This is a genomic window from Cupriavidus sp. 21MJTG02-4, from assembly GCF_057798975.1.
In genome coordinates this window covers 355,943-465,908 of sequence record NZ_JBYOJP010000001.1, presented here as the reverse complement: position 1 = coordinate 465,908, position 109,966 = coordinate 355,943, and the positions used below count along the sequence as shown (strand labels likewise).

At 66.7% G+C, this 109,966-nt stretch carries 115 protein-coding genes (2 of these 115 cut by a window edge); 73 read left to right on the top strand and 42 right to left on the bottom strand.

Features of this window, described 5'->3' with window-relative positions; all coding sequences use genetic code 11:
* The 6 genes from pxpB to pcp form a co-directional block, all read left to right on the top strand.
* Nucleotides 1-306, top strand: partial view of a 5-oxoprolinase subunit PxpB gene (gene pxpB, locus AC3FKH_RS02300; protein WP_488672570.1) — the final stretch only. 345 nt of this gene lie to the left of the window's left edge; only the last 306 of its 651 coding nucleotides appear in the window; its start codon lies beyond the left edge, outside the window; the stop codon is at nt 304-306.
* Nucleotides 303-1,322: a 5-oxoprolinase subunit C family protein gene (locus AC3FKH_RS02295; RefSeq protein ID WP_488672568.1), complete on the top strand. Its 1,020-nt coding sequence runs from the start codon at nt 303-305 to the stop codon at nt 1,320-1,322. Before pxpB ends, AC3FKH_RS02295 begins: the two co-directional genes overlap by 4 nt.
* A gap of 12 nt (nt 1,323-1,334) precedes the next feature.
* Entirely contained in the window at nt 1,335-2,075 is a 741-nt protein-coding gene (gene pxpA, locus AC3FKH_RS02290; RefSeq protein ID WP_488672566.1) for a 5-oxoprolinase subunit PxpA, read from the top strand.
* 100 nt (nt 2,076-2,175) lie between these two features.
* Complete coding sequence (locus tag AC3FKH_RS02285) at nt 2,176-2,901, top strand: DUF969 domain-containing protein (RefSeq protein WP_488672564.1); 726 nt, start codon at nt 2,176-2,178, stop codon at nt 2,899-2,901.
* 3 nt (nt 2,902-2,904) lie between these two features.
* Nucleotides 2,905-3,855, top strand: a complete 951-nt coding sequence (locus AC3FKH_RS02280; RefSeq protein WP_488672562.1) for a DUF979 domain-containing protein — start codon at nt 2,905-2,907, stop codon at nt 3,853-3,855.
* A 15-nt stretch (nt 3,856-3,870) separates the two neighbouring features.
* Nucleotides 3,871-4,521 (top strand): pyroglutamyl-peptidase I, encoded by a 651-nt coding sequence (gene pcp, locus AC3FKH_RS02275; RefSeq protein WP_488672560.1) that lies wholly within the window; start codon nt 3,871-3,873, stop codon nt 4,519-4,521.
* 57 nt (nt 4,522-4,578) lie between these two features.
* On the opposite strand, the gene AC3FKH_RS02270 is transcribed toward pcp, so the two are convergent.
* Genes AC3FKH_RS02270 through AC3FKH_RS02250 form a run of 5 tightly spaced genes read right to left on the bottom strand, consistent with a single transcriptional unit; the run spans nt 4,579 to nt 9,479 of the window.
* A complete protein-coding gene (locus AC3FKH_RS02270; RefSeq protein ID WP_488672558.1) occupies nt 4,579-5,838 on the bottom strand; it encodes a VanZ family protein in 1,260 nt (419 codons plus the stop codon).
* A 12-nt stretch (nt 5,839-5,850) separates the two neighbouring features.
* Nucleotides 5,851-6,486, bottom strand: coding sequence for an ABC-type transport auxiliary lipoprotein family protein (locus tag AC3FKH_RS02265; RefSeq protein WP_488672556.1), 636 nt, complete (start codon nt 6,484-6,486; stop codon nt 5,851-5,853).
* Between the two features lie 49 nt (nt 6,487-6,535).
* Nucleotides 6,536-7,477, bottom strand: coding sequence for an MlaD family protein (locus tag AC3FKH_RS02260; RefSeq protein WP_488672554.1), 942 nt, complete (start codon nt 7,475-7,477; stop codon nt 6,536-6,538).
* Complete coding sequence (locus tag AC3FKH_RS02255; protein ID WP_488672552.1) at nt 7,474-8,346, bottom strand: ABC transporter ATP-binding protein; 873 nt, start codon at nt 8,344-8,346, stop codon at nt 7,474-7,476. Before AC3FKH_RS02255 ends, AC3FKH_RS02260 begins: the two co-directional genes overlap by 4 nt.
* Nucleotides 8,343-9,479, bottom strand: coding sequence for an MlaE family ABC transporter permease (locus AC3FKH_RS02250; RefSeq protein WP_488672887.1), 1,137 nt, complete (start codon nt 9,477-9,479; stop codon nt 8,343-8,345). Before AC3FKH_RS02250 ends, AC3FKH_RS02255 begins: the two co-directional genes overlap by 4 nt.
* 183 nt (nt 9,480-9,662) lie before the next feature.
* Between AC3FKH_RS02250 and AC3FKH_RS02245 the strand changes: the two genes are divergently transcribed.
* The 3 genes from AC3FKH_RS02245 to AC3FKH_RS02235 all read left to right on the top strand — a co-directional run bounded on the left by AC3FKH_RS02245 (nt 9,663) and on the right by AC3FKH_RS02235 (nt 12,164).
* Nucleotides 9,663-10,523 carry a biotin--[acetyl-CoA-carboxylase] ligase gene (locus AC3FKH_RS02245; RefSeq protein ID WP_488672550.1) on the top strand — a complete coding sequence of 287 codons (861 nt, stop codon included), beginning with the start codon at nt 9,663-9,665 and terminating at the stop codon, nt 10,521-10,523.
* Nucleotides 10,520-11,347 carry a type III pantothenate kinase gene (locus AC3FKH_RS02240; RefSeq protein ID WP_488672549.1) on the top strand — a complete coding sequence of 276 codons (828 nt, stop codon included), beginning with the start codon at nt 10,520-10,522 and terminating at the stop codon, nt 11,345-11,347. The genes AC3FKH_RS02245 and AC3FKH_RS02240 overlap by 4 nt, the downstream gene beginning before the upstream one ends.
* Nucleotides 11,348-11,420: 73 nt before the next feature.
* Entirely contained in the window at nt 11,421-12,164 is a 744-nt protein-coding gene (locus AC3FKH_RS02235) for an SPOR domain-containing protein (RefSeq protein ID WP_488672548.1), read from the top strand.
* Between the two features lie 56 nt (nt 12,165-12,220).
* On the opposite strand, the gene rfaE2 is transcribed toward AC3FKH_RS02235, so the two are convergent.
* The 8 genes from rfaE2 to AC3FKH_RS02195 all read right to left on the bottom strand — a co-directional run bounded on the left by rfaE2 (nt 12,221) and on the right by AC3FKH_RS02195 (nt 20,585).
* Entirely contained in the window at nt 12,221-12,715 is a 495-nt protein-coding gene (rfaE2, locus tag AC3FKH_RS02230; RefSeq protein ID WP_488672546.1) for a D-glycero-beta-D-manno-heptose 1-phosphate adenylyltransferase, read from the bottom strand.
* Between the two features lie 65 nt (nt 12,716-12,780).
* Nucleotides 12,781-13,734 carry a LysR family transcriptional regulator gene (locus tag AC3FKH_RS02225; protein ID WP_488672544.1) on the bottom strand — a complete coding sequence of 318 codons (954 nt, stop codon included), beginning with the start codon at nt 13,732-13,734 and terminating at the stop codon, nt 12,781-12,783.
* 660 nt (nt 13,735-14,394) lie between these two features.
* The gene (locus AC3FKH_RS02220) at nt 14,395-15,252 is read right to left on the bottom strand and encodes a ferritin family protein (RefSeq protein WP_483710106.1); all 858 of its coding nucleotides are present in this window, start codon (nt 15,250-15,252) and stop codon (nt 14,395-14,397) included.
* 193 nt (nt 15,253-15,445) lie between these two features.
* On the bottom strand, nt 15,446-16,729 hold the full coding sequence (locus AC3FKH_RS02215; RefSeq protein WP_488672542.1) for a patatin-like phospholipase family protein: 1,284 nt from the start codon (nt 16,727-16,729) through the stop codon (nt 15,446-15,448).
* A gap of 32 nt (nt 16,730-16,761) precedes the next feature.
* Nucleotides 16,762-17,541, bottom strand: coding sequence for a PhaM family polyhydroxyalkanoate granule multifunctional regulatory protein (locus tag AC3FKH_RS02210; protein ID WP_488672541.1), 780 nt, complete (start codon nt 17,539-17,541; stop codon nt 16,762-16,764).
* Nucleotides 17,542-17,614: 73 nt separating this feature from the next.
* Nucleotides 17,615-18,448: an enoyl-CoA hydratase/isomerase family protein gene (locus AC3FKH_RS02205; RefSeq protein ID WP_488672540.1), complete on the bottom strand. Its 834-nt coding sequence runs from the start codon at nt 18,446-18,448 to the stop codon at nt 17,615-17,617.
* Nucleotides 18,449-18,566: 118 nt separating this feature from the next.
* Nucleotides 18,567-19,547 carry a fumarylacetoacetate hydrolase family protein gene (locus AC3FKH_RS02200; protein ID WP_488672538.1) on the bottom strand — a complete coding sequence of 327 codons (981 nt, stop codon included), beginning with the start codon at nt 19,545-19,547 and terminating at the stop codon, nt 18,567-18,569.
* Between the two features lie 39 nt (nt 19,548-19,586).
* Entirely contained in the window at nt 19,587-20,585 is a 999-nt protein-coding gene (locus tag AC3FKH_RS02195; protein WP_488672537.1) for a Bug family tripartite tricarboxylate transporter substrate binding protein, read from the bottom strand.
* 256 nt (nt 20,586-20,841) lie between these two features.
* Between AC3FKH_RS02195 and AC3FKH_RS02190 the strand changes: the two genes are divergently transcribed.
* The 4 genes from AC3FKH_RS02190 (at nt 20,842) to AC3FKH_RS02175 (ending at nt 24,139) form a co-directional block, all read left to right on the top strand.
* Nucleotides 20,842-21,675: an IclR family transcriptional regulator gene (locus AC3FKH_RS02190; RefSeq protein ID WP_488672536.1), complete on the top strand. Its 834-nt coding sequence runs from the start codon at nt 20,842-20,844 to the stop codon at nt 21,673-21,675.
* A gap of 85 nt (nt 21,676-21,760) precedes the next feature.
* On the top strand, nt 21,761-22,765 hold the full coding sequence (locus AC3FKH_RS02185; protein WP_488672886.1) for a DUF3108 domain-containing protein: 1,005 nt from the start codon (nt 21,761-21,763) through the stop codon (nt 22,763-22,765).
* A 52-nt stretch (nt 22,766-22,817) separates the two neighbouring features.
* A complete protein-coding gene (locus tag AC3FKH_RS02180; RefSeq protein WP_488672535.1) occupies nt 22,818-23,666 on the top strand; it encodes an alpha/beta fold hydrolase in 849 nt (282 codons plus the stop codon).
* A 215-nt stretch (nt 23,667-23,881) separates the two neighbouring features.
* Nucleotides 23,882-24,139 (top strand): BTH_I0359 family protein, encoded by a 258-nt coding sequence (locus AC3FKH_RS02175; RefSeq protein WP_011296306.1) that lies wholly within the window; start codon nt 23,882-23,884, stop codon nt 24,137-24,139.
* 88 nt (nt 24,140-24,227) lie between these two features.
* On the opposite strand, the gene AC3FKH_RS02170 is transcribed toward AC3FKH_RS02175, so the two are convergent.
* Complete coding sequence (locus tag AC3FKH_RS02170) at nt 24,228-24,620, bottom strand: rhodanese-like domain-containing protein (protein ID WP_483730946.1); 393 nt, start codon at nt 24,618-24,620, stop codon at nt 24,228-24,230.
* A gap of 176 nt (nt 24,621-24,796) precedes the next feature.
* On the opposite strand from AC3FKH_RS02170, the gene AC3FKH_RS02165 reads away from it, so the two are divergent.
* From AC3FKH_RS02165 to AC3FKH_RS02145, 5 genes are all read left to right on the top strand, one after another.
* A complete protein-coding gene (locus tag AC3FKH_RS02165; RefSeq protein ID WP_483730947.1) occupies nt 24,797-25,852 on the top strand; it encodes a homocysteine S-methyltransferase family protein in 1,056 nt (351 codons plus the stop codon).
* A gap of 17 nt (nt 25,853-25,869) precedes the next feature.
* Nucleotides 25,870-28,617, top strand: coding sequence for a methionine synthase (gene metH, locus AC3FKH_RS02160; protein ID WP_488672531.1), 2,748 nt, complete (start codon nt 25,870-25,872; stop codon nt 28,615-28,617).
* A gap of 261 nt (nt 28,618-28,878) precedes the next feature.
* A complete protein-coding gene (locus AC3FKH_RS02155; RefSeq protein WP_488672529.1) occupies nt 28,879-29,235 on the top strand; it encodes a hypothetical protein in 357 nt (118 codons plus the stop codon).
* A 220-nt stretch (nt 29,236-29,455) separates the two neighbouring features.
* The gene (locus AC3FKH_RS02150; RefSeq protein ID WP_011296311.1) at nt 29,456-30,088 is read left to right on the top strand and encodes a response regulator; all 633 of its coding nucleotides are present in this window, start codon (nt 29,456-29,458) and stop codon (nt 30,086-30,088) included.
* Between the two features lie 70 nt (nt 30,089-30,158).
* Nucleotides 30,159-30,569, top strand: a complete 411-nt coding sequence (locus AC3FKH_RS02145; RefSeq protein ID WP_488672527.1) for a response regulator — start codon at nt 30,159-30,161, stop codon at nt 30,567-30,569.
* Between the two features lie 78 nt (nt 30,570-30,647).
* Here AC3FKH_RS02145 and AC3FKH_RS02140 read toward each other — a convergent pair whose 3' ends face one another.
* On the bottom strand, nt 30,648-32,054 hold the full coding sequence (locus AC3FKH_RS02140) for a sensor histidine kinase (protein WP_483730951.1): 1,407 nt from the start codon (nt 32,052-32,054) through the stop codon (nt 30,648-30,650).
* Between the two features lie 299 nt (nt 32,055-32,353).
* Between AC3FKH_RS02140 and AC3FKH_RS02135 the strand changes: the two genes are divergently transcribed.
* Together AC3FKH_RS02135 and AC3FKH_RS02130 are read left to right on the top strand one after the other, a co-directional pair.
* Complete coding sequence (locus AC3FKH_RS02135; RefSeq protein ID WP_211946877.1) at nt 32,354-32,518, top strand: DUF1328 domain-containing protein; 165 nt, start codon at nt 32,354-32,356, stop codon at nt 32,516-32,518.
* A gap of 46 nt (nt 32,519-32,564) precedes the next feature.
* Complete coding sequence (locus AC3FKH_RS02130; protein WP_488672524.1) at nt 32,565-32,990, top strand: ElaB/YgaM/YqjD family protein; 426 nt, start codon at nt 32,565-32,567, stop codon at nt 32,988-32,990.
* A gap of 180 nt (nt 32,991-33,170) precedes the next feature.
* Here AC3FKH_RS02130 and AC3FKH_RS02125 read toward each other — a convergent pair whose 3' ends face one another.
* The gene (locus AC3FKH_RS02125; protein ID WP_488672522.1) at nt 33,171-33,488 is read right to left on the bottom strand and encodes a DUF1840 domain-containing protein; all 318 of its coding nucleotides are present in this window, start codon (nt 33,486-33,488) and stop codon (nt 33,171-33,173) included.
* A gap of 287 nt (nt 33,489-33,775) precedes the next feature.
* Here AC3FKH_RS02125 and argS point away from each other — a divergent pair, with 287 nt between their 5' ends.
* From argS to AC3FKH_RS02100, 5 genes are all read left to right on the top strand, one after another.
* Nucleotides 33,776-35,563 carry an arginine--tRNA ligase gene (gene argS, locus AC3FKH_RS02120; protein WP_488672520.1) on the top strand — a complete coding sequence of 596 codons (1,788 nt, stop codon included), beginning with the start codon at nt 33,776-33,778 and terminating at the stop codon, nt 35,561-35,563.
* Nucleotides 35,564-35,685: 122 nt separating this feature from the next.
* Nucleotides 35,686-36,441: an SPOR domain-containing protein gene (locus AC3FKH_RS02115; protein ID WP_488672519.1), complete on the top strand. Its 756-nt coding sequence runs from the start codon at nt 35,686-35,688 to the stop codon at nt 36,439-36,441.
* A 92-nt stretch (nt 36,442-36,533) separates the two neighbouring features.
* On the top strand, nt 36,534-37,169 hold the full coding sequence (locus AC3FKH_RS02110) for a thiol:disulfide interchange protein DsbA/DsbL (protein WP_488672517.1): 636 nt from the start codon (nt 36,534-36,536) through the stop codon (nt 37,167-37,169).
* Between the two features lie 66 nt (nt 37,170-37,235).
* A complete protein-coding gene (locus AC3FKH_RS02105) occupies nt 37,236-38,027 on the top strand; it encodes an SDR family oxidoreductase (protein WP_488672515.1) in 792 nt (263 codons plus the stop codon).
* A gap of 2 nt (nt 38,028-38,029) precedes the next feature.
* Nucleotides 38,030-38,857 carry a helical backbone metal receptor gene (locus AC3FKH_RS02100; RefSeq protein WP_488672514.1) on the top strand — a complete coding sequence of 276 codons (828 nt, stop codon included), beginning with the start codon at nt 38,030-38,032 and terminating at the stop codon, nt 38,855-38,857.
* 13 nt (nt 38,858-38,870) lie between these two features.
* Here the strand turns inward: AC3FKH_RS02100 and AC3FKH_RS02095 are convergent, their stop codons facing one another.
* Nucleotides 38,871-39,947, bottom strand: a complete 1,077-nt coding sequence (locus AC3FKH_RS02095; RefSeq protein WP_488672512.1) for an MBL fold metallo-hydrolase — start codon at nt 39,945-39,947, stop codon at nt 38,871-38,873.
* A gap of 223 nt (nt 39,948-40,170) precedes the next feature.
* On the opposite strand from AC3FKH_RS02095, the gene AC3FKH_RS02090 reads away from it, so the two are divergent.
* The 26 genes from AC3FKH_RS02090 (at nt 40,171) to AC3FKH_RS01965 (ending at nt 65,208) form a co-directional block, all read left to right on the top strand.
* Entirely contained in the window at nt 40,171-40,617 is a 447-nt protein-coding gene (locus AC3FKH_RS02090) for a MerR family transcriptional regulator (protein WP_488672884.1), read from the top strand.
* 93 nt (nt 40,618-40,710) lie between these two features.
* Nucleotides 40,711-41,190, top strand: coding sequence for a PaaI family thioesterase (locus AC3FKH_RS02085; RefSeq protein ID WP_488672510.1), 480 nt, complete (start codon nt 40,711-40,713; stop codon nt 41,188-41,190).
* Between the two features lie 43 nt (nt 41,191-41,233).
* Nucleotides 41,234-42,415 (top strand): isovaleryl-CoA dehydrogenase, encoded by a 1,182-nt coding sequence (locus tag AC3FKH_RS02080; RefSeq protein ID WP_488672509.1) that lies wholly within the window; start codon nt 41,234-41,236, stop codon nt 42,413-42,415.
* A gap of 89 nt (nt 42,416-42,504) precedes the next feature.
* On the top strand, nt 42,505-44,328 hold the full coding sequence (aceK, locus tag AC3FKH_RS02075; protein WP_488672507.1) for a bifunctional isocitrate dehydrogenase kinase/phosphatase: 1,824 nt from the start codon (nt 42,505-42,507) through the stop codon (nt 44,326-44,328).
* The gene (gene can / locus AC3FKH_RS02070) at nt 44,325-44,996 is read left to right on the top strand and encodes a carbonate dehydratase (RefSeq protein ID WP_211946889.1); all 672 of its coding nucleotides are present in this window, start codon (nt 44,325-44,327) and stop codon (nt 44,994-44,996) included. Before aceK ends, can begins: the two co-directional genes overlap by 4 nt.
* A gap of 53 nt (nt 44,997-45,049) precedes the next feature.
* Nucleotides 45,050-46,231, top strand: a complete 1,182-nt coding sequence (locus AC3FKH_RS02065; protein WP_488672505.1) for an acetyl-CoA C-acetyltransferase — start codon at nt 45,050-45,052, stop codon at nt 46,229-46,231.
* Between the two features lie 97 nt (nt 46,232-46,328).
* Complete coding sequence (locus tag AC3FKH_RS02060; RefSeq protein ID WP_488672503.1) at nt 46,329-47,009, top strand: SDR family oxidoreductase; 681 nt, start codon at nt 46,329-46,331, stop codon at nt 47,007-47,009.
* 32 nt (nt 47,010-47,041) lie between these two features.
* Nucleotides 47,042-48,172 carry an acyl-CoA dehydrogenase family protein gene (locus tag AC3FKH_RS02055; protein WP_488672501.1) on the top strand — a complete coding sequence of 377 codons (1,131 nt, stop codon included), beginning with the start codon at nt 47,042-47,044 and terminating at the stop codon, nt 48,170-48,172.
* A 107-nt stretch (nt 48,173-48,279) separates the two neighbouring features.
* A complete protein-coding gene (locus AC3FKH_RS02050; protein WP_488672499.1) occupies nt 48,280-48,939 on the top strand; it encodes a 2-hydroxychromene-2-carboxylate isomerase in 660 nt (219 codons plus the stop codon).
* The gene (locus AC3FKH_RS02045; protein WP_488672497.1) at nt 48,936-49,643 is read left to right on the top strand and encodes an HAD family hydrolase; all 708 of its coding nucleotides are present in this window, start codon (nt 48,936-48,938) and stop codon (nt 49,641-49,643) included. Before AC3FKH_RS02050 ends, AC3FKH_RS02045 begins: the two co-directional genes overlap by 4 nt.
* The gene (locus AC3FKH_RS02040) at nt 49,640-50,071 is read left to right on the top strand and encodes a YchJ family protein (protein ID WP_488672495.1); all 432 of its coding nucleotides are present in this window, start codon (nt 49,640-49,642) and stop codon (nt 50,069-50,071) included. The genes AC3FKH_RS02045 and AC3FKH_RS02040 overlap by 4 nt, the downstream gene beginning before the upstream one ends.
* Entirely contained in the window at nt 50,068-50,754 is a 687-nt protein-coding gene (locus AC3FKH_RS02035) for a glutathione S-transferase family protein (RefSeq protein WP_488672493.1), read from the top strand. Before AC3FKH_RS02040 ends, AC3FKH_RS02035 begins: the two co-directional genes overlap by 4 nt.
* A gap of 74 nt (nt 50,755-50,828) precedes the next feature.
* Nucleotides 50,829-52,436 carry a carboxyl transferase domain-containing protein gene (locus AC3FKH_RS02030; protein ID WP_488672491.1) on the top strand — a complete coding sequence of 536 codons (1,608 nt, stop codon included), beginning with the start codon at nt 50,829-50,831 and terminating at the stop codon, nt 52,434-52,436.
* Nucleotides 52,437-52,469: 33 nt separating this feature from the next.
* Complete coding sequence (locus tag AC3FKH_RS02025; protein WP_488672489.1) at nt 52,470-53,375, top strand: dienelactone hydrolase family protein; 906 nt, start codon at nt 52,470-52,472, stop codon at nt 53,373-53,375.
* A 54-nt stretch (nt 53,376-53,429) separates the two neighbouring features.
* Entirely contained in the window at nt 53,430-54,218 is a 789-nt protein-coding gene (locus AC3FKH_RS02020) for an enoyl-CoA hydratase/isomerase family protein (protein WP_488672487.1), read from the top strand.
* A gap of 324 nt (nt 54,219-54,542) precedes the next feature.
* Nucleotides 54,543-55,952, top strand: a complete 1,410-nt coding sequence (gene bioA / locus AC3FKH_RS02015; protein WP_488672486.1) for an adenosylmethionine--8-amino-7-oxononanoate transaminase — start codon at nt 54,543-54,545, stop codon at nt 55,950-55,952.
* Nucleotides 55,942-57,168 (top strand): 8-amino-7-oxononanoate synthase, encoded by a 1,227-nt coding sequence (gene bioF, locus AC3FKH_RS02010; RefSeq protein ID WP_488672484.1) that lies wholly within the window; start codon nt 55,942-55,944, stop codon nt 57,166-57,168. The genes bioA and bioF overlap by 11 nt, the downstream gene beginning before the upstream one ends.
* Nucleotides 57,165-57,902 (top strand): dethiobiotin synthase, encoded by a 738-nt coding sequence (gene bioD, locus AC3FKH_RS02005; RefSeq protein WP_488672482.1) that lies wholly within the window; start codon nt 57,165-57,167, stop codon nt 57,900-57,902. Before bioF ends, bioD begins: the two co-directional genes overlap by 4 nt.
* Nucleotides 57,903-57,920: 18 nt before the next feature.
* On the top strand, nt 57,921-58,946 hold the full coding sequence (bioB, locus tag AC3FKH_RS02000; protein WP_483710145.1) for a biotin synthase BioB: 1,026 nt from the start codon (nt 57,921-57,923) through the stop codon (nt 58,944-58,946).
* Between the two features lie 74 nt (nt 58,947-59,020).
* Nucleotides 59,021-61,045: an acetyl/propionyl/methylcrotonyl-CoA carboxylase subunit alpha gene (locus AC3FKH_RS01995; protein WP_488672480.1), complete on the top strand. Its 2,025-nt coding sequence runs from the start codon at nt 59,021-59,023 to the stop codon at nt 61,043-61,045.
* A 100-nt stretch (nt 61,046-61,145) separates the two neighbouring features.
* Nucleotides 61,146-62,087, top strand: coding sequence for a 2-hydroxyacid dehydrogenase (locus tag AC3FKH_RS01990; protein ID WP_488672478.1), 942 nt, complete (start codon nt 61,146-61,148; stop codon nt 62,085-62,087).
* A gap of 37 nt (nt 62,088-62,124) precedes the next feature.
* Nucleotides 62,125-63,060: a hydroxymethylglutaryl-CoA lyase gene (locus tag AC3FKH_RS01985; RefSeq protein WP_488672476.1), complete on the top strand. Its 936-nt coding sequence runs from the start codon at nt 62,125-62,127 to the stop codon at nt 63,058-63,060.
* A gap of 30 nt (nt 63,061-63,090) precedes the next feature.
* Nucleotides 63,091-63,600 carry a YbaK/EbsC family protein gene (locus AC3FKH_RS01980; protein ID WP_488672474.1) on the top strand — a complete coding sequence of 170 codons (510 nt, stop codon included), beginning with the start codon at nt 63,091-63,093 and terminating at the stop codon, nt 63,598-63,600.
* Nucleotides 63,597-64,025, top strand: coding sequence for a thioesterase family protein (locus tag AC3FKH_RS01975; RefSeq protein WP_488672473.1), 429 nt, complete (start codon nt 63,597-63,599; stop codon nt 64,023-64,025). The genes AC3FKH_RS01980 and AC3FKH_RS01975 overlap by 4 nt, the downstream gene beginning before the upstream one ends.
* A 4-nt stretch (nt 64,026-64,029) precedes the next feature.
* The gene (locus AC3FKH_RS01970) at nt 64,030-64,266 is read left to right on the top strand and encodes a DUF1289 domain-containing protein (protein ID WP_488672471.1); all 237 of its coding nucleotides are present in this window, start codon (nt 64,030-64,032) and stop codon (nt 64,264-64,266) included.
* A gap of 12 nt (nt 64,267-64,278) precedes the next feature.
* On the top strand, nt 64,279-65,208 hold the full coding sequence (locus tag AC3FKH_RS01965; protein WP_488672470.1) for an MBL fold metallo-hydrolase: 930 nt from the start codon (nt 64,279-64,281) through the stop codon (nt 65,206-65,208).
* Nucleotides 65,209-65,240: 32 nt separating this feature from the next.
* Here the strand turns inward: AC3FKH_RS01965 and AC3FKH_RS01960 are convergent, their stop codons facing one another.
* From AC3FKH_RS01960 to AC3FKH_RS01935, 6 genes are all read right to left on the bottom strand, one after another.
* Nucleotides 65,241-67,370 carry a TonB-dependent receptor gene (locus AC3FKH_RS01960; protein ID WP_488672469.1) on the bottom strand — a complete coding sequence of 710 codons (2,130 nt, stop codon included), beginning with the start codon at nt 67,368-67,370 and terminating at the stop codon, nt 65,241-65,243.
* Between the two features lie 155 nt (nt 67,371-67,525).
* Nucleotides 67,526-67,936 (bottom strand): hypothetical protein, encoded by a 411-nt coding sequence (locus AC3FKH_RS01955; RefSeq protein ID WP_488672467.1) that lies wholly within the window; start codon nt 67,934-67,936, stop codon nt 67,526-67,528.
* Nucleotides 67,926-69,113, bottom strand: coding sequence for a GTP-binding protein (locus AC3FKH_RS01950; RefSeq protein ID WP_488672465.1), 1,188 nt, complete (start codon nt 69,111-69,113; stop codon nt 67,926-67,928). The genes AC3FKH_RS01955 and AC3FKH_RS01950 overlap by 11 nt, the downstream gene beginning before the upstream one ends.
* A 189-nt stretch (nt 69,114-69,302) precedes the next feature.
* The gene (gene dksA / locus AC3FKH_RS01945) at nt 69,303-69,722 is read right to left on the bottom strand and encodes an RNA polymerase-binding protein DksA (RefSeq protein WP_211947140.1); all 420 of its coding nucleotides are present in this window, start codon (nt 69,720-69,722) and stop codon (nt 69,303-69,305) included.
* Between the two features lie 581 nt (nt 69,723-70,303).
* A complete protein-coding gene (locus AC3FKH_RS01940; RefSeq protein WP_488672463.1) occupies nt 70,304-71,377 on the bottom strand; it encodes a CobW family GTP-binding protein in 1,074 nt (357 codons plus the stop codon).
* Between the two features lie 31 nt (nt 71,378-71,408).
* Nucleotides 71,409-71,927, bottom strand: coding sequence for a Fur family transcriptional regulator (locus AC3FKH_RS01935; RefSeq protein ID WP_488672461.1), 519 nt, complete (start codon nt 71,925-71,927; stop codon nt 71,409-71,411).
* Between the two features lie 318 nt (nt 71,928-72,245).
* On the opposite strand from AC3FKH_RS01935, the gene AC3FKH_RS01930 reads away from it, so the two are divergent.
* The 3 genes from AC3FKH_RS01930 (at nt 72,246) to hslU (ending at nt 75,394) form a co-directional block, all read left to right on the top strand.
* Nucleotides 72,246-73,232 carry a tripartite tricarboxylate transporter substrate-binding protein gene (locus AC3FKH_RS01930; protein WP_488672459.1) on the top strand — a complete coding sequence of 329 codons (987 nt, stop codon included), beginning with the start codon at nt 72,246-72,248 and terminating at the stop codon, nt 73,230-73,232.
* A gap of 243 nt (nt 73,233-73,475) precedes the next feature.
* Nucleotides 73,476-74,012 (top strand): ATP-dependent protease subunit HslV, encoded by a 537-nt coding sequence (gene hslV, locus AC3FKH_RS01925; protein WP_483710158.1) that lies wholly within the window; start codon nt 73,476-73,478, stop codon nt 74,010-74,012.
* 50 nt (nt 74,013-74,062) lie between these two features.
* Nucleotides 74,063-75,394, top strand: coding sequence for an ATP-dependent protease ATPase subunit HslU (hslU, locus tag AC3FKH_RS01920; protein WP_488672457.1), 1,332 nt, complete (start codon nt 74,063-74,065; stop codon nt 75,392-75,394).
* A gap of 69 nt (nt 75,395-75,463) precedes the next feature.
* Here hslU and AC3FKH_RS01915 read toward each other — a convergent pair whose 3' ends face one another.
* Entirely contained in the window at nt 75,464-76,021 is a 558-nt protein-coding gene (locus AC3FKH_RS01915) for a YcnI family copper-binding membrane protein (RefSeq protein WP_488672455.1), read from the bottom strand.
* A 271-nt stretch (nt 76,022-76,292) separates the two neighbouring features.
* Here AC3FKH_RS01915 and AC3FKH_RS01910 point away from each other — a divergent pair, with 271 nt between their 5' ends.
* The gene (locus AC3FKH_RS01910) at nt 76,293-76,589 is read left to right on the top strand and encodes a hypothetical protein (protein ID WP_488672882.1); all 297 of its coding nucleotides are present in this window, start codon (nt 76,293-76,295) and stop codon (nt 76,587-76,589) included.
* A 35-nt stretch (nt 76,590-76,624) separates the two neighbouring features.
* Here AC3FKH_RS01910 and AC3FKH_RS01905 read toward each other — a convergent pair whose 3' ends face one another.
* Together AC3FKH_RS01905 and AC3FKH_RS01900 are read right to left on the bottom strand one after the other, a co-directional pair.
* Nucleotides 76,625-77,236 carry a response regulator transcription factor gene (locus AC3FKH_RS01905; RefSeq protein WP_488672454.1) on the bottom strand — a complete coding sequence of 204 codons (612 nt, stop codon included), beginning with the start codon at nt 77,234-77,236 and terminating at the stop codon, nt 76,625-76,627.
* Nucleotides 77,233-78,600, bottom strand: coding sequence for an ATP-binding protein (locus AC3FKH_RS01900; protein WP_488672452.1), 1,368 nt, complete (start codon nt 78,598-78,600; stop codon nt 77,233-77,235). Before AC3FKH_RS01900 ends, AC3FKH_RS01905 begins: the two co-directional genes overlap by 4 nt.
* A 188-nt stretch (nt 78,601-78,788) precedes the next feature.
* Here AC3FKH_RS01900 and AC3FKH_RS01895 point away from each other — a divergent pair, with 188 nt between their 5' ends.
* Nucleotides 78,789-79,265 (top strand): copper chaperone PCu(A)C, encoded by a 477-nt coding sequence (locus AC3FKH_RS01895; protein ID WP_488672880.1) that lies wholly within the window; start codon nt 78,789-78,791, stop codon nt 79,263-79,265.
* A 24-nt stretch (nt 79,266-79,289) separates the two neighbouring features.
* Entirely contained in the window at nt 79,290-79,472 is a 183-nt protein-coding gene (locus AC3FKH_RS01890; RefSeq protein WP_488672450.1) for a hypothetical protein, read from the top strand.
* Here AC3FKH_RS01890 and AC3FKH_RS01885 read toward each other — a convergent pair.
* Nucleotides 79,436-80,371 (bottom strand): LysR family transcriptional regulator, encoded by a 936-nt coding sequence (locus tag AC3FKH_RS01885; protein ID WP_488672448.1) that lies wholly within the window; start codon nt 80,369-80,371, stop codon nt 79,436-79,438. The genes AC3FKH_RS01890 and AC3FKH_RS01885 overlap by 37 nt on opposite strands.
* A gap of 94 nt (nt 80,372-80,465) precedes the next feature.
* On the opposite strand from AC3FKH_RS01885, the gene AC3FKH_RS01880 reads away from it, so the two are divergent.
* Complete coding sequence (locus AC3FKH_RS01880; protein WP_488672446.1) at nt 80,466-80,984, top strand: DMT family transporter; 519 nt, start codon at nt 80,466-80,468, stop codon at nt 80,982-80,984.
* Here AC3FKH_RS01880 and AC3FKH_RS01875 read toward each other — a convergent pair.
* The 3 genes from AC3FKH_RS01875 to AC3FKH_RS01865 are packed head-to-tail and all read right to left on the bottom strand — an operon-like array spanning nt 80,969 to nt 82,026.
* Nucleotides 80,969-81,187 (bottom strand): cysteine-rich CWC family protein, encoded by a 219-nt coding sequence (locus tag AC3FKH_RS01875; protein ID WP_488672444.1) that lies wholly within the window; start codon nt 81,185-81,187, stop codon nt 80,969-80,971. The two genes, AC3FKH_RS01880 and AC3FKH_RS01875, sit on opposite strands and share 16 nt — an antisense overlap.
* Complete coding sequence (locus tag AC3FKH_RS01870) at nt 81,184-81,414, bottom strand: zf-HC2 domain-containing protein (RefSeq protein ID WP_488672442.1); 231 nt, start codon at nt 81,412-81,414, stop codon at nt 81,184-81,186. Before AC3FKH_RS01870 ends, AC3FKH_RS01875 begins: the two co-directional genes overlap by 4 nt.
* 18 nt (nt 81,415-81,432) lie before the next feature.
* A complete protein-coding gene (locus AC3FKH_RS01865; protein ID WP_488672440.1) occupies nt 81,433-82,026 on the bottom strand; it encodes a sigma-70 family RNA polymerase sigma factor in 594 nt (197 codons plus the stop codon).
* Nucleotides 82,027-82,264: 238 nt separating this feature from the next.
* Here AC3FKH_RS01865 and argB point away from each other — a divergent pair, with 238 nt between their 5' ends.
* The 3 genes from argB (at nt 82,265) to slmA (ending at nt 84,898) form a co-directional block, all read left to right on the top strand.
* The gene (gene argB, locus AC3FKH_RS01860; RefSeq protein WP_483710169.1) at nt 82,265-83,194 is read left to right on the top strand and encodes an acetylglutamate kinase; all 930 of its coding nucleotides are present in this window, start codon (nt 82,265-82,267) and stop codon (nt 83,192-83,194) included.
* Nucleotides 83,195-83,270: 76 nt separating this feature from the next.
* The gene (locus AC3FKH_RS01855) at nt 83,271-84,236 is read left to right on the top strand and encodes a pyrimidine 5'-nucleotidase (protein ID WP_488672438.1); all 966 of its coding nucleotides are present in this window, start codon (nt 83,271-83,273) and stop codon (nt 84,234-84,236) included.
* Nucleotides 84,233-84,898 (top strand): nucleoid occlusion factor SlmA, encoded by a 666-nt coding sequence (gene slmA, locus AC3FKH_RS01850; protein ID WP_488672436.1) that lies wholly within the window; start codon nt 84,233-84,235, stop codon nt 84,896-84,898. The genes AC3FKH_RS01855 and slmA overlap by 4 nt, the downstream gene beginning before the upstream one ends.
* Here the strand turns inward: slmA and creD are convergent.
* From creD to creB, 3 genes are all read right to left on the bottom strand, one after another.
* Nucleotides 84,895-86,313 carry a cell envelope integrity protein CreD gene (creD, locus tag AC3FKH_RS01845; RefSeq protein WP_488672434.1) on the bottom strand — a complete coding sequence of 473 codons (1,419 nt, stop codon included), beginning with the start codon at nt 86,311-86,313 and terminating at the stop codon, nt 84,895-84,897. The two genes, slmA and creD, sit on opposite strands and share 4 nt — an antisense overlap.
* Nucleotides 86,314-86,418: 105 nt before the next feature.
* On the bottom strand, nt 86,419-87,870 hold the full coding sequence (gene creC / locus AC3FKH_RS01840) for a two-component system sensor histidine kinase CreC (RefSeq protein ID WP_488672432.1): 1,452 nt from the start codon (nt 87,868-87,870) through the stop codon (nt 86,419-86,421).
* A gap of 16 nt (nt 87,871-87,886) precedes the next feature.
* Nucleotides 87,887-88,591, bottom strand: coding sequence for a two-component system response regulator CreB (gene creB, locus AC3FKH_RS01835; RefSeq protein WP_488672430.1), 705 nt, complete (start codon nt 88,589-88,591; stop codon nt 87,887-87,889).
* Between the two features lie 319 nt (nt 88,592-88,910).
* On the opposite strand from creB, the gene metX reads away from it, so the two are divergent.
* Entirely contained in the window at nt 88,911-90,083 is a 1,173-nt protein-coding gene (gene metX, locus AC3FKH_RS01830) for a homoserine O-succinyltransferase MetX (RefSeq protein WP_488672428.1), read from the top strand.
* Nucleotides 90,080-90,691, top strand: coding sequence for a methionine biosynthesis protein MetW (metW, locus tag AC3FKH_RS01825; RefSeq protein ID WP_488672426.1), 612 nt, complete (start codon nt 90,080-90,082; stop codon nt 90,689-90,691). The genes metX and metW overlap by 4 nt, the downstream gene beginning before the upstream one ends.
* A gap of 10 nt (nt 90,692-90,701) precedes the next feature.
* On the opposite strand, the gene AC3FKH_RS01820 is transcribed toward metW, so the two are convergent.
* A complete protein-coding gene (locus AC3FKH_RS01820) occupies nt 90,702-91,610 on the bottom strand; it encodes a LysR family transcriptional regulator (protein WP_488672424.1) in 909 nt (302 codons plus the stop codon).
* 111 nt (nt 91,611-91,721) lie between these two features.
* Here AC3FKH_RS01820 and AC3FKH_RS01815 point away from each other — a divergent pair, with 111 nt between their 5' ends.
* Nucleotides 91,722-92,609 (top strand): DMT family transporter, encoded by an 888-nt coding sequence (locus AC3FKH_RS01815; RefSeq protein ID WP_488672422.1) that lies wholly within the window; start codon nt 91,722-91,724, stop codon nt 92,607-92,609.
* Between the two features lie 72 nt (nt 92,610-92,681).
* Entirely contained in the window at nt 92,682-93,533 is an 852-nt protein-coding gene (locus AC3FKH_RS01810; RefSeq protein ID WP_488672420.1) for an acyl-CoA thioesterase, read from the top strand.
* Nucleotides 93,534-93,554: 21 nt separating this feature from the next.
* Here the strand turns inward: AC3FKH_RS01810 and AC3FKH_RS01805 are convergent, their stop codons facing one another.
* Nucleotides 93,555-94,814: a muropeptide transporter gene (locus AC3FKH_RS01805; protein WP_488672419.1), complete on the bottom strand. Its 1,260-nt coding sequence runs from the start codon at nt 94,812-94,814 to the stop codon at nt 93,555-93,557.
* 121 nt (nt 94,815-94,935) lie between these two features.
* Here AC3FKH_RS01805 and AC3FKH_RS01800 point away from each other — a divergent pair, with 121 nt between their 5' ends.
* Nucleotides 94,936-95,895: a M48 family metallopeptidase gene (locus AC3FKH_RS01800; protein ID WP_488672417.1), complete on the top strand. Its 960-nt coding sequence runs from the start codon at nt 94,936-94,938 to the stop codon at nt 95,893-95,895.
* 64 nt (nt 95,896-95,959) lie between these two features.
* Here the strand turns inward: AC3FKH_RS01800 and argC are convergent, their stop codons facing one another.
* Nucleotides 95,960-96,907, bottom strand: coding sequence for an N-acetyl-gamma-glutamyl-phosphate reductase (argC, locus tag AC3FKH_RS01795; protein ID WP_488672416.1), 948 nt, complete (start codon nt 96,905-96,907; stop codon nt 95,960-95,962).
* A gap of 173 nt (nt 96,908-97,080) precedes the next feature.
* Here argC and AC3FKH_RS01790 point away from each other — a divergent pair, with 173 nt between their 5' ends.
* On the top strand, nt 97,081-97,377 hold the full coding sequence (locus tag AC3FKH_RS01790) for a type II toxin-antitoxin system MqsR family toxin (RefSeq protein WP_488672415.1): 297 nt from the start codon (nt 97,081-97,083) through the stop codon (nt 97,375-97,377).
* A gap of 32 nt (nt 97,378-97,409) precedes the next feature.
* The gene (locus tag AC3FKH_RS01785; RefSeq protein ID WP_488672414.1) at nt 97,410-97,811 is read left to right on the top strand and encodes a type II TA system antitoxin MqsA family protein; all 402 of its coding nucleotides are present in this window, start codon (nt 97,410-97,412) and stop codon (nt 97,809-97,811) included.
* Between the two features lie 9 nt (nt 97,812-97,820).
* Here AC3FKH_RS01785 and AC3FKH_RS01780 read toward each other — a convergent pair whose 3' ends face one another.
* Nucleotides 97,821-98,597 (bottom strand): exodeoxyribonuclease III, encoded by a 777-nt coding sequence (locus AC3FKH_RS01780; RefSeq protein ID WP_483710180.1) that lies wholly within the window; start codon nt 98,595-98,597, stop codon nt 97,821-97,823.
* 30 nt (nt 98,598-98,627) lie between these two features.
* Here AC3FKH_RS01780 and pyrE point away from each other — a divergent pair, with 30 nt between their 5' ends.
* Entirely contained in the window at nt 98,628-99,329 is a 702-nt protein-coding gene (gene pyrE / locus AC3FKH_RS01775) for an orotate phosphoribosyltransferase (RefSeq protein WP_211946943.1), read from the top strand.
* 187 nt (nt 99,330-99,516) lie between these two features.
* The gene (locus AC3FKH_RS01770; protein ID WP_488672878.1) at nt 99,517-100,698 is read left to right on the top strand and encodes a patatin-like phospholipase family protein; all 1,182 of its coding nucleotides are present in this window, start codon (nt 99,517-99,519) and stop codon (nt 100,696-100,698) included.
* A 30-nt stretch (nt 100,699-100,728) separates the two neighbouring features.
* Here the strand turns inward: AC3FKH_RS01770 and AC3FKH_RS01765 are convergent, their stop codons facing one another.
* The 4 genes from AC3FKH_RS01765 to AC3FKH_RS01750 all read right to left on the bottom strand — a co-directional run bounded on the left by AC3FKH_RS01765 (nt 100,729) and on the right by AC3FKH_RS01750 (nt 104,304).
* On the bottom strand, nt 100,729-101,538 hold the full coding sequence (locus AC3FKH_RS01765) for a polyphosphate kinase 2 family protein (RefSeq protein WP_488672877.1): 810 nt from the start codon (nt 101,536-101,538) through the stop codon (nt 100,729-100,731).
* An 81-nt stretch (nt 101,539-101,619) separates the two neighbouring features.
* A complete protein-coding gene (gene dapF / locus AC3FKH_RS01760) occupies nt 101,620-102,486 on the bottom strand; it encodes a diaminopimelate epimerase (RefSeq protein ID WP_488672413.1) in 867 nt (288 codons plus the stop codon).
* Between the two features lie 43 nt (nt 102,487-102,529).
* Complete coding sequence (locus tag AC3FKH_RS01755; protein WP_483710182.1) at nt 102,530-103,423, bottom strand: lipid A biosynthesis lauroyl acyltransferase; 894 nt, start codon at nt 103,421-103,423, stop codon at nt 102,530-102,532.
* The gene (locus AC3FKH_RS01750) at nt 103,420-104,304 is read right to left on the bottom strand and encodes a lysophospholipid acyltransferase family protein (RefSeq protein WP_488672412.1); all 885 of its coding nucleotides are present in this window, start codon (nt 104,302-104,304) and stop codon (nt 103,420-103,422) included. Before AC3FKH_RS01750 ends, AC3FKH_RS01755 begins: the two co-directional genes overlap by 4 nt.
* A 310-nt stretch (nt 104,305-104,614) precedes the next feature.
* Here AC3FKH_RS01750 and metK point away from each other — a divergent pair, with 310 nt between their 5' ends.
* From metK to AC3FKH_RS01735, 3 genes are all read left to right on the top strand, one after another.
* Entirely contained in the window at nt 104,615-105,778 is a 1,164-nt protein-coding gene (gene metK, locus AC3FKH_RS01745; protein WP_488672410.1) for a methionine adenosyltransferase, read from the top strand.
* Nucleotides 105,779-105,926: 148 nt separating this feature from the next.
* Nucleotides 105,927-106,835, top strand: a complete 909-nt coding sequence (kdoO, locus tag AC3FKH_RS01740; protein ID WP_488672408.1) for a Kdo hydroxylase KdoO — start codon at nt 105,927-105,929, stop codon at nt 106,833-106,835.
* Between the two features lie 152 nt (nt 106,836-106,987).
* Nucleotides 106,988-108,667, top strand: coding sequence for a GMC family oxidoreductase (locus AC3FKH_RS01735; RefSeq protein ID WP_488672406.1), 1,680 nt, complete (start codon nt 106,988-106,990; stop codon nt 108,665-108,667).
* 15 nt (nt 108,668-108,682) lie between these two features.
* Here AC3FKH_RS01735 and AC3FKH_RS01730 read toward each other — a convergent pair whose 3' ends face one another.
* Nucleotides 108,683-109,966, bottom strand: the 3' portion of a protein-coding gene (locus AC3FKH_RS01730) for an acyl-CoA dehydrogenase family protein (protein WP_488672404.1). It continues 378 nt past the right edge of the window; the window shows 1,284 of its 1,662 coding nt (coding positions 379-1,662); the start codon falls outside the window, past its right edge; its stop codon occupies nt 108,683-108,685.

The following is a 109,966-nucleotide window of genomic DNA, read 5'->3' as shown; positions in this document are numbered from 1 at the left end:
GTGCGCCGCCACAGCGCCGGCGAGTACGTGGTCTATTTCCTCGGTTTCCAGCCAGGCTTCGCCTACATGGGCGGACTGGCGCCGGAACTGGCGACGCCGCGCCGGCGCGAGCCGCGGCTGGCGGTCCCGGCCGGCTCGGTCGGCATCGGCGGCGAGCAGACCGGCATCTATCCGGCCTCGGCTCCGGGCGGCTGGCAGCTGATCGGGCGTACCGACGCCGCACTGTTCGTGGCAGATCGTGATCCGCCTTCGCTGCTCGCCCCCGGCGATACCGTGCGTTTTGTTGCCGAGGAGGTCATCGCGTGATCGAGATCATCCGACCCGGTGCGCTGGCCTCCGTGCAGGACCTTGGCCGCACCGGCTTTCGCCGTTTCGGCGTGGGTCGCTCCGGCGCCATGGACCCGCTGGCGCTGACCATCGGCAACCGGCTGCTCGGCAACGCGCCCGGCTGCGCCGCCATCGAGTTCACGCTGGGCCGTGCGGCCGTGCGCTTCCACGACGATATGCGCGTGGCACTGGCCGGCGCCGAGTGCAACGCCAACCTCGACGGGGTATCGGTCTGGTCGTGGCATGCGTTCGACGCTCACCGTGGCGAGACGCTGACGCTGCCCGCCATGCGCGGCGGCACGCGTGTCTACCTGTGCGTGGCAGGCGGCATCGATGTGGAGCCCGTCATGGGCTCGCGCAGCACTGACCTGAAGGCCGGCTTCGGCGGCTTTGGCGGCCGTGCCCTGCGCGAGGGCGACCGCCTTGCCGCCGCACGCCCCGGCGTGGCCGAGGGCTCGGACTGGCTCGGCGTGCAGGCGCCGTCGTGGGCGCTGCCGTGTGCCGATGCCGGCGGCGTCATGCCGATCCGAATGATGCCCGGTCCGGAGTACGGCGATTTCGAACCCGCTGCGCAGGCTGCGCTGTGGGAATCCGAGTGGACCATCACGCCAAATAGCAACCGCATGGGCCTGCGCCTGCAAGGCCCCGCGCTAGCACGCAAGGCCGAACGCAGCGCCGACCTGCTTTCGCACGGCGTGGTGCCGGGCGTGATCCAGGTGCCGCCGGCCGGCCAGCCGATCGCGCTGATGGCCGATGCGCAGACCACCGGCGGCTACCCGAAGATCGGCGTCGTGATCGGCGCCGACCTGTGGCGCCTGGCGCAGGTGCCGCTGGGCGCGCCGGTACGTTTCGTGCGCGTCACGCTCGAAGAGGCCGCCGCCGCGCAGGCAGCGGTGGATCGCTACCTGCGCCAGATCGACCAGGCCCTGCAATGGCAGGGCGATGGCATGACCATAGCCGCGCGCCGCCGTACCCGCACGCGCGCCGCAGCCTGAAGGAGAACCGCAATGCAGATCGATTTGAATGCCGACCTTGGCGAAGGCTGCGGCAACGACGAGGCGCTGCTCGCACTGATCAGTTCGGCCAACGTTGCGTGCGGTTGGCATGCGGGCGATGCCGCCACCATGCTGCAGACCGTGAAGTGGGCCATTGAAAAGGGCGTGGCCATCGGCGCGCACCCGAGCTTCCCCGACCGCGAGAATTTCGGCCGCACCGAGATGCAGCGCGACCCCGAAGCGGTCTATGCGGACGTGCTGTACCAGATCGGCGCGCTCGCCGCGATCGTGCGCGCACAGGGTGGCCAGCTGCATCACGTCAAGCCGCACGGCGCGCTGTACAACCAGGCCGCGCGCGACCCGGCGCTGGCCGAGGCCATCGTGCGCGCCGTGCGCGATTTCGATTCCGATCTGGTCTTCTTCGGCCTGGCCGGCAGCAAGATGATCGACGTGGCGCGCCAGGCTGGCCTGCGCGTCAAGGAAGAAGTCTTTGCCGACCGGGGCTACAACCCCGATGGCTCGCTCGTCAAGCGCGGCACGCCGGGCGCGTTGCATGAAGACGAGGAAGTCGCCCTGAACCAGACGCTGGCCATGGTGCGCGAGCAGCGCGTGCGCGCCATCGACGGCAACTGGGTACCGATCCGCGCCGAGACCGTGTGCCTGCACGGCGACGGCGCCCATGCACTGGCTTTTGCGCGCCGCATCCGCGAACGGCTCGGCGCCGAAGGCATTGCAGTCCGCGCCGGAGCCTAGGTCGGCAACCGTGGCCACCGGCATTTCCCGCGGCTTTCCCTGTCGTGCAGTCTGACGGCGGAAGGCCGCTAGCCTCCATCACACTTCTATTGGTGCCCCCATGGAACAGGCAGTCAACCTCTGGCCCCTCATCGGGGTCGGCGTCATCATCATCGGCTTCGTGCTGCGCTTCAATCCCATGCTGGTGGTGGCCCTTGCGGCGATTGCCACGGGCATTGCCGCGTCGATGCCGGTGATGCAGATCTTCTCCGCGATCGGCACCGCCTTCGTCAAGGCACGCAACCTGCCGCTGATCATTCTGCTGCCGCTGGCCGTGATCGGCCTGCTGGAGCGGCACGGGCTGCGCGAGCATGCGCAGGCGTGGATCGCGCGCATCGCGTCGGCCACCGTCGGCCGTTTGCTCATTGTCTATCTCGGCGTGCGCGAGCTGACCGCGGCCGTCGGCCTGACCAGCCTCGGCGGCCATCCGCAGATGGTTCGCCCGCTGCTGGCGCCGATGGCGGAAGGCGCGGCGGAGAACCGCTTCGGCCATCTGCCGGAGCCGGTGCGCCAGCGCGTCCTGGCATTCTGCGCGGCCACCGACAACGTGGGCCTGTTCTTCGGCGAGGATATCTTCGTGGCGTTCGGCGCTATCGCGCTGATGCACACGTTCCTGCTGTCGTCGAACATCGACGTGGAGCCGCTGCATATTGCCGTGTGGGGCATCCCGACCGCGGTCTGCGCGTTCCTGATCCACGCGGTGCGCCTGAAGCGCCTGGACGGTTGGCTGGAACGCGAGCTTGGCGGCAAGGCTGCTGCCAACGTCGCTGCCAAGAGCGGGGAGTAAGCCATGATCATTTCCATCGAGTACCTGTATTGGCTGGCGGGCCTGGTCCTGGCCATTACCGCGCTGCTGACCTTTGCCGACCGCGAGCATCCGCGCCGCTTCAGCACGGGCCTGTTCTGGCTGCTTTATGCCGCCGTCTTCCTGATCGGTGACCGCCTGCCGCCCGCGGCGGTGGGCATCGGTGCCGTGGTGATGGCGCTGATTGCCGGCTTCGGCGGCGTCGGCCACGGCAAGCACGACACGCTGCCCGAAGAAGAGCGCCGCGCCAGCGCGCGCCGCCTCGGCAACAAGCTGTTCATCCCGGCACTGCTGATTCCGGTGGTGACCGTGATCGGCACCGTGCTGTTCAAGGACGTGAAGATCGCCGGCATTCCGCTGCTCGATCCGAAGAACGTGACCTTCGTTTCGCTGGGCATCGGCTGCCTGATCTCGCTGGGCGTGGTGTGCTGGCTCACGCGCGACTCGGTCGTGCAGGGCATGCGCGAATCGCGCCGGCTGACGGAATCGCTCGGCTGGGCGCTGGTGCTGCCGCAGATGCTGGCGATGCTGGGCCTGGTGTTCGCCGATGCCGGCGTGGGCAAGGCCGTGGCGCACCTGACCACTGCCTACATCAACATGGATTACAAGCTGGTCGCCGTGGTGGTGTACTGCGTTGGCATGGCGCTGTTCACGGTGATCATGGGCAACGGCTTCGCGGCGTTTCCGGTCATGACCGGCGGTGTCGGCGTGCCGATCCTGGTCGGCATATTCCACGGCAATCCGGCGGTGATGGCGGCCATCGGCATGTTCTCGGGTTACTGCGGTACGCTGATGACGCCGATGGCGGCGAACTTCAACATCGTGCCGGCCGCGCTGCTCGAACTGGAAGACAAGAACGCCGTGATTCGTGCGCAGGTGCCGACCGCGCTGGCGATCCTTGTCGCGAACATCGCGCTGCTGTACTTCCTCATGTAAATCCGGAGACCCGCCATGCGCACCGTATTGCTCACAGGCTTCGAGCCATTCGAAAACGAGCCGATCAATCCGTCGTGGGAGGCGGTGCGCGCGCTGGACGGCGAGCGCATCGGCGATGCCGTGGTCGTCGCGCGCCAGTTGCCGTGTGTGTTCGGCGTGGCCATCGATGCCATGGACGCGCTGCTGCGCGAACTGAAGCCCGCAGTGGCCATCGCGGTCGGGCAGGCGGGCGGACGCATGGAAATGTCGGTCGAGCGCGTGGCGATCAATGTCGACGATGCCCGCATTGCCGACAACGCTGGTGCGCAGCCGATCGACACGGTGATTGCTGCGCAAGGTCCTGCTGCGTACTTTTCCACGCTGCCGATCAAGGCGATCGCGCGCGACATGCGCGCGGCCGGCGTGCCTGCCGCTGTATCGCAAACGGCGGGAACGTTCGTCTGCAACCACGTGTTCTATGGCCTGATGCATTGCCTTGCTACCCCTGTCGGCGCAGGCGTGCGTGGCGGGTTTATTCATATTCCCTATCTGCCCGAGCAGGCCGCGCGCCATCCGGGCCAGCCCAGCATGTCGCTGGAGATGATGATCCGCGGCATCCGCCAGGCTGTTGCCACCACGCTGACGACGGAAGTCGATGTGCGGGAGCAGGGCGGGCAGTTGCATTGAGGCGCTGGCAGCCGCAGCAGCCGGCCGGTCGCCAGACCGGCCGCTTCCCGAAGTCCATCAATCTCCCGACACCACCGCCTTCTCCCGCTTGACCGCCTCCCGCCGCGCCGCAGCCGCCTTGCGCCGCTCATGCCGGATCAGGCTCACCTGTTCAAACCGCCACATCACATAGCAGAACGCCAGGAACGGCCACAGCCACCCCAGCCACTGCGCCAGGCTGTTGAAATGCACGAACCGCCCCATCCTCCAGCCTTGCTCGGAGATCCATGCATACGGATTCGATGGCAGCACATTGGTGAGCATGACCAGCGTGATCAGCGCAGCCATGGCGAGCACCGCGCGCAGCCAGCGTGGCACGTACAACAGCAGCGCCAGCGCCAGCGAACTCGTCAGCAACGCGAAGCGGCCACCTTCGGACAGCCAGATGAAAGCGTTGCCATCGGGGAATTGCAGTTCCGCCACAGCGGCCTTGAGCAGCAGCGCCGCGGCAAGCAGTCCGGCCAGGATGCGCACCATCGGCGCGTGCCGCCGCATCGAGATCGAAGCGAACAGACCGGTGCCAAGCCAGCTGCTGGCTGTCACCATCGTTTCCAGCAACTGCTGGCTCTGCATGTCGTCAGGACGCAGGCCAATGCTTTCCTGCCATGCCGGCAGCGACGGCACCAGCATCTGCAAAACCTGCATCGGCCATGAGTCCGGATCGGTCAGCCATTCGCGCACGATGCCGCCCATGCCGAACAGATGTTCTTGCGGAAATATCTGCGCGAACGGCCACAGCATCAGCAGGATGATGGCAAAGCTCGCATGCGGCTCGAACCACGCACTGCGCAGCTGCGTGAGCGTGCCGCGGTCGATCAGCGCGGAGGTGAACGGCGCCACCACGGCACCGCCGAGCAGCGCGCCCAGCGCATTGGTGATGAGGTCGATGTTCGACGAGATGCGGCTCGGTAGCCAGGTCTGCAGCGCTTCCATGCAGCCGGAGAGCAGCGCGCCGGCGACGAACGCGATCAGCGTGGCGCGGGCACCCGACACGCGTGGATGCAAGGCAAGCACCGCCAGCGCGCCGAACGGACAGTAGCCGAGCACGTTGGTGAGCAGGTCGAACTCGGTGATGTAGCGCGGCTTGGGCGCCGTCAGGAACGCAAACGGCGAGATGCCGTTGTCGACCCAGCCGCTGAACGGGTACAGGCTCGCATAGACCACCAGCAGCGTGAAGCACACCAGCCCCACTCGCGCCAGCGGCGAGTGCCGGGGCGCGTCCACCTCAGGCAGTGGCGCCTGCGGCGGCATGGCGGGCGGCGTGCGGGCCGGCACCATGGGGCTGTCGTCCTACTTGCCCTGCATGGGCAGGGTGGCCGCCCACGCCAGCATGTCGGCGATGACCTTGTCGGTGCTGTCCGCCAGCGCCTTCACGCCACCCGCGCCGTCGGCGCTGGGCGCGGGCTCGCGCGCGGTGAAGGTCTGCTGGCCGATCATGCCGTGGAGGTACACCGTGGCGCGCACGCGCACCACGCCGCGGCTTTCGGTGGCGCTGTCGAACACCTGCTCGAACTCGAGCATGTCGATCTTGAGCGCGGGCACGGTGGTATCGCCAAACCACGTCAACGCACCGCGCGCGGCCACGGCTTCACGCAGGCGGCCGTCGAACAGCTGCGTGGGCGGTATCACCCAGCGCTGCGTGGCATAGGACTGCATCCGCTGCGCCTGCGCGTACTGCAGGCGGTAAAACAGCGCATTGCTTTCCATCCAGGTCGGACCGTCGGTCTGGGCGATTCTTAGTTTCGGCAGCTTTGGCAGCGTCCCGGCAGAATGTTCCGAGGCCAGCGGCGGCCCCAGGTCATAGGTCGTGACGGGGGGCGACGAGCGGGTCAGCGCGCAGCCAGCGAGAGCGGACACAATGGCCAGCGCGGCGAACAGGGTCCTGGCGGCGCGGCGTGCGGTGGGCAGGTCTGGTGTCGATGTCACGATTGGCCTCGTTGGTTCATCAGGGCTGGCAGATGGGCTGGCATATGGGTCACGGCGCGCTGAAGCCGGGCTCGCCCGGACCCGGCACCGGCGCCGGCGAGCCGAACAGCAGGCTGTTCGGGCTGTCGCTGAACTGCCCGGCGGCGCGTTCGAAGGTGCGGGCGGTCTGGCGTGCGTCGCGTGCCAGGCCGTTGATCTGCGGCAGCGTTTCCTGGCTCAGCGTGCCGGCAGCCGACTGGATCGATTCGGCCGCGCCCTGCAGGTCGTGCCCAACCGTATCGACCGTGCGCAGCACCGTGCCGTTCGGGTTGGCCAGTTCCTGCGTGAGCCGGCGCGTCGATTGCAGCGTCACGTTGAGGTTCTCGGCCACCTGCGGCAGCCGCGCCGCCGCGGGCGCGAGCGACGCCGACAGCTTCGAGTAGTCATCAGCGGTCTTGTGGATCGAGCGGATGGCCGCCATCAGCTCGGCACGGTTGTTCGTCTGGAACATGTCGTTGAGCGAGGTCATCATGGTCTCGACCTGCGTGAGCAGCGAGTCGCCGCGCTTTTCCAGTTCCTCGAAGAATCCCGGCCGCATGGCGATGCGCGCCACGGCCTTGGGCGAGGTGCGCAGCGGCGGCGACGTGACCGCGCCTTCTTCCGCGGCGGTGTCGTCCAGCTGCACGTAGGCGATGCCGGTCACGCCCTGGAAGCCCAGCGTGGCATACGTGGTCCGCGTGATCGGCGTGTCCTGGTTCACGTTGACGCGCACGATGATCTGGCCCGGCACCTGCGGGTCGAAGCGGATCGACACCACCTTGCCCACTTCCAGGCCGCGGTACTTCACGTCCGCCTGCGGCCCCAGGCCGTTCACCGTGGAGCGCGTGATCAGGTCGTAGGGCACGCGCACGGCGTGGTCGCTGCTGAACCAGAAAATCGCGAACAGCACCAGCACGGCCAGACCGATCGTGAACAGGCCGGCAAGGAAGGCGTGTGACTTGTTTTCCATCATGCTTCTCCAGGTTGCGCGCCGCCCTTAGCCGGCTGCAGGGCCTGCATCGCGCGCTGCGCGCGTTCGCCCAGGAAGTACTCGCGGATGAACGGGTGGTCCACCTTGACGACTTCCTCGATCGGCGCCGCAGCCAGCACCTTGTGGTCGGCGAGCGCGGCGACGCGGTCGGACAGCGCCACCAGCGTGTCGAGATCGTGGGTGATCATCACCACGGTCAGTCCCAGTTCGCGGCGCAACTCGCGAATCAGCTCGACGTAACCGTCGGAGGCCATCGGATCGAGGCCGGCGGTGGGTTCGTCCAGGAACAGCAGCTCCGGCTCCAGCGCCAGCGCGCGCGCCAGCGCCACGCGCTTGATCATGCCGCCGGACAGGTCGGACGGCATCTTGTCGGCATCGCGTGCCGACAGGCCCACCATCTGCAGCTTGAGCAGGGCAGCCTGGCAGATGAGATTGTCGGGCAGGGCCCGGAGTTCACGCAGCGGCAGCGCAATATTGTCGATGACCGACAAGGCCGAGAACAGCGCGCCGCCCTGGAACTGCAGGCCCCAGCGATTGCGCAGCGCCTGCAGCTGTGCGGGCTTCAGGCGGCTCGGGCTTTCGCCAAAGACGCGGATCGACCCTGACGTGGGCCGCTCCAGCCCGACGATCTGCCGCAGCAGCACGGTCTTGCCGCTGCCCGATCCGCCCACGATGGACAGGACTTCGCCGCGGTACACATCGAGGTTCACGCCGTCGTGCACGACGGCCTTGCCGTAGCGCTTGACGAGGTCGCGCACCTCGATGACGGCTTCGCCGCGCGCGGGCGGCGGGGAGGTGGACGAGGCGGCGGGCAAGGTGGCCGATGGGATCGTGCTGGTCGCGGTGCTCATATTCCCACGTCCTTGAACATCACGGCGAAGATGGCATCGGCGATGATCACGATGGTGATTGACACCACCACCGAGGCCGTGGTGCCTTCGCCCAGGCTCTGGGTATTGGGCCGGATACGCAGCCCGAAGTGGCAGGCGGCCAGTCCGATCAGCATGCCGAAGGCCACGCCCTTGCCCAGGCCCAGCCACAGGTTGGCCACGGGCACGGCGTCGGGCAGCGCGCGCAGGAAGAACGTCGGGCTGATGCCGAGCTGCATGCGCGCGGAAATGATGCCGCCGGCGAGTGCCAGTACGTCGGTCCACGCCACCAGCAGCGGCATGCACACGGCCAGCGCGACCACGCGCGGCATGATCAGGCGGAAGCCGTGGGAAATGCCCATGACACGCATGGCGTCGAGTTCTTCGGTCACGCGCATCACGCCGATCTGCGCGGTGATGGCCGAGCCCGAGCGCCCGGCGACGAGGATCGCGGCCAGCACCGGGCCCAGCTCGCGGATCACCGCCATGCCGAGGATATTGACGATGAAGGTGCTGGCGCCGAAGGTGCGCAACTGGTTGGCCGACAGGTACGACAGCACGATGCCGATCAGGAAGCCGACCAGTGCCGTGATGCCGAGCGCCTTGTAGCCGATGTTGTAGATATTGGCGGAAATCTCGCGCCACGGTCCGCGCTGCGGCGCGCGTGCGAAGCGGATCAGGTCGAAGGCGAGCTGTCCCAGCATGCTGACGCCGTTGGCGGCCTGCGCGCCGAACGACAGCACCGAACCGCCGAATTCCGTGATCGGGTTGAACCGCTCGACGATATGCTTCTTCCAGCCTTCGCTATGCAGGTTGGCGATGCGCTCGAACACGCGGCGCTGGCCGTCGCTGGCATCGAGCCGCTCCGGCAGCTTGCCGTTCCACGCCTGCCACAGCAGTTGCCCGCCCACGTGGTCGAGCTTGTCCACGCCGGCCAGCGACCAGTGGGCATCGTCGGGCGCATCGGCCAGCGCGTGCAGCCGGGAGCGCATGGTGCGCGCCTGATGGCAACCGGCCAGGGCCAGCGCGGTCCAGTCACCGCACAGCTGCACGCTGACGTTTCCGTCCTCGCGAGTGATGTTGAAGGCAGGCGTCGTCTGACTTTCCAAGGGCAGGGACAATGTGATGGCTTAGTCCCGATTCTAAGCCACAGGCTGGGGTGGCGCGAGGAAAGGGCGCCCGCGGCTACAATGCGGCCTTGGAACCGGCGCTTGCATCACGGCGGTTCCCGGAGCCAGCCGGACCGGCGCCGCTTACCAGCTTTCCATGCCCTTGCCACGTCCTTTCCTCGCTTTCCCATGACCGCCGCCCCCGATCCGCAGCCCGCCCACGCGCCATCCTGGCGCATCGACGCCGCCGCCCTGCGCGCGGCATTGCCCCAGTCGCTGCAGGGGTGGACGCTGGAGCTGGTCGAAGAGACCGGCTCCACCAACGCCGACCTGACGCAGGCCTGCCGGCAGGCGCCGTGGTCGGATGCGGGCACCCTGCGCCTGGCCTACCGCCAGACTGCCGGCCGTGGCCGCCAGGGCCGTCCATGGCAGGGGCAGGCGGGGCTGACGTTCTCGGTAGCGTTGCCGCTGGCGCTGGCGCCGTCGCAGCTGAGCGGCCTGAGCCTGGCCGTCGGACTGGCGCTGGCGCAGGCGCTTGGCGATGTCGACGCGGGCCTGGGCGCGCGCGTTGGCCTGAAATGGCCGAACGACCTGCAGATCGACGGGCGCAAGCTGGCGGGCATCCTGATCGAGGCCGTGCCGGCCGGCCCGCAACGCGTATGGGCCGTGATCGGCATCGGCCTGAACCTGGTGCGCGATCCGCAGATGGAGCTTGCGCTCGGGCGCGAACTGGCCGGCGTGGCGGAGGCCTTGCCGGGCTTTGATGCGCAGCGCGACGCCACCGGGCTGCTGGCCGCCGTGCTCGCGCGGCTGGGTGCGATGCGCGAGCTGTTCCTGGCGCAGGGCTTTGCGCCCATGGCCGCGCCATGGTCCGCACTGGATGCGTATCGCGACCAGCCGGTCCGGCTGCTGCACGATGGCAAGGTGCTGGCCGAAGGCATGGCGCGGGGCGTCGACGGCGATGGTCAGCTGCTGCTGGAAACGCCAGCGGGCATGGAGCGCATCAACAGCGGCGAGCTGTCGTTGCGGCCCGCCGGGGGCGCGGCATGAGCGCGCCGCTGCTGCTGGTCGACATCGGCAACACCAGGCTGAAATGGGCCTGGTGCGAGGCTGGCCGGACGCACGTGGCCGAACCTGGGCACCTGCCCACGCCATGGCGGCACGGCGGCGCCCTTGCGCACACCGAAGACGGCGCCATGGACGCATTGGCCGGCGCGTTGCGCGACCTGCGCGGCAAGGGGCCGATGCCGACGGTATGGATCACCAATGTCGCGGGACCGGTGATTGCCGCGCAGGTCGACGCCATGCTGGTGGCGGCATTCGGCGAATGCCCCGCCGTGCAATGGGTGCGCAGCGCGGCCAGCCACGGCGACCTCGTCAACGGCTATCGCGAGCCCACGCAGCTTGGCGTGGACCGCTGGGTCAGCAGCGTCGGCGCGCATCGCTGGCTGCCTGGCGAGACCCTGCTGATCGTCACGGCGGGCACGGCAACCACGCTCGATATCGTCACGGCGCAGCCGGACGGCCGGGCATGCTTCGAGGGCGGACTGATCCTGCCGGGCCTGGCGTTGATGCTCGGCACGCTGGCGCGCAACACGGCGCAACTGCCGGCGCTCGATGTGGAAGAGACCGCCACCGCAGCCGCCACGCGCCTGTCGTGGGCTGACAACACCCATGACGCCATTGCCGCGGGCTGCCTGGCCGCGCAGGCCGGCGCCGTCGAACGGACCTGGCGCACGCTGAGCGCGCGCAGCCACACGCGTTGCCTGCTGTCGGGCGGCGCGCGGCACGCGCTGGCGGGAGCGCTCGCCGTGCCGTTCGAGATGCACGATAATCTCGTGCTGCTCGGGCTGCACGCGATGGCAACGGCCTGAGCGCCACGCCGCCGCCATTATCGCAGCGCCCGGCAATCGTCCACGCGTCGCCCCTTTGACATCGCCCCGCCCCATGTTCCGCCTTGGCCCGCCCGACCGGCCGCACTGGCTGTCGATCCTGCTGCCGCTGTTGCTGCTGGCAAACGTCGTCCTGCTCGCGGCCGTGCTGGGCGCGTTCGGCCCGGACCCGATGTCGGGCTGGCTCGGCACGCCGCGCGAACCGGCACGGCTGCGGCAGCAGGTGCGCACCGAGCGCATGGAGCTTCGCCCCGCGCCCCCGGCGCCCGAGGCGGTTCCGCGCAGCGCGGGTCCGGCCGGCAAAGTCATTGCGGTAGCGGGCACGGGCAGCGACAACAGCCAGTGCGTGGAAATCGGCGGGTTCAGCGCACAGGCCGTTCGCCGTGTGGCCGAAGACCTTTCCGGTGGTTCCTGGCAGGTCGAGCAGTTCGAGCGCCGCGAGCAGGTGCGCTGGTGGATCCACCTGCCGGCCCAGCCCACGCGCGAGAATCTCGAACGCAAGCTGGCCGAACTGCGCCGCCGCAACGTGACCGACTATGCGGTGGTCACCAGCGGCACGCCCGACGCGGAGTCGTTCACGGTATCGCTAGGCTTGTTCCGCGAGCGCGAACACGCCGAACACTACCTGGAGACGCTGCGTGGACAGGGCGTGCGCACCGCCGTGCTGGCTGACGCGCCGCACCCGTTCATGCGCCCGTGGCTGCGCGTGCGCGGTGCCGATGAAGCGGTGCGCGCACGGCTGGACGCGATGCGCCAGCGCTACGGCGCCGAGACGCTGCTGACCTGCGGCGCCGCCTGAGCATCCGGATCCGGTGAAGCAACACGGACAGCGGACCTGAGCGCCGGCCCATTGCTTTAACGATGCTGCCGGACCTTGGTCAGCAGCTTGGTGGTCGAGCGGTCGTGGAGGAACGGGATGGCGATGGCCTTGCCGCCCCAGCTGCGTACCAGCCGCGTTTCCTCGAGCGTCTCGATGTCGTAGTCGCCGCCCTTCACGTAGATATCCGGGCGCACCTGGCGGATCAGCTCCACCGGGGTCTGCTCGCGGAACATCGCCACGAGGTCCACCGAAGCCAGCGCGGCCAGCAATGCCATGCGGTCGGATTCATGGTTCAGCGGGCGGTCGTCGCCCTTGCCCAGCATCCGCACCGAGCCGTCGCTGTTGACGCCCACGACCAGGCTGGCGCCGAGTTCGCGCGCCTGCGCCAGGTAGGTCGCGTGGCCCCGGTGCAGGATGTCGAAGACGCCGTTGGTGAACACCAGCGGGCGCGGCAGCGCCGCGATGTGCGCGGCCAGCGCCGCGGCATCGTCGGGCAGGGTCAGTTTGGATTCGAAGGCGGGTACGGACATGTCTGGGGCCAGGTTTTTCATCCCCGGAATGGTACCCCACGCCGGCTGGTCCGCTGGCAGCCGATTCAGCCGGCACGCCGCAATGGCCGGGCCTCGTCATTGGCGGGTAGCGGCATGGTGGCCGCCGCAATCCCGCGCAGCACCGTCAGCAGCTCCCGGCGCACCGTGCCGAGCCATGACGCTTCGGCGCATCCGGACAGGTAGAACAGGCTCAGGTTGGCCCAGGCAGGGAAGCCCGGCGGCACGTCGGTCACGTAGGCCGCGCTGGCGCCATCGATCCACGGCACGTTGAACTTCAGCACCGGTGTCAGGCCGCCGCGCGAGCGCCACAGCGCCAGCTGGCCGTTCCAGGACGGTGCCACGGTCAGCCGCACGCCATCCGCCGCCCCGGCCAGGTAGCGCCGCACCGGGCTGTCGGAATCGGCATCGTCGCTGAGCAGGGTCCAGTGTTCGCGCTGGCCGTTGTCCGGGCCGGTGTCCGCCGTCGGCAGGCCGATCATGCAGCGCTGCGCCCTGAGCATGTGCTCGCTCGCGATGCCGTCGAGCGATACCACGCCGTCGACCGTCACCGCGCAATCGATCAGCCCCTTGCGCAGCGCCTGGCCTGTCTGGCGGCCATTGTCGAGCACGCTGGAGACGATCTGGCGCTCCGGCAGCGCGGCCGAGACCCGTGCCAGGATTTGCGTCAGCGCCGGGTCGCCGAGTGCCATCGACAGACCGATGCGCAGCGTCTGCCTGGGTCCTGCGAGCCGCGGCGCCTGGCGGTTGTGTTCGATCAGGCCGTGCCAGTTCTGCAGCATGCCGGAGGCCGCTTTCTCGAGCTTCAGCCCCCGCGCGGTCGGCACCAGGCTGCCGCGCCGTTCGAGGAAGAGCGGGTCGCCGGTCACTTCACGCAGCTTGCGGATGGCGTAGACCACCGTGGGCGGGCGCATGCCCAGTGCCACGGCGGCGTTGGCAATACCGCCATGGCGCATGACGTGGAGAAAGACATCGAGCGCCTTGAAATCAATGTGACGCAATATTCAACCCCCTAACGATTATGTTGTCGCGTGCCGAATTAAAATGCCGGCCGGTCGAATAATCAGCCTTATCCAGGAATTCCCGTGCTTTTGTGGAAAACTCGGATATTCGGAATGGGATCCCCGCTGCAACGCCGGGTGGCTCACCCATTCGGGCTATGGGCACTACGACAAGACCTCTCCAGAACAGGAGGAGCGATTATCTTATCGTATATTTCAGGCCCTTACAAAATGACTAGATTGAATCGTCTAATGTTTGCGGAAACAAACATTAATAATTAAAACTCGTTACCACATTAATCCGTGGCGGCGATTTAATTTTTCTTTTTGGTGATTTCAAAGGTTTCGTGAAAAACCGGAAACCCAGATGGCAAGCCCACAGCGGGGGAATGTGTCCGATGATGCAAACGAATGTGGTAACCCGTTACTACCCGGGCGGGCAATATTGCCGGTAGCATCCTGGCCCCTTTGAATGCCGCGGCGATTTTAAGCGCATTGACGAGGTTGTTCCGCCCCATCGCTACACGACGATTGCGTCAGGGAGACTTCGGGTGGACGTCACCATGGCGGCGCGTTCATCGATCTAAAACGGCGGGCACCAATGAAAAAAGCCCCATCGGTCCGATGGGGCTTTTCAGTCAGCGGGAGTCAGTCCGGGATTCAGGCCGGTTGCTCGCCACCGCCGGCCTGCAGGCTGGCGTTCAGTTCCTTGCGATAGCGGTTCAGGTCCTGCACCGTTTCGAAGGTGCGCTCGAACAGCAGCGACATATTGTGCAGGATCCGTTCGATAACCTTCTTTTCCCAGCCTTCGTCGAAGCGGATCTGCTCGTCGAGCCACGTTTCCAGCCAATCGGGATCGGGCAGGCGCGACTGCACGGTGTCGTTCGGGAACAGCGCCTTGTTGACATGCAGGTTGGTCGGGTGCAGCGGCTTCTCGGTGCGGCGCGCCGAGGCCATCAGCACGCCGATCTTGGCGAACGCGGCACGCGCGTTGTCGCCGAACTGCGCCAGGTACTTCTTCATGTAGCGCAGGTAGGCGCCGCCATGGCGGGCTTCGTCCTGCGACAGGGTGCGGTAGATATGCTTGATGACCGGTTCCGAATGCCACTCGGCCGCGCGGCGGTACCAGTGGTTCAGGCGGATCTCGCCGCAGAAATGCAGCATCAGCGTTTCCAGCGGCGGGGCCGGGTCGAACTCGAAGCGCACCGCGTGCAGCTCTTCCTCGGTCGGCACCAGGTCCGGGCGGAAGCGGCGCAGGTACTCCATCAGCACCAGCGAATGCTTCTGCTCTTCGAAGAACCAGATGCTCATGAAGGCCGAAAAGTCGGAGTCGTGGCGGTTGTCACGCAGGAACATCTCGGTTGCCGGCAGGGCCGACCATTCCGTGATGGCGTTCATGCGGATGGTCTTGGCCTGGTCGTCCGTCAGCAGGCTGGCGTCGAACGTATCCCAGGGGATGTCCTTGTCCATGTGCCAGCGGACCGCTTCCAACGATTTGAACAGTTCGGGGTAGAGCATGGTAAGCCTTTGAAATTACGGGCGGATTCTACCAGATGCGAATTATTCTCTATTCCCTTTTTTAGGGCGGATCGCCGCAAATGCAACGACTATCTCAGTGGTTCGGGCGGATTCAACGCCATATTTGGGCGATTAGCGACACGCTCGTGCAGCCATGTGCCAATGACGGCGCTTGTCGGCTGGGAGGCTGTCTTTATACGACGTGTGCATGGGTGATCTGCGCGGCGCCTGCGTGGCCCGCCGGTGTGTCCGGGATGATGCCATACAGGAAGGCCGCCAGTTCATCGGCCTGGGCCGCGGCGTCCCGTTCGCCGAGCGCGATCAGGGCTTGGGTGAACTCGGGCTCGAACAGCAGGTAGCTCGCGAACGCGGCCCCGCGCGCCTCGGTGCCGCCCAGCGGACTCAGCAGCGCGCGCACGGTGCGCGGCAGCTGCTGCAGGTGTTCGGCGGCAATGGCCTCGATGGGCTCGCTTGGCGAAATCGTCATGACCTGCACGGGGCGCCAGCCTTCGGCATCGCCCGCCAGTTCCGGCATGCGCGCCAGCAGGCGGTTGATGTGGAGCAGGCGCTCCAGGTCGGCCGAAAGCCCGTCCAGGAAGATGCTCGCCAACGCCTGCCCGCCGACCTGGGCCAGCGACGGATAGCCGCCGGACGGCACGGTGTCGAACCAGCCGGGACGCTGCCGCGACGCCGAGCCGATTGCCAGCACGCGCGCGGCGCCCAGGTGGATGGCCGGTGACAGCGGCGACATCTGGCGCATGGTGCCGTCGCCGAACCACTCGTGATGGCCATCGAGTTCCAGCGCCATGGCCGGGAACAGGAACGGGATCGACGACGACGCCAGCAGGTGGTCCACCGTGATCTGCGCGGGCACCGCAATGCGCTGGCTGCGGTGCCACGGGTGGATGCGCCGGTGCGACTGGTAGAACGTCACGTGCCGGCCGGTGCTGTAGGACAGTGCCGTGACCGCGAACGCCTGCAGCAAGCCGGCATCGAGGCTTGCCTGCACGCGCTGCCCGTCGAACAGTTCGCCCAGCATGCTGCCCAGCGGCGCGTTGTCGAGCAGCGCGCGCGGCGCGCGCCGCTGCGTGACCCAGCCGAACGCCAGCGCCGACAGCCAGCGTGCGCCGGACACGCCCGCGCGCAGCACGTCGGTGCGGTAGACGTCGTCGGTGTGGATGCCGTGCCAGAGTGCCGAGAGGCTGTCCGCGGCGGCCTGGAAGTCCGCCGCCTGGATCGCCAGCCCGGCACCGTTGATGGCGCCTGCCGAGGTGCCGGCGAGGATGCCGAACGGTATCGGCTCATGGGCATGCCCATGCTCGGCTGCGATGCGCGCCACGCCGCTGAGCACGCCGGCCTGGTAGGCCGCGCGCGCGCCGCCGCCCATCATGATCAGCGCGGTGGCGTTGCGTTGCACGCCGCCATGGTGTCCATGGCGCGGCGTGGTGGCGTGGTGGGTGAAATTGTCTCGATGCATGCGGCAAGCCGGGCAGCCGGGGGGCAGCGGCGTTACTTGTCGCCGTTGGCAGGCTTGGCCGTCTTGCCAGCGCCCGACGGCTTCTTGCGCGCGGCCGTGCTCCTGGCCGCGTCCTTCGTGGCCCCCTTCGGTGCGGTGTCGGCGTTGCGCGCGGGGCTGGCTGCCGACTTGTCCGTGGCGGCTGGCTTGGCGGCCGGCTTGTCGTCCGGTTTTTCTTCAGGCTTTGCGGCCGTGGCCGATGTGCCGGCACCAAAGCCGCTCATGCCGAACGGTGCAATGCTGGCTGCCGCCGCGCCGCTGGCGATCTGGTTGAACTGCTGCTGCAGCATGTCCCACCACAGCGATGCGTTGGGCGGCAGCGCCTCTTCAGCAGCCTTGCCGGCGCCTGCCTCGGCCGAGTCGTCTGCCTGCGCGGCGGGTTCCGGTGCGGCGTCCTGGGCGGGCTTTTCACTGGCGGCCGGACGCTGCGAGGGCGTGGTGCCTGGCGCGTTGGCGGCGCGTGCCACGGTTTCCATGGCGTTCTGCATGGCCTCCGGCGACAGCGCGTTGCCGAAGGTCTGCAGCGCCACCAGCGTGGCGCGCTGTACCTCCAGGCCCTGGATGGTGGTGTGCAGCAGGTTGGTATTGAGCTGCAGCCAGCTTTCCACGGCCTTCAGGTCGTGGATGCGCTTGTCGAGGTCTTCAAGGTTCATGGGCGGGGTCATGGCCGCCTGCAGGCCGGGCATCAGGCTGCCGGGCAAGCCGGCGCCGCTGCCCCACAGCTTGCGCATGAATTCGAAGCCGTTGGTGAAATCGGGAATCTGTCCGAACATGTCATGCGCTCCGTCATGGAGCCAGTTGGCGGGCAAGGGGCGCCGCGGTCTGGCTCCGTCCAATCGGGTTGGGCTACTTGAACTCAGGCGGCCGCTTCTGGCGCAGGCTCGCCATGCCTTCGTGCACGTCGGGGCCGGCAAAGCCCATGAATTCGAGCGCCAGCGAGGAATCGAAGGCGGGACCGGCCATCCGCAGCCAGTTGTTGAGGGCGTACTTGGTCCAGCGAATCGCCGTCTGCGAACCGGCTGCCAGCCGGCTGGCGACGTCAAATGCGCGCTCGACCAGTTCGTCTTCATCCACCGCCAGCGAGACCAGGCCGATCCGCTCGGCTTCTTCGCCGCTGACCGACTCGCACAGCATCAGATAGTACTTGGCCTTGGCCATTCCGCACAGCAGGGGCCACACGATCGCGGCATGGTCGCCGGCCGCCACGCCCAGGCGCGTGTGCCCGTCGACGATGCGCGCGGTCTTCGCCGCGATCGAGATATCGGCCAGCAGCCCGGCCACCAGGCCCGCGCCGACGGCGGGGCCGTGCATGGCCGAGACCACAGGTTTGTCGCAGTTGATGACGTTGTAGACGAGGTCGCGCGCCTCGTGCCAGACACGCGTACGCGTCTCGAAATCCGTGGCCATGGCCTCCACCAGCGACAGGTCGCCGCCGGCGGAAAAGCCCTTGCCCTCGCCGCGGATCAGGGCCACGCGCACGTCCGGGTCAGCCGACACATCGCGCCAGATCTCTGCCAGCTCGCGGTGCATGTTGGCGTCCGCGGTGGCCAGCTTCTGGTTGGCCGACTGCGCCGCGCCCATGATGATTTCCAGGATCGGGCCATGCTGGCGCAGCGTGAGTGCGCGATAGCGTTCGTAGCGGGAAGAGAGCGGCGTGGGGGCTGGTGTTGGTGTCGTCATGGCAGGCCTGTGCAATGGAAAAAGGGCCGTGCCGGGTGCATGGATTTATTCACCAACCGGCCGGTCGGTAAATTATATGCACATCCGGCACGGCCCTGGCCGGCCTGCGGTCTTGCCGTCAGGGCTGCGCGACGAGCTGGTCGATGGCGCCGAACACCGAATGGCCCTGGGCGTCGAACATCTCGATCTTCACCGCGTCGCCGAACTTCATGAACTCGGTCGACGGCTTGCCGTCCTCGATGGTCTCCAGCATGCGCTTCTCGGCGATGCAGCAGTAGCCCTTCTTGCGGTCGACATTCGAGATGGTGCCCGAGCCGACGATGCTGCCGGCGCGCACGTTGCGCGTCTTGCAGATATGCGCGATGAGCTGGCCGAAGTCGAACACCATGTCGGTGCCGCAGTCGGGCTGGCCCACTTTCTTGCTGTTCCAGTGCACGGTCATCGGCAGGTGCACCTTGCGCTCGCGCCAGGCATCGCCGAGTTCATCGGGCGTGACCGCCACCGGCGAGAACGCCGTGGCGGGCTTGCTCTGGAAGAAGCCGAAGCCCTTGCCAAGTTCGGCCGGAATCAGGTTGCGCAGCGACACATCGTTGGCCAGCAGCACCAGGCGGATGCCCTCGGCGGCCTGCGCGGGCGTGGCGCCCATCTTCACGTCGCCGGTGATGACGGCCACTTCGGCCTCGAAGTCGATGCCGAAGGTTTCGCTGGCGCACACGATGTCGTCGTACGGCCCCAGGAAATCGTCGGAGCCGCCCTGGTACATCAGCGGATCAGTCCAGAACTCGGGCGGCATCTCGGCGCCGCGCGCCTTGCGCACGAGCTCGACGTGATTGACGTAGGCCGAGCCGTCGGCCCACTGGTAGGCGCGCGGCAACGGTGCCATGCAGTGCTTTGGATCGAACGGGAACGGATGGCGCGCGCGGCCCGCATTGAGGGCGTCGGAGAGGTCCTGGAGCTGCGGCGCGTAGAAGGCCCAGTCGTCCAGCACGGTCTGCAGGCGGCCGGCGACATCGGCGGCGTAATGGGCGGTCTTCAGGTCGCGCGAGACGACCACCAGCTGGCCGTCGCGCGAGCCATCCTTGAGGGTGGCGAGTTTCATGGTCGGTAAAGGTAAAGCCTTGGCTTGATGAGTCGACCGTCAGTCTACCGTGATGCCTTTTGCCTTGATCAGCTTGCCCCAGCGCTCGGCCTCGGCGTGCGCGTATTGCGCGAACTCTTCCGGCGTGCTCGAAACCGGTTCGACGCCGACGCCTTCCATGCGCTTCTGCACCTCGGGGCTCTTCAGTGCCTTGACCAGTTCGGCGTTGAGCCGGGTGACGACGGGTTTGGGCGTGCCGGCCGGCGCCACCACCCCTTGCCACGCATAGGCCTCGAAGCCGGCGATGCCGCCTTCGGCCACGGTCGGCACATTGGGCAGCACGGCCAGGCGTTTGGGCGTGGCCGTGCCGAGCGCGCGCAGCTTGCCGCCGGTGATGTTCTGCTGGCCCGATGCCAGGTCCACGAACATCAGGTCCACCTGCCCGGCCAGCAGGTCCTGCACGGCCGGCGCGGCGCCCTTGTAGGGCACGTGGGTCATCTTGATGTGGGCCTGGTCCATGAACAGTTCCATCGCCAGGTGGTGCGGGCTGCCCGCGCCCGGCGAGGCAAAGTTGACCTTGCCGGGGTTGTGCTGCGCGTACTCGATGGCTTCCCTGAGCGTCTTGGCCGGGAAGTTCGGCGCGGCCACCAGCACCAGCGGGAAACGCGCCACCATGCCGACGTGGACGAAGTCCTTCTCGGCGTTGTAGGGCAGCTTCTTGTACAGCGACGGATTGGCGGCCAGCGTGGCAGTGTCGGCAGTCAGCACCGTGTAACCGTCGGGCTTGGCGTGGGCGACCGCGTCAGCGCCGACGATGGTCGCCGCGCCGGGCCGGTTGTCGACCACCACCTGCTTGCCCAGCGCGGGCGAAATGGCCTGGCCCAGCGTGCGCGCCACCACGTCGGTGCCGCCGCCGGCCGGATAGGGCACGACCCAGCGGATCGGCTGCGACGGCCATGCATCCGCCGCACTGGCGGGCAACGCGGCGGTGGCGGAAAAGGCGGCAAGGGCGCAGCAGGCAGCGCGCAGCAAGGCGCGCGAAGGGCGGAAGGGCGTCACAGGTTGTCTCCGTCTGGTGTCCTCAGCCCGGCTTGCTTGGCGGCACCGTGGTCCATGGCGGACCGGCCGGTGCACCGGGTCTGTCGCGAAAGTCTACTCACCGTTTAAAAATTGGTAAATCGATTTCGCTATAGTAAATTCACGTAAGGATTTCGCCCGAGCCCCTGTGCTGGCGGCGGCCAATCCCCCACAATCCTGCTGTTGTTCGCTGACTCACGCCAACCTTTCTACTCACGGTGCCCAACCCTCGCCGCGCATGACCGAACTTGACGAAGACGACGCCAAGCTGCGCTCCGGTATCCAGTCCATCGAGGTGGGTTTCAAGCTGCTGCAGGCGCTGGCCGCCTCGCCGCGCGCGATGATGCTGCGCGACCTCGCCGCCGCCGCCGAGATGAACCCGGCCAAGGCGCACCGCTACCTGGTCAGCTTCCTGCGCCTGGGCGCGGTGGCGCAGGACCCGGTGAGCGGGCGCTATGACCTGGGGCCGTTCGCCCTGCAGCTTGGGCTGGCCGGCCTGAACCGGCTGGATCCGGTCAAGAAGGCGCGGCCGATCCTGTCGCAGCTGCGCGACGAGATCGACCTGACCGCCGGCATCGCCGTGTGGGGCAACCACGGGCCAACCATCGTGCACTGGGAGGAATCGAGCCATCCGGTCACCGTCAGCCTGCGGCTCGGCGATGTCATGCCGATGCTGAACTCGGCCACCGGCCGCCTGTATGGCGCCTACCTGTCGCGCAAGCAGACCCAGCCGCTGATCGAGCGCGAACTGGCCGCGCGCGGGCAGGATGACGTGCCCGACATTCCGGCCAGCCCCGCTGACTACGACGTTATCTGTGCAGAGGTGCGCGCCCATGGCGCGGCCCGCACGCGCGGCGGCGTGCTGCCTGGCATCAATGCGTTCTCGATGCCGGTGTTCGACGCCAATGGCCACCTCGCCATGGGTTTGATCGTGCTGGGCGCGCAAAGCATATTCGATGCAGAATGGGGTGGTACGGTCGATCGCCGCGTGCGTGAGATCGCCCAACAGCTTTCATCGGAACTCGGCTATCTTGGTGCCGCCCAAACGGCCGGACGGACCGGCCAATCCTGATTCCCGCGCCAGAGCCGGCGCCGACCCGCGCGCCTGGCGGCGGCGGCGCTGGATCCTCGTCATTCTGCTGGTGGTGCTCGTGCACATGCTGGCCGTGATCGGCTTCCTGCGCATGCCTGGGCCACTGATTCCGCTCGATGTGAGCGAGACACCGTCGCTCGAAGCGGTGCTGCTGCCGCCGCCGAAACCGGTACGCCCGCCGCCCCCGATCCCCCAGCCGGAGGCGAAGCCGCGCCCGGCCCCGCCGCAATTGGCACCGCCGCAACCGGCCCCCCCCCAACCGGCACCGAAAGTCGTTGAAACGCCGCCCGAGCCGCCTGCACCCGCCGTGGCGACGTCCGACCGTGGCGTCAAGGAAACCGTGACCGGCCCCGGCGGCGGCGGTGGCGCGCCTGCCGCCGCGCCGACGCCCGCCCCGCCAGCGCCGCCCGGCCCGCCCGCGCAGGAGGGCGAGAAGTACGTCGCGCCGCCGTCGGCCACCATGCATTACGCCAGCTTCGTCAACGGCGTGCAGAACCCGGATGGGCTGATCCGCTGGCAGCAGGATGGCAAGCACTACCGGCTATCGGTCGAGACGCGCGTGCTGTGGTTCCGCTTTGCTTTTCAGAGCAGCGGCGCCATGACGGAGAGCGGGCTGCTGCCCGAACGCTACGAGGAAAACCGGCGCGGCAAGTCCGAGGCCGCGCGTTTCGACCAGGCCGGCGGCACCGTGGCGTTTTCGCCGGGTACGCAGGCAGCATTGCCGCCGGCCGCGCAGGACCGCTTCAGCGTCTTCCTGCAACTGGTCGGCCGGGTACGCGGCAATCCGCAGCGCTATGCGTCGCCAGGCGTCACCGAAACCTTCCAGGTGGCGGATACGCGCGACATGCAACCGATGCAAGTGCAGTATGTTGGAGAAGAGGAGATCGATACTGGCCGCGGCATGGTGCGCGCCAAGCACTTTGTACGGCTCCAGCGGCACGCGGGCGACAAGCGCCGCGTGGAAATCTGGCTGGCGCAGGCGCTTGGATGGATGCCGGTCAGGCTGCGCCAGACCGAGCCGGACGGCACGCAGATCGACCTCGTCTACCGCAGTACCGAGGGCCAGTAATGGCTGCGGCGCTGCCCGCGTTCACACGCCAACCCTTTCAAGGAGTTCCGCCATGACCGCCAGCACCGTAGCCACCGCCTCCGGCGAGACGCATCGCATCCAGGCCGAGGGCGTCGGCCTGCACGTTCGCGTGGACGGTGCCGATGGACCCTGGGTGATTCTCGCGCATGCGCTCGGTGCCAACCATACGCTCTGGGATGCGACCGCGCGCCACCTGTCCACGCGCTATCGCGTGGTGCGCCCGGACATGCGCGGGCATGGCGAAAGCGATGCCCCGGTCGGCCCCTACACCATGATGCGCCTGGCCGACGACGTCGCGGCCATCATGGACGCGCTGCAGATCCCGCAGGCACATTTCTGCGGCATCTCGGTGGGCGGCATGATTGGCCAGACACTGGGCGTGCGCCATGCCGAGCGACTGCTGTCGCTGACGCTCGCGGCCACCATCAGCCACACGCCGCTCGACGCGCACCCGATGTGGCATAACCGCATCGGGCAGGTGGAGGCGCATGGCATGTCCGGACTGGTCGATGCCACGCTGGAGCGCTGGCTGACCGAGCCCTACCGCCAGGCGCATGGGGACGAGGTCGCGCGCATCCGGGCCATGCTGCTGGCCACGCCGGTGCGCGGCTATGTCGGCGTGGGGCAGGCCATCATGGCGTTCGACGTGCGCAGCGCGCTGTCCCGCATCCACTGCCCGACGCTGCTCGTCGCCGGCGAACACGACCAGGGCGCGACGGTGGCGATGGCGCGGTCCATCGCCGAGGCGATTCCCGGCTCGCGGCTCGAAGTCTTGCCGGCGGCGCATCTGGTGTCAATCGAGCAGGCCGAGCGCTTTCAAGCAGCCCTTGACGCCTTCCTTGGCAATGCCGCCTGCGGCGGCCAATGCGACGTTCCATAACGCACAACGCAGTGGTGCCCTATTCTCAAGAAACTTGTTGGTGTTGCCGTTGCCCAACTTACAAAGGCAGAAAACGTTGTATCCGTACGGCGGCTCGCACGCAAAACTTGAAATCGGCGTGGCCGCCCCTAGCTTGGAGGTAAGAACGCGGCGCCCCCGCTCAATTTGCAACAATGAAAGGGCCCGCCGCCAACCATGACGCGAGGAGGTGTGCCATGCAAATGATCTACAACAGCGACAACTACTGCATCGTGGAATTTGGTGCGGATGTCGAGCAAGCGCCTCTCGAATTCGGTGGTTATGAAATCGTCGACAAGAACATGAAGCGCGAGATTTTTCTCGGCGGCAAGCTGGCCGAGAACTTCAGGGCCGATGTGCAGCGGCTGATCGAGAGCGAGCCGTCGGTTGAAGAGGTTGACGATTTTCTCGGGAAGTTCGATACGGTCATGACGCATCCGCTGGTGATGCACTGACGCTCGAACGGATCGCGTCTGATGGTGGTAACGCCCGCGCTTGCGCGGGCGTTTTTGTTTTTTTTAAGCGTCTTCAGGCGTCAATACGTCAGTACTGCTCCCAATCCAACCCTTCATACCGCCATCCGTTCACCGTATTCCGATGCCGCTGCGCATCGAGATCGCCTTCGAATCCGTGCAGCACGTTATAGACGCTTGAGAAGCCCGCGCCCTCCAGCGCGCGCGCCGCAGCGGTGGAGCGATTGCCGCTGCGGCAGATCAGCAGCACGGGGCGCGCTGAAACGTGGCCTGCCAGCTTTTTCACGACCTGCACGAAATGCGGATTCACTTCCCAGTCCGGCCCGTCGTTCCACGGTACGTTGTGCGCACCTTTGGGGTGGCCGACGAACAGGTATTCCATTTCGCTGCGGCAATCGATAAACAGCGTGTCGGGGGATTCCAGCAGCAAGTTCTGGGCGTCGGCGGGGCTGAGATGTTCCATGGCAGGGCGCGGGAGCCGGCAGGAATGCCGGACGATGGTGATCCGATGGTGACTGTTACGCCTCTCAGTGTAGGTCCGCAGCGCGCGCACAGGCAACCTCCGGCGCCCGCAAGGCCTTGATACACCTGATAAAATCGCCCTCTTGACGATTTGTCCCGCCTTTCACTGTCCCCGCCATGAGTGCCCCTGACCAACCCTCCGTGCGTCCCTTTACCCGGGCTGCAAACCTGCCCCGGCTGCTGCGCGAGCGCATCCTGATCCTGGACGGCGCCATGGGCACCATGATCCAGCGCTACAAGCTCACCGAGGCCGACTACCGCGGCGCGCGCTTCACGGAACACAAGGTGGACGTGAAGGGCAACAACGAACTGCTGCTGCTCACGCGCCCGCAGGTCATCAGCGAGATCCACGAGCAGTACCTCGCTGCCGGCGCGGACATCATCGAGACCAATACTTTCGGTGCCACCAGCGTGGCGCAGGAAGACTACAAGATGGCCGAGCTGGCGTACGAGATGAACGTCGAGGCAGCAAAGCTCGCGCGCGCGGCCTGCGACAAGTACAGCACGCCGGACAAGCCGCGCTTCGTCGCCGGCGCGTTCGGCCCGACGCCGAAGACCGCGAGCATCTCGCCCGACGTGAATGACCCGGGCGCGCGCAATGTCACCTTCGAGCAACTGCGCGAGTCCTACTACGAGCAGGGCAAGGGTTTGCTCGAAGGCGGCGCCGATGTGTTCCTGGTGGAAACGATCTTCGACACGCTTAACGCCAAGGCCTGCCTGTTTGCCATCGACCAGCTGTTCGAGGACACCGGCGAACGACTGCCCGTGATGATCTCCGGCACCGTGACCGATGCCTCCGGCCGCATTCTCTCGGGCCAGACCGTGGAAGCGTTCTGGAACAGCCTGCGCCACGTGAAGCCCGTCACCTTCGGCCTGAACTGCGCGCTCGGCGCGACGCTGATGCGACCGTATATCGCCGAGCTGGCGAAGGTATGCGACGTGGCGATTTCCTGCTATCCGAACGCCGGCCTGCCCAATCCGATGAGCGATACCGGCTTCGACGAAACGCCGGAAGTCACTTCGTCGCTGGTGGAAGAATTTGCCGCCTCCGGGCTGGTGAACCTGGTGGGCGGCTGCTGCGGCACCACGCCCGAACACATTGCCGCGATCGCCCAGCGCGTGGCCAACAAGACCCCGCGCACCTGGCCGGGCCAGTACAGCGAAGCCGCCTGAGCCAGCGAGAAGAACCCATGAGCACGAACCAACTGCCCCCGCGCCCGATGCGCCTGTCCGGCCTGGAGCCGTTCACGATCGACGACGACACGCTCTTCGTCAACGTCGGCGAACGGACCAACGTCACGGGCTCCAAAGCCTTCGCCCGCATGATCCTCAACGGCCAGTTCGACGAGGCGCTGGCCGTGGCCCGCCAGCAGGTCGAGAACGGCGCGCAGATCATCGACATCAACATGGACGAGGCCATGCTGGATTCGAAAGCGGCCATGGTCCGCTTCCTGAACCTGATCGCCTCCGAGCCGGACATCGCGCGCGTGCCGATCATGATCGACTCCTCCAAGTGGGAAGTGATCGAGGCCGGCCTGCAGTGTGTGCAGGGCAAGCCCGTGGTGAACTCGATCTCGCTGAAGGAAGGCGAGGAGCAGTTCCGCCACCACGCCGAACTGATCCGCCGCTACGGTGCCGCCACCGTGGTGATGGCCTTCGACGAGCAGGGCCAGGCCGACACGTTCGCGCGCAAGACCGAGATCTGCAAGCGCAGCTATGACTTCCTGGTGAACGAGGTCGGCTTCCCGCCCGAGGACATCATCTTCGACCCGAACATCTTCGCGGTGGCCACCGGTATCGAGGAACACAACAACTACGCGGTGGACTTCATCGAAGCCACGGCCTGGATCAAGCAGAACCTGCCGTATGCGAAGGTGAGCGGCGGCGTGTCGAACGTGTCGTTCTCGTTCCGCGGCAACGACCTGGTGCGCGAGGCGATCCACACCGTGTTCCTGTACCACGCCGTCAAGGCCGGCATGGACATGGGCATCGTCAACGCCGGCCAGCTCGGCGTGTACGACCAGCTCGATCCCGAGTTGCGCGAGCGCGTGGAAGACGTGGTGCTCAACCGCCGCGATGACGCAACCGACCGCCTGCTGGAAATCGCCGATCGCTTCAAGGGTGGCGGTGCCAAGCGCGAAGAGAACCTGGCCTGGCGCGGCACGCCGGAAGCCCCGGTGTCGGTGGGCGAGCGGCTGGCGCATGCGCTGGTGCACGGTATCACCAATTTCATCGTCGATGACACGGAAGAAGCCCGCCAGCAGATCGCCGCGCGCGGCGGACGTCCGATCGAGGTGATCGAAGGCCCGCTGATGGATGGCATGAACATCGTCGGCGACCTGTTCGGCGCGGGCAAGATGTTCCTGCCGCAGGTGGTCAAGAGCGCGCGCGTGATGAAGCAGGCGGTGGCCCACCTGCTGCCGTTCATCGAGGAAGAGAAGCGCAAGCTGGCCGACGCCGGCGGCGACGTGCGCTCGCGCGGCAAGATCGTCATCGCGACCGTGAAGGGCGATGTGCACGACATCGGCAAGAACATCGTGTCGGTGGTGCTCCAGTGCAATAACTTCGAAGTGGTGAACATGGGCGTGATGGTCCCGTGCAACGAGATCCTGGCCAAGGCCAAGGTCGAGGGCGCGGACATCGTCGGCCTGTCGGGGCTGATCACGCCGTCGCTCGAAGAAATGGCCTATGTCGCATCGGAAATGCAGCGCGACGACTATTTCCGCGTGAAGAAGATTCCGCTGCTGATCGGCGGCGCGACCACGTCGCGCGTGCATACGGCGGTGAAGATCGCGCCGAACTACGAAGGCCCGGTGGTGTACGTGCCGGACGCTTCGCGCTCGGTCAGCGTGGCATCGAGCCTGCTGTCGGACGAAGGCGCTACGAAGTATCTCGACGAACTGAAGAGCGACTACGACCGCATCCGCGCGCAGCACGCGGGCAAGAAGGCATTGCCGATGGTGACGCTGGCCGAGGCCCGTGCCAACAAGACGCCGATCGACTGGAGCGGCTACGTGCCGCCGAAGCCGAAGTTCATCGGCCGGCGCGTGTTCCGCAACTACGACCTCGCGGAACTGGCCAGATTCATCGACTGGGGCCCGTTCTTCCAGACCTGGGACCTGGCCGGCAAATTCCCGGACATCCTCAACGACGAGATCGTCGGCGAGTCCGCGCGCAAGGTCTACTCGGATGGCAAGGCCATGCTGTCGCGCCTGATCCAGGGCCGCTGGCTGACCGCCAATGGCGTGATGGCGCTGCTGCCGGCCAACACCGTCAACGACGACGACATCGAGATCTACACCGACGAAACCCGCAGCAAGGTTGCCCTCACGTGGCACAACGTGCGCCAGCAGAGCGAGCGTCCGGTGGTGGACGGCGTACGCCGTCCCAACCGCTGCCTGTCTGATTTCATCGCGCCCAAGGCCTCGGGCGTGGCGGACTACATCGGGCTGTTCGCGGTGACGGCCGGTATCGGCGTCGACAAGAAGGAAGCCCAGTTCGAAGCCGACCACGACGACTACAGCGCCATCATGCTGAAGGCACTGGCCGACCGCTTCGCCGAAGGCTTTGCCGAATGCCTTCACCAGCGTGTGCGCACCGACCTTTGGGGCTACGACGCCGCCGAGCACCTGAGCAACGACGAACTGATTGCCGAGAAGTACCGCGGCATCCGCCCGGCGCCCGGCTACCCGGCCTGCCCGGAGCACACCGTCAAGGGCCCGATGTTCAGCTTCCTCGACTGCGCGGAGATCGGCATGGGCATTACCGAAGCGCTGGCGATGACGCCGGCGGCCTCGGTCAGCGGCTTCTACCTGTCGCATCCGGACTCGACCTACTTCACGATCGGCAAGATCGGCCAGGACCAGCTCGACGACATGGCGGCCCGCCGCCACGAGGACCGCAATGCCGTGGCGCGCGCGCTGGCGCCCAACCTGTAACGGCATGCGTCGCGCGGGCACCGCGAACGTGCGGTGCCCGAATCGCGCAGGTCTCTGATGCAGCAGGGAATTTGCCTTGCATTGCAGCATCGGCCGTTCCCGGGCGGCGGTAGCGCCGCTTCACAACTCCTTACACTGCATTGCAATCGCTCACAGACCGGGAGCGGATGCGTCCCTAGACTCGGTTCCAAGTTCACGTGAACAACAGCGTGGATGCCGCGGCGAATGTTTCGCAGCGGATCACCTGAAAGGAGCCCTTCCATGAAGAAACTGCTGATCTCCCTGTCCGTCCTGTCGATCGCTGCTGCTTCGTCGCTGGCCATGGCGCAAGGCACCGGTACCACCACGGGCAACCCCGGCGTCAGGGCCGACGTCGGTGCCGCCGTGAACGCGCCGGCTCCGACAGCCGGCGGGGCGCAAGCGGGCGTGGGTGCGTCGACCTCTCTGGACAAGGGCCACGCCGCCACGCCGGCCACACCGGCCGAGCCGGCTGACCCGGCCAAGGCCGATTCCGGCAAGGGCAAGTCAAAGCACAGCGCCAAGTCGCACAAGAAGGACAAGTCTGACGCCTCCCTGGGGGCCAGCGCAGGCGCCGAAGCGGGTGCCAAGACCCAATAAGCCAAAGCGCGGGCCGGCCCAGCCGGCTTGATGCAACGCAGCAAAACGGGACGGACCTCCAGCCGTCCCGTTTTGCTTTGGTGCGTGCGGTTGTCGCCGGGCGGCGCAATGTCAGCCTGACACTGACAGTCCGCGGCGCGTTGCGGCACTACAATGCTTACACAGCAAGCGGTTCCGCCTGCACCCGTCTTTGGGCGAAAGCCCCCACAGTGGAGCCATGATGATCCGCGTCCTGATCGCTGATGATCACGAGATTGTTCGCGCAGGGCTGCGCCAGTTCCTTGCTGATGAACCTGATATCCAGGTCACCGGAGAGGCCGGTAGCGGCGACGAAGTCATGGCGCAATTGCGCGATGGCGAATTCGACGTGCTGGTGCTCGACATCTCGATGCCCGAACGCAATGGCATCGACGTGCTCAAGCTGATTCGCCAGCGCAAGCCGGACCTGCCGGTGCTGATCCTGTCTACCTATCCCGAAGACCAGTACGCGATCAACCTGATTCGCGCCGGCGCTTCGGGCTACCTTACCAAGGAAAGCGCGCCGGATGACCTGGTCAAGGCTATCCGCACCGTGGCACAAGGCCGGCGCTACGTCAGCGCAGCCGTGGCGGACCTGCTGATCGGCGGCCTCGACAAGCCGACCGAGCAGCCGGTGCACCAGATGTTGTCGGAGCGTGAGTTCCAGATTTTCTGCAAGCTGTCGCGCGGCCAGTCGGTATCGGTGATCGCAGACGAACTCTTCCTGAGCGTGAAGACCGTCAGCACTTACCGTTCACGCATTCTGGAGAAAATGGGCATGAAGACCAACGCGGATCTGACCTACTACGCCATCAAGAACGGCCTGGTCGAATAGATCAAGCGATCTCGTCGCGCAGGGCTGGCTGGCGCGATGGGGCAACCCCATCACCGGACGTAGTTGACGAATGTCGGAGCAGGCTTCGAACCCCTCATACCGGGCACTGCGCGTTCTTCTGATCGAAGACTCGGCAGTGCTGCGCGGCATGCTCCTCGAGTACCTGAGCGACTTTCCATATGTGCAGAGCGTCGACTGGGCCGATACCGAGGCCATGGCACTGCGCATGCTCGCCAACGGCCAGCCGTATGACGTGGTGATCGTCGACCTGCAGCTGCGCCAGGGCAATGGCATCAATGTGCTGAGCGCCATGAAGAGCAAGGGCTTGCCCGGCATGCGGATCGTGTACACCAACCACGCGCAGGTCTCCATGTACCGGCGCCAGTGCGCCGAGGCCGGGGCCGACTATTTTTTCGACAAGTCGCTCGAACTCGAGCAGGTGTTCCGCGTGATCGAGGAACACGCGGCGGGCGCTGCCTGACCCTGCCTGACCTCTGCCTGACCTGCTTCCCAGGGCGTCCCGCCTTCCTCGCCCTGCCTTGCCGCTTGCGCTGACTGGCTATTCCGGCTGGGTCTCGGCCGGCTCCTCCGCCGGTGCCAGCACCGACGCGGTGAGCGGCACCTCCACGCGGATGCTGACGCCGGTATTGGGCGACGACACGATCTCCATGCTGCCGCCGAGCGCCGTCACGCGCTGCTCCATGCCAAGCAGGCCATGGTGTCCGGCCGTGCTGCCGGCATCGAAATCGGGCGGCAGGCCCTTGCCATCGTCGTGGATCGTCAGCGTGAGCTGCGTCTCCGTGTGGCCCAGCGACAGGCGGATATGGGTCGCCTCCGAATACTTGCTGGCATTGGTGAACGATTCCTGGGCGATCCGATAGAGCGCAATCGCGGCATCGTCGCGCAGGCGCGGGAGGTCGTCGGGAATGCTGACTTCGGACTCCCAGTGATTGCGGCCGGCGACGTCCTCGACGAGCTGGCACAGCGCCGCCCGCAGCCCCAGGTTGAGCAGCACGGTCGGCCGCAGGTCTTCGATCAGGCGGCGCTTGATCTGGATGCCCTGGTCCACGTGGAGCATCACGCGCGTCAGCTTGTCCGCGGCTTCCGGGTGGCTCTCCTGCACGCGCCGGCGGACCCAGTGGAGGTCCAGCTTGATGGCGGTGAGGATGGCGCCGAGTTCGTCGTGCAGCTCGCGCGCCAGGCGCGTCTTCTCGTCTTCCGTCACGCGCTGCAGGTGACCGGCGAGCGCCGACAGCTGGCGCGTGCGCGCGCGCACCTTGCGGTCGAGCCGCAGGCCTTCTTCTTCCGCCTGCGAGCGCGCGGCTTCGGACATGGTCAGGCGCTTGGCGTGGCCCAGGCCCACCGCGATCAGCAGCACGATATTGATGGCCGTCAGCAGGCCGATGCCGTAACGCGACAACTGCACGTCGCGCTCCGCGCCCACCAGCCGATGGGCGACGGTCTCCGCTTCGCGCGCCTGGAGCTGGTCCAGGCCGCGGCGCGCGTTGTCCATGGTCTGCTTGCCGTAGTCGGTGCGCACCAGGTCCAGCGCCACCATCAGGTCGCGCTTGCCGTACAGCAGCGTCAGCGCCATTTCATTGAGCTTGCTGCTGATCTGCTTGGACGTGTCGCCGAACAGCCTGAGGCCTTCTTCGTCAGTGGCGTAGTCCGCGCGGATGCTTGCCGTCAGGTCGGCGATGCGCGGCAGGGCTTTGTAGTAGGGCTCCAGATACGTGTCCTTGCCGGTCAGCAGGAAGCCGCGCTCGCCGGCCTCCGCATTGACCAGCTCGCCATGGAGCGCGGCCAGATGCGTCTGCAGGCGCTGCGAGCGGATGACATCGTTGTAGCTCTCGCGCAGGCGGATATTGCCGGTTTCGGAGGCGACCAGTACCGCCAGGGTCAGCAGGATGCCGCCGGCGAGCAGCAGGGTATGGGGCAGGAAGGACTGCTTGAACTGCTTGAGCATGAGGCAATTCCTCGGTGGGGCGCTTGCCGCCGGGAGCGGCCATGGGATCACATACTCACGGCGAGGTCAACCTGCGACTGTGTCCCCGGCCACGTCTCGAAGGACCTTCGGCGAGCCGGAAATACGGTCGCGGACGGCACTGTAGGACTTGGCTGACAGCGGAATCGGCCCGCTTTCGGTGTCTGTGCCGGGGACGGCTTCCTACGATGAGGCTATGAGCTTGCACGTCACCGCGCAAGTCCTAACCGGCGATGCTGCCCGTCCGGCGGGCAGCTGTCGCCACCATCGGGAGTTCAGTCATGCTGCAATATGCACTCGTCTTTTTCGTAATCGCGCTGATCGCCGCGGTGTTCGGCTTTGGCGGTATTGCTGCCGGCGCCGTGGAGATCGCCAAGATCCTGTTCTTCATCTTCCTGATCGTGGCCCTGGTCGCCGCCGTGATGGGTCTGGTCCGCAGGCGGTGACGCGTGACGTGTCCCGAACCGTGCCCTGAGACTTAGGAGTAGCCCTATGCTGACGCAGAACCCGAAAGTCCGGAAGGAAATCACCCACCTCGCCGATAGCGCCGACAGTACGATTCGCCGGATCCGGCACGCGGCACGCGACACGCGCGATGCCGCCGGCCCGATCTCGGACGAAGTGAAATCCCTGATCGCGCAACTTCAGCACACCATCGAAGTGCTGGCCACCGAAGGATCCGAGCAGAGCCTGAGCGCCGGGCGCCGCCTGCGCGAACGGGCCAGCGAAATGACCGATCGCCTGCGCGCGCAGGCCGGCGACAGTGTGACGCACGTTCGCGAGCGCATGGATGGTGCGGTCGTGCAGGCACAGCAGCGCGTGGCCGAGTCCCCGCTCAAGGCGGTCGGCCTGGCCGCCGCGATCGGTGCGCTGATCGGCCTGTTGCTGGCAACGCGTAATGGGAGTAGCAGGGAGTAGCTCGCTGCGGTCGTCCGCGGGCAGGCGCGACGGCCGGTGGCAACGTTCCCCCCTTGTCCGGAAGACATCCACGTTCCGGAAGCCTGGCCCCGCTGAGGCGGCGCCAGGCGTTTTTTTGTTGGCCACAGGCGTCGTTACGATGCCGCGTTCTGCTGTGGCGAGACGCCGCCCTGATTGCCGTCAGACGCCCCAGAGCACATCCACGCCTTCCTTCTGCGAGGCGCGCAGCATGTCGAGGAACGGGTAGGCACGCTGGCCGAGGTGCAGCGGTTCGTCCTCATCGTCATGCTTGTCTTCGTTGACGGCGGATTCCGCGGGGTGATTGCGCTTGGCGTCGCTCACGGCGGCTTCCAGCTTCTGGATCGCGCGTGGCATCTCTTCCGTGGTGATCACCCCCCGCTCTCCGAGATGCTTGCCGATGATGCCCAGGAGCGTCACGGCCAGATCCCTCATCATGATCAGGTCTTGCGCGGCGTGGGATTTAAAGGTGATCAGCATGATGTTGTTTCCTTTTACGGACATGCATGACGCGGTTTCCCGGGGGCGGGAGCGGCCGCGCGGATTGTGGCTCTTGCGAGCCGCGCGCATGATGTCAGCATAGCACCTGATAAAATTCCGCGTTTCCGAATTCCTTTGCCGGTCACGCGGCGCGGCGTTCACTTGCGCGCCGCTTCGTTCGGCTCCGCGGCGCCTTGCCCGTGGCTTTACGCCGGCATTGCCGGCTGGGCTCCCGGGCGCCGTCGCGCCGCCTGCCAGACTTACTGCCCACCAGGGCTTTGACATCCATGCTGCCTGTTCAGACCTCCAATCTTGCCGCTGCGTTCACCGATGCGGTGCGCGCGCTCGCTCCGGCCGACGCGGCCCTGCCGGCCGTGACCTTCGAGCGGCCCAAGGCCGCCGCCCACGGCGACCTGGCGTGCAACATCGCCATGCAGGTGGCACGCGCGCTCAAGAGCAATCCGCGCGAACTGGCGCAGCGCATCGTGGCGGCGGTCCAGGCCGATCCGCGCGCGGCCGGCCTGGTCGCGGCCATGGAAATCGCCGGCCCCGGCTTCATCAACCTGCGCCTGACGCCGGAGGCCAAGGCCGACGTGCTGCGCGCGGTACTGAACCAGGGCGACCGGTACGGCGCGCAGGAACGTGGCATGCATGGCAACGTGCTGGTCGAGTTCGTTTCGGCCAATCCGACCGGCCCGCTGCACGTCGGCCACGGCCGCCAGGCCGCGCTCGGCGATGCGCTCGCCAACCTGCTCTCCTGGCAGGGCTACGACGTGCACCGCGAGTTCTACTACAACGATGCCGGCGTGCAGATCCAGAACCTGGCCGTGTCGGTGCAGGCGCGTGCGCGCGGCTTCAAGCCCGGCGACGCCAACTGGCCGGAAGCTGCCTATAACGGCGACTACATCGCCGACATCGCCGCCGACTTCCTGGCCGGCAAGACCGTGAGCGCCTCGGACGGCCAACCGGTCACCGCATCGGGCAATCCCGAGGATGTCGACTCGATCCGCAAGTTCGCGGTGACCTACCTGCGCAACGAGCAGGACATCGACCTGCAGGCCTTCGGCGTCAAGTTCGACCGCTACTACCTGGAGTCGTCGCTGTACACCGACGGCCGCGTGGAAGCCGCGGTGCAGGGGCTGGTCGCCAAGGGCAAGACGTACGAGAGCGAGGGCGCGCTGTGGCTGCGCACCACCGACGACGGCGACGACAAGGACCGGGTCATGAAGAAGACCGACGGTACCTACACCTACTTCGTGCCGGACGTGGCCTACCACACCACCAAGTGGGAGCGCGGCTTCAGCAAGGTCATCAACGTGCAGGGCAGCGACCACCACGGCACCATCGCCCGCGTGCGCGCCGGGCTGCAGGGCCTGGACATTGGCATCCCCAAGGGCTACCCCGACTACGTGCTGCACAAGATGGTCACCGTGATGAAGAACGGCGAGGAGGTGAAGATCTCCAAGCGTGCCGGCTCCTACGTGACCGTGCGCGACCTGATCGAATGGTCCAACGGTGGCGACGAAACCATCCGCGGCTGCCTGGACGCGGGCGTGTCCGACTGGCCCGCGCACTTCACGCGCGGACGCGACGCGGTGCGCTTCTTCCTGCTGTCGCGCAAGGCCGATACCGAGTTCGTGTTCGACGTGGACCTGGCGCTCAAGCAGAACGACGAGAACCCGGTGTACTACGTGCAGTACGCCCATGCGCGCATCTGCTCGATCTTCGAATCGTGGGGCGGCGCCGAGTGGGAAGGCCGCCTGGCCGAACTGGCCGGCACCGACCTGGCCGCCGTCACCGGCGCCGACGTCAGCCCGCAGGCACTGGCACTGGGCCAGCGCCTGGCCGAGTTCCCCGAGATGCTGGCCGCCGCCGCGGGCGAACTGGCACCGCACGCGGTCGCGTTCTACCTGCGCGACCTGGCGGGCGATTTCCATGCGTTCTACAACACCGACCGCGTGCTGGTCGACGACGAATCGGTCAAGCGCGCGCGCCTGGCACTGCTGGCGGCCACGCGCCAGGTGCTGCGCAACGGCCTGGCGGTGATCGGCGTCTCGGCGCCTCGTCGCATGTAAGCATGTAGGCCAGGACGCGACCGCAAGACCAGGCCGGAGAGGGAAGGGCCGCCCGCGCCGCGGCCGGTGCCTGCGCGGGCGGCGCTGGCACTATAATCTCCCGGCAACACCTAAGAGGACTTATGCAACAGCAACGCAAGCGCGATGCGCGTAGTGCCCGCCGCAGCCAGCAGCGCGGTGGAACGTTCCTGGGCCTGGTGCTCGGGCTGATCGTCGGGCTGGCCATCGCCGTGGTGGTCGCCCTGTACATCACCAAGTCGCCGGCGCCGTTCCAGCAGAAGAATGCGCCGCGGCCGGCCGCCGAGCCGGGCAACGTGGCCAGCACGCTGCCCAGCCCCACGCAATCCCAGTCCCAGCAGGAAGGCCCGGCCGACCCGAACAAGCCGCTGTGGAGCAAGACCCCGGCCAAGCCGGTCGGCCAGCCCGCGCCCGAGGCGCCATCGCAGCAAGCGGCGCCCGACCGGAGCAACGGCGATCGGCAGCCGCCGGTAGCCGTGGCGCGTCCGGCGGAAAAGCCGGCCGAGAAGCCGGCTGAGAAGCCGGCTGAAAAGCCCGCCGAGAAGCCCCTCGCCATGAACAAGCCGGTCGAGAAGCCGGTGGCGGATCCGATTGCCGAGATCGCCCAGGCCGATGCCAACAAGGTCGGCTACCTGCTGCAGGTGGGTGCGTTCCGCTCGTCGGACGACGCCGACCGGCAGAAGGCCAATCTTGCCATGCAGGGCTTCGAGGCCAGGATTACCGACCGCGATGTCAATGGCGTCAAGATGTACCGCGTGCGGATCGGTCCGTACAACCGCATCGAGGACATGAACAAGGCGCGCGACCGGCTGCAGTCGGCCGGCTTCGACGCCTCGGTGATCCGCTTTACCAAGCAGTAACGCGCTGTAACCCCCAGGGCCGGCGGCCCGCTGAACCGGATGCCGCCGCCGTTGTCATACGCTCATCGCCCAACCCGGAAAGCCGCTCCAAGATGAAGAAACTCGCCGCACTGATTGCCACGTTTGCCGCTGTCGGCGGCCTGCTGATGACCGCCCCCGCCCAGGCGGCGCCCACCGAAGGCAAGGAATACCAGGTGCTGAAGGCGCCGCAGCCCGTGCCGGCCGGCAAGATCGAGGTTACCGAGTTTTTCTGGTATGGCTGCCCGCACTGCTTTGACTTCGAGCCCGAGCTCGAGGCCTGGGTCAAGAAGCAGGGCAAGGATGTCGTGTTCAAGCGCGTGCCGGTAGCCTTCCGCGACGACCTGCTGCCGCACACCAAGATCTTCTATGCGCTGGAGTCCCTCGGCAAGCTGGACGCCATGCACGCCAAGGTCTTCAATGCGATCCACGTCGACCGCAAGCGCATGCTGGACCCGAACGAGATCGCCGACTTCATGGCCAAGAACGGCATCGACCGCAAGGCGTTCCTGGATGCCTACAACTCGTTCTCGGTGACCACCAACGCGCAACGCGCCAACAAGATCGCCGACGCCTACAAGGTAGATGGCGTGCCGACCGTGGTGGTCCAGGGCAAGTACGAGACCTCGCCGTCCATCGCGGGCACCAAGACCGGCGCGATCCAGGCCATGGATTACCTGGTGACGCAGGTCCGCGACAAGAAGCTCTGAGCGGTATTCCCGAAGGCCGGTACGGTTGCGTACCGGCCTTTTTTCATTTGAGCCTCCGGTAGACCGATGCGCCCCCTGAAAGTCTTTCTTACCGGCGCCTCCAGCGGCCTGGGCCAGGCGCTGGCACGCGAGTATGCGCAGCAAGGCGCCATCCTGGGCCTGGTGGCGCGGCGCGAGGACGCCTTGCGCGATCTGGCCGGGAGCCTGCCCAATCCGGGGGCGGTCCATGTCTATGCCGCCGATGTGCGCGATGCCGACGCCATGGCGCGGGCCGCGCAGGATTTCCTGGACCGCATCGGCGTGCCCGACGTGGTCATCGCCAACGCCGGGGTATCGGTCGGCACCGTAGCCAGCGAGCGCGAGGACCTGGAGGTCTTCCGCATGGTCATGGACACCAATTGGTTCGGCATGCTGACCACGTTCCAGCCGTTCCTGCAGCCGATGCATGACCGCGAACCGGGCGCCGGCGGCTGGCGCGGCACGCTGGTGGGCATTGCCAGCGTGGCGGGCGTGCGCGGGCTGCCCGGCGGCGGCGCCTACAGCGCGTCCAAGTCGGCGGTGATCAAGCTGCTGGAAAGCCTGCGGCTGGAGCAGCGGCGCCATGGCATCCGCGTGGTGACCATCGCACCCGGCTATATCCGTACGCCGATGACGGCGCACAACCCTTACCGCATGCCGTTCCTGACCGATGCCGATGTGTTCGCGCGCAAGGCCGTGCGCGCGATTGCGGCGGGAAGCCGCTTCCGGGTGATTCCGTGGCAGATGGGCGTGGTCGCGTCGCTGATGCACGTGATGCCGCGCTGGCTCTACGACGCGCTGGCCGCCAAGGCGCCCCGCAAACCGCGCGGCGGCAACTAGGCATGTGGCGCGACGCCATCGGCCAGCAACACGCCGCCGCCAGCGGCGACGTCCGCATTGCCTCGCTGGTGCCGTCAGTGACCGAACTGCTGTTCGCGCTGGAGCTGGGCGGCCAGATGGTGGCGCGCACGGGTTTCTGCATCCATCCCGAGCCGGAAGTGCGCGCGGTGGCCAAGGTCGGCGGCACCAAGGACGTGAAGCTCGACCGCCTGCGCGCGCTAGCGCCCACGCATGTGGTGGTCAATATCGACGAGAACCGGCGTGAAACCGTGGACGAGATCCGCCGCTTCGTGCCGAACGTGATCGTCACGCATCCGTGCGCGCCGGAAGACAATGTGGCGCTGTACCGGCTGCTGGGTGGCATCTTCGGACGGCAGCCCCAGGCGCAGGCGCTGTGTGCCGCGCTGCAGGCGGAGCTGGACGCTGTGCGTGCCCGCGCATGGCCGGCGCGCAAGGTGCTCTACGCCATCTGGCAGGACCCTTGGATGACGGTGTCGCGCGACACCTATATCAGCCGCATGCTGGCGCTGGTGAACTGGCAGACCTGGCCGGAAGACGTGCCGCAGGCCTGCGCGGACGGCGACTGCAGCCGTCCCAACACGGCGGGGGAACGCTATCCGAGCTTCCGCTGGAGCGATGCGCTGGTGCGCGGGCTCGACGAGGTGCTGCTGTCCACCGAGCCCTACCGCTTCACCGAAGACCATGCCGATGCGCTGGAGCGGCAGCTCGGCAAGCCGGTGCAGTTGGTCGATGGGGAGATGCTGTCGTGGTATGGCAGCCGGGCGATCGAGGGTGTGCGCTATCTTGCCGCGCTGGCGGCGCGCGGCTGAGCGCTTTCCGGCTTCAGGCCGCCCGGAACCGGATCACCCCGTCATCCCCGAATTCCCGCACCAGTTCCCCGCGATGCCACAGCGCATGCAGGTGCGCCAGCGACTCGCCCATGGCGAACGTCATCTGGTGGATATCGAACTGGCGCTTGAAGATCACGCCGACGATGTCGTGCGCGCTGCAAGGCTTCTCGCGGCAGGCTTCCAGCGTTTCGGCCAGGCGGTCCACATGGTGCTCGCGCAGCTGCGTGATGCGCGTATGCAGGTTGCGGAAGGGGCGCCCGTGCGACGGCAGGATCAGCACGTCGTCGGGCAGGTCCTGGTACTTGCCGAGCGAATCGAGGTAGAGCTGCAGCGAATTGGCTTCCGGCTCCATGTCAAACACGCTGACATTGGTCGAGATGCGCGGCAACACCATGTCGCCCGAGATCAGCACGTTGGTGGCGGCGTTGTACAGCGCCACGTGCTCGGGCGAATGGCCAAAGCCGGTGATCACGCGCCAGCCGGCGGTGGCCGGGTCGGCGCCGATGGCGACGGTGTCGCCGTCCATCAGGCGGCGGTATCGCGTGGGCAGGTCCGGCACCAGCGACGGATAGTAGGTCTTGCGGGCGCGCAGCTTCTCCTGGCTGTCGGGGTCGGTCAGGCCATGGAGCGCGAAGTGCTCGGCCGCGAGTTCGCCGCCGGCGCTGGAGCCCGCGCCGGTGCCGCTGCCCATCACGCGGGCGCTCATGTAGTCGCCCAGGCTCATCCAAAGCCGCACGTCGAAGCGCTTGCACAGCCAGTGCGCCAGGCCGACGTGGTCGGGGTGGCTGTGCGTGACCAGCACGCGCAGCACCGGCAGGCCTTCGAGTTCGTTGGCGAAGATGGTTTCCCAGTGCGCCTTGATGGTGTCGTTGGTGATGCCGCAATCGATGATGGTCCAGCCGTCCCGGCCGTCGATCCGGTCGCGCAGCAGCCACAGGTTGATGTGGTCCAGCGCGAACGGCAGCGGCATGCGCAGCCAGTAGACGCCGGGCGCCACTTCCTGCTTTGTGCCGGGCTCGGGCATGGTGTCCGCGAACGGGTATTGGAGCTGATGTTCGAGTGCGTTCATGAGGAGTCTCGTCGTCGAAGCCCTGCGCCGTGCACGCCGGGGGCAGGTGGGGGCTTTCTCTTGTTTGCCGTCATGCCGGGCCAAATCGGCAGGGCATGGCGACGCCGGTTGCCAGTCGCCTGGGTTGACGCTAACGTAAACGTCAATTCGTGCGACGCTTGTCCATCTTAAGCCAAAAGTTGACTTCACAACGAACGACCGTTCACTTTTATTGGGCGCATCCATGGCAGCCACAAACGCTTCTACCGGCCCGGCCACTTATACGATTACCGATCTCGCGCGCGAGTTCGATGTCACGCCGCGCGCCATCCGATTTTATGAGGACCAGGGTCTCCTGTCGCCGGAGCGCACCGGCCCGGGCGGGCGCACGCGCGTCTACAACGGGCGCGAACGTACCCGCCTGAAGCTCACGCTACGCGGCAAAAGGTTGGGGCTTACTCTCAATGAGATCCGCGAGATCCTTGATCTCTACGAGTCTCCGCGCGATAGCGCCCCGCAGCTGGAACGCTTCCTGGATGCGCTGGCCGGCCACCGCGCCGCACTCGAACGCCAGCTTGAAGACCTGCAGGCGCAACTGGCAGAAATCGACCAACATGAAAAGCATTGCAAGGCGCTGTTGGCCGCACAACAGGCACCAGCCGACGGACCGGCCAAACATGAAGCTGCCTGACGCTGCACTTATCGCGCATCTTCGTGTCGCTGTGGATTGACGTTTACGTAAACGTAAATAGAATACGTCGAACTATCTCACCAGGGAGTCGCCATGACGCAGGACCTTGATGCTGCCGCCAGCCCCGTCCAGCCCGAACTGCTGTCTGCGGCCCGGACCGACACCATTGCCAGCAGCTTTGCCCGCCAGGGACTGATGCGCGCCTTTGGCGCCGCCCTGGCCCGCGTCGAACGCGGCGAGGTCGAGATCGCCATGCCGTGGTCCGAGGGCGTGACCCAGCAGCACGGCTTCTTCCATGGCGGCGTCGTCGGTGCGCTGGCCGACAGCGCATGCGGCTATGCCGCGCTGACCATGGTGGGAGAGGGCGAGGCAGGCCTGACCGCCGAGTACAAGATCAACCTGCTGTCCCCGGCACAGGGCGAACGCCTGATCGCCGTGGGGCGCGTGCTCAAGCCCGGCCGCACGCTGATCGTGGCGCAGGGCGATGTTTTCGTCGAGCAGCAGGGCCGCCGCAAGCTCGTTGCGACCATGCTGATGACGCTTTGCGTGGTACGCACGCTCGAACACGTCTGACGCGCACATTGCGACGCCAGCAAGCTTCCAACCGGAGACCATCATGACCGAACTCCCTGGCCTGAAATTCGACCTGGGCGAAGACATCGAGATGCTGCGCGGCGCCGTGCGCGACTGGGCCCAGGCGGAACTGGCCCCGCGCGCCGGCGAGATCGACCGCACCGACCAGTTCCCCATGGACGCCTGGAAGAAGATGGGCGACCTTGGCGTGCTCGGCATCACCGTGGCGGAAGAGTATGGCGGTGCCAACATGGGCTACCTCGCACACATGGTGGCGATGGAGGAAATCAGCCGTGCCTCGGCTTCGGTCGGCCTGTCCTACGGTGCGCATTCGAACCTGTGCGTGAACCAGATCCACCGCAACGGCAGCGCCGCGCAGAAGGCCAGGTACCTGCCGAAACTGGTATCGGGCGAATGGATTGGCGCACTGGCCATGAGCGAACCCAATGCCGGCTCCGACGTCGTCAGCATGAAGCTGCGCGCCGATTTCAAGGGCGACCGCTTTGTGCTCAACGGCACCAAGATGTGGATCACCAACGGCCCTGACTGCGACGTGCTGGTGGTGTATGCGAAGACCGAACCGGACCTGGGCGCGCGCGGCATGACCGCCTTCATCGTCGAGAAGGGCATGAAGGGCTTCTCGGTGGCGCAAAAGCTGGACAAGCTCGGCATGCGCGGCTCGCATACCGGCGAGCTGGTGTTCGAGGATGTGGAAGTGCCGGTCGAGAACATCCTCGGCGGCGAGAACAGCGGTGCCAAGGTGCTGATGAGCGGCCTGGACTACGAACGTGCCGTACTGTCAGGTGGGCCGGTCGGCATCATGCAGGCGTGCATGGACGTGGTGACGCCGTATATCCACGATCGCAAGCAGTTCGGCCAGAGCATCGGCGAATTCCAGCTGATCCAGGGCAAGGTGGCCGATATGTACACCACGCTGCAGGCGGCGCGCAGCTACCTGTACACGGTGGGCAAGAACCTCGACTCGATCGGTGCCGAGCACGTGCGCCAAGTGCGCAAGGACTGCGCGGCGGTGATCCTCTACACGGCTGAAAAAGCCACGTGGATGGCTGGCGAGACCGTACAGATCCTGGGTGGCAATGGCTATATCAACGAATACCCGGCAGGGCGGCTGTGGCGCGATGCCAAGCTGTACGAGATCGGCGCCGGGACTTCGGAGATCCGGCGGATGCTGATCGGTCGGGAGTTGTTTGCCGAGACGATGTGATTTTTGGGGCGCTCGTCTCGCGCCCCAAATCGAGCCTCAAAACCCATTTACAATGCCACCAGCCCCCGCCCTACCGTCCACCCCGTCCCATGTCCCACTTTCCCAAACTGCTCTCTTCGCAGATTGCCTTCGACGTGGCGCGGACCATGCTGGACGGGTTCGACAAGCATTACCGGCTGTTCCGCGAGGTCAGCCACCAGGCCAAGGTGAAGTTCGAGGCGGGCGACTGGCTGGGCCTGCAACAGATCCAGCGCGATCGCATTGATTTCTACAACGAGCGCGTGCGCGAGACCAGCGTGTTTCTCGAAGACGAGTACGACGCCGAGAATATCGAGGACGAGATCTGGCAGCAGATCAAGCTGCACTACATCGGGCTGCTGACCAACCACCACCAGCCCGAACTGGCCGAGACCTTCTTCAACTCCGTCTGCACGCGCCTGCTGCACCGCTCGTACTTCAACAACGACTTCATCTTCGTGCGCCCGGCCATCTCGACCGAGTACATCGAGAACGAGGAGTCGCCGATCAAGCCGACGTTCCGCGCCTACTATCCGGGCAGCCGCCACGGCATGGCGGATTGCTTCGAGCGCATCGTTCACAACTACCAGCTCGAGCGGCCGTTCGAGGACCTGCGGCGCGATATCGGCTACGTGGTCAGCACCGTCGAGGAGCATTTCGGCGATGCGCGCATCGCGCCGAATTTCCAGATCCACGTGCTGTCGTCGCTGTTCTTCCGTAACAAGACGGCTTTCATCATCGGCCGCATCCTGAACGCCGACCGCACCTATCCGCTGGCGATCCCGATCGTGCACGGGGCGTCGGGCAAGCTGGTGCTCGATGCGGTGCTGCTGAAGAAGCTGCAGGTGATGATCCTGTTCTCCTTCACGCACTCGTACTTCATGGTCGACATGGAAATTCCGTCGGCCTACGTGACGTTCCTGCGCGACATCATGCCGCGCAAGCCGCGCGCGGAGATCTATACCTCGCTGGGTTTGCAGAAGCAGGGCAAGAACCTGTTCTACCGGGATTTCCTGCACCACCTGCAGCACTCGTCCGACAAGTTCATCAGCGCGCCGGGAATCAAGGGGCTGGTGATGCTGGTATTCACGCTGCCGTCGTACCCGTACGTGTTCAAGGTGATCAAGGACTTTTATCCGGCGCCGAAAGAGACCACGCGCGCGCTGATCCAGTCCAAGTACCAGCTCGTCAAGCAGCATGACCGCGTCGGCCGCATGGCCGATACGCTGGAATATTCGAACGTGGCCTTCCCGTTGTCGCGTTTCGATGACGAGCTGGTGCGCGAACTCGAACACCATGCGCCGTCGATGATCGAGTATCAGCGCGCCAAGGATGGCGCCGAGGAAATCGTGGTGCGGCACGTCTATATCGAGCGCCGCATGACGCCGCTGAACCTGTGGCTGCAGGAAGGCACGGACGAGCAGGTGGAGCACGGCGTGATCGAGTACGGCAATGCCATCAAGGAACTGATCGCCGCGAATATCTTCCCTGGCGATATGCTGTATAAAAACTTTGGCGTAACGCGCCATGGCCGCGTGGTGTTCTACGATTACGACGAGATCGAGTACTTCACCGACTGCAACGTGCGCCACGTGCCAGAGCCGCGCAACGAAGAGGAGGAGATGTCGGGCGAACCCTGGTACACCGTGCGTCCGCACGACATTTTCCCCGAGACCTTCCGCACCTTCCTGCTGGGCAACCCGCGCGTGCGCGAGCCATTCCTGCGTCATCACGAGGATTTATTCGACCCTGCCATGTGGCAGGGCCACAAGGACCGGCTGCTGGCCGGACAAGTTCATGACTTCTTTGCCTATCCCATCTCCGAACGTTTCATCCACCGCTATGGCACCGGACATAGCGCGCCTGTCGCCGGCATTGCAAGGAGAGTCGCATGAGTGACGCCATCGCCCAGCTGTTCCGCAACAACCGCGACTGGGTCGACCGCGTCAATGCGGAAGACCCGACGTTCTTCATGCGCCTGGCCAACCAGCAGGCACCTGAATACCTGTGGATCGGTTGCTCCGACTCGCGCGTGCCCGCCAACCAGATCCTGGGCCTGGCGCCGGGCGAGGTGTTCGTCCACCGTAATATCGCCAACGTGATCGCGCACAGCGACCTGAACGCGCTCTCGGTGATCCAGTTCGCAGTGGAAGTGCTCAAGGTGCGCCACATCACGGTCGTGGGCCACTACGGCTGCGGCGGCGTGAAGGTCGCGCTCAAGCGCGAGCGCATTGGCCTGGCCGACAACTGGCTGCGCCATGTGCGCGACGTGGCCGACAAGCACGAGGCCTACCTCGGCACCATCCTGCGCGAGGACGACGCCCACACGCGCCTGTGCGAGCTGAACGTGATCGAGCAGGTCAACAATGTTTGCCAGACCACCGTGCTGCAGGACGCATGGGCACGCGGTCAGGACGTGACCGTGCACGGCTGGGTCTACGGCGTGTCAGACGGCCTGCTGCGTGACCTCGGCATGGCCGCCAGCAACAACGACGAGCTGCACGAGCAGCTGGCCGCCGCCTATCGCCAGTTCGGCGACCCGCCGCAGGCGTCGATCCGCTGATCGCGGCCGCCAACACAACACGATTCGCGCATACCGATACCAGGAGAACAGACATGCAAGACCCGATCGTCATCGTTTCCGCCGCCCGTACCCCCATGGCGGCATTCCAGGGTGAATTCGCGTCGCTGACCGCGCCGCAGCTCGGTGCCGTTGCGATTCGCGCAGCGGTCGAACGCGCCGGCATCAAGCCGGAGCAGGTCGAGGAAGTGGTGTTCGGCTGCGTGCTGCCCGCCGGCCAGGGCCAGGCCCCGGCGCGCCAGGCGGCACTCGGCGCGGGACTGCCGCTCGGCGTTGGCTGTACCACGGTCAACAAGATGTGCGGCTCGGGCATGCGCGCGGCCATGAACGTTTATGACGGCCTGGTGGCCGGCTCGTTCGACATCGCCGTTGCCGGCGGCATGGAAAGCATGACCAATGCGCCGTACCTGATCCCGAAGGGCCGTGGCGGCTACCGCATCGGCCACGGCATGATCTATGACCACATGATGCTGGATGGCCTGGAAGATGCCTACGACAAGGGCCGCGCCATGGGCACCTTCGGCGAGGACTGCGTTGCCAAGTACGGCTTCACGCGCGAGCAGCAGGACGCCTTCGCGATCGAAAGCGTGCGCCGCGCGCAGCAGGCCACCGAGTCGGGCGATTTCCGCTGGGAGATCGCCCCGGTCACCGTCTCGGGCAAGGGCGGCGACACCGTCATCGATACCGACGAAGGCCCGCGCCGCATCAAGCTCGACAAGATTCCCACGCTGAAGCCCGCGTTCGCCAAGGACGGCACCATCACGGCGGCATCGTCGTCGTCGATCAACGACGGCGCCTCGGCGCTGGTGATGATGCGCGAATCCACCGCGAAGAAGCTCGGCCTGCAGCCGATCGCGCGCATGCTGGGCCACACCACGCACGCGCAGGCGCCGGGCTGGTTCACCACCGCGCCGGTGGAAGCCATGGCCAAGCTCTACCGCAAGCTCGACTGGACCACCGACAGCGTCGACCTGTTCGAGATCAACGAGGCCTTTGCCGTGGTGCCGATGGCCGCCATGCACGACCTGAAGATCCCGCGCGAGAAGGTGAATATCCACGGCGGCGCCTGCGCGCTGGGCCACCCGATCGGCGCTTCGGGCGCACGCATCATGACCACGCTGATCGGCGCGCTGCGCAAGACCGGCGGCAAGCGCGGCGTGGCCAGCTTGTGCATTGGCGGTGGCGAGGCGACAGCGGTGGGGATCGAGATCGTCTGACGCGTTCGATCGCTTCCACCGGTTCCTCCCCTCTCCCGCCCGCGGGAGAGGGGAGGAACCCCAAAACAATCGATGAACCCTTGCCAGGAGCCCAGCCATGCCAACCGCACTCATCCTCGGTGCCTCGCGCGGCATCGGTCTCGAATTCGTCCGCCAGTACCGTGCCGACGGCTGGCGCGTCATCGCGGCGGCGCGCACGCCTGAGGGCGTCGCCGCGCTGAAGGCGCTGGGCGCCGAAGCCCACCAGGCCGACCTGACCGATGCCGGCGCCGTGGCCGGACTGGGCTGGAAGCTCGATGGCGAATCGTTCGATGTGGCCATCTACAACGCCGGCGTGATGGGCACGCGCACCGAAGGCGCGCAGCCGGTCACGCGCGAGGATTTCGACCACGTCATGCACGTCAACGTGCTCGGCCCCATGATGGCGCTGCCGCTCGTGCTGCCCTATGTCGAGACCGGCCTGGGCGGCCACGGCGGCGTGCTGGCGGTGCTGTCCTCGCGCATGGGCAGCATCGGCTCCATGGACAGCAATGGCAGCTGGCTGTATCGCGTCAGCAAGGCGGGCGTCAATGCGGCGCTCAAGGCGGTCTCGCTCGACGCGCGCCACGCCACCTGCGTGGCGCTTCATCCGGGCTGGGTGCAGACCGACATGGGCGGCAAGGCGGCGGACATCACGCCGCCGCAGAGCGTGAAGGGCATGCGCCAGCTGCTGGCCGGGTTAAAACGCCGCGACAACGGCAGCTTCTTCAACTACGACGGCACCCCCATCCCCTGGTAAGCGCGGGCCGGACTCACTCATACAGAAACGACATGCTGCTGACATCCGAACAGGAAATGATCCGCGACGCCGTGCGCCAGTTTGCGCAGGAGGTGATCGCGCCGCAGGCCGCGCAGTGGGACCGCGACAAGACCTTCCCCAAGGACGTGCATCGCGAACTCGCGGCGCTGGGCGCCTACGGCGTGGCGGTGCCGGAACAGTATGGCGGCGCGGGCCTCGACTACCTGTCGCTGGCGCTGATCCTGGAGGAAATCGCCGCGGGCGACGGCGGCACCTCGACCGTCATCAGCGTCAACAACTGCCCGGTCTGCAGCATGCTGATGGCGTTTGCCAATGAAGCGCAGAAGCAGCAATGGCTGGTGCCGCTCGCGCGCGGCGAAATGCTTGGCGCGTTTTGCCTGACCGAGCCGCACGTGGGCTCGGACGCCGCGGCGCTGCGTACCACCGCCGTGCGCGATGGCGATCACTACGTGCTCAACGGCGTCAAACAGTTCATCACCAGCGGCCAGAATGCCGACGTGGCCATCGTCATGGCCGTGACCGACAAGGCCGCCGGCAAGCGCGGCATCAGTGCGTTCCTGGTGCCCACCAGCACCCCCGGCTATGTGGTGGCGCGCATCGAAGACAAGCTCGGCCAGCATTCGTCGGACACCGCGCAGATCCTGTTCGAGGATTGCCGCGTGCCGGCCGCCAACCTGCTCGGCGACGAAGGCGCGGGCTACAAGATGGCGCTGTCGGGGCTGGAAGGCGGCCGCATCGGCATTGCCTCGCAGAGCATCGGCATGGCGCGCGCGGCGTTCGATGCAGCGCTGGCCTACGCCAAGGAACGCGAGAGCTTCGGCCAGCCTCTGTTCCAGCACCAGGCCGTGCAGTTCCGCCTGGCCGAGATGGCCACGCGCATCGACGTGGCCCGCCAGATGATCTGGCACGCGGCCTCGCTCAAGGATGCCGGCCGGCCCTGCCTGAAAGAAGCGGCCATGGCCAAGCTGTTTGCCAGCGAGATCGCGGAGAAGGTCTGTTCGGATGCGATCCAGGTTTTCGGCGGCTATGGCTACGTCAGCGATTTCCCGGTCGAGCGCATCTATCGCGACGTGCGCGTGTGCCAGATCTACGAAGGCACCAGCGACATCCAGAAGATCCTGATCGCGCGCGCCCTGGCGTAGCCGCGGCGCGCCGACACGCGTACCATGGGGCTTGGGAAGCACGGCCAGGCGTCCTGGAGGCTTCCCCGAGCCATCCGACCATCCACCACGACCAAGGGCCCCCGACCATGACCGCTGCGATCGACTTCTACTTTGATTTCTCGTCGCCGTATGGCTACTTCGCCAGTACGCGTATCGACGAGCTGGCGCAGAAGTACGGTCGCTTCGTGGCCTGGCATCCGATCCTGCTCGGGGTGGTGTTCAAGACCACCGGCTCCTCGCCGTTGCCGCAGATCCCGCTCAAGGGCGAATACTGCTGGCGCGACTTCGAGCGCAGCGCGCACTTTCACGGCATCGAATACAAGCGTCCGACACACTTCCCCCTGCCGACCACGCATGCCGCGCGTGCCATGCTGTGGCTGCAGAACCACCACGGCGCGGATGTCGCCACGGCGTTTGCCAAGTCGGTGTACCACGCGCTGTTCGTGGACGACATCAACATCGCCGAGCCGGCCGAGATCTCGAAGCTGGCCGAACCCCTTGGCGTGGACGTGCATGCCATGGATGCCGGCGCGACCGGCTACCAGATCAAGGACCAGCTCAAGGCCGAGATCGAGGTCGCCATGGCCAAGGGCGTGTTCGGCTCGCCATTCGTCATCATCGACGGCGAGCCGTTCTGGGGCTTCGACCGTTTCAACCAGATCGAAGACCACCTGAAGCGCGATCGCCAGACCGAGCTGCGCGCCGTGAGCAGCGTGGATAGCAACAAGGAAAAGAAACCCGCATGACTGCAGCAGACCGGGCCGTGAATGGCCCAACCTCCGGCCCATCGTCGCGTTTTGATTGTGTGATCTTCGACTGCGACGGCGTGCTGGTCGACAGCGAGCCGATCGTCAACCGCTTGCTCAACGAAATGCTCAACGAGCTTGGCATTGCCATCTCGCTCGAGGATTCGACCAAGTGGTTCCTGGGGCGTGCCGTGCGCGAAGAGCTCGGCAATATCGAGCGCAGGCGCGGCGCGCCGTTGCCGGAGAACTGGCTGTCGCAATGGTTTGTGCGGCGCAACCAGGTGCTGGAGGCCGAAGTGCAGAGCGTGCCCTACGTGCGCGAAGCGGTATCCGCGATTGCCGCGACCGGCATGCCGGTGTGCGTTGCATCGGGCGCGGACCGCGTCAAGGTCAAGCTGCAGCTCACGCGCACGGGTCTGGTGGAGCTGTTCCAGCAGGACGAGCGCGAGCATATCTTTTCCGCCACCGAAGTGGAGCGCAGCAAGCCGGCACCGGACGTGTACCTGCTCGCCGCCCGCACCATGGGCGTCGAGCCGTCGCGCTGTGCGGTGGTGGAAGACAGCCCGACCGGCATCACTGCTGGCGTGGCAGCGGGCATGACCGTGTTCGGCTATGCAGCGCGCAACGATCCTGCACTGATGCGCGAAGCCGGCGCCCACCATCTGTTTACTGACATGCGCGAACTGGCGGAGTTGCTGGGATGAGCGCGAAGCGACCGCCCCGCGCCACCGCCGCGCCGTGCCCCTGTGGCCTCGGCGCGGACTATGCCGCATGCTGCGGCCGCTATCACCGCGGCGAAGCCGTGCCGCCCAATGCCGAGTCGCTGATGCGCTCGCGCTATACCGCGTATGTCATGGGCAATATGGATTGGTTGCGGCAGACCTGGCACACGTCCACGTGCCCGGCCGACCTGGCGCCGGATACGGGCACGCGCTGGCTGGGTCTCGCCATCAAGGCTCATTCCCAGCAGGACGATACGCATGCCGAAGTGGAATTCGTGGCGCGCTACAAGGTGGGCGGGCGCGCGTGGCGGCTGCATGAGCGCAGCCGGTTCGTGCGCGAGCCGCGCGCGGCCGGCGAGGCGCCGGTGTGGCTGTATGTGGATGGCGACATGATCGGGGAGGCGTCATGAGCGACGAAGCGAAGACGTCCGGCGAAACGCCGGAATACCTGCTGTACTGCTTTGCCCAGTCCGGCAATGCCTACAAGGTGGCACTGCTGCTGGAGACCGTCAGCGCGCAACGCGACCGGCCGTTGTGGCAGCCGCGCTTTGTCGATTACTTCAACGGCGAGACGCGCACGCCGGAGTACCGCGCCATCAATGTCATGGGCGAGGTGCCGGTGCTGGAGTTCGGCGGGCAACGCCTGTCCCAGTCGGGCGTGATCCTCGAAACGCTGGCATCGCGCCTCGATGCCTACGGTGCCGCCAACGAGGCCGAGCGCGCCGAAGTCCTGCGCTGGCTGCTGTTCGACAATCACAAGTTTACGTCGTACACCGCCACGTATCGCTTCCTGCGCGCGCTGACCGCATCGCCGGACCCTGCGGTGCTGCAGTTCTTCCGCACGCGCTGCGAAGGCGCATGGAGCGTGCTGAACGCGCAGCTGGCCGGCCGCAGCTTCGTCACCGGCGAGCATGCGACCATCGCGGATTTCTCGCTGGCGGGCTATGTGTTCTTCGACGACGAGATCGGCGTGCACTGGCGCAAGGAGTATCCGCACATCCACGCGTGGACCGAGCGCATGCGCGCGCTGCCGGGGTGGAAGCATCCGTATGACCTGATGCCCGGGCATCCGCTGCCCAAGCGCAGCGGCTGACGCTGGCAGGCGGCGATCCTGACGCGAAAGATTTCGAGCAACCAAGCGGCAAGAGACCGGAAAGAGACCTCAACATGCCCACGCTGGAAACCAAACTCAACGCGCGTTCCGAATCGTTCAAGGCCAACGCCGAAGCCATGCGGGCGCTGGTGGCCGACCTCAAGGCCAAGGTGGCGAAGCTGGCCGAAGGCGGCGGTGATGCCGCGCGCGACAAGCACCTGTCGCGCGGCAAGCTGCTGCCGCGTGATCGCGTGCAGCAACTGCTGGATCCGGGCACGCCGTTCCTGGAGCTGTCGCAGCTAGCGGCATACGACATGTACGACAATGCCGCGCCAGGCGCCGGCATCATCACCGGCATCGGTCGCGTGGCCGGGCAGGAATGCGTGATCGTCTGCAACGACGCGACGGTCAAGGGCGGCACCTACTACCCGATGACGGTCAAGAAGCATGTGCGCGCGCAGGAGATAGCCGAGGAAAACAACCTGCCTTGCATCTACCTGGTGGACTCGGGCGGCGCCAACCTGCCGAACCAGGACGAAGTGTTCCCCGATCGCGACCACTTCGGCCGCATCTTCTACAACCAGGCCAACCTGTCGAAGCAGGGCATCCCGCAGATCGCGGTGGTGATGGGCTCGTGCACGGCCGGCGGCGCCTACGTGCCGGCGATGAGCGACGAGTCGATCATCGTCAAGAACCAGGGCACCATCTTCCTCGCCGGCCCGCCGCTGGTGAAGGCCGCAACAGGTGAGGTGGTCAGCGCCGAGGACCTTGGCGGTGCCGATGTCCATACGCGCCTCTCGGGCGTGGCCGACTATTTCGCGCAGAACGATCATCACGCGCTGTCGCTGGCGCGCAATATCGTGGGGCACCTGAACCGGCGCAAGCCCGACCAGATCCGCCTGCATGAGCCGGCCGAACCGCTGTATCCGGTGGAAGAGCTGTACGGCGTGATCCCGACCGACACACGCAAGCCGTTCGACGTGCGCGAGGTCATCTCGCGCATCGTCGATGGCTCCGAGTTCGACGAGTTCAAGGCGCGCTACGGCACCACGCTGGTATGCGGTTTCGCACGCATCTGGGGCTACCCGGTCGGCATCGTGGCCAACAACGGCATCCTGTTCTCGGAAGCGGCGCTCAAGGGCGCGCACTTCATCGAACTCTGCTGCCAGCGCAAGATTCCGCTGGTGTTCCTGCAGAACATCACCGGCTTCATGGTGGGCCGCAAATACGAGAACGAAGGCATTGCGCGCAACGGCGCCAAGATGGTGACGGCCGTGGCGACGGCGCAGGTGCCGAAGTTCACCGTGATCATCGGCGGCTCGTTCGGTGCCGGCAACTACGGCATGTGCGGCCGCGCGTATTCGCCGCGCTTCCTGTGGATGTGGCCGAACGCGCGCATCTCGGTGATGGGCGGCGAGCAGGCCGCGAGCGTGCTGGCGACCGTGCGCCGCGATGGCATCGAGGCGAAGGGCGGCCAGTGGAGCCAGGAAGAGGAAGAGGCATTCAAGCAGCCGATCCGCGACCAGTACGAGCACCAGGGCCACCCCTACTACGCGAGCGCGCGGCTGTGGGACGACGGCGTGATCGACCCGGCGCAGACGCGCACGGTGCTCGGGCTGGGCCTGTCGGCCAGCCTGAACGCGCCGATCGACGATATGAAGTTCGGCGTGTTCCGCATGTAAGGGAGCTGGCCATACGCGCCGTACGTCACCGTCATGGGTTGTCCTGCCTTTTTGCTTCGATGTCTCGCCGCACTGCAAGTGCTGGGGCTGCTGCTGTATGCGCCGGCCGTGGCGCAGGCCCAGCCACCGGGCACTGCGCAAAGCGCACCGGCGACGCGCGTCCGTTTTTCGGAGCAGGTGGTGCTGGTGCCCAAGGCGGCTTCGCCGTTCCGCGTTGACCTCGAAGCCACGGTATTCCGTCCGTCCGGCGAAGGGCCGTTCCCGCTGGTCGTCATCAACCACGGCAAGTCGCCCGGCAAGCCGGTCTTCCAGGGGCGTGCGCGCTTCCCGGCGCAGACCGTGGAGTTCCTGCGCCGCGGCTACGTCGTGGTGCTGCCGATGCGCCAGGGCTTCGCACGCTCGGGCGGGCCGTACATCGGCGGTAGCTGCAATATCGAGATCAACGGACTGCAGCAGGCCGAGGACGTGGTCGCCGCGCTGGATTACATGGTCAGCCAGCCTTACGTCGACAAGGACCGCATCGTGGTCATTGGCCAGTCGCATGGCGGCCTGACGACCATGGCGTTCAGCACCATCTCCTATCCCGGCGTGCTCGGCGTGGTCAATTTCGCAGGCGGCCTGCGCAACCTGAGCTGTCCGGACTGGGAGGACAAGCTGATCGAGACGTTCGGCGACTATGGCAAGGACGCGCGCTATCCTTCGCTGTGGATCTACGGCGACAACGACAGCTACTGGCCCGCACCGCTGCCCGACCGCATGTTCAACGCCTACAAGGCCAGCGCGAAAGGGGCCGCAGCCGATGCGCGCATGGTTGACGTCGGCGAGTTCGCCGGCGATTCGCACCGACTGTTCAGCGCGCGTGAAGGCATTCCCCTCTGGCTGCCGGAAGTCGGCGCCTTCTTTCGATCGCTTGGCCTGCCGTTCGAGAACGGTTCCTGATCCGGCGCCCGCGCTTCCCGCGGGCCTGCATCCCCATTCCATCCGGAGCGCAACATGAACTTCACCACGCTTACCGTCAACGTTGCCAGCCACATCGCCACCGTCACGCTGAACCGGCCCGATGTGCGCAACGCCTTCAATGAGACCGTCATTGCCGAACTGACCGGCGCCTTCCGCGCGCTCGGCGACATGGACGGGGTGCGGGCCATCGTGCTCGCCGGCAACGGGCCGGCATTCTGCGCGGGCGCGGACCTGAACTGGATGAAGAAGATGGCCGGCTACTCGGAGGACGAGAACCGGGCCGACGCGCTGACGCTCGCGCAGATGCTGCATACCATCTGGTCGTGTCCGCGGCCGGTGATTGCGCGGATCCAGGGCGATACCTATGCCGGGGGCGTGGGGCTGGTCGCTGCATGTGATATCGCCGTGGCGGCGGAGCATGCGCATTTCTGCCTCTCCGAAGCGCGGCTTGGCCTGCTGCCGGCGACGATCAGCCCGTATGTGATTCGCGCCATGGGGGAGCAGGCGTCGCGGCGTTACTTCATTACCGCCGAGCGGTTTGATGCGGCCGAAGCGCTTCGGTTGGGCTTTGTGCACGCGGTGGTGCCTGCCGAGGCGTTGGATGCCAAGATTGGCGAGATCGCCGCGGCGCTGGTTGCCAACAGTCCTAACGCCGTGCGTGAAAGCAAGCGGCTGGTGCAGGAGGTTGCGGGGCGGGTCATCGACAACGACTTGCTGGCCGACACGGCGGACCGGATTGCGAAGATCCGGGCCTCGGCGGAAGGGAAGGAGGGGGTGAGGTCGTTTCTGGAGAAGCGGTCGCCGTCGTGGCGGCCGGCTTGAAACTGGCTTCCAGCTACGCGCTTGTTTGCTCCCCTCTCCCGCCGTGCGGGAGAGGGGAGCCACGCCGCAGCATGCGAAATCCCATCTCAGCAAAAAAAGCCTTCAACAACTTGCGTGGAGATCGCCGCACGCTGGCGACAAGAATAAGGCTTCGCCCTCATAAAATCGGCTAAATTCTCTCAACCCGCCGTCAACTCAGAAAACCCGCCGCCATTGCCAACCGCGCCGGCAGATTCCTAACATAGCCCTCCCGAACCCTTCCATCCCTATCGCCCGGCCCAGTTGCCGGCGCGCCACGCGGAGGGTCAACCAAGGAGGACTCCCTTGCAACAACAGTCCCTGCATGCCCCGGCCGGCGATTCGCTTGGCCAGCGCAGCAAGCGCGCGGTCTGGCACCCGTGCACGCGGCTGCGCCCAGATGACGACGTGACGCCGCTGGCCATCGTGCGCGGCGAAGGTCCGTGGCTTTACGATGCCAATGGACGGCGCTACTTCGATGCCACCAGTTCCTGGTGGGTCAACCTGTTCGGCCACGCCAACCCGAAGATCAATGCCGCGCTGGTGGACCAGCTCCAGACGCTGGAGCACGTCATGCTCGCAGGCTGCACGCATGCGCCCGCTGTCGAGCTGGCCGAACGCCTGTCGGCGCTGACCGGCGGCGCGCTCGGCCACGCGTTCTACGCATCGGACGGCGCATCAGCGGTGGAGATCGCGCTCAAGATGAGCTTCCACTACTGGCGCAACACCGGCCTGCCGGCCAAGCGCGAGTTCGTCTGCCTGGCCAATGGCTACCACGGCGAAACCGTGGGCGCGCTGGGCGTGACCGATCTTGACGTCTTCCGCGATGCCTATGACCCGCTGATCCGCCGCGCGCACGTCGTGATGTCGCCGGACGCGCGCCAGGCCGCAGCGGGCGAGACCGCCGCCGATGTCGCCACGCGCGCGCTGGCCGCGTTGGAGACGCTGCTGCGCGAACGCGCTGGCCAGATCGCCGCGCTCATCGTCGAGCCGCTGGTGCAGGGCGCCGCCGGCATGGCCATGCACGATCCGTCCTACCTGGAAGGCGCGCGCGCCTTGTGCGACCGCTATCGCGTCCATCTGATCGCCGACGAAATTGCCGTCGGCTGCGGGCGCACCGGCACCTTCTTCGCATGGGAGCAATGCCGCGACGGCGAGCAGCCGCTGCCCGCGCATGCGTGGCCCGATTTCCTGTGCCTGTCCAAGGGCATCAGCGGCGGCTACCTGCCGCTGTCGCTGGTGCTGTCGCGCCCGGAGATCCAGCGCGCCTTCGTCGCCGACGATCTCGCGCGCAGCTTCCTGCATTCGCATTCCTATACCGGCAACCCGCTGGCCTGCCGCGCCGCGCTGGCCACGCTCGACGTGTTCGCGCAGGACGACGTGATCGCGCAGAACCGTGATCGCGCGCAGTGGCTGGCCGATGCGATGGCGCCGTTCGCAGACGATGCACGCCTGCACCGCATGCGCCAGCGCGGCCTGATCTGGGCCGTCGATGTGCGCGACGACGTCGCCGGCGAAGGCTTCGCCGGAAGCTTCCACCGGGCTGCGCAAGCGCGCGAGTTGCTCGTGCGGCCGATCGGCAACACGCTGTACGTGATGCCGCCCTATGTCTTCGACGCCGCGCAGGCGCGCTGGCTGGCCGGGCAACTGCTCGCCACGCTGGACGATGTGCTCGGCCCTACCCATGCCAACAAGGAGGCCCGCCATGCTGCTTGAACAACTGCGCCGCGCAGCCGATGAACGCCAGGCCCGCGCGCTCACGCGCCGGCGCCGCATCGCGCATACGGCCTGCGCCCCGCACCAGTCGGTTGGACCGGTCGATACGCCCGCGCCGCAGTCCTTGCTGACCTTCTGCAGCAACGACTACATGGGGCTGGCCAGCCACCCCGATGTCGTCGCCGCGCTTGCCGAGGGCGCCCGGCTGTATGGCGCAGGCAGCGGCGCCTCGCACCTGGTCAGCGGCCATTCACTGGCGCACGCACGGCTCGAAGAAGAACTGGCGCGCTGGTTTGCCCCATACATCCCGCAAGCCCGCACGCTGTATTTCTGCACGGGCTACATGGCCAACATGGCCGTGCTGACGGCGCTGGGCACCGCGGGCGCGACGCTGTTCTGCGAGTCGCTCAACCATGCCTCGCTGATCGACGGCGCCCGGCTTGCGCGCGCCGACGTGCAGCGCTACCCGCACTGCGACGCGGCCGCGCTCGATGCGCTGCTCGGCGCCAGCACCAGCCCGCTCAAGCTGATCGTGACCGACAGCGTGTTCAGCATGGACGGCGACGTGGCGCCGCTGGCCGAACTGCTCGCGCTGGCCGAACGCCACGACGCATGGATCATCGTCGACGATGCGCACGGCTTCGGCGTGCTCGGCGACGACGGCCACGGCGTGCTGCAGGCGCTGGGGCTGAACTCGGAGCGCCTGATCTACATCGGCACGCTGGGCAAGGCCGCCGGCGTGGCGGGCGCCTTCGTGGCCGCGCACGAGACCATCATCGAGCACCTCGTCAACACCGCGCGCCCCTACATCTACACCACGGCCGCGCCCCCTGCGGTGGCCCACGCACTGCTGGCGAGCCTCGCGATCATCGAAGGCGAGGAGGGCCGGCAACGCCGCGCCAACCTGAACCAGCTGATTGCCGACCTGCGCGCCGGCCTGGCGCCGCTGGCGGCGGCAGCGGGCTGGCAGTTGGGCGACAGTGCGACGGCCGTGCAACCGCTGATCGTCGGCGACAACGCCACCTCGCTCGCGCTGTCGGCGCGGCTGGAAGCCGACGGCATCCGCGTCGGCGCGATCCGGCCGCCGACCGTGCCGGAGGGCACCGCGCGGCTGCGCATCACGCTGTCCGCCTCGCATACGGCCGCGGACGTGCAGCGGCTGGTCGGCGTGCTGGCCGACGCCGTGATGCGCGACGCGAAGCAGGAGGCCGCATGAGCCAGCCCGCGAAGTTCCAGTGCTTTGTCACCGGGACCGATACCGGCGTGGGCAAGACCCATGCGAGCGCCACGCTGCTGCACGCGCTGCATGCAGCCGGCTATGCCACTGCCGGCATGAAGCCCGTGGCCAGCGGCAGCGAATGGCGCGGCGACCACTGGCACAACGATGACGTGGCTGCACTGCGTGCCGCCAGCTCGGTCACGGTGCCGCTGGCGCAGACCTGTCCGTTCCTGCTGCGCACGCCGTGCTCGCCGCACCTGGCTGCCGCGCAGGAGGGCGTGCGCATCACGCGCGCACCGATCCGCCATGCCTTCGATGCGCTGCGCGAGCAGGCCGATGCCGTGGTCGTCGAAGGCGTCGGCGGTTTCCATGTGCCGCTCGATACCGGCGCGGTGCGCTGGAGCACGGCCGACCTTGCCGGGATGCTGGCGCTGCCGGTGGTCCTGGTGGTGGGCATCCGCCTGGGCTGCCTGAACCATGCCGTGCTGACCGCCGAGGCCATCCGCGCGCGCGGCCTGACATTGGCCGGCTGGATCGCCAACCGCGTCGATCCGGACATGCTGCTGGCCGACGAGAACATCGCCACGCTGCATGGCGCGCTCGATGCGCCGTGCCTCGGCGAATTGCCGTGGCAAGTGGCGCCGGCCGATGCCGCCGCGCGCCTCGACCTGGCGCCGCTGCTTGCCTGCTCCTCCCAATACCAGTCCGAGGCACAAGACCTCGCTGCCTGACATAAAACCGAACCGATCATGACCCAAGCCACTCAGACCGTCGCCACCATTTCCCCCGAATCGCTGCGCCAGACCGCGCGCAGCCACGCACTGCCCGAAGATGCCCGCTGGAGCGTCGACGACGTCGCCGCGCTGTTCGCGCTGCCGTTCAACGACCTGCTGTTCCGCGCGCAGCAGGTGCACCGCGAGAACTTCGACGCCAATACCGTGCAGCTGTCCACGCTGCTGTCGATCAAGACCGGCGGCTGCGAGGAAGATTGCGGCTACTGTCCGCAAAGCGCGCACCATGATGCCGGCGTCAAGGCCGAGAAACTGATGGCGCTCGACGAAGTGCTGGAAGCCGCCCGCACGGCCAAGGCCAACGGCGCCACGCGCTTCTGCATGGGCGCCGCGTGGCGCAGCCCGAAGGACCGCCACCTGGAGCCGGTGATGGACATGGTGCGCGAGGTCAAGGCCATGGGCCTGGAGACCTGCGTCACGCTGGGCATGCTGAAGGCCGAACAGGCGCAACAGCTCAAGGAAGCGGGCCTGGACTACTACAACCACAACCTCGATACCTCGCCCGAGTTCTACGGCAAGATCATCACCACGCGCACCTACCAGGACCGGCTGGATACCATCGGCCATGTGCGCGATGCCGGCATCAACGTCTGCTGCGGCGGCATCGTCGGCATGGGCGAAGCACGCGAGGCGCGCGCCGGGCTGATCGCGCAGCTCGCCAACATGGACCCGTATCCCGAGTCGGTGCCCATCAACAACCTGGTGCAGGTCGAAGGCACGCCGCTGGCCGGCACCGATGCGCTGGACCCGTTCGAGTTTGTCCGCACGATTGCCGTGGCGCGCATCACCATGCCGGGCGCGATGGTGCGCCTGTCCGCGGGGCGCGAGGCGATGGAAGAGGCCTTGCAGGCGCTGTGCTTCATGGCCGGCGCCAATTCCATTTTCTACGGCGACAAGCTGCTGACCACCGGCAACCCGCAAGCGGACCGGGATCGCGCGCTGCTGGCCCGCCTGGACATCCGCGCCGAAGGCCACGCAGGCTGAATAGTTAAGAAATCACCACGCAGAGGGCTCCCCGCCGTAAGATCCCGATAACCGGGTCAAAACGGAGGGAGCTCATGTTCAGCAAGATCCTGATCGCCAACCGCGGCGAGATCGCCTGCCGCGTCGCCGCCACCTGCCGCCGGCTGGGCATCCGCACCGTCGCGGTCTACTCGGACGCCGACGCCGATGCGCGCCACGTCGCCTTCTGCGATGAAGCCGTGCATATCGGCGGCGCCGCGGCGCGCGACAGCTACCTGCGCGCCGACCACATCATCGAGATGGCGAAGGAAACCGGGGCGCAGGCGATCCACCCCGGCTACGGATTCCTCTCCGAGAATGAAGCCTTTGCCGAGGCGTGCGCCGCGGCGGGGCTCGTCTTCATCGGCCCGCCGGCCTCGGCCATCCACGCGATGGGCAGCAAGAGCGCGGCCAAGCAGCTGATGGAAAAGGCCTCGGTGCCGCTGGTGCCCGGCTACCACGGCGAAGACCAGAATCCAGGCTTGCTGCGCAGCGAGGCCGACCGCATCGGCTACCCGGTGCTGCTCAAGGCCAGCGCAGGCGGTGGCGGCAAGGGCATGCGCGTGGTGGAATCGGGCGATGCCTTTGAAGCGGCGCTCGCCTCCGTCAAGCGCGAGGCATCGGCCAGCTTCGGCGACGACAAGGTGCTCGTCGAAAAGTATCTGACGCGACCCCGCCATATTGAAATTCAGGTCTTTGCCGATACCCACGGCGACTGCGTCTACCTGTTCGAGCGTGATTGCTCGGTGCAGCGCCGCCACCAGAAGGTGCTGGAAGAAGCGCCCGCGCCGGGCATGACGGAAGAACGTCGCCGCGCGATGGGCGAAGCCGCCGTCGCAGCCGCGAAGGCGGTCGGCTATGTCGGCGCGGGCACGGTCGAGTTCATCGCCAACCAGGACGGCTCGTTCTACTTCATGGAGATGAACACGCGCCTGCAGGTCGAGCATCCGGTCACCGAGATGATCACCGGACAGGACCTGGTCGAGTGGCAACTGCGCGTGGCCGCGGGCGAGCCGCTGCCGCTGAGGCAAGAAGAACTCCGCATCGGCGGCCACGCGCTCGAAGCGCGCATCTACGCCGAGAATCCCGACAAGCAGTTCCTGCCTTCCACGGGCACGCTGCGTTTCCTGCGCACACCGCCCGCCGTGCAGTTCATGCGCGGCTGCGATGCCCACGGTCCCGCAGGTGTTCGCATCGACTCCGGTGTGCGCGAAGGCGACACCACCAGCCCCTACTACGACCCGATGATCGCCAAGCTGATCGTCTGGGGCAAGGATCGCGACGAAGCCCTCGCACGCATGCGCCAGGCGCTGGCGGCCTATCACGTGGTCGGCCTGTCCACCAACGTGGCATTCCTGCAGCGGCTGTTGAAATCCGAAGCGTTCCGCACGGCCGATCTCGACACGGGGCTGATCGAACGCAACGAGGCCACCCTGTTCCCGGCGCCCGCGCCGGTCGGCATGGAGATCATCGCGCTCGCGACCGCCGCGCTGCTCGACCGCGAAACGCGCGAGCGCCGCATCGACGCGGCCGACCAGCATTCGCCGTGGACGCATGCCGGCGCGTGGCGGCTCAATGGCGGCGCCACGCGCGCGCTGCGTTTTGCTTACGGCAGCCATACGCTCGATGTCGTGCTGACCGCGAACGAGCGCGGCAGCACGCTGATCTATGCCGACCAGGCGGCGCCGTTCCGCGCATCGTGCCAGGCCGACGATATCCGCGTGGATCTCGGCACGCGTCGCGCGCATGGCCAGGTCCATGTGGAGGGCAATGATTTCCACGTCTTCAACGCCGGACGCCACGCGGTGCTCGGCTGGCTCGACCCGCTCGCGCACGCGGGCGAAGCCGAGGGCGAGGGCGGCAAGCTGACCGCGCCGATGCCGGGCAAGGTCATCGCCGTCATGGTCGAACCGGGCAGCACGGTGACGCGCGGCACGCCGCTGCTGGTGATGGAAGCCATGAAGATGGAGCACACGATCAGCGCGCCGGCCGATGGAGTGGTCAGCGAAATCCTGTACGGCGTGGGCGAGCAGGTGGCGGAAGGTGCGCAGTTGCTGGCGTTTGCGAGCGGTGAGGCCTGAACCGCAGGCGGCGCGGGGCGATTGCCGGCCACTGGCGGGCACCGTCCCGCAACCTCTGCCAAAATGATCCATCCCGCCACGGAAGACCCGGAGTCCCTCCATGAAGTTGCAGTTGTATGTGCCTGACGGCCGCTATGAACCCTGGATCGAAGGTTTTGCGCAGGCGCTGCCCGAAGCCGAGTGCCTCAAGTGGGAGGACAGCCGCGGCGAATCCGCGGACTACGCCGTGGTCTGGCGCCCGCCCGTGGAGATGCTGCGCGGCCGCACCGACCTGAAGGCGGTGTTCAACCTGGGCGCCGGCGTGGACGGCATCCTGGGCCTGCGTGACCAGGACCCCGACGCGCTGCCCGCTGGCGTACCCATCGTGCGCCTGGACGACGCTGGCATGGCCGCGCAAATGGCCGAATACGTCACGCATGCCGTGCTGCGCTATTTCCGCCGGCTGGACGACTACGCTGCCCAGCAGCAGGCCGGCAACTGGAAGTTCCTGAAGCCACACCGCCGCGCGGAGTTCACCATCGGCGTGATGGGCGTCGGCGCGCTGGGCACGCATATCGCCAGCACGCTGGCCGGTTTCGGCTTTCCGGTGCGCGGCTGGAGCCGCTCCGCGCGCGCCATCGAGGGCGTGGTGGGATTCCATGGCGATGCGGGCCGCGCCCCGTTCCTGGATGGCCTGCGCGTGCTGGTCAATGTCCTGCCGCTGACGCCGCAGACCGAAAACATCCTGAACGGCGAACTGTTCGGCAAGCTCGCAAAGGGCGCCTACGTGATCAACGTGGCGCGTGGACAGCACCTGGCCGAGGACGACCTCCTTGCCGCGGTGCAGGCCGGGCAGATCGCCGGCGCGACGCTGGATGTGTTCCGCACCGAGCCGCTGCCAGCTGCGCACCCGTTCTGGCAGGAGCCGCGCATCACCATCACGCCGCATATCTCGGCGCTCACGCTGCGCGAGGACAGCATCGCGCAGATCGCAGGCAAGATCCGCGCGCTGCGGGCCGGCCAGCCGATCGCGGGCGTGGTCGACCTGCAGCGCGGCTACTGAAGCGCCACGCAGAGAACAACAGATATTGGAGATAGCCATGAACCTGCCCAACTACGTGAAGATCGTCGAGGTCGGACCGCGCGACGGCTTGCAGAACGAAAAGGCCATGGTGCCGACCGACGTCAAGGTGGCGCTGATCAACCAGCTGACCGAGGCCGGTTTCGTCAATATCGAGGCCGCGTCCTTTGTCTCGCCGAAATGGGTGCCGCAAATGGCCGACGGCGCCGACGTGATGGCGCGCATCCAGCGCCGCCCGGGCACGCTGTATTCGGTGCTCACGCCCAATATGAAGGGACTGGAGGGCGCGGTGGCGGCCGGTGCCGACGAGGTCGTGATCTTCGGCGCCGCCAGCGAGGCGTTCTCGCAGAAGAACATCAACTGCTCGATCGCCGAATCGATCGCGCGCTTCGAGCCGGTGGCGGCGGCCGCGAAAGAAAAGAACATTCGCGTGCGCGGCAGCATTTCGTGCGCGCTGGGCTGCCCGTACCAGGGTGAGGTGCCGGTGAGCGCCGTGGTGGACGTGGTGCGCCGCATGCGCGCCCTGGGCTGCGACGAGATCGATATCGCCGACACCATCGGCGTGGGCACGCCGGGCAGGGTGCAGGACGTGATGCGCGCGGTGTCGGCGGAATTTGCGCTTGACCGTCTGTCGGGGCATTTCCACGATACCTATGGCCAGGCGCTGTCGAACATCCTGGCCAGCCTGGAAGTGGGCATCTCGATCTTCCACGCATCGGTGGCCGGCCTGGGCGGCTGTCCGTACGCGAAGGGTGCGACCGGCAACGTGGCGACCGAAGATGTGCTGTACATGCTGCACGGGCTTGGCATCCATACCGGTATCGACCTGGAAGCCGTGGTGCGCACGGGCGACTACATCTCGCAGGCGATCGGCCGCGCCAACAGCTCGCGCGTGGGCCGCGCGCTGCTGACCAAGTGGGCCGCCGCCAGCGACGCCGCGCCCATGTGCGCGTGAGCCAAGTAACCGAACGACGAAGGAGCAAGAATGAGCCAGTCCGCTGACCAGGACGCCGTATTGCCGGAATCCGCACAGCGTGTTGCCGGCCTGCTGGCCGAACTCGGGCATGATCGCCCGGTGGTGATGCTGCCGGCCACCGGCAAGACGTCCGCCGAGGCGGCCGCCGGCCTGGGCTGCAGCGTGGCGGAGATCGCCAAGTCGATCATCTTCCGGCGCGTCGAGGACGATGTGCCGGTGCTGGTAATTGCCAGCGGCAGCAACCGTGTCGATGAAGCCAAGGTGGCGGCGCGTGTCGGCGCGCTGGGCAAGGCCGATGCCAGGTTCGTGCGCGAGAAGACCGGCTATGCCATCGGCGGCGTCTGCCCGATCGGCCATGCGGTGCCGCCGGTCATGCTGCTCGACCAGGACCTGTTCCGCTATGACAGCCTGTGGGCCGCGGCGGGGCATCCGCACGCGGTGTTCAACCTGACGCCGCAGCAGCTGCAGCAGATGACCGGCGCGGAAGTGGCCGACGTGGCCCTGGGAGCGGCGGCATGAGCCCGGAACTGCGGCCCGGCCTGGAGTTCTCGTGGCAGTACCTCGTGCCGCGCAAGGCCACGGTGCCGCGCCTCTACGATGACATCCCGATGTGCACGGAGATGCCGGACGTGCTGGCCACCGGGTACATGGTCGGCATCATGGAGTGCGCCTGCCTGCAGGCACTGCGCGAACACCTGGACTGGCCACACGAGCAGACGCTTGGCACGCTGGTCAGCTTTACGCACCTGGCCGCCACGCCGCCGGGCATGACCATCACGGTCAAGGGCCGGCTGGTGGAGGTGGATGGACGCAGGCTGCGCTTTGAAGTCAGCGCCTGGGACGGCGAGGACAAAATCACGGAGGGCGTGCACGAGCGCCACGTGATCGATGCCGCGCGCTTCAACCAGAAGGTCGCCGCCAAGGCTGCCCGGGTTGCCGGCTGAGACCATGGCGCTGACGGCTGCCCTGATCCGGGACATCACGCGCCGCGCACGATCGGCGCAGGCTGCGCAGCCGGTGCCTTCGCCATGCCGCAACGTATGTCGCATGGACGCCGACAGCGGCTATTGCGAAGGCTGCCTGCGCACCATCGAAGAGATTGCCGGCTGGTCGGCCATGGCCGAGGACGACAAGCGCCGCGTCTGGACGCAATTGGCGCAGCGCGCCGCCTGGCTGGACGAATAGGAGACCCTTGCCTTGAGCGACACCACGCCCCCGCAGTTGCCGGCCAACGTGCGCGTGTTCGAACGCGGCTGGCTGTCGGCCAACAACATCCTGTTCATCGACGGCGACGATACCGCGCTGGTCGACAGCGGCTACGTCACGCACGCGCCGCAGACCGTGGCGCTGGTCGAATCGGCGCTACAGGGGCGTTTGCTGAAGCGGCTCGTCAATACCCATCTGCATTCCGACCATTGCGGTGGCAATGCCGCACTGCAGGCGCGCTGGCAGCCGCACACGTCGATTCCCGGCGCCGAAGCGGCAGCCGTCTCGGCGTGGGATGTCGATGCGCTGACCTACAAGGCCACGGGCCAGCAATGCGAGCGCTTCACGTTCGATGCGCTGCTGCATGACGGCGACAGGCTGCGCCTTGGCGGCATCGACTGGCAGGTGGTCGCCGCGCCGGGGCATGATCCTCACGCGGTGATGTTGTTCGCGCCGCAGCCGCGCATCCTGATTGCCGGCGATGCGTTGTGGGAAAACGGCTTCGGGGTGATTTTTCCCGAGCTGGAAGGGGAGAGCGGGTTTGTGGAACAGGCCGCGGTGCTGGAGCGCATTGCGGAACTCGATGTGCGCGTGGTGATTCCCGGCCACGGCCGCCCCTTTGCCGACGTGGCCGGAGCCCTCGAACGGGCGCGTGGCCGGCTCGCTTACCTCGGTGGAGATCCGCAACGCAATGCGAGCCACGCGCTCAAGGTGCTGGTGAAGTTCAAGCTGCTGGAAGTGCAGCGGATAAAGCGCGATGCACTGCTGGCGTGGATGGAACAGGCGCCGCTGATGGTGACCATGCGCGAACGCTTTATGGCCGCGCAGTCGATGGAGGAGATCCTGTCGCAGACGCTGCGGGCGTTGGCGGGGGTTCGGGCGTTAAGGGTTGAGGGGGAGGCGGTGGTGAACGTTGATTGACGTCCCGTCCCCTCGGCCCTGCAACCCGGGCCTCAGAACATCGTCCTGAAGCCCACCTTCACACTCCTGCCCGGCATCGGCGCAATATCCCTGAGGATCGAGGAAGCGTTGCGCGCTTCCTGGTTGGTCAGGTTGTCGCCGCGCAGATAGACCAGCGTCTGCGTACCGGAGGTCTTGAACTTGTACGTCAGCGCCAGACTCAGCAGCGTGTAGGCGTCGGTCGGCGTGTCGTTGGTCGGCACGCGCGTTTGCTTTGCCGCGTAGGTGACATCCACGCGCGCTCCCCACGGACCCGCGCCATAGACCAGCGCGCCACCGAGCCGCAGCGGCGCGAGTCTCGGCAGCGGTTCACCGGTATTGCGATCCTCCCCGCGCACGTAATCCGCCCGGGCTTCGAAATCCAGCGTATCGCTCGACGTCAGCATCTTCTGGAACAACCGCGCCTTGCCTTCGGCCTCGAAGCCGTACAGCGTGGCCGGTACGCCCAGGTACTGGAACTCGGGCAGCGAGCCGGGGCTGCCGGGGGCGACGACATCGCCCGCATCGTCGCGCGCGCGGCCCGTCGACATCAGCGCCAGGTAGTTGGCGAAGCGGCTGTAGTAGCCCGACACGCTCGCGCTGTGCGGGCCGTACTTGTAGCGCATGCCGAGATCGACGGAGGTGGCGCGCTCCTTGCTGGCATTCGGGTCGCCTAGCTCCCATGAACCGGTGGCCACGTGCGGCCCGTTGGCGTACAGCTCGTAGAAGGTCGGCGCGCGCTCGGTGTACGAGACATTGCTGGTGAGCGACCACAGCGCGTTCAGCTTGTACAGCAGGCCCGCCGAGGCACTGGTGGCATTGAAGCTGCGGTTGGCATCGGTGAAGCGGTCATTGCCATTGGCGCTGGCGCGGATGCTGCTGTGATCGAGCCGGCCCCCAAAGTTGAGCTTGAAGTCGCCAGTGCTGTCCAGCGGCAGCTCTTCGAACACGAACAGTGCGGCGTTGTCGGTGTCGGTGCTCGGCACGAACGCCTCCTCGCCCAGCGCCGAGAACTGCGTGTGGCCGAACTGCGTGCCGACCACCCCGCTCATCCTGCCGATCTTGGCATGCTTGGCCTCGAAGCGCGCGTCCCAGCCCTGGTTCTTGAAGATGGTGCCGGTTTCGCCGGCCTCGATTTCCTTGTGCTCGTAGTCCGTGTAGCTGAACTTGCCCTTGACCGATTCGATGAGGCCTGAGGTGTTGCCTTGCAGGTTGCGCGCCTCGCCTTCGAGCGCGAAGCGGTCCTGCCGCATCTTCAGCCGTACGTCATCCTCGGCCGGCGTGCCGTATTCGTTGCGGTAGGCGCTGTAGTTGGCGCCGATGAAGCCGTCGGCCCAGGTGTAGGAGCCGCCCAGCGAGCCGCCGTCCTGCTGCGCGCTGGTGTTGGGCAGGCGGCCGCTGGCCTCGGTCTCGCCTTCGGGCAGCGGCTGGCTGGCGCGCAGGGGCGCGCTGCGCGCGAAGCCCGGAATCTTCAGGTCGCTGGTCTTGCGCGCGAAGGCATCGGCGTGGATCGCGAACTGGCCGTTGCCGGCCTCGACCAGTGCGCTGGCATTGCGCGCCGCATCGCCGCCGGCGGTAGCGCTCGCGTCGACTGCGCCGCCGACGCCCTCGATCGGCTCCTTCGGAATGCGGTTGTCGATCACGTTGACCACGCCGCCGATGGCATTGCCGCCGTACATCAGCGCGGCTGGCCCACGTACGACTTCTATGCGCTCGGCGACGAGCGGGTCGACCGGCACCGCGTGGTCGTAGGACAGCGTCGAAGCATCGACCGTGGAGCCCCCGTTCTGCAGCACCTTGATGCGGTCGCCATCCAGGCCGCGGATGATGGGGCGGCTGGCGTTGGGGCCGAAGTAGCTCGACGACACGCCAGGCAGCTTGTCCAGCGTCTCGCCGAGCGTGCTGTTCTGGCGCAGCGACAGCGCATCACCGCTCAGTGCGGAGACCGGCGCGACCATGTCGTTCAGCTCGCTGCCAAGCGGGTTCGCGGTGACCACCACTTCCTTGAGGGTGGCGGCAGCGGGCGCGGCGGTGGTCGCGGGTTCGCTGGCGGTCTGGGCAAACGCGCTGGTGGAAACAATCAGGGCAGCAATGGCTGCCAGCGGCGTGCGCCGCGGGATGGGGTGATGCAGGGTAGGAGACATGGCTCGCGATTCGATGCGATGGCAATCGGGCGGACGGCCGTGCCGGTGGCGGCGGTGCGCGCGCCCCGCACGATCAGGTGCGGGACGCGCGCAAAGCCGGCCGGCATGGACGCACGCGTTCGTACTGCGGGCAGGCGGCAAGGCCGCGGCCCGGCTCAGGCGAAGGCGGGCGTGTGCGCCGGCGGCGCGCGCGAGCGGAAAGGGTAGGCGGAGGGAAGATCGGGCCAGCGCCAGGCCAGGTTGGCCGGCTTGACCGGTTTGCCAAAGGCCGTCGTGATTGCCGGCAGATGGCAGAAATGGCTGTCGGCGACGGTGGCGCCATCGAACAGCACGCACGAGTGCCCGGCCAGCTTCTGCGCGAACGGACTGGCGTCGCCATGATCCGTGGCGCCCGCTTCGGCGGCCATGACGGACAGCGGCGCGCCCATCAGGCCACCGTGGGCCACACGGTGCACAAGGCCCGCATGCTGCGCGCCCAGCAGGCACAGCACCAGCCACACCGCGTGCCACAGCCCGGGACCACGCGCGCGCAGGCGGACGAGAGACCGGGTGATCTCAGTGATCATGCGGGTGGCCACAGTCGCAGTCGCCGTGCGTGTGGTCATGGCCGTGATGATGGCCATGGTCGTGATCGTGGCCCTCGTCGTCGAAGGCATCTTCCCAGGCGGGGAACGGGTCGGCATAGGCGGCCCAGGCATCGGGGCCGGCGGCCATTTCGGCGTCGGTCAGCAGGCAGGCGTCGAGGCAGGCTTCCAGAGCGTTGCGGTCGAGATCCACGCCGACCAGCGCCAGTTCCTGGCGGCGGTCGCCGTATGGCGCCGGCTGGCCATCGTCGAGCATGTCGGCGTCGAGCGCGGCGCGGTCCGCCGCATCGGTCGGCCATTCGGACGGATCGAGGGCGGCCCACCATGCGCCCGCGGCGGCGGGACGGCATACGCCGCCGGCCTGGGCCCAGTCACCGGCGATGCCCATGCGGCTGGCCAGCCAGAACAGGCCCTTCGAACGTAGCACGTTGCCATGCTCGCGCATCCATTCGGTATGGATCAGGTCGGCAAAGCGGCCAGGATGAAACGGCCGGCGGCGGCGGTAGACGAAGCCGCCGACGCCATGGGACTCCGGCAATGACTCGCCGCGCTGCAGCGCCAGCCAGCCTGGTGCGCTGGCGGTTTCCTCGAAGTCGAAGCGGTTTGTGTCCAGCACGCTCGCGGCCGGAACCTTGCCGAAGCTCGCCGGGATGACTTCCGCGCGCGGGTTGAACGCGCGCAGGATGGCGCCGAGCTGCGCCAGCGCATCGGCGCTGACGAGATCCGCCTTGTTCAGCACGATCACATCGGCGAACTCGACCTGGGCGATCAGCACGTCGACCACGGTGCGGTCATCCTCATCGCTGTCATCGGCCTGCGGCGCGATGCGGTCACGCAGGAACTCGGCGTCGTTGACGTCGCGCAGGAAGGTCGAGGCATCCACCACGGTGACCAGCGTGTCCAGGCGCAGTGCCGTGCCCGCACCATGCTCGTCTTCGAACAGAACGGCCTCGGCGATTGCCATGGGGTCATCCGTTCCCTCGGCCTCCAGCTGCAGGTGATCGAAACTGCCGCTGCCCGCCAGTTCGGTGGCTTCCGGCAAACTGCCGGCCACGCCTACGCGCTTGCCGGCACTGGCGGCAAGCAGATGCTGCAGCAAGCTGGACTTGCCGGCGCCGGTGAATCCGGACAGCACGGTAACGGGCAGGCGATTGGCCATGGTAGGGACGAGCAGAGGGGCGCCGCGCGGCGCACCCGGTGTTATTGCAACAAAGTTGCGACTGTACCAGAAAGACCCTGCCGCCGACAGCTGCGGGCTTACACCATAGTAATGTCGTCGTCGTGCCGCGACAAAGCAAAACGGCCCGGAGATCCGGGCCGTCGGGTTGCTCAGCGGCGGGCGCGCGGCTCAGTCGCCGAACAGCTTCTGGCGCAGTTCGCGGCGCTGCTGCGCTTCGAGCGACAGCGTGGCGGTCGGACGAGCCAGCAGGCGCGGCACGCCGATCGGCTCGCCGGTTTCCTCGCACCAGCCGTAATCGCCGGACTCGATGCGGGTCAGCGACTGCTCGACCTTCTTGAGCAGCTTGCGCTCGCGGTCGCGCGTGCGCAGTTCCAGGGCGTGCTCTTCCTCGATCGTGGCGCGGTCGGCCGGATCCGGCACGATGACCGTTTCGCGCAGGTGTTCCGTGGTCTGATCAGCGTTCTTCAGGATTTCGTCGCGCAGCTGCTCAAGGCGATGCTTGAAGAAGGCGAGCTGCGCTTCGTTCATGTAATCCTTGTCGCTCATCTTCAGGATTTCAGCTTCAGTCAGAAGTTTGTTGCTGCTCATGGTTGCTGCTGATTCTCTTGTTGATCTGACCGGCGGCGTCTGGGTCCGCTCGGGTGCTGTGTCCGCGTGCTTGCGCGGGGCGGACGTTTCACTCTGGCTGGCTGCAGTCTTGCTGCTTCGCGGGCCTCCCTTGGTCTCGACCGCGCCGGCGTGGGCCGTACCGCCGCGGGGAGCCGGCGCAGCCTTCACAGACTGCGCCTTGAGCGTCTCTGCCGCGGCACTACCTGTCTTGCTGCGGCTTTCTTTCGTCTTCGTTGCGGCTGTCATGGGGACACCTCTCTCTCGCGTCGGTATGGAACGGCGCGTGCCGGGTCCCCAAGCGGAGGGCGGTCTCCGCACGAAGCCCTGCGACCGCACCTGCCGGCGGCCTGCCTCGTGCTGACGACAACCGCCGCCCTGCAACACCGGCGGCGGGAAAAAGGTGCGCCGTCGGTATCAAATCCGGCCTATTGTACTTGAACAAAATTTTCCAAGATACGGAAAAGGCCTTGCCATAACTTCGGTGTTTCCCCGGTACCCCGAATGGGGGAGATGCCAGGGACGACACGTAGCGAGGGGCCGCCATGAGGCGGCTGCCGCACTCAGGCCAGGCAGTTGGCCAGGCCTTTCAGAATCGCATCCCGGGGCAGGTCCACGCCGATGAACACCATCTTGGTGCCGGGAGTCTCATCCTCCCACTTGGCGCCGACGTCGCTGCCCATCAACTGGTGCACACCCTGGAACACGACTTTCCGGTCCACACCCTCCATATATAGTACGCCCTTGTAGCGCAAGAGTTTTTCGCCATAGACGGCCAGGATGCCGGACAGGAATTCCTCGAGCTTGCCGTAGTGGAACGGCTTGTCGCTGCGGAAGACGAACGACGCGATGTGGTCGGTGTGGTGGTGATGGTGGTGGTGGTCGTGGCTGTGGTCATGGCCACAGTCCGTGCCGCAGTGCTCGCCGTGCTCGTGCTTGTGATCATGGTCGTGGCCATGACCATGGTCGTGATCGTCGGCGCTGAGGAATTCCGGGTCGATCTCCAGCTTGGCGTTCAGGTTGAAGCCGCGCAGGTCGAAGATGGTGTCGATCGGCGTTTCGCCGAAATTGGCCTGGCGGATCGGCGCGCGCGGATTCATATGCAGCAGGCGGTGGCGCAGGTCGGCCACGTCGGCTTCGCTGACCAGGTCCGACTTGGTGATGAAGATGGCGTCGGCAAAGCCGACCTGGCGCTGGGCCTCTTCCTGCTTGTCGAGCTGCAGATGGGCATGCTTGGCATCGACCAGCGTGATCACCGCGTCCAGCAGGTAGCGCGAGGCGATCTCGTCGTCCATGAAGAAGGTCTGCGCCACCGGGCCGGGATTGGCCACGCCCGTGGTTTCGATGACCACGCGGTCGAAATCGAACTCGCCGGCGTCGCGCTTGGTCATCAGGTCGGACAGCGCCTGGACCAGGTCGCCCCGGATGGTGCAGCAGATGCAGCCGTTGCTCATCTGCACGATCTGCTCGCGGCCGTCCTGCACCAGGATCTCGTTGTCGATGTTTTCTTCGCCGAATTCGTTTTCGATCACGGCGATCTTCATGCCGTGCTGCTCGGTGAGGATGCGCTTGAGCAGGGTGGTCTTGCCGCTGCCGAGGAAGCCGGTCAGGATCGTGACCGGGATCAGTTTTGACATGGGTGGGTTCTCCGGGGGAATAGTGGACGTCTCAGGACGGGCTGCCCTGCGGCCGCGGCATGCGCGCGCCGCAGTCGGCGCACACGCCGTTCACGGTCAGTTCGACATGTTCGATGGCAAAGCCGCTGGGCACGCGCGGCGGGGCGGGCTGTGCCGGGAGGCTGGCGTCGTCGAGGCAAAAGGTGCGGTCGCAGCGCGTGCAGTGGAAGTGGCTGTGCTGGCGATGCACCTCGGCGCGCGCGGCCTCGTGCTCGATCAGGCTGAAGCGGAACACCCGGTCGTTGCCGGCGCGCTTCTGCGCCACGCCCTGTTCCACCAGCCAGTCCAGCACGCGATACACCGTGACGCGGTCGATGGCCTCGCCCGCTCCGGGCAGGCGGTCGATCACGGCCTGGTGCGTCAGGGCTTCGTCGCTTGCGATGAGGCAGGCAAGGATGCACAGCCGCGGCTGCGTCACGCGCGCGCCTAGCCGGCGCAAGCGTTCCTGGGCTGCTTCGAAAACGGCCGGCGCCGGTGGGGTATCGGGCTGGCTCGGGATCAGACGGGTCATGCGGAAGATTTAACCATAGGCCCTGCGCTGTTGCAATTCAGTTGCGTGTGGGCTGGCCGCAGTGGCTCGTATGTTCTCACTGCCTGTCGCATCAAGTTGCAGCGGGTTAGCCCTGATTCCGTTCGGATGTCTGCAGTTGGTAACATCAACGCCCGGCCCGGCCGCCATACAGGCCATACAGTCGAATGGGCCGCGCTGCCAACAGCCATGGTCGATCGCGCAACGGGACTACCCCGCCTGATTGCGCACGGACCGCGTCATGACACGCGGCATCCGGCACCGGCGGCGCTTTGCAGACGGAAAGAATTGGAGAGCACTATGAAACGAGTTGCAAAATTGGTCGCCGCCATCGCGGCAGTGGGCGCCATGGGCGCATATGCCGGCGCGCAGGCTCAGGAGTTTCCGGGCGGCAAGCCGATCTCGGCGGTGGTGCCGTTCTCGGCTGGCGGCCCGACCGACAAGGTCGCGCGCGAGCTGACCGCGATCATGTCCAAGCACCTGGGCTCGACCGTTGTGATCGAGAACCTGGGCGGTGCCGGCGGCACCATCGGGGCCAAGAAGGTGGCGCAAGCCAAGAACGACGGCCACACGATCCTGATCCACCATATCGGCATGGCCACCGCCCCGGCGCTGTACCGCAACCTGGGCTTCGATCCGCTCAAGGACTTCGAGATGGTGGGCGAGATTGCCGACGTCCCGATGATCATGGTCGGCAACAAGCAGTTGCCGCCGAACAGCTTCAAGGACCTGCTGCCGTACATCAAGGCCAATGCCAGCAAGCTGTCGCTGGCCAATGCCGGCATCGGTTCGGCCTCGCACCTGTGCGGCCTGCTGTTCCAGAGCGCGATCCAGACCGAGCTGACCACGGTGCCGTACAAGGGTGCCGCACCGGCGCTGACCGATATCCTGGGCGGCCAGGTCAACCTGCTGTGCGACCAGACCACCAACCTGGCTGGCCACCTCAAGGCCGGTTCGGTCAAGCCGTACGCGGCCATGCAGGCGCGCCGCGTGGAAGCGTTCAAGGACGTGCCGACCGCGCAGGAGCAGGGCATGCCGGGCGTCGAAGTCAAGGTCTGGCACGCCATGTACGCACCCAAGGGCACGCCGAAGCCGGTGATCGACAAGCTGTCGGCCGCGCTGCAGAAGTCCGTGACCGACCCGGTATTCCGCGCCAAGATGGCCGAGCTGGGGGCCGAGGCGGTGCCGGCACAGCGCGCCACGCCGGATTCGCTGCGCACCTACCTGAGCGCCGAAATCAACAAGTGGACCCCGGTGATCAAGAAGGCCGGCGTCTATGCCGACTGAGTGATGCGAGACGCGGGGGCGCCGGTTGGTGCTGCCTGCCTCGAACCAGCAAAAAGGCCATGCGACTGCGCATGGCCTTTTTGTTTTGCGGGCGACCGAACCGTACCGGGCGCGGCGGCGTCCTATATTTGTCAGATTGCGTGGATGCGACTGCGCACCTGCAGATGGCGTAGCACCCAGCGGCCCTTGAAACCGGACTGATGCGTCGCCACCTACCGTCCTGACATATTCACGGAAGCCACCATGGAACAGTATCACGGCACTACCATCGTCAGCGTCCGCCGCGGCAATCAGGTCGCGCTCGGCGGTGATGGTCAGGTCACTCTCGGCAATATCGTGATGAAGGGCACCGCACGCAAGGTGCGCCGCATCTACAACGGCAAAGTGCTGGTGGGGTTTGCCGGCAGCACGGCCGACGCGTTTTCGCTGCTGGACCGCTTCGAGGCCAAGCTGGAAAAGTACCAGGGCAACCTGACCCGCGCCGCGGTCGACCTCGCCAAGGACTGGCGTTCGGACCGCGCGCTGCGCCGGCTGGAGGCCATGCTGATTACCGCCGACCGCGACACCACGCTGGTCATCACCGGCAACGGCGACGTGCTGGATCCCGAGGGTGGCATCGCGGCGATCGGCTCGGGCGGCTCGTACGCGCAGTCGGCCGCGAAGGCGCTGGTGGAGAACACCGAGCTGGCGCCGAAGGACGTGGTCGAGAAAGCGCTGACCATTGCCGGCGAGCTCTGCATCTACACCAACACCAATTTCGTCATCGAAACGCTGGAATAAGCGCCGCGCGGCCCGCGCACGGGCCGGCCCGCCCCCACTGAACGGATACCATGTCGCATACCATGACCCCGTCGGAAATCGTTTCCGAACTCGACAAGCACATCATCGGCCAGAACAAGGCCAAGAAAGCCGTGGCCGTGGCGCTGCGCAACCGCTGGCGCCGCCAGCAGGTGGCCGATCCGCTGCGCCAGGAAATCACGCCCAAGAACATTTTGATGATCGGCCCGACCGGCGTCGGCAAGACCGAGATCGCGCGCCGCCTGGCCAAGCTGGCGGATGCACCCTTCATCAAGATCGAGGCGACCAAGTTCACGGAAGTCGGCTACGTCGGCCGTGACGTGGATACCATCGTGCGCGACCTGGCCGAGATGGCCATCAAGCAGACGCGCGAATCCGAGATGAAGAAGGTGCGCACCAAGGCCGAAGAGGCGGCCGAGGACCGCCTGCTCGACGTGCTGCTGCCGCCGCCGCGCGACATTGGCTTCTCGCAGCCGGAAGAGAAGGATTCCAACACGCGCCAGGTGTTCCGCAAGAAGCTGCGCGAAGGCCAGCTCGACGACAAGGACATCGAACTGGAAGTCGCCGCCGGCCTGCCGAGCATGGACATCATGGGTCCGCCGGGCATGGAGGAAATGACCGAGCAGATCCGCTCGATGTTCGCCGGCATGGGGCAGGGCAAGAAGCATCGCCGCAAGATGAAGGTCAAGGAAGCCTTCAAGCTGCTGATCGACGAAGAGGCCGCCAAGCTCGTCAATGACGAAGAGCTCAAGCACAAGGCCATCACCAACGTCGAGCAGAACGGCATCGTGTTCCTGGACGAGATCGACAAGATCGCCAACCGCAGCGAAATGGGCGGCGGGGAAGTGTCGCGCCAGGGCGTGCAGCGCGACCTGCTGCCGCTGGTGGAAGGCACGACGGTGAGCACCAAGTACGGGATGATCAAGACCGACCACATCCTGTTCATCGCCTCGGGCGCGTTCCACCTGTCCAAGCCGAGCGACCTGATTCCGGAACTGCAGGGCCGCTTCCCGATCCGCGTCGAGCTCGATTCGCTGTCCGTGCAGGACTTCGAGGCCATCCTGACGCAGACCGACGCGAGCCTGACCAAGCAGTACCAGGCGCTGCTGAAGACCGAAGGGGTCGAGCTGCAGTTCGCGCCGGACGGCATCCGCCGGCTGGCCGAGATCGCGTTCTCGGTCAACGAGAAGGTCGAGAACATCGGCGCGCGCCGGTTGTACACGGTGATGGAGCGGCTGCTGGAAGACCTGTCGTTCCACGCGACCAAGTCATCGGGCGAGACGGTGACGGTCGATGCCGCCTACGTGAACGAGCGGCTTGGCGATCTGGCGGTGAACGAAGACCTGTCGCGCTACGTGCTGTAAGCGCGGCGGCTGACGGCCAGCAAAAAGGGCGCACCAGGTGCGCCCTTTTTTGCGTCCGCGTCGGACGTATCAGTGCGAATGTCCGTGCGCGTGCCCCTCGGGCGCCAGCACCTCCAGTGCCGCGGCGGGCGATTTCAGGTCGCGCGTGGTCTGCCCATCGGCCGGCACCTGTGTCCATTCGGCCGTGCCGTTCTCGCACTCCTGCACCACCGGGAAGTAGAGCTTGCCGCCTTGCTCGGGCAACTTCATCAGCATCACGAATTCATCGAAATGCGCGTCGGCCAGCGTGCCGCCGAACCAGCGCAGCGTGCGCACGTCGTCGGTCATCAGCTTGCCGTGCGACTGCACCGGCCTGGCCAGCGGCGCGCGCTTGACCTCGAGTTGCCAACCGGCCTTGGGCTGCGGATGCGCGCCCTGCACGCCTTCGGGAATGGTGACGGTGATGGCGCGCGTGGCGCTGCCGTTGCAGCCATGGCCGACCATCAGCGCGCCCTTGTAATAGCTGCCGGCTTCCGCCTGTTTCTGCTCGAAGACGACGTGGGCCGATGCGGTGGCGGACAGTGCCATCAGCGCCGCCGGCAGCAGCCACTGGCGCGCCTGCCGGCGCGGGGAAAGCGGGAAATGCATGAAGGGCTCCTTGTCAGGCCGCCAGTCTAGCGTTGCACGCGGCGGCGCGGGCTGGCGCCCGATGCGGCTTAGTGCCGCACCTTGGCTGCGGCCTCCTAGGACACGGCTTCATGTCAGGGCGTATCGGGGTGCCACCTGTCGGTAAGGTTGGTAAGCATTGGTAAGCACACTGGCGCACACCCATCGCGCAATGAGACGCTTGCGCACCTTGAGCCCCATGGCAGATGCGGGAGCCACCGCATTGCAAACTACCTACTGGCAGGAGGAAAACCTGGTGAAGACACAATTCAGCCGCGTCATGATCGCGACCGCCGGCCTGCTGGCCACGCTGGCGGCGGCCACTGCATTCCTGTGCATGCGTCCGGCGAACGCCACCGCGCATGCCCCCCATCACGGCAACCTGGGCGCCGCGGCGGTCGCCGCCGCCACGCTGGCACTGCAATCCGGAGAGCTTTTCACGCTGGCGGACCGCCACGCGAGCGATGCCTTGCGCGTCGTCGCGCAGGGCGATGGCCCCGATGGCGCGGGCGACGCGCTCGAGTGGGACTACGTACAACTGCGCCTGTAACGGACCACCGCTGACTGAGCGGAATCGCCTTTGGCTTAGCGCGACACCGGGCGCTTGCCCAGCTTGCGCTGCAACGTGCGCCGATGCATGTTGAGCGCGCGCGCAGTCGCGGAGATATTGCCGCCGTGTTCGTTCAGCACGCGCTGGATATGCTCCCATTCGAGCCTCGCCACGGACAGCGGCACCGGCTCTTCCAGCGCGGCTTCCGCTGCATCTTCCGAGATGCCCGCCATCAGGGCGGTGAGGATCGAATCCACGTTCGCGGGTTTGGCCAGGTATTCATCCGCCCCCTGCTTCACCGCGGCGACCGCCGTGGCAATGCTCGCGTAGCCAGTCAGGACCAGGATGCGCGCGTCCGGCAGCGCCTGGCGCAGCGGCCCCACCAACTGCAGGCCCGATTCGGCCGCGGCCGTGCTGCCCGCCTCGGGCGGCGGCCCCAGGTGCAGGTCCAGCGTGACGTAGGCGAACGCCGTGCGCGCGGCCAGCGCAAGCGCCGTGCTGGTGTTGTGCGCGACCTGCACGGCGTAGCCGCGGCGTGTCAGCGCGCGGGCCAGCGTGCCGGAGAACACGGCATCGTCGTCGATGACCAGGAAGGGCGAGCCTGCCGGCGCGATCGACTCGGGAACCGGATGGTGGATAACGGTCATGACGGATTCACTGCAAGGGTGGAAGAGGCCGGCACGCGCAGTGCGGCGACGGTGCCGCCGCCGGGACGGTCTTGCCACGCGAGCCCGCCGCCCATTTGCCGCGCGCCGCTTTGCGCCAGGTACAGGCCGATGCCCTGGCCGCCGTGCGGGCTGGCGACGGGCGCTTCGCCCAACTGCGCGTGCAGCGCGGGCGGAATGCCGTCGCCGCGGTCGCTCACGCGAAACGCCAGGTCGCCGTGCTCGAGCGCAATGTCGAGCTGCAGCGGCACCTGCGCGCGCCCGGCCGATTGCTGGCTGCGCGCGGCGTTGTCGAGCAGGATGGTCAGGATCTGTCCCACGCGGGCGGGCTCGATCGCGAGTTCGCCAGCCTGCGGCGAGGTGCTGGCTTGCAGCGTGGCATTGGGGTGGCGCAGCTGCCAGCGCTCGGCGAAGCTGCCCAGCCACGCGTCGATGCGCTGCGGCGCCAGCGTTGCCGGATCTTCCCGCAGGCGCGCCAGGATCGTGCGGCACAGCTCAAGTTGCTGCTCCACGGTGAGCAGGTCCGGCAGGTAATCGGCCACCGGCGTGGCGCCGCGCGCGCGGTCCGAGGCGTCGCCGCGCAGTTCGCCCGCAATGACCGCCAGCGTCGCCAGCGGCGTGCCGATCTCATGTGCGACCGCCGCGGCCTGGGCATTGAGGTCTTCCACGCGCGCTTCACGCAGCAGCTGTTCGCGGGCCAGGTGCAGTTGCGCCTCGCGCTGTCGCAGCACGCCGGAAAGCCGTGCCACGAACAAGGCGATCATCACCGCGCTGGCAACGAAATTCAGCCACATGCCGGCCAGGTGGTAGTTCACCGCCTTGTCGGGATCGTGCAGGTCCAGCGGCAGGTACTCGAATAGCAGCACCGTATAGCAGGCCAGCGCGTAGCAGGCGAGCGCCACCACTTGCCGCCACGGCAGGATGGCCGCGGCGATGGCCAGGCCCGGCAGGTAGAACGAGACGAAGGGGTTGGTGGCGCCGCCGGTATAGAACAGGATCGCGGACAGTGCGGTCAGGTCGACGAGGAACTGGCCCATCAGCTCGGCTTCGCCGGGCGCCGAGCCGTGGCGGGTGTGCAGCCGCAGGCGCAGGCCGGTCAGCACGTTGAACAGCGCCTGCAGCGCGAAGACCACCAGCAGGGGGCTGGTCGGCAGCGCGACGCCGATAATCGGCTCGCACGACATCATGCCCAGTGCCTGCCCGGCCAGCAGCGCCCAGCGCAGCCAGAACAGCCGGCGCAGGCTCACCAGGCTCGGGCGGGCGGCCGGGCCGGCCGGAAGCGGGGAGGTGGTGAGGGCGGTGAGGGCGGTGAGGGCGGGCGGGGTCACGGCGGGGACGGCATGCATGCACGCGAGTGTATCAATGCCGCCTGCAGGCGCCGGCCAGTGCGACACCTTGCCGCATTGGTCGCGCGGGGGCGGCGCTGCCAGACTATCGGGTTATCCGCGCCGCCGGCACCAGCCTGCGGTGGCATGGTCTAATGTCTGCTTTCGGGGAGCCCTTTATGCAAGCCAAATTCGTGCAAGCCAAATTCGTGCAAGCCAAACTCCACGCGGCCACGCTGGCCGCTTCGTTCGCCATGCTGACCTCGGGCGCCGCGCTGGCGCAGGTCGATGTCAGCAACGCCTGGGTGCGCGGCACGGTGCCGACCCAGACGGCGTCGGGCGCCTTCATGGTGCTGCACGCGCATGAGAATGCAAAGCTGGTCGGCGTGTCGTCGCCGGTCGCGGCGGCCGAGCTGCACGAGATGAAGATGGAAGGCAACGTCATGCGCATGCGCCAGGTGCAGTCGCTGGACCTGCCGAAGATGCAGAACGTGGAACTCAAGCCCGGCGGCTACCACGTGATGCTGATGGACCTGAAAGGCCCGCTCAAGAAGGGCGACACGGTGCCTATCACGCTCAAGATCGAGCAGGGCGGCAAAATCATCGAGCAAAAGGTGAACGCCGAAGTGCGCGATATGACCGCGAGTGCCGCCAGCCCTGCTGGCCACGGCGATCACAAGCACTGAATCTGACTGGACTGCGGGGCAGCCATGGCCAACAAGCAGCTCGGCACCCGCCAGAAGATGGTGTTCCGCGGCGGCACGGGCGCGACGCCGCCGCCGCGTGACAAGGGCGCTGGCCGCAAGCCAGGTCCGCCTCGGACCGGCAACGCGGCAGGCAAGTCGCCGGTGCGGCGTCAGCCGCGCAAGCTGATCGGTTCGTCCGATTCCTGAGTGGCCGCGGCGGCCTGCACGCGCTCGCGCAGCCAGGTATGCCCCGGATCGGCGTCCGTGCGGTCGTGCCAGATCATGCTGAAGGTGAAGTTCTCCAGGGCGAACGGCGGATCGAACACCGCGTAGCGTGGGTCCGCTTCCAGCGCGGCCAGGCTGCGGCGTGCGGTGGTCAGGACCAGGTTGGTCCCCGCGATCAGCGCCGGCGCCACGCTCCAGTGCGGTACCACGCAGGCGATCTTGCGGCGCCCCCCAATTTTTGCCACGGCCGCGTCGATGGCGTCCACACGCTCGCTGTGCGTCGCGACCAGCACATGCGAACGCGCGAGGTAGGCGACCTGATCCAGCCGGCCCGCATCGCGCACGGTGGCCGCATCGACCGCGCAAGCGTAGCTTTCCTCGAACAGGGCGACCGCGTGCACGTCTTCAGGCTGATGCGAGAAGACGCCCAGCGCCATGTCGATCTCGCCATCGGCCACTTGCGCCGTCATGGCTTCGCGGCTGGCATGGGTCACCACCAGGTCGATATTCGGCGCGGCCTTGCGCACCGCGCGCAGCAGCCGCGGCAGCACCACCAGCGCGCCGTAATCGGACATGGCCAGGCGGAAGCTGCGGCGCGCCGTGGCCGGCTGGAATCCACCCGGCCCGAGCAGGATGCGGACCTGCGCCAGCGCCTCGGCCAGAGGGCCGGAGATTTCATGCGCACGGGCACTCGGCACCAGGCCGCCCTTGCCGCGTACCAGGATGGGGTCATCCAGCAATTGGCGCAGGCGCCCCAATGCGTGGCTAACCGCGGGCTGGCTCAGGTGCAGGCGCAGCGCGGCGCGCGAGATATGGCGTTCGGCCAGCAGTGCTTCCAGCACCACCAGAAGGTTCAGGTCGATTCCGCGTAAGGTATTCATTCCACGAATGTTAAACGTATGAAAGCAGAATTGGAAATTCATTCTGCGATATTTCACACTATCGGGTATCGAATATTGCCTTACGGAGTGCGCCATGTCAGGCACGACCCTGCCCGCGAACCTGTTTTTCCCCCTTGCCGCCGCCGTGCTGGCCGGTGCCGCGATGCCGATCCAGGCCGGCGCCAATGCAACGCTGGGCCGGGCGCTCGGGCATCCGCTATGGGCCACCGTGGTGTCGCTGCTGGTCAGCCTTGCCGTCATCGTGCCGCTGCTGTGGTTGCTGAAGGTACCGCTGCCAGCGCTTCCGGTTGCGGCTCGCCAGCCGGCATGGATGTGGATCGGAGGTGTGCTAGGCGTGTTCTATATCACGGCGGCGCTGCTCGTGGCGCCGCGCCTGGGCGCCGGCGGCTTTATCGCCGCGGTCGTCGCGGGCCAGGTGGCAGCGGCGTTGCTGGTCGATCAGTTCGGGCTGGCTGGCTTCGCGGTGCGCGCGCTGACGCCGGGGCGTCTCGCCGGCGCGGCGCTGATCGTCGCCGGCATGGTGGTAATGCAGTGGAGTTCGGCTCCAGAGGCACGGCCTCAAGCCGCGCCAAAACTTCAGTCCGGCGCCTGAAGTTGCGCCTGCCTCTTTTTCAGGCAAGCGGGGCACAGGCAATGCTGGTCCGGCACGATCCTGCGCGCGGGCAGCAGCGGCTGGCTGGCGCACCAGCACTCGGGCAGGCCGGCCACATAGCCGCAAACGAAGCCTGCGCCGCATTCGCTGCAGTGTTCGACCGGGCGCAGCTGCCCCGTGAGGACGGTGGACGGATCGGTCATGGCCGGCTCCGCGGCGGCTCCTCGCCATCCTGGCCCATGCGGTGCATGGCCGAGCGCATCAGCCGCATCTGCGCGTCGAAGCGCGTGCACGCCGCGCAGATCAGCAGATGGCCGCGCATGCGCACGCGCTCGGTCCAGCCGAGCGGGCGGTCCATGGCCTTCATGGTGAGGTGGTGAATTTCCTCGCAGTCCGGCAACAGGCGGTTAGAACGTGGCGAATCTCGCATGGGTTCCTTGCGGGCGGTTCAGCGCGCCTTGCCGGCGCCGGGGGGGAGTCCGAACCAGTTCAGCTCCAGGCATTCGCGCAGGCGCATGCGGGCGCGGTACAGGATCACCCAGACATTGGTCGCGCTGAGCTGCAGATCCTGACAGATTTCTTCGGTCTCCAGCTCCAGCCACTCGCGCATCATGAACACGCGCGCCGTCTTCGCCGGCAGGCGGTCGACGCAGGCCTGCAGCACCTCGAAGAACTCGCGCCGCTCCAGCGTGCGGTCGGGGTCGCCCCAGTCGGAAGGCATGTCCTGGTAGTGGCCGTTGCGGGTGAAAAGCGCGTCGAAGGCGTCCTGTTCGGAGCGGGTCTCGCCGTCGTCGTCCGTGGCCAGGGCCAGCCGGACTTCGCGCCGGCCGCTGCGCAGCAGGTCGATGATCTTGTGCTTGAGGATGCCGATCAGGTAGGTCTTCAGCGCCGACTGGCCGGTAAAGCGCTCCGGGTGCTCCAGCACGGCCAGCAGGGTGTCGGACACGGCGTCTTCGGCCAGTGCCTCGTCGCGCAACTGGAGCCGGGCAAAGCGCAACAGGTGAGGACGCAGGGACTCCAGGTCGGCGGTGTCGTGAGGCATCGGGGCGGCGGGATCGGGCGCTGTTGCGCAAAGATGACGGCCGGCGCGCCGCGTCGTGCGCCACGCGGCGCATCGGGACGGCTTGTACCGGGCCTCTGGGGCCGGCTGCCCGCGCTCTTCGCGGATTCTTGTAAAATCGGCGCCTGCCGTGGCCCTATGGTGCACTTTCGGGTGATCCCCGCGAGTTTCCCCGCCAGGTCTGCGGCCGATTTGCCATCATACCTGTTGAATCTCACGGATGTCCCAAGCCATGAACGCCGACCACCCCGGAGCTGCCGCGACTGCGGTGGCCGCAATTGCCCCCGCCCTCAAAGCCGAGATTCTCGCCGAGGCGCTGCCCTATATCCGCAAGTTTCACGGCAAGACCATCGTGGTCAAGTACGGCGGCAATGCCATGACCGAGGAAAAGCTCAAGCACGGTTTCGCGCGCGACGTGATCCTGCTGAAGCTGGTCGGCATGAACCCGGTGGTGGTGCACGGCGGCGGCCCGCAGATCGACGAGGCGCTCAAGAAGGTCGGCAAGGTCGGCACCTTCGTGCAGGGCATGCGCGTGACCGACGAAGAGACCATGGAAGTGGTCGAGTGGGTGCTCGGCGGCGAAGTCCAACAGGACATCGTGATGCTGATCAACCAGTACGGCGGCCAGGCCGTGGGCCTGACCGGCAAGGACGGCGGCCTGATCCGCGCCAAGCGCCTGCAGATGCCGGACCGCGAAAACCCGGGCGCCTTCATCGACATCGGCTACGTGGGCGATATCGAGGCGATCAACCCGGCCGTGGTCAAGGCGCTGCAGGACGACGCCTTCATCCCGGTGATCTCGCCGATCGGCTTCTCCGACGACGGCCAGGCCTACAACATCAACGCCGACGTGGTGGCCGGCAAGATGGCCGAGATCCTCAAGGCCGAGAAGCTGGTGATGATGACCAACATCCCCGGCGTGATGGACAAGAAGGGCAACCTGCTGACCGACCTGTCCGCGCGCGAGATCGAGGAACTGTTCGCCGACGGCACCATCTCGGGCGGCATGCTGCCCAAGATCTCGTCGGCGCTCGACGCCGCCAAGAGCGGCGTGCATTCGGTGCACATCATCGACGGCCGCATCGAGCATTCGCTGCTGCTGGAAATCCTGACCGAGCAGGCGTTCGGCACGATGATCCGCTCGCACTGAGCGGCATCCACTGGGCGGCGCCCATCTGGCGCGCTGCCCGCTGCCTCCTTCCCCTTTGCAATTCCAATCGTCCGGCGTGCCTTCCAGTCATTCCACTTCGCGCCGCGCGCCGGCGCGCCTGCGCCGCCGGCCGGCCGGCGACCAGTCCGGCGGCACGGTGTGGCTGTTCGACCTCGACAACACGCTGCACGACGCCTCGCACGCGATCTTCCCGGCGATCAACCGGCTGATGACTGCGTATGTCGCGCGCGTGCTCGGCTGCGACGACGCCACCGCGAGCCGCGTGCGCGTCGACTACTGGCAGCGCTACGGGGCCACGCTGCTCGGCATGATTCGCCACCACGGCGTGGACCCGGCGGATTTCCTGCGCGCCGCGCACGAGTTCCCGGAACTGGCCGACATGGTGCGCGTGCGGCGCGGGCTGGCCGCGCATCTGCGCCGGCTGCCGGGGCGCAAGATCCTCGTCACCAACGCGCCGCAGGACTATGCGCGCGCGGTGCTCGATATTGCCGGCATCAGCCATTGCTTCGAACGCGTGGTGGCCATCGAGCACATGTGGGTGCACGGACACCTGCGCCCCAAGCCTGACCGGCGCATGCTGCGCCGCCTGCTGGCGCAGACCGGCATTGCGCCGCACCGCGCCGTGCTGGTGGAAGACACGCTGTCGCACCTCAAGCGCTATGCCGGCATCGGCATCCGCACCGCGTGGGTAACGGGCTACCTGCGCACGATCGCGCCGTCGCGCCCGCACGCGGTTGCCGCGCCGGAAGCGGCGGGCAGCCGCGGCGATGCCGCGGTGCGCTCCACGCTCGAGGCCGAAGACCGCCAGCACGCCAGCCATGCCGCGCAGGAGCGTTCGGTGACGCTGGTCGCGGCCGAAGCCCAGGTGCCGCCCGCTGCCGGGGCCGCGGCGCTGTCGCCGCAGTCGCAGCCCGACGCGCCGCGCGTACGGGCGCGCGTGCCGAACCGGCCGGCCTATGTGGACATAAAAGTACAATCCATGCATCAACTACAACGAAGAATGCGGAGAACCGGGTCATGATGGAAAGCAACGGAACCCCGTCGGAGGCGGTCGTGCCGGACGGGCAGGACGACGCGCCGGCGAGCGAGAATGCGCCGCCGGCGCGCAAGCGCCCGCGCCCGGGCGAGCGACGCGTCCAGATCCTGCAGACGCTGGCCGCCATGCTGGAGCATCCGCGCGGGGAAAAGATCACCACCGCCGCGCTGGCGGGGCGCCTGAGCGTGTCGGAGGCAGCGCTGTACCGTCATTTCGCCAGCAAGGCGCAGATGTTCGAAGGGCTGATCGCTTTCATCGAGCAAACCGTATTCGGCCTGATCAACCAGATCACGGCGAATGAAGAGCACGGCCTGCGACAGATGCAGGCCATCGTACGCATGTTGCTGTCGTTCGCCGAGAAGAACCCCGGCATGACGCGCGTACTGACGGGCGAGGCGCTCGTGGGCGAGCACGAGCGCCTGCAGGAGCGCATCAACCAGATGATCGACCGCATCGAGGCGTCGCTGCGCCAGTGCCTGAAGATCGCCGTGACGCAGGGCGCGTTCCCGGCCGATGCCGACGTCGCGCTGCGCGCCGCGCTGGTCATGGCCTATGTCCAGGGCCAGTGGCACCGCTACGCCAAGAGCGGCTTCCGCAAGTCGCCTGGCGAGCGCGCGGAAGCGCAACTGCGCGTGCTGCTCGGCTAGACCGTCGCGTCTTCCGAACCCGTACCCGTACCTGCAACGATTGCGGCCGCCGCCTTTTCACGCTGCGGCTGCAAGGCTGCACCGGCCGCGTACCAGTCGACCTTGCGCGTTACCACCATGATCGCGGCGAGCAGCAGGAACAGCAGCAGCGAGCCCAGCACCAACGCGTTGTCCTCCGAGCGCAGCAGCACATAGAGCGCGCCATACAGGGTGGTCAGCAGCGTGGCGAAGCCCAGCCCGCGTTTCCAGCTGCGCAGCACGAACGACAGGTAGAAGCCGAGCAGGCCGATGCAGGCGCCGCTTGCCGCCAGGTAGGCCAGCGCAAAGGCGATATGCTCGGACAGGCTCAGCAACAGCAGGAAGAAGAGCGCCAGCGCCAGGCCCACCAGCAGGTATTGCACGGGATGGATGCGCAGCTGCTTGATCAGCTCGAACAGGAAGAAACCGGCGAAGGTCAACAGCACGAACAGGATGCCGTACTTGGTGGCGCGCTCGGTCTGCAGGTAGATGTTGACCGGCTCGATCAGCTTGACCGAGACCGTATCCAGCGCCATGCCGCGCGAACCCGACAGCTGTTCGCGTGCCTTGGTATTGAATGCCGTGACGCTCCACCTGGCGCGGAAGCCGGTGGCATCGACCGATCGCGTACGCGGCAGGAACTCCCCGTCAAAGCTCGGATGCGGCCACGGTGAATCGATGGCGATATCGTTCTGCGCAGCCAGCGGCACCACGGCGAGCGACTGCGCGCCCAGCAGCGGCAGCGTCAGCGCGAACGACACGGTACGGCCCTCGGTGCGCGGCTGGGCCGCCGCGGGCTTGAATGCGGGCAGGTCCAGCTCCGCATGCAGTCCCTGCGACAGCGTGGACAGCTTCGCGCCCTGCTGCAGCGGCAGTTTGCGGCCATCCAGTTCCAGCGTCGGCGCGCTCATCAGGCCGCGCGTATCGGTGATGCCCAGCGCCACGAAAGGCTGGCCGACTTCGAAGCGCACGTGGCCCGGCGAGCGGGTCAGGTCATCGGGCGTGGGCAGCGTAATGCTGCCCTCCCAGCGGCTCTGCATTTCATACACCAGCGTCTTGTGGATGCCGCGGTAGCGCTCGCCCGGCGTAACGCTGGCCTGCACGCGCAGTGCCTGCGGAAACACCAGCAACTGGCGGGCTTCGACGTTGTGCGTGATGGCCGGCAGCTGCTTCGGATCGGGGCGTTCGGTGACGGAGGTGACTTCCTTGTACGGCACGACGATCACGGGGCCGGTCAGCGTCTGCGGGCCGGCATAGCTCTTCCAGATGCTCTGCTCGGCTTCCTGGCCGTAGGCCTTGCGGTCCTGCACCAGGTTGCCGACAAGGCTGAGCGGGATCAGGATCAGCACGATCAGCACGCCGGTGATCAGGGATTTGTATAGCAGGATCTTGTTCATGGCACTGGCCCGGTGATGAAGGTGCCGGCCAGCTTAGCCACGGCCTGTGCGCGCACGGTGGGGCCCGCGTGAAGCCTCTGTGTGCCCTTTGTGAAGCGGGCGGAATCAGGCCGCGGCCGGCAGCGTCAACGTGGCGATCGCCCCGCCGCCGTCGCGATTGGCAATGGTGATTTCGCCATGGTGAAGGTTGGCGACTTCGCGCACGAAGCACAGCCCGAGGCCGGTGCTCTTGTCGTGGCCGCCCGGGCGCGGCAGCGAGTAGAAGCGTTCGAACAGGCGCGGCAGTGCGTAGTCGGGAATGCCGGGGCCGCGGTCGGCGACCTCGATCGTGAGCTGGCCGGTGGATGCGCCGTGGTCGCTCACGCGGAGTTGCACGGTGCTGGCCGCCGGCGCGAAATCAAGTGCGTTCTCGAGCAGGTTGGCCAGCGCCTGGCGCAGCAGGAATGGATCGCCCTGTACGGATGGCACAGGCCCGGCGGCTGGTGCCATGGCAAATGTCACGCCGCGCTGTCGCGCACGCGGCTCCAGTTCGTTCACGAGCGTGCCCAGCAACGGCAGCAGTTCCACGCGTTCGGTGGCGTCGAGCCGCTGTTGCTGCTCCACCGCGGCCAGCGCCAGCAGCTTGCGGATCATTTGCGCGAGTCGCTCGGACTGGCCGCGAATATTGGCGACGAAGCGCTGGCGGTCAGCGGCCGGCATGTCCTCCTGCAGCAACTCCGCGGCGCCGCTGATCGCCGCAAGCGGGCTCTTCATTTCGTGCGTGAGCGTGTGGATGTAGTGCTCCACATACTGCTTGCCCTCCAGCCGCAGACGCATGGTTTCCACGGCACGGCCAAGCTCCGCCAGCTCGCTGGCGCCGTGCAGCGGCATCTGTGCGCGTTCTCCGGCCGCCACGGTGCGCGCGTAGCGCTGCAACTGGCGCAGCCCGTACACCAGCCACAGCGTGCAGGCCAGCCCGATCACAAAGGCCACGCCCATCAGCAGCAGCCCGTGCAGCAGGATCTTGCGCTGGCTGCGCTCGATGAACGGCGCCATGGCCAGGTTGGGCTTGGCCACGGTCAGCACGCCCAGGGTCTTGCCATCGACGGGGTCGCGGAGCGGCGCGGCCACATGCATGACGGTGCTGTTCTCGTCGTCGGCGTTGGCGCGCGTGCTGCGCGCGCCATACTTGCCCTGCAGCGTCAGGTAAACATCGTTCCAGCGCGAATAGTCGGTGCCCACCGCGCTGCCGCTGGTGTCGAAGCGAACGATGCCGCGCGTATCGGTGATGTAGATGCGGTAGCCCACCGACTGCTTGCGCAGGCCCCACACACTCGCGTCCACCGGTGCATCCTGCACGCGCGCGAGGCGCTGTGCGAACGCGCCGTCGGCGATGCGGCCGTGCTTCATGTCGTCGGCGGCCAGCGCGGCCAGCACGTTGGCGGTATCGACCAGCGTGTCTTCCATGGCCTGGCGCACGCCGGGCTTCACCTCCTGCACGAACACGCGCAGTGTGAGGAAGGCCGCCAGGCCCACGATCACGAAGAAGCCGAAGAAGATGCGAAGCCCGATATGCATGCAGGACCGTCGGCCGTTACGGCTCGATGGAATATCCCATGCCGCGATGCGTGCGGATCGGGTCGCTGTCGGCATCGAGCGTACGCAGCTTGGCGCGCACGGTCTTGATGTGGGTATCGACGGTGCGGTCGATGGTGTCCGGCGCGTCGTGCCAGACCGCGTCCATAAGCTGGGCGCGCGAGTAGATGCGGCCCGGGTGGCGCAGCATCAGCGCCAGCAGACGGTACTCGTAGCGCGTCAGTTCGAGCCAGTGGCCTTGGTAGGCAACGCGCGCGCCGTCGGCATCGACGGTGAAGGGACTCTGGCGAGAAGGCGTGGGCGCGGCGTGGCCAGGGCCTTCGCCAGCGGACTGGCGGTTCGCTCGACGCAAGATCACGCGCACGCGCGCGGCCAACTCGCGCGGCGAGAATGGCTTCACGACATAGTCGTCCGCGCCGATCTCCAGGCCGACCACGCGATCGATCTCATCATGCCGCGCCGTCAGGAAGATGATCGGTACGTCCGTGAACGTGCGCAGCGTGCGGCAAACTTCGAAGCCGCTCACGTCGGGCAGCCCCACGTCCAGGATCACCAGGTCATACACCTGCGCGCGCAGGCGCTCCAGGCCGGCGCCGCCCAGCGCGCAGTGCTCCACGGCCATGCCGTCGGTGGACAGCGCATAGACGATGGTGTCGGCAATGGTGGATTCATCTTCGATGACCAGGATGTTCGGCTTGTGCATGGCGATTCGTCGGTGCCGGACCATGCCGCATGCGGCAGGTTCGCGCCCGATGCGGCGCGTCCGGCGGATTGCACTATAATAAGCCGTCGCGCCGATTTGATGACTGGCTTGCGGGCGCGCGGCAGCCGGATGGCCCTGGAAAACCTGGGATCTCTGCCTGCGAATATAAATGCGGCTAAAGAAGTTGGGTCGGCGCCCCCAAGGCAGGTTCGGGAATCACGCCGGCACGCGGAACTCCGCGAATGCCCGACTTGGCTGCGACGCTTTATACGCACTGCCGGTCGGGTTTTTTTATGCCTGCTTGACGCGGGCCGATTCCATGACAGATGTCGCCTTGCCGCCTGCCGCGCTCACGCTGCCGAATGATTCCGTCGGCGTGGTCACGCCGCAGCGCATGCATTTCCAGGAGCCGCTGAAGCTGCGCAACGGCTCGTCCATCGCCGCCTACGACCTGATGGTCGAGACCTACGGCACGCTCAACGCAGACCGCTCCAATGCCGTGCTGGTCTGCCACGCGCTCAACGCGTCGCATCACGTGGCCGGCGTCTACGCTGATGATCCGCGCGATGTGGGCTGGTGGGACAACATGGTGGGCCCGGGCAAGCCGCTGGACACCAACCGCTTCTTCGTCATCGGCGTGAACAACCTGGGCTCCTGCTTCGGTTCCACGGGGCCGATGAGCACCAACCCGGCCACGGGCGAGCCCTATGGCGCGATGTTTCCGGTGGTGACGGTGGAGGACTGGGTCAACGCGCAGGCGCGCGTGGCCGATGTGTTCGGCATCGCGCAGTTCGCCGCGGTCATGGGGGGCAGCCTGGGCGGCATGCAGGCGGTGGCCTGGAGCCTGATGTATCCGCAGCGCCTGCGCCACTGCATCGTGGTCGCGTCCACGCCCAAGCTGTCCGCGCAGAACATCGCGTTCAACGAGGTGGCGCGCAGCTCCATCCTGTCGGACCCCGATTTCCACGGCGGCAACTACTACGCGCATGGCGTGAAGCCCAAGCGCGGCCTGCGCGTGGCGCGCATGATCGGCCACATCACCTACCTGTCGGACGAGGACATGGCCGAGAAATTTGGCCGCGAGCTGAAGTCCGAGGACATCCGCTTCTCGTTCGACGTCGAGTTCCAGGTCGAGAGCTACCTGCGCTACCAGGGCGACAAGTTTGCCGAGTACTTCGACGCCAACACCTACCTGCTGATCACGCGAGCGCTGGATTATTTCGATCCGGCGCTCGCCTACGGCGGCGACCTGACGCGCGCGATGGCACAGACGCAGGCGAGCTTTCTCGTGGCGAGCTTCAGCACCGACTGGCGTTTCGCGCCGAACCGCAGCCGCGAACTGGTCAAGGCGCTGCTCGACAACAAGCGCCCGGTCTCGTACGCCGAGATCGACGCACCGCACGGCCATGACGCGTTCCTGCTCGACGATCCGCGCTACCACAACCTGATGCGCGCCTACTACGAGCGCATCGCAGAGGAGATCGGCGCATGAACGCCCTCGCCAATCCCAATATCCTCGCGTTGCGCCCGGACTTCCGCGCGATCGCCCGCTGGGTCGAACCCAAATCCACCGTGCTCGACCTCGGCTGCGGCGACGGCAGCCTGCTGCGCGTCCTGCAGGACGAACTGGAGGTGCAGGCCTACGGCATCGAGATCCGCGACGAAGGCGTGCTGGCTTGCGCGCAGAAGGGCGTCCATGTCATCCAGCAAAACCTGGAAGGCGGCCTGGCGCTGTTCGAGGACAAGAGCTTCGACACGGTGATCCTGTCGCAGACGCTGCAGACCATCCACAACACCGCGCAGGTGCTGCGCGACACGCTGCGCGTCGGGCGCGAGTGCATTGTCTCGTTCCCGAACTTCGGCTACTGGCCGCACCGCCTGTCGGTGTTCCGCGGGCGCATGCCGGTGTCGGAATCGCTGCCGTACCAGTGGTACAACACGCCGAACGTGCGCGTGCTGACCATCAGCGATTTCGAGGCGCTGGCGCCCAAGGTCGGCCTGCGCGTGCTCGACCGCGTGGTCATGCACGAAGGCATCACCGTGAACTGGGCCGAGAACTGGCGCGGCAGTCTCGCCGTGTACCGGGTCTGCTCGGTCTGACCGGACGGCGTCAGTGGCCTGACGCCGTCTCGACCAGGTGGTCGACCAAGGCCCGCACCTTGGGCGGGACGTGCCGCGTGGGGGTGTACACCGCATAAGCGGTGCCGACATAGGGCTCCAGGATGTCCCAGTCATCGAGCACCGTGACTAGCCGCCCGGCCGCCAGGCCATCCGCGGCGGAGAAGTCGGGCACCAGGCCGATGCCCGCGTCGCGTTCGACCATGGCCACGATCGCCACGCTGTTGTTGAGGGTGAAGCGGGGCGGGATGCGCACGGTGACGTCATCGCCCAAGTCCTTGTGCCGCAGCGACCAGCGCTCGCCGAATGCGCCATAGCCCAGATACAGGCAGCGCGCGTGCGGCAGGTCTTCCGGACGTGCGGGAGCCCCGTGCTGGCGCAACCACGCTGGTGATGCCACCAGGCGGTAGCGCACCTCGCGCAACGGCCGCGCCACCAGGCCGGGGGGCAGCTCGCGCGCAATGCGGATCGCCACGTCCAGGCCTTCTTCCACGAGATCGACCATGCGGTCGGCCAGCGTCAGCTGCAGCTCCAGCGCCGGATATCGCGCCAGCAGCGCCGGCAGGCGCGGTGCCAGCCAGGTTTGCCCGAACACGATCGGGGCGCTGATGCGCAACACGCCGTGCGGTTCACCGGCATGGTCGCTGCCGAGCGCGGAAACCTCGCGCGCGGCTGCCGTCATGCGCGCGCAGGCCGCATAGACGGCGTGGCCGAGTTCGGTCAATGCAAAGGCCCGCGTGGTGCGCTGCAGCAGGCTGGCGCCGAGCGTGGCCTCCAGCCGGGAGATATGGCGGCTGACGGCCGACGGGGTCATGCCCAGGTCCTGCGCGGCGGCGGAAAAACTCCCGCATTCCACCACGCGCGCAAACACCGCCATCGCATTCAATGAGGCAGCTTGCATGGAGGGCTCCGTTTCTTGTGACCTGAAGTCAAATACTAATTGAGTTACAGCTGGATTGTTGACTGCATGGCATGGTGGAACAATGCCGTCACGGATTCACCGGAGCATTTCATGACTTCTCGACAAACGAGCGCCGGCGGCACCTGGCGCATGGTCGCCGCCATGGCGCTGTCCGGCACAATCGGCTGGTTTGTGGTCACCAGCGGCCAGCCCACGCTCGACGTGGTGTTCTTCCGCTGCGTGTTCGGTGGCGCGTCGCTGCTTGGCGTGCTGACGTTGCAGCGCGGCTGGGTGCGGCTCGACCGCGCGCGCCTGGGCTGGCTGGTGCTCGGCGGCGTGACGCTGATCCTCAACTGGCTGTGCCTGTTCTCGGCCTATGCCTACAGCGGGATTTCGATTGCCACCGTGGTTTATCACACCCAGCCTTTCTTCCTGCTGATCCTGACGGCCCTGTTCCAGCGCGAGTCGTTCCCGTTCGCCCGGCTGCCGTGGCTGCTGCTGGCCTTCGCGGGCGTGATGCTGATTACGGGCCTGGAACACGGCGCGCAGGGCATGTCCATGCTGTCCGGGATTGGGCTGGCCATGCTGGCGGCGCTGCTGTACGCCATCACGACCCTGGCCACGCGACGCCTGCAGGGCATTCCACCCGGGCAGATCGCCGGGCTGCAGATGGTGATTGGTGTGGTCATGCTGGCACCGCTGGCGCACCCGGCCGTGGCCAGCTTCGACGGGCGTGCCTGGGGCGCGCTGCTGGCGCTTGGGCTGGTCCATACCGGCTTCATGTACACGCTGCTCTATGGCGCGTTCCAGCGGTTGAACGTGGTGTCGATCGCGACGCTGTCGTTCGTCTACCCGCTGGTTGCCATCGTCATTGACGTGGCGGTGTTTCATGTCGTGCTGGGGCCTTTGCAGCTTGCTGGCATGGGGCTGGTCCTGCTCGGTGTGATCGCTAACCAGCTTGGCTGGACCGTGCCGCTGCGAACACGCGCGAGAGGCTGACGGCAATTGGCGTTGACGCGAACCCTGACTACGGCTAATGTAGGCAGGTATCGAACGACCGTGCTATTTGCCATGACCTTCGCGCCCCAAACCGTTGCCGCCGCTGCCGCCGGCACGCTGCTTCATCCCTTTGACGACGCGCTCGTGCTGGAGCCAGCCGGCGAGCATCGCTTCCGGGGCCGCACTACGCCGGCCTACTGGAACATGATCGGGCCGTTCGGCGGCATCACCGCAGCGACGTTGCTGCAGGCGGCGCTGCTGCACCCGCAGCGCCTGGGCGATCCGCTCTCGCTGACGGTCAACTTCGCGGGGCCGATCGCCGAAGGGCCGTTCGAGATCGAGGCACGCCCCACGCGCACCAACCGCTCGACCCAGCACTGGCAGATCGAACTGCGCCAGGGCGATGCGGTGGCCACCACGGCCACCGCTGTGTTTTCACTGCGACGCGAGACATGGTCGTGCGGGGAGGCGGTGCGGCCCGAGGCCCCAGCGGCGGAAGACGTGCCGGCCATGGCCGGATTTGCACCGGTGCGCTGGCTCAAGTCCTATGACATGCGCCCGTTCCGCGGCGCCAAGCCGACCACGGAGCCGGGCACGGAACACCCGGACAGCCTGACGCAATTCTGGCTGCGCGACGAGCCGGCCCGCACGCCGGACTTCGCGGCCATGGCCGCATGGTGCGACAGCTTCTACCCGCGCATCTTCCTCAAGCGCGCGGGCTTCGTACCGGCGGGCACGGTGTCGCTGACCACGTATTTCCACGCCGATGCGGCCACGCTGGCCGCGCTCGGCGACAGCCACGTGCTATGCAGCGCGCGGGCCCAGGTGTTCCGCCAGGGCTTCTTCGACCAGAGCGCGCAGGTCTGGAGCGCGGGTGGCGAATTGCTCGCCACGTCTCATCAGATCGTGTACTACAAGGAATAAGCGAGGTCCGGGGACTGCGGCTCAGGCGATTGCCTCGCGCGCCTGGGCCTCGTAGCGATGGACGGTGCGGCGCATGGCCCAGAGCAGCAGCACGCCGGGCAGCGCCACCAGCACCGTGCCGAGGTAGAAGGGCGCCCAGCCCCACGCCTCCACCATGTAGCCGGATGTCGGCCCGACATAGACTCGGCCGACCGAGGCCAGCGCCGACAACAGCGCGTACTGGGTGGCCGAGAATGAGCGATTGCACAGCGTCATCAGCAGCGCCACGAACGCCGCCGTGCCCATGCCGCCGCACAGGTTCTCGATCGCGATGGTGGCGCCCATCGACCACAGGTGCGGCGGCGTCACCGACAGGATCCAGTAGCCCAGGTTGGACACCGCCTGCAGCAGGCCGAACAACATCAGCGACCGGTACAGCCCCAGGCGCACCATCAGCGTGCCGCCGAACAGCGCGCCGACGATGGTCGCGGCCAGCCCAAGCGTCTTGTTGACGATGCCGACCTCGCCGGCGGAGAAGCCGACGCCGCGGATCAGGAACGTCGTGGACAGGCTGCCGGCAAACGCGTCGCCAAGCTTGTACAGCACGATCAGCAGCAGCAGCCACCACGCGCCGGGACGTGAGAAGAAATCTCGCAGCGGACCCACGATGGCCTCTTCGAGCGAGCGCGGCGCGCGTGCCGGCACGTCGGGCTCGGGCGCCCACAGCAGCGTGACGATGCCAATGCCCATCAGCGCGGCCATGAGCAGGTACATCTGCGACCAGCCCAGGACGCGGTCCGCGAGCCACAGCGCGAGTCCGCCTGAGACCAGCATCGCCAGCCGGTAGCCCAGCACCTTGACGGCCGCGCCCACGCCGCGCTCGGCCGGGCGCAGCACGTCGGTGCTGTAGGCGTCGAACACGATGTCCTGCGACGCCGACAGGAAGGCCACCAGCGTGGCCAGCGCCGCCAGCGTCCAGAGCGCTTCGCGCGGCGGGCAGAACGCCATGGCCGCAATGCCCGCCACCAGCCCGAGCTGCGTGACCAGCAGCCAGCCCTTGCGCCGGCCCAGGAGCGGCGGCGTGTAGCGGTCCATCAGCGGCGCCCACAGGAACTTGAAGATATAGGCCTGGCCCACCAGCGAGAAGAAGCCGATGGTCTTGATGTCGAGTCCTTCCACCGTCATCCAGGCCTGCAGCGTGCCGGACGTCAGCGCCAGCGGCAGCCCGGAAGCGAAGCCAAGCGCCAGCATGGCGCCGATGCGGCGGTTGCGGAAGATGTCGAGATAGTCCTGGAAAGTCATGGATGGCGTGGGCGGATGGCGCCGCGCGGCTGCGGGGGCGCCGTGTATTATTGCATCACCCGTTTGCCCGCTTTGTGTCCGACTGCCACCGGCCTTCCCTATCGCCCCCAAGGAACCGAACATGTCCCGCCACCTGCCTGGTGTTTCGCGTCCTGTGCTGTCCCGCATGGCCTGCGTGCTGGCCGTGGGCGCGGCGATCACGGTGGCGCCGCTGGCGCTGGCCCAGCAGGACGACGCCCAGGGAGACGGCATCCGCTTGCAGCGCGGCGGCTCTGCAGTACGAAACATCGTGCCGGTCGAGGTCATCGAGCAACAGGCCGCGCAGGAGTACGAGCAGATCAAGCAGGAGGCGATCGCCAAGCGTGCGCTGGCCGGCGACAGCAATCCGCAGCTGCAGCGCCTGCGCGCCATCGGCAAGCGGCTGCTGCCGGAAACCGTGCGCTGGAACGAGCGCGCGCGCCAGTGGCAGTGGGAAATCAACCTGATCGGCTCGAAGCAGGTCAATGCCTTCTGCATGCCGGGCGGCAAGATCGCGTTCTACACTGGCCTGCTCGACCAGCTCAAGCTGACCGACGACGAGATCGCCATGGCCATGGGCCACGAGATCGCGCACGCGTTGCAGGAACATGCGCGCGAGCGCGCCGCCAAGTCGGAGATCACAAACCTTGGCGCCAATGTCGTTTCGCAGCTGTTCGGTTTCGGCAATCTCGGCAATATGGCGCTGGGGACCGGCGCGCACCTGCTGACGCTGCGCTTCTCGCGCGCGGACGAAAGCGAGGCTGACCTGATCGGCATGGACATCGCCGCGCGCGCCGCCTATGACCCGCGCGCGGCCGTGACGCTCTGGCAGAAGATGGCCAAGGTCACGCAGTCGGGCTCCGAGTTCCTGTCCACGCATCCGTCCGGGCGCAGCCGTATTGCCGACCTTGAGAAGCACATGCCGGAGGTGCTGCCGCTGTATGCGCGCGCCATCCACACCACAGTGGATCGCCTGCCGCCGTATCGCGCCAATATGGCCAATCTTGGGGATGCGCCGGTCGATTCCGGCGATGACGATCGCCAGCGGCCGCTGAAACGCTGATCGCCCCCGCGGGAAACAAAAAAGCCGGCAATGCCGGCTTTTTTTGCTTGAGCGGCGAGAGCGGTCAGGCTTGCAGGCCGGTCGCCTCGTCGGCGCCCACATGCACGTTCATGCATTGCACCGCTGCGCCGGCCGCGCCCTTGCCCAGGTTGTCCAGGCGCGCGACCAGGTTCAGGCGCTCGGGCGTGCCGAACACGAACAGGTCGACCCGGTTGGTGTCGTTGTTGGCCTGCACGTCGAAGAAACCGTCGTCGAGGTTGTCGTCGCTGTTGTAAGGCATCACGCGCACGAACTGCTCGCCTTCATAGTGCTTGCGGTAGACATCGACGATCTGCTCGGGGCTCACCTTGCGCGCCAGGCGATCCGCGAACACCGGCACCGTCACCGCCAGGCCCTTCAGGAAGTTGCCGACGATCGGGTTGAAGATCGGTTCCGACGCCAGGCCGCCCTGCACGCGCATCTCGGGCAGGTGCTTGTGCTGCAGGCCCAGCGCGTACTTGCGCGGGCTGTGCAGCTTCGGGTTACCGCCGGCTTCGAAGTCGGCAATCATCTTCTTGCCGCCGCCGCTGTAGCCGGTCAGCGAGAACGCCGACACCGGGTAGTCGCGCGGCAGCACGCCGGCATCCACCAGCGGGCGCACCGCCAGCACGAAGGCGCTGGCGTGGCAGCCCGGCACCGCGATGCGCTTGCTGGCGCGGATCTTCTCGCGCTGGCCACGCACCAGTTCCGGAAGGCCGTAGGCCCAGTTGTTGTCGGTACGGAACGCCGTGCTGGCGTCGATCACGCAGGTATTCGGGTTCGTCACCAGCGACACGGCCTCGCGCGAGGCCACGTCCGGCAGGCACAGGAAAGCGACATCCGCGGCGTTCAGGAAGCGTGCTCGCTCAGCCGGGTCCTTGCGCTTGTCTTCTGCAATGCGCAGCAACTCGACATCGGAACGACCGGAGAGATAGTCAAGCAACCGGAGACCGGTAGTGCCTTCCTGACCATCGACGAACACTTTGAAAACCATGGCGGACTCGCTCTTTGAAATGCGGGGGAATGCGAAACATCTCCTGCCGGGCGCAGGGGCGAACCTGCATTGTAACGGGCTTGGGGGTCAGTCGCAGGGGTTTGTACCGATTGGATTATTGCGGTCTGGCGTGGTTCGGGGCTTGCGTGATTTAACCTAGTAGGTTAATTTGCATGGAGAAGGGCACGGCGCATTACAAGCTGCGGCATGTGAAGGACATGCTGGCGGCAGGTCAGATGAAAATGACCTACGTCGCGTACGCCGGAGCGGCGCGAATGAAACTGGATTGGCACGGGGTGCGTGACATCCTGCTGGGCCTTGAGCCGGCGGATTTCTATAAAAGTATGACTGCTTACGAGGATCATCGGGTGTGGCAGGACGTCTACCGACCTGTCACGCGATATGGTGGCCTCTACGTAAAGCTGACAATGACGGATCAGGTGCTGGTGGTGTCGTTCAAGCCCCGATAAGCCAACGATCCGGGCTGACCAAGGAGTTGCGGATGAGGTGTCCTGCTTGTGGTGGTGCGGAGCTGGTGAAAGGTGTGCGTGACATGCCTTATACGTATCGCGGAGAAACCACCGTAATCTGCGATGTGCAGGGGGAGTGGTGTCACAAATGCGGCGACGGTGTACTGGACATCAACGACGGTGAAAGAGTCAGCAAGTCGATGCTGGCCTTCAATAAACAGGTCAATGCGTCACTCGTGGACCCGACATATATCACCGCCGTCCGCAAGAAACTTTGCCTTGACCAGCGGGAAGCCGCAGACATTTTCGGGGGCGGCGTCAACGCGTTCTCCCGCTACGAAACGGGCAAGACTAAACCACCGCTGGCCCTGATCCAGCTTCTCAAGTTACTGGACCGCCACCCGGAGCTCCTTGCAGAAGTCCGGGCGGCCTGAGGCGCACTGTCAGAGCGGGTAGTCGTAATCGATCGACAGCGGCGCGTGGTCGCTGAACTTCTCATCCTTGTAGATCGAGCACACGTGCGCCGTGGTGGCGATCTTCGGCGTGGCCAGGTGGTAATCGATACGCCACCCGACGTTTTTGGCGTAGGCCTGGCCGCGGTTGCTCCACCAGGTGTACTGCTCGGGCCGCGAATCGAGTTGGCGGAACACGTCCACATAGCCGTGGGTATCGAACAGGGCGCCGATCCACGCGCGCTCTTCCGGCAGGAAGCCCGAGTTCTTCAGGTTGCCCTTCCAGTTCTTGATATCGATTTCCTTGTGCGCGATGTTCACATCGCCGCACAGCACGATTTCGCGCCCGCTGGCCTTCAGTTGCAACAAGTGCGGAAGGAAGGCCTCCATGAAGCGGAACTTTGCCTGCTGGCGCTCCTCCGAACTCGAGCCCGAGGGCACATAGACGGAGATCACGGCAAGGTGTGGATACTGCACTTCCACGTAACGGCCTTCGCCGTCGAATTCCGGGTTGCCAAAGCCGGTGATCACGCGCTCGGGCTTGTGCCGTGTGTAGAGACCGACACCGCTGTAGCCCTTCTTCTCGGCGTAGTGGAAATAGCCGTGGTAACCATGTGGCGCAAGGAACGCCTCGGTCATGTCGGCGGCCTGCGCCTTGAGTTCCTGTACACAGACCATGTCCGCGTCCTGCTTGCCCATCCACTCGAAAAAGCCCTTCTTGGACGCGGAGCGGATGCCGTTGAGGTTGGCGCTGATAATCCGTAACATGCGGGAAATTTTTGAATTCAGAGAGAAAAGATGACGCAGCAGACGACGCCTTCCACCGCGCAGCAGGCCGGCCAGCCGGACCTCAGCCAGACCTTCATCCGCTTCGCGCTGGACGCCGGCGTGCTGTCCTTTGGCGAGTTCGTCACCAAGGCGGGCCGGAAGTCGCCGTACTTCTTCAATGCCGGCTTGTTCAACCAGGGCGCCATGCTGGGCCAGGTGGCGCAATTCTATGCGAAAACCCTGCTGGCCTCGGGCGTGCAGTTCGACGTGCTGTTCGGGCCGGCCTACAAGGGCATCACGCTGGCCTCGGCCACCGCGGTGGCGCTGGCCGGCATGGGCCGCGATGTCGGCTTTGCCTACAACCGCAAGGAAGCCAAGGACCATGGCGAAGGCGGCACGCTGGTCGGCGCGAAGCTCCAGGGCAAAGTCGTCATCATCGACGATGTGATCTCCGCGGGCACCTCGGTGCGTGAATCGATGCAGCTGATCCGCGCCGCGGGTGCCGAACCCGCCGCCGTGCTGATCGCGCTGGACCGCATGGAGAAGAGCGGCACCGCCGAACAGATCGGCACGCATTCGGCCGTGCAGGACGTGCAGCGCGAATACGGCGTGCCCGTGATCGCGATTGCCAGCCTGAAGGACCTGCTGGCCTACCTGGATGCCTCCAACAATCCGTCGCTGTCTGCTTCGCGCGAGGCGGTGGCTGCCTACCGGCAGCGCTACGGCGTCTGACCGGAATCCCGGCGCATTGCCACCCGGGAATGGTCCCGGGCGGGCGGCGCCGTAGCAGGACTCTTCACTTGGCAAGGAGCATGGCGTGGCGGGCAAAGAGCGGCAGGAAACGCAGGAAGCTGGAGCACGAGCAAGGCCCGCGCGCAAGCGCAAGGCGCAGGTAGATCCGTGCGGGCCCGCGGAGGACTTGCCCAAGGGCCCCGAACCGGGACGCCCACCCCATGAGGCCTACGCCGTGCGCGCGCTGGTGCTGCAAGGCGGCGGCGCGCTGGGCGCCTACCAGGCTGGCGTCTACCAGGGCCTGACTGAAGGCGGCATCTACCCGAACTGGGTCGCTGGCATCTCCATCGGCGCGCTGAATGCGGCGATCATCGCCGGCAATCCGCCCGAGCGGCGCGTGGAGCAGTTGCGCGCGTTCTGGGAATACATCTGCGCGCAGCCGTGGCTTCCCAGCCTTGCGCATTCGAACATGTTCGAGAATGCGGAGTCCTGGCCCGAACCGCTGCGCGTCTGGTTCGACGGCCTGCACGCCGCGCGCGCGATGTTCGAAGGCCAGCGCGGCTTCTTCATGCCGCGCAACTGGCTGGAACTGGTCACGCGCTATACCGACCCGACGCGCGCCAGCTACTACGACACCACGCCGCTCAAGGCCACGCTCGAGCGCTTTGCCGACTTCGACCTGATCAACCGGCCCAAGGAGATGCGGGTATCGGTGGGCGCGGTCAATGTCCGGACCGGCAACTTCGCCTATTTCGACAATACGCGCGACACGCTGCTTCCCGAGCACTTCATGGCTTCCGGCGCGCTGCCGCCGGGGTTCCCCGCGGTGGAGATCGAGGGCGAGTACTACTGGGACGGCGGGCTGGTTTCCAACACGCCGCTGGCCGAAGTGCTCACCGCCCAGCCGCGCCGCGATGCGCTGATCTTCCAGGTCGATCTGTGGAGCGCGCGCGGCAAGCTGCCGCACGACCTCAGCGAAGTGGCCGAGCGGCAGAAGGACATCCAGTATTCCAGCCGTACGCGCACGATCACCGACTACATGCGCGAGCAGCAGAATTTCCGGCGCATGCTCAGCGAAGTGATGGCCCTGGTGCCGCCGTCCAGGCGCGACAGTGACTGGTATCGCCGCGCGGCCGAGCATGCGTGCGATGCGCGCCGCAACGTGATCCAGCTGATCTATCGCGACAAGTCGTTCGAGAACAGCGCCAAGGACTACCAGTTCGGCTTGCTCGCGATGCAGGAGCACTGGTCCAGCGGGCTCGACGATATCCGCGACACGCTGCGCCATCCGAAATGGCTCGCGATGCCCAGCCGGGAGCACCCGTTCGTGACTCACGACGTGCATCGCGGCAACGGCGACCACGAGTGACGCGGCAGCGGTGCCGCTGCCGCGCTCGCGCTACTCGATCTTGACCTTGTTCAGGTCGGGCTGCGGCGGCGGGTAAGCCGGCTTGAGCTGGCGGAACACCTCGGACAGGATTTCGGCCACCATCAGGTTGCGGTGGGTCTTGGAGTCCGCCGGCACGACGTACCACGGGCACTCCGGCGTGCTGGTGGCCGCAATGGCGGACTCGTAGGCGCTCATGTAAGCCTTCCAGTGCTTGCGCTCGGCCAGGTCGGTCGGATCGAATTTCCACTGCTTCTGCGGATCGGCCAGCCGCGCTTCCAGGCGCGACTTCTGCTGGTCCTTCGAGATGTGCAGGAAGCATTTGACGAGGGTGGTGCCGGTCTCGGTCAGCAGCGTCTCGAACGCGCGGATCTGCCGGTAGCGCCGCTCGCATTCCTCGTTATCGATCCAGCCATGCACACGCGTGATCAGCACGTCTTCGTAGTGGCTGCGGTTGAACAGTACGATCTCGCCGGATTTGGGTACTTGCAGGTGGACGCGCCAAAGGTAGTCGCGCGCAAGCTCTTCCGGGGTCGGCGCCTTGAAACTGACCACGCGGATGCCAAGCGGATCGAAGCTGCGGAACACCGAACGCACGGTGCCGTCCTTGCCGCTGGTGTCCATCCCTTGCAACACGACCAGGATCTTGCGCCGGTGCTCGGCGTAGAAGATGTCCTGTTCGAGATCCAGTTCGTTGCTGATCTGCGCGATGCGTGCCTGGTCTTCCTGCTTGTCGCCGATTGAAAACGGCTTGCTTCCCGGGTCGAAGCTGGCAAGGCTGAAGCGCTTGCCCGAGGTGATGCGGTAGTCGTCCAGCGGCATATAGGGCTCCATCGTCTCGTTCGGAAGCCCCGCCGCAGTCAAGCAGCGATGAAGCGAAGCGGGGCGCACAGGCCCCTATGGTTACGCCGGCAGGGCAGCCAGGTCAATGGTGCCTTCGAACACCGTGGTGGCGGGTCCGGTCATGCGCACGGGCGTTGCGCCGCCGTCCCAGGCAATGCTCAGGTCGCCGCCATGCGTGTGGACCTTGACCGGTGAATCCAGCAGCCCGCGGCGGATGCCGGCGACGACCGCCGCGCAGGCGCCGGTGCCGCATGCCAGGGTTTCGCCGGCGCCGCGTTCGTACACGCGCAGGCGGGCGGTGTGGCGGTCGACCACTTCCAGGAAGCCGGCATTTACGCGGTTCGGGAAGGTGGGGTGGTTTTCTACGATCGGGCCATCCTGGAGTACCGGGAAGTCCTCGACATGGTCGACCACCTGCACGGCGTGCGGATTACCCATCGACACGGCCGAAATCCAGGCCGTGCGGCCGTTGACCTCGAGTCCGTAGAGCGTGTCTTCGCCTTGCGCGCGCGTGGGCAGGCCTTCGGCGCGGAACGGCACGCGGGCCGGTTCCAGTTCGGGCGCGCCCATGTCCACCGTGACCTGGCCGTCATCCTGCAGCGTCAGCGTGATGATGCCGTTCATGACCTCGACACGCACCGAGCGCTTGTCGGTCATGCCTTTGTCGGTCACGAAGCGCACGAAGCAGCGCGCGCCGTTGCCGCAGTGCTCCACCTCGCTGCCGTCGGCATTGAAGATGCGGTAACGGAAGTCAGCATCGTCGCGCGTGGGCTTTTCGACGACCAGCATCTGGTCGGCGCCCACGCCGAAATGCCGGCTGGCGAGCGCGCGCCACTGCCCGGTGGTCAGGTCGAGTTGCTGGTGGATGCCGTCGAGCACGACAAAGTCGTTGCCGGCACCGTGCATCTTGGTGAACTGGAGTTTCATGGTGCGAATTGTAGTCGTGCAAGGCCGGGCCTGCCGGCCGCGGTCAGTAGATCGACGGTTCGCCGGGCGGGCGATTCTTGAAGCGCTTGTGCACCCAGTAGTACTCGGCCACGCGGGGTCGGATGCAGTCCTCGAAGAAGGCGTTCATGCGGCGCGTGTCCTCGGCCACGCTGTCGCCGGGATAGTTTTCCCAGGCCGGCAGGATGCGCAGCACGTAGCCCTGGTAATCGGGCAGCATCTCCGTGTAGATGGGCACCACCTTGGCCCCGGTCATGCGGGCAAGGCGCGACACGGAAGTCAGCGTCAGCGCCTGCACGCCGAAGAACTCGACGTATTCCGAATCGCGTTCGCCGAAGTCCATGTCGGCAATCAGCTGCAGCGCCTCGCCTTTTTTCAGGCAGCGCAGGATGTCGCGCGCGCTGTCGCTGCGCGAGATCATCTTCGCGCCGAAGCGGCCGCGCGCATGCTTGAGGAAGCCGTCGAACAGCGTGTTTTTCTGCGTGGTGTAGAGCGATGCGCCCGAGCGGCCCACGTTGTCGCGCAGGTGGATGGTCAGGCGGATAGCGCCGGCCTCCACGCCAGACAGGTGCAGCGTGACCAGGATATGGGGCGTACCGTCCATGGCCACGAGATCGGCCTGATCGTCGATCTGCACCCAGCGGCGCATCTGCGCTTCACTGCCAGTCCAGAAAATGCCGCGCTCGGCAAAGCTGCGGAACACGGTGCGGAATGACTCGCGCGACAGCGCGTCGATCTCGGCCTCGCCTTTGTCAGGAAAGGCGGCGCGCAGGTTGGCCTGCACGATGCGGCGCCGGCTGCTGGGGACGAGGTAAAGCAGGCTGCCCAGCCCTTCGCCAAAACGGGCAACCAGTGGATAAGGCAACTTGCCCAGCACGGTCAGCAGGCCGATGCCAAGCCACGTGAAAATACGGCTCATGAGTGGGAGGATTCGGTAGCCGGCAGCGTGTGGGGCGGATGCTCCATGCCGGACGGGGTCTTGTAGCGGTTGTAGCTCCAGAGATACTGCGTGGGCGCAATCGCCACGAGTTCCTCGATGGTGCGGTTGATGACGGCGGCGGCTTCAGCCGGATCTTCGGGCAACATGCCGCCATCGTTGATGATGCGAAGATGGCCGCGATAGCCGGCGCCGCGCGGCAGGCGTTCGCCGAAGATGGCGGCCACCGGGGCGCGCGTCAATTGCTGCAGGCGATGGACCAGTGCCATGGTGTAGGCGGGTTTGCCGAAAAACGGTGCCCAGTGGCCCTCGCCGCCGCTTGGCACCTGATCCGGCAGGATGCCGACGGCCTGCCCGCGCCTGAGCGCCTTGACCAGCATGCGCACGCCGCGCGGCGTGGCGGGCGCCATCGCCAGGTTTGGCCGGGTGCGCATGCGCTCGATCCAGTCGCGCAGCCAGGCCTGGTGAGGCGGCTTGAACAATGCCGTTACCGGGCGCAGCAAGGCGTGCGATTGCGGCAGCACTTCGAAGCAGCCGAGGTGAGGCGTGAGGATAATGAGGCCGTGGCCGCGCGCCTGCAGCGTTTCCAGTGCCGGCCAGAGGTAATCGTCGAAGCCATACAGCTTGGCGCCAATGGTCTTGCGGCTCCAGAAGTAGGGCATTTCCAGAGCCATGCACCCGGCCGAGCGCGCCGCGTCGGCGATCATCGATTCCGTTGCGTCCGGGTAGGCAAGCAGGAAATTCTCCCGCAGCCGACTTCCGTAGCGGCCTGGCAGGCGGGCGGCCAGCAGTCCGAGCGCACCGCCGAGCGCCTGGAGCAGGCGCAGCGGAAGACGGGAAATCAGCCAGAACACGAAAGTCATCGAACGTGGCGGTGGGTGCTCCCGGCGGGAGCCGATCTGCGAAGCAGCCTCAAATATTCACGCAGGGCTCAGGATCCGGGCGATTCCTGCCGCTAACCATGGATTGCACCGGCGCATGCCGGCGGCCGGTGGCCCCGGAGCCACTGCCAGCATTGTGCCGGCAGGCGCGTATAATAGCGTGTATCGCCGAGTTAACTGACAACTTGCGGGGCGATACCGCTCTAACCGGGCGGCCTGAAAATACCGCTAAAGCGTCGCCGCCATGATCCGACAGGCAGGCACGCAATAGCCAACCCTGGAGAACAAGTTCGTGGCAAACGACTTCCTTTTCACTTCGGAGTCCGTCTCCGAAGGCCATCCCGACAAGGTCGCAGACCAGATTTCCGACGCGGTCCTGGACGCCATCCTGGCGCAGGACAAGTACGCGCGCGTGGCTGCCGAGACGCTCTGCAACACCGGGCTGGTCGTGCTGGCCGGGGAAATCACCACCACGGCCAACGTCGACTACATCCAGGTCGCACGCGACACCATCAAGCGCATCGGTTACGACAACACCGACTACGGCATCGACTACAAGGGCTGCGCGGTGCTGGTCGCCTATGACAAGCAATCGCCCGATATCGCCCAGGGCGTGGACCGCGCCTCCGACGACTACCTGAACCAGGGTGCCGGCGACCAGGGCCTGATGTTCGGCTACGCCTGCGACGAGACCCCGGAACTGATGCCGTTCCCGATCTATTACTCGCACCGCCTGGTCGAGCGCCAATCGCAGCTGCGCCGCGACGGCCGCCTGCCCTGGCTGCGTCCCGACGCCAAGTCGCAAGTGACCGTGCGCTATGTCGACGGCCGTCCGCACAGCGTCGACACCGTGGTCTTGTCGACCCAGCATGCCCCGGACATCACCCAGGCCCAGATCCACGAAGCCGTGATCGAAGAGATCATCAAGCCGGTGCTGCCGCCCGAGATGCTCAAGAACACGAAGTACCTGGTGAACCCGACCGGGCGCTTCGTGATTGGCGGCCCGCAGGGCGATTGCGGCCTGACCGGCCGCAAGATCATCGTCGACACGTACGGCGGCGCCTCGCCGCACGGCGGCGGCGCGTTCTCGGGCAAGGATCCGTCGAAGGTCGACCGCTCGGCCGCCTACGCTGCCCGCTACGTGGCCAAGAACGTGGTCGCCGCCGGCCTGGCGCGCCAGTGCCAGGTGCAGGTGAGCTACGCCATCGGCGTGGCGCGCCCGATCAACGTGACCGTCTACACCGAAGGCACCGGCAAGATCCCTGACGACAAGATCGCCGAGCTGGTGCAGGCGCATTTCGACCTGCGCCCGAAGGGCATCGTGCAGATGCTGGACCTGCTGCGCCCGATCTACGAGAAGACCGCCGCTTACGGCCACTTTGGCCGCGAAGAACCGGAATTCTCGTGGGAAGCCACCGACAAGGCCGCGGTGCTGCGCGCGGCAGCCGGCCTGTAAGCAAAGTCGCTGGACCGAGGTAAAAACCCCGCTGGCTGCCGGTCAGCGGGGTTTTTTATTGGGTGACTTGCTGGCGCATGGTTGTGATCAAGTCATCACGCAGAAATGGCGCGGTAGAATCCGCCCATCCGGCAAACCGAGAAAGCCCATGCCATCCGCTACCTCTTCCGAAAAACTCGACCTGATCCGCCCGCAGCCATACACCGATTGGTCGCCAGCGGTGGATGCCGCGACGCAGGCGGACTTGCGCCGGCAACTCGAGCAAGGCGCGGTGCTGTATTTCCCTGACCTGCACTTCCGCTTCGAACCGGGCGAGGAGCGCTTCCTAGACAGCCGCTATTCGGACGGCAAGTCCAAGAACATCAACCTGCGCGCCACCGAAACCGCCGTGCGCGGCGCACAGGGCACCGAGCAGGACCTTGCCGACCTGTACCGCCTGATCCATCGCTATGCCGAATTCAGCGAAAGGCTGGTGCTCTCGCTGTTCCCGGAGTACGGCCCGCACATGACGCGCGCGGGCACGTCGCTGCGGCCGAGCCAGATTGCCGGCCGCGCCGTCAGCTGGCGCAAGGACGACACGCGCTTGCACGTCGATTCCTTCCCGTCGAATCCGCTGCTGGGCAAGCGCCTGCTGCGCGTGTTCCACAATATCGATCCCGAGGCGCCGCGCGTGTGGCGCGTGGGCGAGCCGTTTGCCGATTTCGCGCAGCGCTTCGTGCCGAAGACCCACGGCATGTGGCCCGGGCAGGCGGCGTTGATGAAGCTGCTGCACATCACCAAGCGCGCGCGTTCGGAATATGACCATCGCATGCTGCAACTGCACGATCTGGCCAAGGCTGACCTGGACTATCAGGCCAGCGTGCCGCAGCAGGAATTCCACTTCCCGCCCGGATCGACCTGGATCGTCTTCAGCGACCAGTTGCTGCATGCAGCCATGCGTGGCCGCGCGATGATGGAACAGACCATCTACCTGGACCCGAAGGCCATCTCGGACCATACCCACTCGCCGGAAGCCGTGCTGTCGCGCATGCTGAGCCGGCCGATGCTGGTTTCCTGACCGTCGCGCGGCCCTGCGACGCCGCAAAGCGCGTGGCCACCGGCCTTCACTTCACGCTGCGCCAGCGCCTACACTGATCTTCAGGCTTGCCATCCTCCGGAGCGGGCAGAGGGCGCACGCCCCGCCGCAATGCCGGGGTCGCGGGGAGACAGATGGAAACCACGTATGACTATGTCATTGTCGGCGCGGGTTCGGCCGGATGCGCGCTGGCCGGGCGGCTGGCCGACAGCGGCAGCGACAGTATCGCGCTGATCGAAGCAGGCCATCACGACCACCATGTGCTGGTGCGCACACCCGCGGGCGCCGCAGCCATGCTGCCGCGCGCCGGCGCGCGCAACTACGCTTACGAGACCGTGCCCCAGCCGGGCCTGAACGGCAGGCGCGGCTTCCAGCCGCGAGGACGCGGGCTGGGCGGCAGCTCGTCGATCAACGCCATGATCTACACGCGCGGCCGTCCGGCGGATTACGACGCCTGGGCCGCCTCGGGCTGCGACGGCTGGTCCTGGGACGACGTGCTGCCGTATTTCCGCCGCGCCGAGTGCAATGCGCGCGTGGCGGGCAGTGACGACGATCCGCTGCATGGCGGCACGGGCCCGCTCCATGTGTCGGACCTGCGCACGCCCAATCCATTCGGCCAGCATTTCATCGACGCCGCGCAGCAGGCCGGCTATGTGCGCAACGACGACTTCAACGGCGAGGAGCAGGAAGGTGTCGGCTGGTACCAGGTCACGCAACATGAGGGCGAGCGCTGGAACGCAGCGCGTGCCTACCTGCATGGCGGCAACGCACGCGACAAGGCCTGTAACGGCGGACGTGCCGGCCTGCACGTGCTGACCGGCATGCAGGTGCTGCGCATTGTGTTCGAAGGCAGGCATGCGGTGGGCGTACTGGCTGTGCGCAACGGCCGCCAGCACCTGCTGCGCGCGCGCCGCGACGTGATCCTGTCGGCCGGCACCTTCGGCTCGCCACAGCTGCTGATGGCATCCGGTGTCGGGCCCGCAGTCCACCTGCGCGAGCATGGCATACCGGTGGTGCACGACCTGCCGGGCGTGGGCGGCAACCTGCAGGACCACCTCGACATCATCCTGCACAAGCGCGTCGCCGCGCCGGAGCTGTTCGGCCTGTCGCTGGGCGGCGCCATGCACATGCTGTCCGAGATGCTGCGCTACCGGCGCGAGCGCGCAGGCATGATGAGTTCGAACTTCGCCGAGGCGGGTGCGTTCCTGCGCAGCCGTCCCGAACTGGCCGAGCCCGACCTGCAGTTGCATTTCGTGGTGGGCATGGCCGACGACCATATGCGCACGATCCGCCTGGGCCATGGCTATTCGTGCCATGTGTGCGTGCTGCGCCCGCGCAGCCGCGGCGAAGTGCGGCTCGCATCGCCCGACATGCGGCGCGCGCCGCGAATCGATCCCGGCTATCTTTCCGATCCGCGCGATCTCGACGACATGGTTGCCGGCGTGAAGATCGTGCGGCAGATCTTTGCCCAGCCGCAGCTTGCGTGCTTTGGCGGCCGCGAGCTGTATTCCTCGCACTTGCATGCCGACGGCAGCGACGACGCGGCGGTGCGCGAGATGATCCGCGAACGCGCCGACACCATCTACCACCCGGTGGGCACGTGCCGCATGGGCATGGATGCGCTGGCCGTGGTCGATCCGCAACTGCGCGTGCGTGGGGTCGAGGGCCTGCGCGTGGTCGACGCCTCGATCATGCCGTCGCTGGTGGGCGGCAACACCAACGCGCCCGCCATCATGATCGGCGAGCGCGCGCATGACCTGATCCGCTACGCGCCGCGCGTGCTGCTGCGGATCCGGGAGCCCATGGAAGCCTGAGGCGCGGTACCGGCTTCAGGCGCTCCAGCCGCGCTCGAACACCCGCTTCAGGGTTTCGGTTTCCAGGTCGAGCGTGCCGAACACGCGCCCATGCTGCCGGCCCAGCCGGCTCGCGACAAACGCTTCGGCGTTTTCGGCGTCGGCATGTTCGAGCATCAAGGCGGCCTGTGCGGTCAGCACCAGTCCCTGTGCAAAGCGGCGGGCATTCGCTTCCAGTTGATCCGCCGGCTGGCGCAGCATGGCCTGGAGCGAATCCAGCTCCGCGCGCACGGCCGGGTGGGACGTGGCGCGGCGCGACAGGTCCTGCAGCAGCAGCGCCGCGTCATCGGGCGTGCGCTGGATCGCGCGCAGCACGTCCAGGCACATGATGTTGCCCGAGCCCTCCCAGATCGAATTCACCGGCGCTTCGCGATAGAGGCGCGCCATCGGGCCGTCCTCGACATAGCCGTTGCCGCCCCAGACTTCCATGGCTTCGCCCGTGGCCTCGATCGCGCGCTTGCAAATCCAGAACTTGGCTGCGGGCGTCACCACGCGTTTCCACGCGGCGGCAAGCGGGTCGTTGTCGGCGTGCTCGAAGGCATGGGCCAGTTCCGTCATCAGCAGCGTGGCGGCCTCGCTTTCCAGCGCCAGGTCGGCCAGCACGTTGCGCATCAGCGGCTGGTCGGCCAGCAGGCGGCCGAAGGCACTGCGGTGACGCGTGTGGTGCAAGGCCTGGACATAGGCGGCGCGCAGGATCGCGGCGCTGCCGATCACGCAGTCGAGCCGCGTGCTGGTCGCCATCTCGATGATGGTCGGGATGCCGCGCCCTTCCTCGCCGATCAGGATGCCGCTGGCGTCGCGGAACTCGACTTCGCTGCTGCTGTTGGAGCGGTTGCCGAGCTTGTCCTTCAGGCGCTGGATCAGGATCGGGTTCTTGCTGCCGTCGTCGCGAAAGCGTGGCACGAAGAAGCACGACAGTGGCCCGTCTTCGGCGCCCATGCGCGCGACCACGAGGTGCGCGTCGCACATCGGCGCCGAGAAGAACCACTTGTGGCCCGTCAGCAGGTATTCGGCGCCACGGCCTTCGCCGCGCACCGGGCGCGCCACGGTGGAATTGGCGCGCACGTCGGAGCCGCCCTGCTTTTCGGTCATGCCCATGCCGATCATGATCGCGGTCTTGTCTCGCCAGGGCAGGTCGCGCGCATCATGGTCCTTCGCATACAGGCGCGGTTCAAGCTGGGCGAACAGCGCGGTTTCCTTGCGCAACACGGGAATGCTTGCGAACGTCATCGTGGTCGGGCACAGCGATCCTGACTCGAC

Bases quoted from the DNA above. Each gene is read 5' to 3' on its own strand.
- AC3FKH_RS01755 (WP_483710182.1), bottom strand. From the start codon at position 103,423: ATGAGCCGTATTTTCACGTGGCTTGGCATCGGCCTGCTGACCGTGCTG.
- AC3FKH_RS01790 (WP_488672415.1), top strand. From the start codon at position 97,081: ATGGAGAAGGGCACGGCGCATTACAAGCTGCGGCATGTGAAGGACATG.
- pcp (WP_488672560.1), top strand. From the start codon at position 3,871: ATGCGCACCGTATTGCTCACAGGCTTCGAGCCATTCGAAAACGAGCCG.
- AC3FKH_RS01865 (WP_488672440.1), bottom strand. From the start codon at position 82,026: ATGCCTCACGACACCGCCGACCTGGAGTCCCTGCGTCCTCACCTGTTG.
- AC3FKH_RS01820 (WP_488672424.1), bottom strand. From the start codon at position 91,610: ATGCAAGCTGCCTCATTGAATGCGATGGCGGTGTTTGCGCGCGTGGTG.
- AC3FKH_RS02145 (WP_488672527.1), top strand. From the start codon at position 30,159: ATGTCGGAGCAGGCTTCGAACCCCTCATACCGGGCACTGCGCGTTCTT.
- AC3FKH_RS02175 (WP_011296306.1), top strand. From the start codon at position 23,882: ATGCAAATGATCTACAACAGCGACAACTACTGCATCGTGGAATTTGGT.
- slmA (WP_488672436.1), top strand. From the start codon at position 84,233: ATGATGGAAAGCAACGGAACCCCGTCGGAGGCGGTCGTGCCGGACGGG.
- AC3FKH_RS02115 (WP_488672519.1), top strand. From the start codon at position 35,686: ATGCAACAGCAACGCAAGCGCGATGCGCGTAGTGCCCGCCGCAGCCAG.
- AC3FKH_RS01800 (WP_488672417.1), top strand. From the start codon at position 94,936: ATGTCCCGCCACCTGCCTGGTGTTTCGCGTCCTGTGCTGTCCCGCATG.
- bioB (WP_483710145.1), top strand. From the start codon at position 57,921: ATGACCCAAGCCACTCAGACCGTCGCCACCATTTCCCCCGAATCGCTG.
- AC3FKH_RS01975 (WP_488672473.1), top strand. From the start codon at position 63,597: ATGAGCCCGGAACTGCGGCCCGGCCTGGAGTTCTCGTGGCAGTACCTC.
- AC3FKH_RS01780 (WP_483710180.1), bottom strand. From the start codon at position 98,597: ATGTTACGGATTATCAGCGCCAACCTCAACGGCATCCGCTCCGCGTCC.
- AC3FKH_RS01985 (WP_488672476.1), top strand. From the start codon at position 62,125: ATGAACCTGCCCAACTACGTGAAGATCGTCGAGGTCGGACCGCGCGAC.
- bioD (WP_488672482.1), top strand. From the start codon at position 57,165: ATGAGCCAGCCCGCGAAGTTCCAGTGCTTTGTCACCGGGACCGATACC.
- AC3FKH_RS02060 (WP_488672503.1), top strand. From the start codon at position 46,329: ATGCCAACCGCACTCATCCTCGGTGCCTCGCGCGGCATCGGTCTCGAA.
- AC3FKH_RS02220 (WP_483710106.1), bottom strand. From the start codon at position 15,252: ATGCTCTACCCCGAACTGTTCAAATCGTTGGAAGCGGTCCGCTGGCAC.
- AC3FKH_RS02095 (WP_488672512.1), bottom strand. From the start codon at position 39,947: ATGAACGCACTCGAACATCAGCTCCAATACCCGTTCGCGGACACCATG.
- AC3FKH_RS02080 (WP_488672509.1), top strand. From the start codon at position 41,234: ATGACCGAACTCCCTGGCCTGAAATTCGACCTGGGCGAAGACATCGAG.
- AC3FKH_RS02190 (WP_488672536.1), top strand. From the start codon at position 20,842: ATGACCGAACTTGACGAAGACGACGCCAAGCTGCGCTCCGGTATCCAG.
- AC3FKH_RS02170 (WP_483730946.1), bottom strand. From the start codon at position 24,620: ATGGAACATCTCAGCCCCGCCGACGCCCAGAACTTGCTGCTGGAATCC.
- AC3FKH_RS02205 (WP_488672540.1), bottom strand. From the start codon at position 18,448: ATGACGACACCAACACCAGCCCCCACGCCGCTCTCTTCCCGCTACGAA.
- AC3FKH_RS01915 (WP_488672455.1), bottom strand. From the start codon at position 76,021: ATGCATTTCCCGCTTTCCCCGCGCCGGCAGGCGCGCCAGTGGCTGCTG.
- argB (WP_483710169.1), top strand. From the start codon at position 82,265: ATGTCCCAAGCCATGAACGCCGACCACCCCGGAGCTGCCGCGACTGCG.
- can (WP_211946889.1), top strand. From the start codon at position 44,325: ATGAGTGACGCCATCGCCCAGCTGTTCCGCAACAACCGCGACTGGGTC.
- AC3FKH_RS02035 (WP_488672493.1), top strand. From the start codon at position 50,068: ATGAGCGACGAAGCGAAGACGTCCGGCGAAACGCCGGAATACCTGCTG.
- pyrE (WP_211946943.1), top strand. From the start codon at position 98,628: ATGACGCAGCAGACGACGCCTTCCACCGCGCAGCAGGCCGGCCAGCCG.
- AC3FKH_RS02055 (WP_488672501.1), top strand. From the start codon at position 47,042: ATGCTGCTGACATCCGAACAGGAAATGATCCGCGACGCCGTGCGCCAG.
- AC3FKH_RS02125 (WP_488672522.1), bottom strand. From the start codon at position 33,488: ATGCTGATCACCTTTAAATCCCACGCCGCGCAAGACCTGATCATGATG.
- AC3FKH_RS02150 (WP_011296311.1), top strand. From the start codon at position 29,456: ATGATCCGCGTCCTGATCGCTGATGATCACGAGATTGTTCGCGCAGGG.
- AC3FKH_RS02140 (WP_483730951.1), bottom strand. From the start codon at position 32,054: ATGCTCAAGCAGTTCAAGCAGTCCTTCCTGCCCCATACCCTGCTGCTC.
- AC3FKH_RS02210 (WP_488672541.1), bottom strand. From the start codon at position 17,541: ATGTTCGGACAGATTCCCGATTTCACCAACGGCTTCGAATTCATGCGC.
- AC3FKH_RS02110 (WP_488672517.1), top strand. From the start codon at position 36,534: ATGAAGAAACTCGCCGCACTGATTGCCACGTTTGCCGCTGTCGGCGGC.
- AC3FKH_RS01750 (WP_488672412.1), bottom strand. From the start codon at position 104,304: ATGACTTTCGTGTTCTGGCTGATTTCCCGTCTTCCGCTGCGCCTGCTC.
- AC3FKH_RS02130 (WP_488672524.1), top strand. From the start codon at position 32,565: ATGCTGACGCAGAACCCGAAAGTCCGGAAGGAAATCACCCACCTCGCC.
- argC (WP_488672416.1), bottom strand. From the start codon at position 96,907: ATGGTTTTCAAAGTGTTCGTCGATGGTCAGGAAGGCACTACCGGTCTC.
- AC3FKH_RS01995 (WP_488672480.1), top strand. From the start codon at position 59,021: ATGTTCAGCAAGATCCTGATCGCCAACCGCGGCGAGATCGCCTGCCGC.
- rfaE2 (WP_488672546.1), bottom strand. From the start codon at position 12,715: ATGTCCGTACCCGCCTTCGAATCCAAACTGACCCTGCCCGACGATGCC.
- AC3FKH_RS02215 (WP_488672542.1), bottom strand. From the start codon at position 16,729: ATGCATCGAGACAATTTCACCCACCACGCCACCACGCCGCGCCATGGA.
- creD (WP_488672434.1), bottom strand. From the start codon at position 86,313: ATGAACAAGATCCTGCTATACAAATCCCTGATCACCGGCGTGCTGATC.
- AC3FKH_RS02025 (WP_488672489.1), top strand. From the start codon at position 52,470: ATGGGTTGTCCTGCCTTTTTGCTTCGATGTCTCGCCGCACTGCAAGTG.
- AC3FKH_RS02200 (WP_488672538.1), bottom strand. From the start codon at position 19,547: ATGAAACTCGCCACCCTCAAGGATGGCTCGCGCGACGGCCAGCTGGTG.
- dapF (WP_488672413.1), bottom strand. From the start codon at position 102,486: ATGAAACTCCAGTTCACCAAGATGCACGGTGCCGGCAACGACTTTGTC.
- AC3FKH_RS02030 (WP_488672491.1), top strand. From the start codon at position 50,829: ATGCCCACGCTGGAAACCAAACTCAACGCGCGTTCCGAATCGTTCAAG.
- AC3FKH_RS01765 (WP_488672877.1), bottom strand. From the start codon at position 101,538: ATGCCGCTGGACGACTACCGCATCACCTCGGGCAAGCGCTTCAGCCTT.
- AC3FKH_RS01735 (WP_488672406.1), top strand. From the start codon at position 106,988: ATGGAAACCACGTATGACTATGTCATTGTCGGCGCGGGTTCGGCCGGA.
- AC3FKH_RS02045 (WP_488672497.1), top strand. From the start codon at position 48,936: ATGACTGCAGCAGACCGGGCCGTGAATGGCCCAACCTCCGGCCCATCG.
- AC3FKH_RS02245 (WP_488672550.1), top strand. From the start codon at position 9,663: ATGACCGCCGCCCCCGATCCGCAGCCCGCCCACGCGCCATCCTGGCGC.
- AC3FKH_RS02040 (WP_488672495.1), top strand. From the start codon at position 49,640: ATGAGCGCGAAGCGACCGCCCCGCGCCACCGCCGCGCCGTGCCCCTGT.
- metX (WP_488672428.1), top strand. From the start codon at position 88,911: ATGACAGATGTCGCCTTGCCGCCTGCCGCGCTCACGCTGCCGAATGAT.
- AC3FKH_RS02100 (WP_488672514.1), top strand. From the start codon at position 38,030: ATGTGGCGCGACGCCATCGGCCAGCAACACGCCGCCGCCAGCGGCGAC.
- AC3FKH_RS01805 (WP_488672419.1), bottom strand. From the start codon at position 94,814: ATGACTTTCCAGGACTATCTCGACATCTTCCGCAACCGCCGCATCGGC.
- AC3FKH_RS02285 (WP_488672564.1), top strand. From the start codon at position 2,176: ATGGAACAGGCAGTCAACCTCTGGCCCCTCATCGGGGTCGGCGTCATC.
- AC3FKH_RS01885 (WP_488672448.1), bottom strand. From the start codon at position 80,371: ATGAATACCTTACGCGGAATCGACCTGAACCTTCTGGTGGTGCTGGAA.
- AC3FKH_RS01900 (WP_488672452.1), bottom strand. From the start codon at position 78,600: ATGCATGCCGTCCCCGCCGTGACCCCGCCCGCCCTCACCGCCCTCACC.
- AC3FKH_RS02255 (WP_488672552.1), bottom strand. From the start codon at position 8,346: ATGAGCACCGCGACCAGCACGATCCCATCGGCCACCTTGCCCGCCGCC.
- AC3FKH_RS02240 (WP_488672549.1), top strand. From the start codon at position 10,520: ATGAGCGCGCCGCTGCTGCTGGTCGACATCGGCAACACCAGGCTGAAA.
- AC3FKH_RS01980 (WP_488672474.1), top strand. From the start codon at position 63,091: ATGAGCCAGTCCGCTGACCAGGACGCCGTATTGCCGGAATCCGCACAG.
- kdoO (WP_488672408.1), top strand. From the start codon at position 105,927: ATGCCATCCGCTACCTCTTCCGAAAAACTCGACCTGATCCGCCCGCAG.
- hslU (WP_488672457.1), top strand. From the start codon at position 74,063: ATGTCGCATACCATGACCCCGTCGGAAATCGTTTCCGAACTCGACAAG.
- AC3FKH_RS01810 (WP_488672420.1), top strand. From the start codon at position 92,682: ATGACCTTCGCGCCCCAAACCGTTGCCGCCGCTGCCGCCGGCACGCTG.
- AC3FKH_RS01955 (WP_488672467.1), bottom strand. From the start codon at position 67,936: ATGATCACTGAGATCACCCGGTCTCTCGTCCGCCTGCGCGCGCGTGGT.
- creC (WP_488672432.1), bottom strand. From the start codon at position 87,870: ATGCATATCGGGCTTCGCATCTTCTTCGGCTTCTTCGTGATCGTGGGC.
- metW (WP_488672426.1), top strand. From the start codon at position 90,080: ATGAACGCCCTCGCCAATCCCAATATCCTCGCGTTGCGCCCGGACTTC.
- AC3FKH_RS02165 (WP_483730947.1), top strand. From the start codon at position 24,797: ATGAGTGCCCCTGACCAACCCTCCGTGCGTCCCTTTACCCGGGCTGCA.
- AC3FKH_RS02050 (WP_488672499.1), top strand. From the start codon at position 48,280: ATGACCGCTGCGATCGACTTCTACTTTGATTTCTCGTCGCCGTATGGC.
- AC3FKH_RS02085 (WP_488672510.1), top strand. From the start codon at position 40,711: ATGACGCAGGACCTTGATGCTGCCGCCAGCCCCGTCCAGCCCGAACTG.
- AC3FKH_RS01950 (WP_488672465.1), bottom strand. From the start codon at position 69,113: ATGGCCAATCGCCTGCCCGTTACCGTGCTGTCCGGATTCACCGGCGCC.
- AC3FKH_RS01970 (WP_488672471.1), top strand. From the start codon at position 64,030: ATGGCGCTGACGGCTGCCCTGATCCGGGACATCACGCGCCGCGCACGA.
- AC3FKH_RS02280 (WP_488672562.1), top strand. From the start codon at position 2,905: ATGATCATTTCCATCGAGTACCTGTATTGGCTGGCGGGCCTGGTCCTG.
- metH (WP_488672531.1), top strand. From the start codon at position 25,870: ATGAGCACGAACCAACTGCCCCCGCGCCCGATGCGCCTGTCCGGCCTG.
- AC3FKH_RS02020 (WP_488672487.1), top strand. From the start codon at position 53,430: ATGAACTTCACCACGCTTACCGTCAACGTTGCCAGCCACATCGCCACC.
- AC3FKH_RS02260 (WP_488672554.1), bottom strand. From the start codon at position 7,477: ATGATGGAAAACAAGTCACACGCCTTCCTTGCCGGCCTGTTCACGATC.
- bioF (WP_488672484.1), top strand. From the start codon at position 55,942: ATGCTGCTTGAACAACTGCGCCGCGCAGCCGATGAACGCCAGGCCCGC.
- AC3FKH_RS02090 (WP_488672884.1), top strand. From the start codon at position 40,171: ATGGCAGCCACAAACGCTTCTACCGGCCCGGCCACTTATACGATTACC.
- aceK (WP_488672507.1), top strand. From the start codon at position 42,505: ATGTCCCACTTTCCCAAACTGCTCTCTTCGCAGATTGCCTTCGACGTG.
- dksA (WP_211947140.1), bottom strand. From the start codon at position 69,722: ATGAGCAGCAACAAACTTCTGACTGAAGCTGAAATCCTGAAGATGAGC.
- AC3FKH_RS01905 (WP_488672454.1), bottom strand. From the start codon at position 77,236: ATGACCGTTATCCACCATCCGGTTCCCGAGTCGATCGCGCCGGCAGGC.
- AC3FKH_RS02155 (WP_488672529.1), top strand. From the start codon at position 28,879: ATGAAGAAACTGCTGATCTCCCTGTCCGTCCTGTCGATCGCTGCTGCT.
- AC3FKH_RS01815 (WP_488672422.1), top strand. From the start codon at position 91,722: ATGACTTCTCGACAAACGAGCGCCGGCGGCACCTGGCGCATGGTCGCC.
- AC3FKH_RS02105 (WP_488672515.1), top strand. From the start codon at position 37,236: ATGCGCCCCCTGAAAGTCTTTCTTACCGGCGCCTCCAGCGGCCTGGGC.
- AC3FKH_RS01880 (WP_488672446.1), top strand. From the start codon at position 80,466: ATGTCAGGCACGACCCTGCCCGCGAACCTGTTTTTCCCCCTTGCCGCC.
- AC3FKH_RS02270 (WP_488672558.1), bottom strand. From the start codon at position 5,838: ATGGTGCCGGCCCGCACGCCGCCCGCCATGCCGCCGCAGGCGCCACTG.
- AC3FKH_RS02185 (WP_488672886.1), top strand. From the start codon at position 21,761: ATGCTGGCCGTGATCGGCTTCCTGCGCATGCCTGGGCCACTGATTCCG.
- AC3FKH_RS01785 (WP_488672414.1), top strand. From the start codon at position 97,410: ATGAGGTGTCCTGCTTGTGGTGGTGCGGAGCTGGTGAAAGGTGTGCGT.
- AC3FKH_RS02135 (WP_211946877.1), top strand. From the start codon at position 32,354: ATGCTGCAATATGCACTCGTCTTTTTCGTAATCGCGCTGATCGCCGCG.
- AC3FKH_RS01930 (WP_488672459.1), top strand. From the start codon at position 72,246: ATGAAACGAGTTGCAAAATTGGTCGCCGCCATCGCGGCAGTGGGCGCC.
- AC3FKH_RS02180 (WP_488672535.1), top strand. From the start codon at position 22,818: ATGACCGCCAGCACCGTAGCCACCGCCTCCGGCGAGACGCATCGCATC.
- AC3FKH_RS02235 (WP_488672548.1), top strand. From the start codon at position 11,421: ATGTTCCGCCTTGGCCCGCCCGACCGGCCGCACTGGCTGTCGATCCTG.
- creB (WP_488672430.1), bottom strand. From the start codon at position 88,591: ATGCACAAGCCGAACATCCTGGTCATCGAAGATGAATCCACCATTGCC.
- AC3FKH_RS01960 (WP_488672469.1), bottom strand. From the start codon at position 67,370: ATGTCTCCTACCCTGCATCACCCCATCCCGCGGCGCACGCCGCTGGCA.
- argS (WP_488672520.1), top strand. From the start codon at position 33,776: ATGCTGCCTGTTCAGACCTCCAATCTTGCCGCTGCGTTCACCGATGCG.
- AC3FKH_RS01935 (WP_488672461.1), bottom strand. From the start codon at position 71,927: ATGACCCGTCTGATCCCGAGCCAGCCCGATACCCCACCGGCGCCGGCC.
- hslV (WP_483710158.1), top strand. From the start codon at position 73,476: ATGGAACAGTATCACGGCACTACCATCGTCAGCGTCCGCCGCGGCAAT.
- AC3FKH_RS01870 (WP_488672442.1), bottom strand. From the start codon at position 81,414: ATGCGAGATTCGCCACGTTCTAACCGCCTGTTGCCGGACTGCGAGGAA.
- AC3FKH_RS01940 (WP_488672463.1), bottom strand. From the start codon at position 71,377: ATGTCAAAACTGATCCCGGTCACGATCCTGACCGGCTTCCTCGGCAGC.
- AC3FKH_RS01890 (WP_488672450.1), top strand. From the start codon at position 79,290: ATGGCCAACAAGCAGCTCGGCACCCGCCAGAAGATGGTGTTCCGCGGC.
- AC3FKH_RS01990 (WP_488672478.1), top strand. From the start codon at position 61,146: ATGAAGTTGCAGTTGTATGTGCCTGACGGCCGCTATGAACCCTGGATC.
- AC3FKH_RS01875 (WP_488672444.1), bottom strand. From the start codon at position 81,187: ATGACCGATCCGTCCACCGTCCTCACGGGGCAGCTGCGCCCGGTCGAA.
- pxpA (WP_488672566.1), top strand. From the start codon at position 1,335: ATGCAGATCGATTTGAATGCCGACCTTGGCGAAGGCTGCGGCAACGAC.
- AC3FKH_RS02065 (WP_488672505.1), top strand. From the start codon at position 45,050: ATGCAAGACCCGATCGTCATCGTTTCCGCCGCCCGTACCCCCATGGCG.